This is a genomic window from Bradyrhizobium sp. CCBAU 21365, from assembly GCF_015291305.1.
In the GTDB taxonomy this organism is placed as follows: Bacteria; Pseudomonadota; Alphaproteobacteria; order Rhizobiales; family Xanthobacteraceae; genus Bradyrhizobium; species Bradyrhizobium elkanii.
The window spans coordinates 3,652,247-3,767,022 of sequence record NZ_CP030036.1 but is presented as its reverse complement, the minus strand read 5'-3'; the positions used below and the strand labels follow the sequence as shown (position 1 = coordinate 3,767,022).

The window sequence follows — 114,776 nt, the reverse complement described above, 5'->3', positions numbered from 1 at the left end:
GGAGAGGTGAACCGAGTTCGCGGCTCGACCTGTCATAGCCATGCGTCAGTGCCCCAAATAGACTTCAATGACCTTCGGATCGTTCTTGACGTGCTCCATCGTCCCCTCGGACAGGATCTGTCCCTGGTGCAGCACCGTGACCTTGTGCGCGATGTCCTCGACGAACTTCATGTCGTGCTCGATCACCAGGACCGAACGATCCTTGATGATGCGGTTGAGCAGCTCGGCGGTCTTGGCGCGCTCGGACACACTCATGCCGGCGACCGGCTCGTCGAGCATCAAGAGGTCCGGATCCTGGATCAGCAGCATACCGATCTCGAGCCACTGCTTCTGGCCGTGGCTGAGCTGGTCGGCATAGGTGTTGAGCCGGTCCTTCAGGAAGATCATCTCGGCGACCTCCTCGACCCGCTGCCTGACGGTGTCGTCGCGCTGGAAGGTCAGCGAGCCGAACACGGTGCGGCCGCGCGGGAAGGAAATCTCGAGGTTCTCGAACACGGTGAGATCCTCGAACACCGACGGCGTCTGGAACTTGCGCCCCACCCCGGCCTGCACGATCTCGTTCTCGCGCAGCCTGGTCAGCTCCTGGCCGCGGAACTGGATCGAGCCTGACGTCGCCCTGGTCTTGCCGCAGATCAGGTCGAGCACCGTGGTCTTGCCGGCGCCGTTCGGGCCGATGATGACGCGGATCTCGTTCTCCTCGACATAGAAGGAGAGATCGTTGACGGCCTTGAAGCCGTCAAAGGACACGGTGAGACCGGAGACCGCGAGCAGGAAGTCCTTGGGCTGATGGCCGACGAGCATGATGATCCCTCCTCACTCGGCCGGTGCGCCGTCGGCGATCAGGCCGGCCGCCGATTTCGATTTGCGTGATGCCAACAGGCGATCGATGCGCGGCTGGACGTGGTCCGCCCAGATGCCGGAGAGGCCGTTCGGGAAGGCGAGCACGACCGCGATAAACAGCGCGCCGAGGCCGAACAGCCAGAGCTGCGGGAAGGACTCCGAGAGGCTGGTCTTGGCGAAATTGACCAGCAGCGCGCCCCAGACTGCGCCGAAGATCGACATCCGGCCGCCGACCGCGGTGTAGATCACCATCTCGATCGACGGCACGATGCCGACGAAGGACGGCGACATGAATCCGACCTCGAGCGTGAACATGGCGCCGCCGATCGCAGCGAACACGGCCGCGGCACAGAACGCGAAGATCTTGAAGTTGGCGACGCTGTAACCGGAGAAGCGCACGCGATCCTCCTGCTCTCTCATCGCCACCAGGATGCGCCCGAGTTTTGTCAGACGGATGAACTGCGCTGCGCAGATGCAGCCGAACAACAATACCACCTCCACGAAATAGAGGATGTACTTGGCATGATCGGTCCGGATATCCCAGCCATGCAGCGTTCGCAGGTCGGTGATCCCGTTGATGCCGCCGGTGTAGCCCTGCTGGCCCACGATCAGGATGGTCATGATCGCGGCGATCGCCTGCGTGATGATCGCGAAATAGACGCCGCCGACCCGGCGCTTGAACATCGCAGCGCCGATGATGAAGGAGAAGATCGCCGGCACCAGGATGATCGCGATCAGCGCTACCGGGAAGCTGTGGAACGGCTTCCAGAAGAAAGGCAGCGAGGTGAGCTGGTTCCAATCCATGAAATCGGGGATGCCCGGCGTCGACTGGATCTTGGTGTTCGCGACCGAAGACGCCTCGAGCTTGAGGTACATCGCCATGCAGTAGCCGCCGAGGCCGAAGAACACGCCCTGCCCCAGGCTCAGGATGCCGCCATAGCCCCAGCACAGCACGAGGCCGATCCCGACGAAGGCATAGGTCAGATATTTGGCGACCAGGTTGAGGCGGAAGATATCGAGCGACAGCGGCAGGACGAGAAACAGCAGCACTGCGAGCGCAAGGAAGCCGAGCAGTTCGGAGCGATTGAAAAAGCGCGAGTTGATGATCATGACCAGCCTGCTTGTTCTTATTTGCGGACCTTGAGCGCGAAGAGCCCCTGCGGACGCACCATCAGGATGGCGACGATCGTCAGCAGCGTGATCACTTTGGCCATCGATCCCGACAGAAAGAATTCCAGCGTCGATTGGGTCTGCGAGATCGAGAAGGCGGAGGCGATGGTGCCGAACAGCGAAGCGGCGCCGCCGAACACGACGACCAGGAAGGTGTCGACGATGTAGAGCTGGCCGGCGGTCGGTCCGGTCGAGCCGATCATGGTGAAGGCCGAGCCCGCGATGCCGGCGATGCCGCAGCCGAGGCCAAAGGTGTAGCGATCGACCTTCTCGGTATTGATGCCGACGGCGCCCGCCATCACGCGGTTCTGCACCACGGCGCGCACCTGCTTGCCCCAGCTTGACCAGAACAGCACATAGGCGACCGCGATCGTGATCAGGATGGTCAATCCCATCACGAACATGCCGTTGATCGGGATCTGAATGGAGTCGGTCGCCTGCCAGGAGCCCATCATCCATTCCGGCAGTTCGACGCCGACCTCGCGCGCGCCGAAGATCGAGCGATAGGCCTGTTGCAGGATCAGGCTGAGACCCCAGGTCGCCAGCAGGGTGTCGAGCGGACGCTTGTAGAGATGGCGTATCAGCGCCCACTCGACCAGCATGCCGAGCGCGCCGGAGGCGATGAACGCCAGGATCATTGCGATGAAGAAGTAGCCGGGGAACAGCCAGGGCGCGACGTGCTGCACGGCGTTCGACGTCATCCAGGTGACGTAGGCGCCGAGGATCATGAACTCGCCATGGGCCATGTTGATGACGCCCATCTGGCCGAAGATGATGGCGAGTCCCAGCGCCATCAGCACGTAGACGGAGAACAGGATGAGCCCGGCAAATCCCTGCATCGCAAGGATGGCGCCGAGATCGCTGATCGAATAGTCGCCGAACATGATGTCCTCCAGTCCAAGGGGCACGCGCCGCCGGTCAAGCGACGCTCGTTCCGTGGCGTGGACGATGACGTCCACGCCACGATGCGTTGTGGAGCTTCGTAGCCCGGGTGAGCGGCAGCGATACCCGGGCGATCCCGCATATCGCTCCGCTCATGCGGGCTACTGGCTCACTGATAGCCCTTGGGGAACGGATCCGGCTCGACGAGATCGGCGGTCTCGTAGATCAGCTCATACTGGCCGTCGGCCTTGGCGCGCCCGACGCGGGTCTTCGACCAGAGGTGATGGTTCTCGTGGATCCGGACGTAACCTTCCGGCGCGCCCTTGAACTCGACGCCGGGCGACGCCGCCGCTACCTTGTCGATGTCGAAGGAGCCGGCCTTCTCCACCGTCAACTTCCACAGCCACGGACCGAGATAGGCAGCCTGCGTGACGTCGCCGATCACGGTCTTCTCGCCCCACATTTTCTTGAAGGCAGGCACGAAAGCCTTGTTATTCGGATTGTCGAGCGACTGGAAGTACTTCATGCAGGCATAAGCGCCGGCGATGTTCTCGCCGCCGATACCGTCGATCTCGTCCTCGGTGACCGAGATCGTGAGCAGCGTCTGCTTGGACAGGTCGATGCCGGCCGCCTTGAGCTGCTTGTAGAATGCGACGTTGGAGCCGCCGACGATGATCGCGTAGATCACGTCCGGCTTGGTCAGCTTGATCTTGTTGATGACCGAATTGAACTGGGTCGAGCCGAGCGGGAAGTATTCCTCGCCGACCACCTTACAGCCTTGCAGATGGTTCTCGATGTGCTTGCGCGCGATCTTGTTCGAGGTGCGCGGCCAGATGTAGTCCGAGCCGAGCAGGTAGAAGCTCTTGGCGCCCTTGGTCTTGTTGACCCAGTCGAGGCCGGCGATGATCTGCTGCGTCGCCTCCTGGCCAGTGTAGATGACGTTCTTGGACTGCTCGAGGCCTTCATAGAAGGTCGGGTAGTACAGCATGCCGTTGTACTGCTCGAACACCGGCAGCACCGCCTTGCGAGAGGCCGAGGTCCAGCAGCCCATCACTGCCGCGCATTTGTCGTTGACCAGCAGTTTCTTGGCCTTTTCCGCGAAGGTCGGCCAGTCGCTGGCGCCGTCCTCCTGGATGAACTTGATCTTGCGGCCGAGCACGCCGCCGGCGGCGTTGATCTGTTCGATCGCGAGCTTCTCGGCCTCGACCGACCCGGTCTCGGAGATCGCCATGGTGCCGGTCACGGAATGCAGGATGCCGACCGTGACTTCGCTATCAGTGACTGCAAGACCCGTGGTATTGACCGCAGAGGTTGCAGGGACGTCGGCAAATGCCGGACGGCCCAGCATCGACATGGCCGGCAAAGCGGCCATTCCCATCAAGAGCTTGCGGCGGAGCGGAGACGGCAGTCCTGGTTTTGTATCGTCTGACATGAGCACCCCATTGGTTCGAGAACGCTTATTGATGAGGCTAGGATTGCTCACTTTTGTGCAGCGCACTGATACGTGAGATCGCGTATACTGCACCGCAAAATAGCGACGTAGGTTTTTGGTACGGGATTTGCCCGCGATCAGAGCATCGTGGACCAGGAGTTCAAACGAGTGGCAGGGCGGCAGCGGATAGACCGCGTCAGGCGCCAATACAATCAATGGGTCGCCAACCAGACGCTGGAAGACTACGCGCTGCGCTTCACCGCCAAGAGCGCGCGGCGCTGGTCAGCCGCCCGGGTTGCCAACACCGCGCTCGGGGCGATCTCGTTCCTTGCGCTGGAGGCGATCGGCGGCACCATCACGCTGAACTACGGCGCAATGAATGCCTCCGCCGCGATCCTGGTCGTCAGCGTCATCATCTTCCTCTGCGGACTGCCGATCGCCTACCATGCCGCGAAAAGCGGTATCGACATCGATCTGCTCACCCGCGGCGCCGGCTTCGGCTATATCGGCTCGACCATCACGTCGCTGATCTACGCCTCCTTCACCTTCATCTTCTTCGCGATCGAGGCCGTGATCCTCGCCAGCGCGCTCGACATGTGCTTCGGCATCCCGCGGCCGATCGGCTATCTGATCAGCGCAGTCGTGATCATCCCGCTTGTCATCTACGGCATCACGCTGATCAGCCGCTTCCAGCTCTGGACCCAGCCGCTGTGGATCATCCTGCACATCATGCCGTTCGCGGCGATCGCCTGGGCCAATCCGCATTCGTTCACCGAGTGGCGCAAATTCGCCGGCGATCACGGCGATCCCGCAGGTAATCTCGATCTGCTGCTGTTCGGCACCGCAGCCTCCGTCGTGTTTGCGCTGGTGGCGCAGATCGGCGAGCAGGTCGACTTCCTGCGCTTTCTGCCGCGCGACCGCCGCACCTCGCGCAAGGCCTGGTGGATCGCGCTGCTGAGCGCCGGTCCGGGCTGGATCGTGCTCGGCGCGCTCAAGCTGCTGGCCGGCTCGTTCCTCGCCTTCTTCGCGCTCAGCCACGGCGTCTCGGCCGAGCACGCCGCCGAGCCCGCCAACATGTACCTCGAGGCGTTCCGCTACGTGCTGTCGCAGCCGGATCTGGCGATGGCGCTGACCGGGACATTCGTGATCCTGTCGCAGGTCAAGATCAACGTCACCAACGCCTATGCCGGCTCGATCGCCTGGTCGAACTTCTTTTCCCGCCTCACCCACTCGCATCCCGGCCGCGTGGTGTGGCTGGTGTTCAACGTCGTCGTCGCGCTGCTGCTGATGGAGATCGGCGTCTACAAGGCGCTGGAGCAGACGCTCGCGCTCTACTCCAACGTCGCGATCGCCTGGGTCGGCGCGCTGGTGGCCGATCTCGTCATCAACAAGCCGCTCGGCTTGCGGCCGCAGCACATCGAGTTCAAGCGCGCCCATCTCTGCGATATCAATCCGGTCGGCGTCGGCGCGATGACGATCGCGACCGTGGTCTCGATCAGCGCGTTCTACGGCCTGTTCGGCCCGACCGCGAAGGCGCTGTCCGCCTTCGTGGCGCTTGCGGTCGCGTTCGTCACGGCTCCCCTGATCGCCTGGGCCACCGACGGCAAGTACTACATCGCCCGCAAGCCGAAGCGGAGCTGGCAGAACATCGAGTCGATCCAGTGCTGCATCTGCGAGCATGCGTTCGAGCCCGAGGACATGGCTTCCTGCCCCGCTTATGCCGGCCCGATCTGCTCGCTGTGCTGCTCGCTCGACGCACGTTGCCATGACCTCTGCAAGCCGCATGGCCGGATCGGCTCACAGGTCGCGGACGCGCTGGGCAAGGTGATGCCGCAGCCGATCTACGCTCGCATCAACTCGCAGCTCGGGCATTACCTCGGCGTGTTCGCGGTCTCGGCCGGCCTCGTGGCGCTGGTGCTCGGCCTGATCTACCTGCAGACCACGGCCGCGGTGCATGCCAACGAATTGCTCGCCGACGTGCTCTGGAAGGTGTTTTTTGCGCTGACCCTCATCATCGGCGTCGTCGCCTGGCTGTTCGTGCTGGCGCAACAGAGCCGGCGCGCCGCGGAAGCGGAAACACGCCGGCAGACCACGCTGCTGATCCAGGAAATCGACGCCCACAAGCGCACCGATGCCGAACTGCAGCGCGCCAAGGAGGTCGCGGAGTCAGCCAATCTCGCCAAGAGCCGATACGTCGTGGGCCTCAGTCACGAACTTCGTTCGCCACTGAATGCGATCTCCGGCTACGCGCAGCTATTGGAGCAGGACGACAGCCTCCAGGTGCGGCCGCGCGAGCAGGTGCGCGTCGTCCGCCGCAGCGCCGATCATCTCTCGGGCCTGATCGACGGCATCCTCGATATCTCCAAGATCGAGGCCGGCCGTCTCTACCTGTCGCGCGACGAGGTTCGGCTGAACGATTTCCTCGAGCAGCTGGTCGGCATGTTCCGCCTGCAGGCGGCAGCAAAGGGCATCGACTTCGTGTTCAAACGGCCGGCCGTGCTGCCGGTCGTGGTCTATGCCGACGAGAAGCGGCTGCGGCAGATCCTGATCAACCTGCTGTCGAACGCGATCAAGTTCACGCAATCCGGCCAGGTGCAGTTCGTGGTGCATTACCGCAGCCCGGTCGCCGAGTTCGAGGTGATCGATACCGGGCCGGGCATCCAGCCCGACGATCTCGAACGGATCTTCGCCCCGTTCGAGCGCGGCGCGCTTGGCGTCACCCAGCCGCAGACCGGCACCGGGCTCGGGCTCACCATCAGCCGCCTGCTCGCGGGTGTGATGGGCGGCGACATCAAGGTTTTGAGCACGGTCGGCACCGGCAGCACGTTCCGCGTCAAGCTGCTGCTGTCGGAGGTCACCAATCCACGCCGCGATGCGCCGGTCGATGCTCCCGTGTACGGCTATCACGGTCCGCGCAAGACCATCCTGATCACCGACGACGACCCGACCCACCGCGACCTGTTGCGCGAGATCCTGACGCCGCTCGGCTTCATCCTGCTCAGCGCGCCGGACGGGCCAGGCTGTCTTGCCCTCGCGCAGCATTGCCGGCCGGACCTGTTCCTGCTCGATATCTCGATGGCGGGCATGGACGGCTGGACGGTCGCCGAAACCTTGCGCTCCGAAGGTCATCACCAGGCACGCATCCTGATGATCTCGGCCAGCGCGCTCGAGGCCCATGGCGCGCCGCTGGCGCAACCGTTCCACGACGGCTACCTGATGAAGCCGATCGACATTCCGCGGCTGCTCGAAACCATCCGCCAGTTGCTCAAGATCGAGTGGCAGTATGAGGCCGAGCCGGCCCCGCCTCCGCAATGGAAGCCCGAGAGTGGTTCGCGGCCGCCGGTGAAATATGTCGAAGAGCTGATCAGCCTCGGCCAGCTTGGCTATGTCAGGGCGATTCAGCTCAAGCTCGACGAGATCGGCAATGAGTGTCCCGAACATGCCGATTTCGTCGGCCAGATGCGCACGCTGATCGACCGGTTCGATCTCGATCAATATATGGCGACGTTGAAGACATTGCACAGCTATGACCATTGAACAGAAGAAGCGCGACGTTGCGCTCGTCGTCGACGACTCGCCCGAGACGTTGCGCCTGCTGACCGACGCGCTCGACGGCGCCGGCATGACCGTGATGGTGGCGCTCGACGGCGCCTCGGCGATGCGCATCGTCGACCAGATCACGCCCGATATCGTGCTGCTCGATGCCGTGATGCCCGGCATGGACGGTTTCGAGACCTGCCGGCGGCTGAAGCGCGACGCAGGGCTCGACGGCGTGCCGATCATCTTCATGACGGGCCTCGCCGAAACCGAGCACATCGTGCGCGGGCTGGAGGCCGGCGGCGTCGACTATGTGACGAAGCCGATCGTGGTCGAGGAGATGCTGGCGCGCATCCGGGTCCATCTCGCCAATGCGCGGATGACGCAGAGTGCCCGCGCGGCGCTCGACGTCTCCGGCCGCTATCTGCTCGCCGTGAACAGCGCCGGCGCGCTGCTGTGGGCGACGCCGCAGGCACAGCGACTGCTGTCGGATACGCTCGCCGACGCCGCCGACAATTTCGCGCTGCCGGACCCGATGCCGCAATGGCTCGAGCAGGCGCAGAAGGGCGGCACAGGAAAGAAGACAGCGACCGTGGCGTCATTCCCCGGCAACGAGCAGCTTCGGCTGCAATATATGGGCAAGCTCGGGCCCGATGAATTCCTATTACGGCTTGCCAAGGACACCAGCGGCGACATGCCGGCCGAGTTCTCCAGCGAGCTCGGCCTGACCACCCGCGAGGGCGAGGTGCTGTCCTGGCTCTCCAAGGGCAAGACCAACCGCGACATCGCGCAGATCCTCGGCCTCAGCCCGCGCACCGTCGACAAGCACCTCGAGCAGATCTACGCCAAGCTCGGGGTCGAGAACCGCACCGCCGCCGCCGCGATCGCGGTCGACGCAAGGCATCGCAAGTCTTGATCGAACGCACGCTGCGCCCCGCGCACCGAAACGTGCGCAAGGCGCGGGGGACGCTACGCACCCACGGTCGGCGAACTGCCATTCCGATCAGCCGGTGCAGCAGATCCCAGCGACACCTCCTGTTCCGGCGGCCGCGTCTTTCGCCACTGCGCCGGCGTCACGCCCATGTGGCTCTTGAAGGCGCGCTGAAAGGCGGCCTCCGATTGATACCCGACCATCTCTGCCACGGCGCCGGTCGAAAGCGATGATCCCTTCAATTCGTTCGCCGCAAGCGTCATCCTGATATCGGTGAGCAGATCGCTGGCCGATCGCCCGAGCTTGTCCTGGAACTGGCGCGCCAGCGTGGCGCGCGACATGTTGCAGAGCCGTGCGAGCTCCGGCAGCGACCACGCGCGCGCGGGCTCCTTGAACATGGCGGCCACGGCCGGCGCGAGCCTGGGATCACCGGCCAGAGCGAGAAGTCCCCGCGACGTTGCATCGGTCTCGCTCGCAAGCCGCAGCACAAGCGCGAACATTGCCGTGGACAGCGCATTCAGCATGGCGAGGCCGCCCAGATGATCGTCGGCCGTTTCGCTGCGCATCAGCGACACGAGCCCGGCGAGCTGCGCAGCCGTTCCCTTTCCCGCACGCGTGCCGGCATGCACGACAAGACGCGGCGGGAGATAATTGCGCAACAGACGGTCGTGTGGGGGTGCAATCGCGAAGTGCCCGCACAACAGGTCAAGCCGTTCGTCCGATCCGAGGTTTTCGCTGATCGTGAAATTCTCCGCCGCCCGGTTGCGCGCCGGCAGCGGTGTTGCCCCGCTTCCGTCGTGCATCACGTGTCGCGGGTTGCCGGGAAGCAGGAGGATGTCGCCGGGCTTCAGCAGCAACGGCTGTCCGCCCGCGGCGTCGTCCAGGATCGCCGAGCCGGCAAGCACCGCATGATAGGGGATCTCGTTGGTCACACCCGGTCCCTGCTCGATACGCCAGGGCACGCTGTAGCTGCAGCGCAGGTCGAGCCGCCCGCGCACCGGCATCATCTCGAACAGCCGGCTGAGCCAATCCATGGCCAATCCCCCTGACGCAGCACATGAGACGATCGAGCATATAAACGAGTAAGATGAACATTCAATGTCTCAAACCTCGATCCTATTGTCACTCCGTAATCGTTCACCACCCCGAACAAGGAGTGCCACCATGTCTCGTCTCTCAACCCCCAACCTCGAAGCCGATACCGGCCCGTCCGGCCAGATCTACGCCCAGATCAAGAAGGCGATCGGCGCCGTCCCGAACACCTACGCGGCAATTGCGGCCCACGGTCCGGCCGCGCTCAAGTCGATCCTCGCGGCCGATGCCGTGCTGACTGGCGGCAGCCTGCCCCGGCGCGATCTGGAGGTCGTGAAGCTCGTGATCAGCGCCGCCGGCGGCTGCGACTATTGTGTCGCCGCGCACTCGCATCTCGCCAGGCTCGCCGGCGTGAATGCGGATGTGCTCAAGCAGATCCGCGACGGCGCGCCGACCGGTGATGCCAAGCGCGATGCGCTCGTGCATTTCGTGCGCAAGCTCGCGCAGTCGAGCGGCACCGTCAGCGACGAGGATTTCGCCGCGATCAAGTCCGCCGGCTACAGCGACGCGCAGCTGGTCGAGATCAGCCTGGCGTTTGCGACCACAGTCTTCACCAACGTCTTCAACCGCATCAACGACACCGACATCGACTTCCCGGCAGTCGCGTGAAGCGACCGGGCGATGTCACGCGAAAGGATCACGCCCATGACCACGCTTGCCAATACCACACACAATCCGCTTGCCCGCGCGCTCGACAGGTCCGGCCTGCTGGCGGAGGATCTCGACTATCACATCGTCCGAGCCGCGATGGTGATCATGTTCCTGTTCTTCGGTTACCAGAAGTGGTTTCCGTACGAATTCGAACGGCTGGTCCCGTTCATCAGCAACGGGCCGCTGATCTGGTGGCTCTATCCAGCGTTCGGCCATGCCGGCGCCAGCTATTTCCTTGGCGCCTCGGAATGGACGTTCGGTTCGCTGCTGCTCGCGGGCTTCTGGGACAAGCGGCTTGGCGTGCTCGGCGCCCTCGGCTCGACCGGAACCTTCATCGCGACAGTCACCATCATTCCGTTCATGCCTGATGGTTGGGACGCTGCCGCCGGTGGCTTCCCCGCGATGACCGGCAATGTGCCGTTCCTGATGAAGGACGTCGTTCTGCTCGCCGTCTCGCTCTACCTGCTGCGCCAGGACGTGGTCCGTCTGATCAGGCAATAGCTGATCGTGATTGATCGCCGGTGGGCCTCGGGCGCACCGGCGATCGCGCATGGGACCGAGCAGACGCAGCATCTCTCGAACACAGCGACATGGCAGTCACTGTTGTTGCGGGGGTCCGGCAGCCCTTGCTCTTTAAGGCCGAGCCATAACCCATTGCCGAACTTGCACAATGCGTTGGAATCGGCCCCCCGCTCCGCGCGATCGGCTGCGCGGCCGCCCGCTCGACGACGACGCACCGCGCTTCCATGCATGCACGAATGATCCCTGGCTCTCCGGCCATGAACATAGTTCCGCCGCGCGGTCTGCGCTAAGAAGGAACGCCGGTGTTGTTCTGGGGTGAGTTGATGAAGAAGGACGACGTCACATGCCCGCGTTGCGGGGCCGGATTCCGACGCCTTGAGCTGGCGTCCGGATCTGGAAGCAAGGGCGAGTATCGCTGCCCGGTCTGCGAGACGACCCTCGAGCATTTCGATGGCGACAGGCTCGTCGCCTACCGCCTGACCATCCAACCTTCGATTCGCGGATTGAAGACCTAGCAGCCATCTGCACAGAATGCCGGAGCAAAATCCGGATCACGATTTCCGCTTCAGGACATAGCTGTCCATGATCCAGCCGTGCCGCTGACGTGCCTCTCGTCGCGCGGCGACGATGCGAGGGCCGACCTCCGCCAGCTCGCCCGCCATGACGATCTGATCGGGCATGCCGAGATAGGCGCCCCACCAGATTTGCAGCCCGGCAGCATCCAGGGTCTGGAAGGCGGCGCCGCCGTCGAGCATCACGACCACGGTGTCGACGCCTGGCGGCCAGCCAGCCTCGCGCAGCCGTCGGCCGGTCGTCACGAGGAACGGCTCGCCGATCTCATTGAGCGGCAGCGCATGTGCCGCGCACAGCGCCTGGATCGACGTGATGCCCGGGATCACCTCGATCGATGGCAACGGATCGAGCCGCCGCGCAATCCGCAGGCTCGAATCGTAGAGCGAGGGATCGCCCCAGATCAGCAGGGCGACCCGTCCCTCCCCGCCGAGGTTGCGCGCGATTTCCTGCGACCAGGACGCGGCGATCGCATCATGCCAATCGTCCACACCCTTGCGATAATCCTCTTCACCGGCGTCACGCACCGGCAGGTCGAACTCGGCAATGCGTGTGCGGTCATTGCTCAACGCGTCCGCGCAGATGGTGCGACGCAACTCGGCGAGATCCGACTTCGCAGTCCCCTTGCGCGGGATCAGGATCAGGTCGGCGGCATTGATGGCGGCGGTCGCAGCAAAAGTGAGCTGCCGGGGATCACCACAACCGATGCCGATCAGGGACAGCGTCAACATGGCCGCGTCACCCTCGTTCCGGCGCCAGCGCACCGAACAGGATCACGGCAGCCGCCGTGGCCGCGCCGGCTTGCGCGAGCTGTTCGGCCAGCGCTGCGACCGTGGTGCGAAGCAGCCGTTCGTCGGCGTGGCCGAGCGATTCCGCCAGCAGCGCGGGCGTGTCGGACGCGAGGCCGTGCGCGATCAGCTTTGCGGCCAATGCCGGGAAGGTCCGCCGCCCCATATAGACGACGGTGGTCGCTTCCGGATCGGCCAGCGCCGCCCAGTTCAGGTCCGCGGGCAATTCGCCCGTCACATCGGCGCCGGTGACGAACTGGACCCGGCGCGAGGTCAGTCGTCGCGTCAGCGGAATGCCGGCCTGCGCGGCGGCAACCGAGGCCGAGGTCACGCCGGGAATGATCTCGTAGCCGATGCCGGCCGCGCGCAGCGCTTCGATCTCCTCCTCGAGCCGTCCAAAAATGCCGGCGTCGCCGGATTTCAGCCGCACCACCCGCACGCCGGCGGCAGCATAATCGACCAGCAGCCGGCTGACATGGTGCTGCTTCGCCGACAGGCGGCCGGCGCGCTTGCCGACCGCGACGAGATTGGCGCCGGCGCGCGCGAGATCGAGAATCGCGCCCGAGGCAAGATCGTCATAGAGCACCACATCGGCCTCGCGCAGCCGCGCGGTGCCTTTCACCGTCAGGAGTTCGGGATCGCCCGGACCGGCCGAGACGAAGGATACGAATCCGCTCACCGGTCCTCCGCAATCAGATGGAAGAATGTTCCCGTCGCACAGCCGCGCCGCGATCCGGTTTCTGCAACGATCGCGCCGGTCGCATCACGCACCACCGCGAGCGGCGTATCGGGCTGCGCGATGATCGTCGAATAGTGAAACTCGTGGCCGCGCAGGCGTGCGCCCGGGCCGCGGCCGGGCATCGGTGCGGCAAGCTCGGCGAGCCGGTAGCCCAGATGCATGCGGCGCTTGGCATAGCTCGTCTCGAGGCCGAGCAAGCCTGCCATCTCATGGCGCACGCCGTCGGCATCGGTCAACGCGGCGCCCAGCACCATGTAGCCCCCGCATTCGCCATGCACCGGCCGCGTTTCGGTGAAGGCGCGGAGCTGCGCAAGAAATCGTCTGTTGGCCGCAAGCCGGCCGGCATGCAGTTCGGGATAACCGCCGGGCAGCCAGCACACATCGGCGTCCGGATCGGGGCCTTCGTCGGCAAGCGGCGAGAACGGCACGATCTCTGCGCCGGCCGCGCGCCAGGCTTCCAGCATATGCGGGTAGACAAAGGAGAACGCCGCGTCGCGTGCCAGCGCGATGCGCTGACCGGGCGGCGTGATGTCCAGGCTGCGCACGGCGGATCGCGGCGACCAAACGCGCGCCGATCGCAGCACGGCGTCGAGATCGACATGCTCGGCGACGAAGCGTGCGGCTTCGTCAATCAGACCGTCAATTTGAGCCTGCTCTTCGGCCTGTACCAGGCCGAGGTGACGCTTCGGCAAGGCGATCTCGGCGTGGCGCGGCAGCGCCCCCAATACCGGAACGCCCGCGCCCGCCATGGCATTGCGCACCAGGGCTTCATGCCGTGCGCTCGCGACGCGATTGAGGACGACGCCGGCAAGCCGTACGCCGGCGCGAAAATCACGCAATCCCGCCGCGACCGCCGCCGCCGTCTGCGCCTGACCGGAGGGATCGATCACCAGCAGCACCGGCCACTCCATCATCTCGGCAATGTCGGCGGTGGCGCCGGTCCCCGAGACGCCACGTGCGGCGACGCCGTCGAACAGTCCCATCGAGCCTTCCGCCAGCACGAGATCGGCATCCGCGCCGCGGCCTGCCAAATGTGCGATGGCTTCGCGCGCCATCGCCCAGCTGTCGATGTTGACCGACGCGCGTCCCGTGGCGACCGCGTGAAAGGCGGGATCGATGTAATCAGGCCCGCTCTTGAGGCATTGCACCCTCACGCCGCGATTGCGATAGGCGCGCGCCAACGCCAGCGTTAGCGTCGTCTTGCCGACACCGGATGCCGGCGCAGAGATGACGAGCCCCGCGGTCATTGCGATGATTCCGGCGACGATTCCGGAAAGCGCGGCGCCGCCCCAACCGGACGGTAGCGGCGGTCGTAGTCGGCTGCATAGAGCCGGCTCTCGGCGAACTCGTCCGCCCCGAGCGTCTTGCCGACCAGAATGAGCGCAGTGCGTTCGAGCTCGGGGCCGACGGCGGTATCGAGCGTCGCGAGCGTGGCGCGCACGATGCGCTGGTCCGGCCAGCTCGCGCGCCAGACGATCGCAACCGGGCAATCCGCGCCGTAGTGCGGCGTGAGCTCGGCCATGACCTTGTCGAGCAGATGGATCGAAAGATGGATCGCCAGCACCGCGCCGGTCGCGGCAAACGCTGCGAGTGTCTCGCCATCAGGCATCGCGCTCGCCCGGCCCGGCGTGCGCGTCAGCACCACCGATTGCGCAAGGCCCGGCAGCGTAAGCTCGGCCTCCAGCGCCGCCGCGGCCGCCGAGAAAGCCGGCACCCCGGGCGTGACCGAATACGGAATCTGCAACGCGAGCAGCCGGCGCAGTTGCTCGCCCATCGCCGACCAGATCGAGAGATCGCCCGAATGCAGCCGCGCGACGTCCTTGCCCTCCGCATGCGCGGCAGCGATCTCGGCGATGATCTCGTCGAGCGAGAGCGGCGCGGTGTTGACGATGCGCGCATCCGGCGGGCAATGCGCCAACACACCTGCTGGCACCAGCGATCCGGCATAGAGACAAACCGGGCAAGAGGCGATCAGATCGCGCCCGCGCAGGGTCAGGAGATCGCCAGCACCGGGTCCTGCGCCGATGAAATGCACCGTCATTCGCCGTCTCCTTCCGCGATCGCCGCAATGGCCATCCGATCCTGTGACGCGGCCCTGGCCGAGATCAGGCGCGCACCGCGCCCCGCCGCAGCGATCGCCGCAGCTTCGGCGACCGAGCCCGTTCCGAACCTCGCCTTGATGAACCCGGATTGCGTTGCAGTCTTTATCTCAGCCAGGATCCCGGCGGGAATGCTCCGGACCGGCAACCCCAGTTCCCGCGCCAAGTCTCTCAATGCCGCCGCATCGGCCTTGTCACTCACCGTTGCAATTGCCGCAAGGCCGTCGGAACCGCCGGCCGCGTCGAGTGCGTCGCGCAAGGATGCGACGCCGGCATCGCGCCTGAATCCGAGACCAGCGACCTTCATCGGAGCGCGCTCCATTGCACGATCGGCCGCGCGGCCTTCCAGGCGCGGTACCGCCCCAACGGCTCGGCCTGCGCGACTTCGAGGCGCATCAACTCGCCGCCATGACGCTGGTGCAGATCGGAGAGCAGCGCCTCGGTCTCCAGGGTTACCGCATGCGCAACCAACCGCGTTCCCGGCGCGATCCGCGACCAGATCGCTTCGAACCTTGCGGCATCGAGACCGCCACCGATGAACACGGCATCGGGGGCTTCGAGGCCCGATAAGATGCCGGGCGCCTCGCCCTCGATGACGGAGATGCGGTGTGTCAAGCCGAAGCTCGCCGCGTTGCTTCGGATGTTGGCGGCGCGTTCGCTGCGGGCTTCGACAGCGATCGCCGTCCCACCACACAGCGCCCATTCGATCGAGATCGAGCCCGAGCCCGCGCCGACATCCCACAGCCGCTCACCGGGCCGCGGCGCAAGCGCCGACAGCGCAAGCGCGCGGACCGGCCGCTTTGTCAGTTGCCCGTCATGCACAAAGAGCGCATCGGCAAGACCCGAGCTGCGTGCGATCCCTTGTCCTCCCTTCGCCTCCAGCGCAACCGTGACGAGGCTGTCGCCCGACTCCTCCAAATAATTGTCGGCGCGATGCTGCGTGATGGATTCACGCGGTCCGCCAAGCGCAGCAAGCGTCCATATTGCCGACGCCCCCCAACCACGCTCCGTCAGCCAGCGCGCGAGATCGGACGCCGCCTTGCCGTCGCGCAGCAGGCATATGATCCGTGCATCGCGCGCTAAATGCGCTAACAGCCGTTCGAACGGTGCGGCATGAAGACCGAGACAGACAGCATGCTCGATACGCCAGCCCAAACGAGCGGCAGCCAGTGAGAACGTCGACGGTGCGGAGTACGCGACCCATTCACCGGGCCGTAGCTTCTCGACAAGGCTTCCGCCGGCGCCATGCCAGAACGGATCGCCGGACGCGAGCACCACCGTCGGACGACCCCGGCTTTCAAGCACGATGTTGGCATCGAACGGCACCGGCCAGGCACGGCCGCGGTCGGCGATGCCGGCGAGCGCGAGGTGCCGCTCGCCGCCGAAAACCGTTTCGGCTTCGGAAAGCGCCTTTCGGCTTGCGTCGGAGAGGCCGGCAAGGCCATCTTCGCCGATACCGATGATGGTCAACCAGGGATTACCCATGATGCGCGCCCTGATCCTGGGCGGAACGGCCGACGCCAATTTGCTTGCCGTTGCGATCGCTCGCGCGGGCATCGACGCGGTCTATTCCTACGGCGGCCGCACCCGCGCGCCGGCCGACCAGCCCTTGCCGGTCCGCAGCGGCGGTTTCGGCGGCGTCAGCGGTCTTGCCGATTATCTGCGTCGCGAAGCCATCACGCATGTGATCGATGCGACGCATCCTTTCGCGGCCGAGATGAGCCGCAACGCGATCGCTGCATGTGCGCAGACCGCAACGCCGCTGGTCGCGCTCGAACGCGCGCCCTGGGACAAAGCCTCCGGCGATCGCTGGATCGAGGTCGCGGACGTCGTCTCCGCGGCCACGGCGTTGCAGGACAACCCCGCCCGCGTATTCCTCGCGATCGGCCGCCAGCACATCGCGCCGTTCGGCGCACGGCCGCAGCATGCCTATACGTTGCGTTTCGTCGACCCGCCCGACGAAACGCTGTCGTTGCCCAACGCGGACGTCATCGTATCGCGCGGCCCCTTCACGCTCGAGGGCGAACTCGCGATGATGCGCGCGCGCGCGATCGAGTGGATCGTCGCCCGCAACTCCGGCGGAACCGGCGCGCGCGCCAAGATCGACGCCGCCCGCGTGCTCGGCCTTCCCGTGATCATGATCACACGGCCGTCTCTGCCCGACAGACCGCGGGTGGAAAGCGTGCGCGGCGTGATGCAATGGCTCGGTCATCGGACCTGCCTCGGCGCATAGACCCAGCGGCCGACCCGCCGTGTCGCCGAATTGCCGACGATCACGAGCGTCCGCATGTCGGCCATCTCCGGCCGCGCGTCGCGCAGTTCGACCGTCACGATCCGCTGCTCGGGCGTGCTGACGGCGCGCGCGAACACCACGATGCGCTCGTCGCAGCCCGCCTCGCGCAAGATTTCGAGCGCGCACCCAAAACCTTCCGGCCGGCTGGCCGAGCGCGGATTGTACATCGCGATCGCGAAGTCCGCCTCGGCCGCAAGCCGCAGGCGTTTCTCGATCAGCGGCCATGGCTTGAGATTGTCGGAGAGGTTGATCGCACAGAAATCATGACCGAGCGGCGCACCGGCGCTTGCCGCCGCCGCCAGCATCGCCGTCACGCCGGGCAGAACGCGGATCGGCAGGTCGTGCCATTGCGGCGCGTCCTCGAGCGCTTCGAACACGGCGGATGCCATCGCGAACACGCCGGGATCGCCCGAGGACACCACGACGACGTGGCCCCCTTCCGACGCGAGCCGCAGCGCGTCGGCGGCGCGCTGCAACTCCACGCGATTGTCCGAGGAGTGCAGCGTGAGCCCGGCGCGCGGCGGTACGCGCGTCACATAGGGCGCATAGCCGACGATGTCGGTCGCAGCCGCGAGCGCAGCAGAGACCTCCGGCGTGATCAGCGCCTCATCGCCCGGTCCGAGCCCCGCGATGGTCAGCGTGCCGGTCATTGCGCGGCCTCCCTGCGCCGCCCCTGCCCATGCACCAGCACGATCGCAAAATACGGACACTCGGCCTCGCCGATATCCGCAAGCCGGGCGACGCGCTGATCCGGCATGGTGCCGCGTTCGACGAGCCACGCATCATCGAGGCGCCCCGCGGAAGCCAGCGCGCGGCGGATCTTCGGAAGATTGCGACCGGTCTTCATCACGACCAGCGCGTCGGAGCTGCGCATCCGCTCGGCGAGTTCCGGCTCCGGCAGCGTCCCCATCAGAACAGTCGTCACATCGTCGGCCAGCGCAATCGGCTGGCCCACCGAATTCCAGCAGCCGACCATGCCGGGAATGCCGGCGATCACCTCGATCTCGACACGTCCCTGCAGCCGCGCATGCAGATGCATGAACGAGCCATAGAAATAGGGATCGCCCTCGCAGAGCACGACGATGTCGATCGCGCGCGCAAATCGCGCCAGGCGCTCGGCCCATTCGTCATAGAAGTCAGCCAGCAGCCGCGCGTAGTCCGGACTATCGAACGCGATTTCCGTGGTGACCGGATATTCCATCGGATATTCGCTGACGTCAGCGGCGAGCAAGCCTTCGACGATGCGGCGCGCCTGCCCCGGCTGCCCTTTTTTGCGGAAATAGGCGACATGCTTCGCGGCACGCACCATGCGGCCAGCGCGCACGCTCATCAGATCCGGATCGCCTGGGCCGAGGCCGCAGCAGATGATACGTCCCATCGCTATTCGCTCCGGCTCGCCAGCGCATTGACGGCGGCAACCGTGATCGCCGAACCACCGAGCCGTCCCTCGATCGTCAGCGCCGGCACCGGGGGCTCAGCCATCAATGCCGCCTTGGATTCCGCCGCGCCGACAAAGCCGACCGGACAGCCGATGATCGCCGCCGGCCTTGGGCAATTGGCGTCTTCCAGCATGTTGAGCAGATGAAACAGCGCCGTCGGCGCATTGCCGATCGCGACGATGGCGCCGCCCAGATGCGGCCGCCACAGTTCGAGCGCCGCCGCGGACCGCGTGTTGCGCATCGATCGCGCGAGTGCAGGTACCTTGACGTCACCAAGCGTGCAGAGGACGGCATTGCCGGCCGGCAGCCGCGCGCGCGTAATTCCTTCCGACACCATGCGCGCGTCGCAGAGGATCGGCGCGCCCTCCTGCAAGGCGGCTCGCGCGCGCGCAGCCATGCCTGATGTGAAGCGGACATGCGCTTCCAGGCCCACCATGCCGGCGGCATGGATCATGCGCACGACCACCGGCTCTTCGTCTGGCGTGAAGCGGGCAAGGTCGGCCTCGGAGCGAATGGTGGCAAAGGACTGGCGATAGATCGCCGCGCCGTCGGTCTCGTAGACGTGCGGCATCAATGGCCTCCCGTCAGCACGGAGGGATTTGCGACGAGGTACGAACTGGCCAGCCCTCGGATGACCGGCGCATCCCGCGTCGTGCCGCGGCGGATCAGATCAAAGCCGTCGTCTGTTGCAACGAGGGTAACATCCGCAGAACCGGAATGGGCGCAGCCCTTGGCGCAGCCGGAGACGTGAAGCCGCGCATCGGGTGGGATATGCCGCGCGAGCGCCGATGCCAGCATACGCGTATCCGCATGCGCCTCGCCGCAGCGCGGCGCACCGCTGCAGGCGACCACGCGCAGCCTGGGGTCGCCGGCATCAGTCACGAGGTCCGTCCCACGGGGCATCTCGCACATCCCCTCCACCAGCATCATCCGCCACGGCGTCATGCGAAGAGCCTGCGCGCACCCGGCAAGATCGCCGAGCGTCTGGTGCGGCATCTGCCCGAAGACGACGCCAACCATCGCGCCCGCCGGATAGAGGCCAGGCGCAGGGTCCGCCGATCGGACCACGGGCTCGGCATCGCCGCGAAGTGTCTCGGGAACGCTCGCACCGCCGGCCAGATGAGCCGCCATCCGCCGTTTTTCACCCCTGACTCCGCCGGAGGCGACGAACCACTCGGCCAGTGCCAGCGCCGCCTGCACAACCTCGCTCCGCCTGACCGAAAGCCCGCGCTGTGCGCCATCGGCACGTACCAGCAGTCCGCCGCTGCGATCGCGCTCGATCCTGATATCGGCGGATGCACCCGCCAGCATCCGCGCATTGCCGTCATCGATTGCGAAGCCGAACTTGGTTGGAAGATCAAGCGAGGCACTGGCAAGCCCCTGCTCAAGCTCGGTCGCAAGCGAGCGCGTCTCGTCGGCGGCAGTCCAGAACGGCGTCACCAGAATGTTGCGCTGTGCCTCGGCATTCGAGTCTGCGTCCAGCAACCCGAGCTCAGCGAGCCCGTCGACCAGGGGCGGATAACCTTCATCGCTGACGCCGCGGATCTGGAGATTGGCGCGGCTGGTCAGGTCGATCAGGCCGTTGCCGTATCGCGCCGCCAGCTCGGCGATTCCCGCCGCCTGCGCGGCGTCCAGCCGTCCGGCGCGCGGGCGAATGCGCACCACGAGGCCGTCGCCCGATAGCATCGGCCGCAGCGCGCCGGGACACCAGCCCTTGACCGCAACCGCGCTCATGAGGCCTCCTGCAACGCAGCCGCAATCGAATTGCGCCGCGTCTGCCAGAGCGAGGCTTCATGCAATCTCGTGAAGCAGGTCTCGATCGCCGCCAGTGCCGCCGGATTCTCGCGCGCCATGAAGCAGCGAACCTCGTCATTGCCGAGCGTCGCATCGTAGTAGAGATCGAACAGGTGCGGCGGCACCGCGCCGGCGAGATGGGCGAACGCCGCCATGTGCTCCAGCGTCGCCGAGATCTCGGCGGCACCACGGAAGCCATGGCGCATCATGCCCGCGATCCATGCAGGGTTGGCCGCGCGCACCCGCACCACTCGCGAGATTTCCTCGGTCAACGCGCGGGCATGCGGCCGATCCGGCCGCGTCGCATCGAGGTGATAGAGCGCCGGGATTTTTGTGCCAAGGCGCCGGGCCGCCGCCGCGATGCCGGCCTCGTGCGCGGCATAGTCCGCCGCCAGCAGCAGATCGGTCTCCGGCAGATCCTGGGTGTGAACAAAACTGTCCGCGGCCGCGAGCCGCGCCTCGATGCCGGCGCGATCGGGCCGCATCTCGCCGTCGGCTGCGAGAGCCCATGACGATGCAGACAGCCAGGCTTCGCCGGCTGCCTCACGTGCCGCCTCGGTGAAGACATCCGGCATCGACGCAATGCCAACGCCATAATATCCGGGGCGAGGACCGAACACGCGCGAGATGCGCTCTCGGTAAGGATTCTCGTCCGCCTCATCACAGCGTTCGGACAACGCCTCCGCCGCCGCTTCGAACAACTGGGCCAGCCCTGAGAAGACGTCGCGGAACAGCCCCGACACGCGCAACGTCACGTCGATGCGCGGCCGGCCGAGCTCCGCGGGCGCGATGATGTCGTAGCCCGACACCCGCCCCGATCCGTGATCCCAGCGCGGCGCGATGCCCGCGAGGTGCAGGGCCATCGCAAAGTCCTCGCCGGCAGTGCGCATCGTCGAGGAGCCCCAGAGGTCGACCACGAGTCCCTTCGGCCAGTCGCCGTGATCCTGCAAATGACGGCGCAGCAGCTCCTCGGCGAGCTTCACACCCTGCGCATGTGCCGACGGCGTTGGCACCGCGCGCGGATCGACCGCAAACAGATTGCGTCCGGTCGGCAGCACGTCGCCCCGTCCACGCCAGGGCGAGCCCGACGGCCCCGGCGCGACGCGCCGCCCCGCGAGCGCATCGCGCAGCGCCGCCCTCTCCGCCTCGCCGCAGGCGCCCTGCCCGAATATATGCAGGCCGTCGCCGAACTGGCTTTCCTTGAGATCGCAGACGAAACGATCGATCTGCGGAATGGCCTCGGCCGCGGAGACCGACGCGGCGAGACCGAGATCGTCTTCCAGCCCGGCGATGCGGGCTTCGTCGCGGATCGCGGCGATCAGGCGCTGCCGCCGCGCCGGATCGAGGCCGTCGGCAGTCGAATACTCATCGAGCAAGCGTTCGAGACTGCGCAGGCCTTCCGGCACCGCGGCCTGCGCCAGCGGCGGCGGCAGATGGCCGATCGTCACGGCACCGATCCGGCGCTTGGCCTGAGCCGCCTCGCCGGGATCGTTGACGATGAAGGGATAGACGACGGGCAGATCGCCGGTCAGCGCTTCCGGCCAGCATGCTGACGATAGCGCAACCGACTTGCCGGGCAGCCATTCCAGCGTTCCGTGCGCGCCCATGTGGACCACGGCATCGATGCCCTGCTGCCTGAGCCACAGATAGAACGCGACATAGGCATGGCGCGGCGTGCGCGACAGATCGTGATAGTCGGCATCGCGATGAGTGACCTCGCCGCGCTCCGGCTGAACGGCGATGATCGACTTGCCGCTTTGAACCGCCGAGAAATGAAACGCGCCGTCACGGCATTCGGGATCGTCCTCCGGGGTGCCCCATGCGCGCGCAAGATCGTCCTGGAGCTGCAGCGGAAGACTGGAGAGCGCCGTGCGATACTCGGCTACGTCCCATGTCAGCCTCCGGTGCAGAAGGACGTCGCCAAGCGACCTCACCGGCGCCAGATCAAACCCCGCGCCCGCGAGATCGGCCAGCAGCGCCTCGACCGAAGCCAGCGCATCGAGGCCGACGGCATGCGCGATCTGATGCGGACGGCCCGGGTAGTTCGAGAGCACCAGCGCAAGCTGCTTCTTTTGCGCCGGTTTGCTGGCAAGCCGATGCCAGGCTGCGACGCGCGCGGCAATTGCAGCGACGCGCTCGGCGTCCGGTCGATGCGCAAGATGCGCGAATTGCAGCTCGGGATCGCGCTCACCAGGCGATTTGAAGCTCACGACGCCCGCGAACAGGCGGCCGTCGACCTCCGGCAGCACCACATGCATCGCGAGATCGCCGGGCGAGAGCCCGCGGAGCGACAAGGCCCAGTCCTCGCGCCGCGCCGTCGACAAAGCGACCTGGAACACCGGGCACGATGCAGCGTCGAACGGCGTCGTGCCGTCGTCACCGGCCGCGGAGAACGCGGTCGCATTGACGATGGCCGCTGGAACGCATTGCGCGAACTGGACACGCAGCCAATCGGCCACGCCCGCCGCCTTCAGCGAGGTGACGAACACGCCGTGCGCATCAAAACCCCTGTCGCGCAGTGCATCGATCAAGGCATCGACCGGCGCCGTGTCGCCGGCCGCGAGATAAGAACGATAAAACGTCACCAGCACGCGCGGCCGGCCGTCCGGTGCCGGCAACGCCGCGATGGCACCGCGCCGGGAATCGTAGACGCCGATCTCCGGAAGATCGATCTCGCCGACCACAGGCCCGGCATAAAGTCCGGACGCCAGCGCCAGTTGCGCGATCACGGCCTGCGCGGCAACGGGGCCGCCCTTGTCGCACAGCACCTTGAGACGGCGCAGCGTCGAGACCGGCAAGGTCGAGAATCCATCCAGCCGCAAATCGTCGCGACCATCGGCCGGCAGCACGACCAAGGCAATGCCGCGCTCCTTCGCCAGCCGATGCACCGCAGCCAGCCCGTATGACCAATAGGGCTCGCCGCCGATCAGCCGCACCAAAATGCCGCGGGCGTGCGAGAGCGTCCGCTCGATATAGGTATCGACCGACAGCGGATGGCGCAGCTCCGCGAGATTGGCGAGCCGCAGCGACGGCAACGCAGCGCGGCCGCGCCGCCAGCCGGCCGCGAAGGCAGCAAGATCGCTGTCGGAAAACGACAACACCACGAGATCGGCCGGATCCTGGCCGAGGTCCCTAGGCGTCGCGGTCTCCTCAAGGCCGCGGCTCTCGCGGAAGACGACGTGCATCAGACACCAAGCCGTGCCCTGATCGCGGCTTCATCGATGTCCGCATGTTCGCCGATCACGACGAGCTTCGACTGCCGCGCCCGTGCGCCCCAGGGCATGTCGAACTGATGCCGCACCCGTTCGCCGACCGATTGCACCAGCAGCCGCATCGGCTTGCCTTCGACCGCGATGTAGCCCTTGGCGCGCAGCACGTTCTGCTCACGCGCCAGTCCCTTGATCGAGGCGACCAGCGCGTCGACATCCGAAACTTCCGGAAGATCGATCACGACGGAATTGAAATCGTCGTGCTCGTGTTCCTCCTCGCCATCGTGATGCGACGGCCGCGCCGCGAGATCGTTTTCCGCCGCCGCCTCGAGGCCGAGGATCACGCGCGCGTCGATCGTGCCGTCGACGACGGGCAGCATCGGCACCTCGCGCGGCATCTCGGCCCCGATCACCGCTTTCGCTGCCTTGATCCCCTCCGCCCCGGCAAGGTCGGCCTTGGTCAGCAGCACGAGATCGGCGCAGGCAATCTGGTCCTCGAACACTTCGGACAGCGGCGTCTCGTGGTCGAGATTGTCGTCCGCTGCGCGCTGCGCGTCCACCGCGGCCGGATCAGGCGCAAACCGGCCGGCGGCGACAGCCTCCGCATCGGCCAGCGCGATCACGCCGTCGACCGTGATCCGCGAGCGGATCTCCGGCCAGTCGAACGCTTTCAACAGCGGCTTCGGCAGGGCGAGCCCCGAGGTCTCGATCACGATATGATCGGGCTTCACGTTCCGCGCCAGCAACTGCTCCATCGCCGGGATGAAATCGTCGGCGACCGTGCAGCAGATGCAGCCATTGGCGAGCTCGACGATGTTCTCGGCCGGGCAATTGGCGTCGGCGCACGACTTCAGGATGTCGCCATCGACGCCTTCGCTGCCGAATTCGTTGACCAGCACTGCGAGTTTCTTGCCGTTGGCATTGCGGATCAGATGCTGGATCAGCGTCGTCTTGCCGGAGCCGAGAAAGCCGGTCACGACGGTGACCGGAATTTTGGCGAGCGTGGTCATTCTGCGGCCTCCGGCACGACGGGAAGAGGTGGAATGCGGGCGAGCGATTGCTTGCGGAAGATCTCCGGACGGCTGCGCCACGGCACGATGCCGTCAGGCGCCGCCGCATAGGCGGAGGCACCGGCGATCACATCCGCGGCATTATCAGCGGACAGTCGGCCGTAGACATAGGACCATCGCCCCGGCGCGCTGAGCGCGACCGAGCAACCCTGGCTGCAGGCCGACAGGCATGCGACGGGAACCAGATTGACGTCATCGGGCACGCCGGCCTCGACGAGCGCGGCATGCAGGCGCGCACCGGGCGCGAGCTCACCTTCCGCCGGCGTCTGGCCGGCGCGGCAGGTGATGCAGACATGGAGTGTAACGCTCATCGCCCTTCCTGGATTGACGGCGGGAGCGATGAGGCACACGAACCGATTTTGGACAGGTTCGTTCCCCGTCGCGGAACACCCCGTCCGCCGGTCTCACAACATGCTGCGTTGGCAGGTCTCCCGGCTTGCGGAGCAGGTTTTACCCTTCGATGCCCGCCTTCCCGACTCCATATGGAATCAGTGGCTTGGGCATCTCTCCGGTCACGGTCGCGGGGGCGGCTGCGCTTCGGGCGAACCTTGCGGTCATCGCCCTATCGCATTCCCTCTTCGCCTGTCGTAGGACAGGAACCAACGCAGGACCACCATTCGTCCAAGCCTCGCACTTGTCAAGCCGAAGGAACGTAATGACTTCAGATGGAAACGACGCTGCGGACGGCGCCATCGGCACCGATTCTTCGCTGGATGCGCGCCACGCGGACAAGATGGCGAAAAAGAAGGCCGCCCGCGACCGCATCATGGCGACCAAGAGCGGCGAAAAGGGTCTGATCATCGTCCATACCGGCGCCGGCAAAGGAAAATCCTCCTCCGCCTTCGGCATGATCGTGCGCTGTGTGGCGCACGGCTTTCCCTGCGCCGTGGTGCAGTTCATCAAGGGCGCCTGGGATACCGGCGAGCGCCGCCTGCTTACCGGGCATTTCGGCGATCTCTGTCAGTTTCACGCGATGGGCGAAGGCTTTACCTGGGAGACGCAGGATCGCGCCCGCGACATCGCGGCAGCGCAAGCGGGCTGGGAGAAGGCCAAGCAGCTGATCGCAGACCCGAGCCTGCGCATGGTCGTGCTCGACGAGATCAACATCGCGCTACGCTACGATTATCTCGCGATCGCCGATGTCGTCGACTTCCTGACGACGTCGAAGCCGCCGATGACCCATGTCGTGCTCACCGGGCGCAACGCCAAGGACGAACTGATCGAGATCGCCGATCTCGTCACCGAGATGACGCTGGTGAAGCATCCGTTCCGCTCCGGCATCAAGGCCCAGCCAGGCGTCGAGTTCTGACAGACAGCACCATGGCGCGCGCATTGATGATCCAGGGAGCCGGCTCGGACGTGGGCAAATCGCTCATCGTCGCCGGCCTTGCGCGCGCGGCCAGACGGCGCGGCCTGCGCGTGCTGCCGTTCAAGCCGCAGAACATGTCGAACAATGCGGCCGTGACCGTCGACGGCGGCGAGATCGGCCGCGCGCAGGCCGTGCAGGCGCTTGCCGCCGGCGTCGAGCCGCACACCGACATGAACCCGGTGCTGCTCAAGCCCGAGAGCGATGTCGGCGCCCAGATCATCGTGCACGGCAAACGGATCGCCACCGCACGCGCGCGCGAATATGCCGGCATGAAACCGTCGCTGATGGGCGCGGTGCTGGAGAGTTTTGCGCGCCTGAAGCAGCGCGCCGATCTGGTGCTGGTGGAGGGCGCCGGCAGCCCCGCCGAGGTCAACTTACGCAAAGCCGACATCGCCAATATGGGCTTTGCACGCCGGGCCGACGTGCCGGTGGTGCTGGTCGGCGACATCGACCGCGGCGGCGTGATCGCGCAGCTCGTCGGCATCAAGACGGTGATCGATCCTGATGATGCCGCGATGATCCAGGGCTTTGTCATCAACAAATTCCGCGGCGATCCGACATTGTTCGACGACGGCTACCGCCTGATCGAAGCCCGCACCGCCTGGCGCGGCTTTGGCGTGCTGCCCTGGTTCGTCCGTGCCGGCGAACTTCCGGCCGAAGATGCGCTCGGGCTCGGCGAGGCACGCAAGCCCGGTCAGTGCAAGATCGCGTTCCTGGCGCTGTCGCGGATCGCCAATTTCGACGACCTCGATCCGCTGAAGCTCGAGCCCGGCGTCGATCTCGTGATGGTACGTCCAGGCGAAGCCATCCCGGGTGATGCGAAGCTCGTCATCCTGCCCGGCTCGAAATCGACCCGCGGCGATCTCGCCTTCCTGCGCGCGCAGGGCTGGGACATCGACCTCCTGGCGCATCATCGCCGCGGCGGCCATGTCCTCGGCCTGTGCGGCGGCTACCAGATGCTCGGACACAGCGTCGCCGATCCCGATGGGATCGAAGGTCCTGCCGGCGAAACGCGCGGTCTCGGGCTGCTCGATGTCACGACCACCATGACCGAACAGAAGACGCTGACGCGCGTCAGCGCGGTGCATGCCGCGACCAGCCAGCCGATCAGCGCCTACGAGATCCATATCGGCCGCACCGATGGCCCCGATCGCGCGCGGCCTTTTGCATCACTCGACGGTACGGCTGAGGGCGCGGTTTCTGCCAACGGGCGCGTTCACGGCAGCTATCTGCACGGCCTGTTCGCCTCGGACGAATTTCGCAAGGCTTTCCTCGCGCAACTCGACATCGCGGCGGCTGATCAGCCCTACGGCGCCAGGGTCGAGACCGCACTCGATGCGCTTGCCAAGCACATCGAGACCCATCTCGATGTCGACGGCCTGCTCGCGCTGGTGCGTTAAACGGGCAGCACGGCGGAAAGACGAGACCATTCGGCCTCGCTGCCCGGCAAGCCGAGGCGCAGCCATCCCGGTTTCTGCTGGAAAACCCGCGACCAGATCTGTGCACGCGCAAGCTTCGCCTGCGCGGCCAACGCATCGCCGGTCTCGTAGAGCCGGAACAACAGCGTGCCGCCGAGCAGCGTCCAGCCCTGCGATCGCGCCGCCGCGTCGAGCCTGACGCAGTCGTCCGCGAGCCGCGCGGCCGTGGCCTTGGCCCAGTCGCGATCGAGCAACGCGCGCCGTCCGATCGCAATCGCGGCGCCCGAAACCGGCCATGGGCCCGCCATCGCGGCAAGCGCGGCGATGTCTGCCTCGCTGCCGACAGCGAAGCCGAGCCGCAAGCCGGCAAGTCCGTAAAACTTGCCGAATGAGCGCAGGATCAGGAGCCCGGCGCGTCCTGCTTCCGGTGCAAGAGACAGGTCAGGAACGGCGTCCACAAAACTCTCGTCGATGACGAGCCGGCCAACGCGCGGCAACAGCGCCAGCAACTCCTGCCGGTCGTGGCGTCGTCCATCGGGATTGTTCGGATTGACGACGACGGCAATGTCCGCTCCCGCGAGCGCGGCGAGATCGGACATCTCGGCGACGTCCCAGCCGGCGGCCGACAACACCGCGGCATACTCATTGTAGGTCGGCGCCAGGATCCGCGCCCGCCCCTTGAGCGCCAGATGCGGCAGCAACTGAATGGCGGCCTGCGCACCGCCCATCGCCACCATCGGTGCGTCGGTGCCGTAGGGCTGCCGCGCGGCGGCGTGCAGCGATTCAAGATCGGATCGCGACGGCAACGCGCTCCAGTGCCGCGGCTCGACATCGACCAGGGGATACGGCACCCGATTAATCCCGGTCGACAGGTCGATCCAGTCGTCCGCGGCGCCGCCGAAGCGCTGCTGGGCGACATCAAGATTCCCGCCGTGCTCCCGCATGCGTCGCTCCTTCACGCCAGCGCCAGGGCGACGAACGCCGCAGCCAACAGCACCATGGCGTAGCGATAGAGTTTCAGCCCGGTGAGGACGTCAGCACCAGCCGGATCGCGCGCCCCCTCGTTCAGCCAGGGCTCATCGGCGATGTGACCGTGATAGATGCGGGGACCGCTGAGCCGGACGCCGAGCGCGCCGGCCATCGCGGCTTCCGGCCAGCCGGCATTCGGCGAGCGATGCCGCCGCGCATCGCGCAACATGCATGACCACGCCTGCGAACGGTTCGGCGCGAGCAGCACGAACAGAAGACCCGTCAACCGCGCTGGAACGAGATTGGCGAGATCGTCGATCCGGGCGGCCGCCCAGCCAAAGGCTTCGTGCCGCTCGGTGCGATGACCGATCATGGAGTCCAGTGTGTTGATCGCCTTGTAGCCAAGGATCCCCGGCAGGCCGAACAGCGCGCCCCAGAACACCGGCGCCACGATGCCGTCGGATGCATTCTCGGCGAGGCTCTCGATGGTGGCGCGCGCGATGCCGGCGTCGTCGAGCGTCGCCGGATCACGCCCGACAATTTGCGCGACCGCCGAACGCGCGGCTGTGATGTCGCCGGATAGAAGAGGATTTGCCACCGCGGCGACATGGTCATGCAGCGAACGCGCGGCAACCAGCGGCCATGCCAGGACACCGACGAGGACAACGCGAACCCATCCGGATGCGAGCACGGACTGAACGGTCCAACCGAGCGCGATCACCAGCGCGATCACGAGGATCGCAGCCGCAATGCCAGCCCCGCGCCGAAACGCCGGCGGATCGGAGGCGCGGTTCCATGCGCTGTCGACAAGATGGATCAGCCGGCCGAGCCAGCTCACGGGATGGCCGATGCGGGCAAACAGCCACGCCGGCCAGCCGATCAAGGCATCCACCGCCATCGCCACCGCCATCGCTCCCGCAAAACCCACGCAACCCTCTCCTCGCCGCGATCCCCCTGATGCGCAAGACATCGGCCGAGCGCAAGCCCTCCGGGACGGATTTCGGCTTTGTCTTTCTCCGCGATTGGTGGTTAGAGCGTTTGTGAACGACGTGCGTACCGGTCGCACAGGAGATGATATGGCCGTCATTCTGATCACGGGGGGAGCCCGGTCCGGCAAAAGCCGACGCGCCGAACTTCGTGCGCGCAGCTTTCCGGGACAGCCGGTCTATATCGCGACCGCCGAGGCACTCGATGCGGAAATGAATGAGCGGATCGCCAAGCATCGCGCGCGGCGCGGCAGCGACTGGATCGAGCGCGAGGTGCCGCTCGATCTCGTTGAAGTGCTGTCCGAGACCGATGGCGGCGGCGCGAGGCTGGTCGATTGTCTGACGCTCTGGCTATCCAATCTGCTGCATGCCGGGCGCGACTGGTCGCAGGAAGTGACGCGGCTGGCGGATGCGCTGTCGCGCCAGCACGGCCCGGTCGTACTGGTCACCAACGAGGTCGGTCTCGGCATCGTGCCGGACAATGCATTGGCGCGGACTTTCCGCGACGCCGCGGGAATCATGAACCAGACTATCGCCGGCATCGCGGACGAGGTCGAGTTCGTCGTTGCGGGCCTGCCAATGAAGCTTAAATGAAGTCCGAGATCGATCCTGCCAAAGGCCCCGCGATGGTCTCATTCGACGATACGTTTCGCCGCCAACTGCACGAACTGTTCGTGTGGCGGCGCGACGTGCGGCGGTTCCGGGCCGATCCGCTGCCGGATGGCACGATCGAGCGGCTGATCGAGATCGCCTGCCTGTCGCCTTCGGTCGGCCTGAGCCAGCCCTGGCGGTTCGTCATTGTCGACGACGAGGCACGACGCCGCGCCGTCATCGACGACTTCAGGGCCTGCAACGCCGATGCGCTGCGGTCCTATTCGGGCGAGCGTGCCGCCAAATATGCCGCGTTGAAATTATCAGGCCTGGAGGAAGCGCCGGGCCATCTCGCCGTGTTTGCCGAGAAGACCGACCAGATCGGCGCCGGTCTCGGCCGCGCGACGATGCCGGAGACGTCGGAATATTCCGTGGTGGCCGCGATCTGCTCGATGTGGCTTGCCGCGCGCGCCGAAGGCATCGGCATCGGCTGGGTATCGATCCTCAATCCACAACGCATTCATGACGTTCTGGAAATCCCGCACTCCTGGAAATTTATCGGCTATCTCTGCATCGGTTACCCCCAGACCGAATGCGACCGTCCGGAGCTCGAACAGGCCAAGTGGGAATCGCGGCGAGGTCCGGATGAATTCACCATCCGACGCTGACCGGGCCCCTGCCGGCGACCGCACCTCAAGCTGTGACGCGCACTGGCGCGCCGACATCGCCTCGCTGGTCTTTCCCGTCCCGGAGCACCGCGCCATCTGCGCAGTGCATCGGGGCGCCTTTCGCACGCTGCTTGGCACCGATCCGACGGCGGACGCATGTCTCGCCCATTTCAGGCGATTTGAACAAGCCTTCAAGGCAGCCGCACGCGCCAAGATCGAGCGCAAGCGCATTCCCCTTGGAACAAATTTGCATCTTACCAGTCGCGACATCACCCGAAAGCTGCTAGAAGCCGATCAAATCGAATGTGGAGAACGACCATGAGCCAGTCCCAGACCGCGCAAACCCAGGTTACTCAAGCTCAGGTCACGCTGCCGATCGCTACCCGACAGGTCGGACGGCTTGCGCAGTCGTTGATGGCCATGACGCTCGGCCTGTTCATCGTCGGCGTGGTCGGCTTCTCGCACATCGACGTGATCCACAACGCCGCGCATGACGTGCGCCATTCCAACGCCTTCCCCTGCCACTGACCGCCTTTGCATGAGCACGTTTCGCTCGATCGTCTTCTCGTCGGTCATTGCCGGGTTCATCGTCGGCCTGATCGTCACCGCGGTCCAGCAATTCGGCACCGTTCCCCTGATCCTCAGGGCCGAGGTCTATGAGAAGACGGCCGCGCACAAGCACGAAGCCGCTGCGCCACCGCAGGCGATCCTCGTCCATGATCATGCGGATCATGATCATGCCGCGGAGGCCTGGGAGCCGCGCGACGGTCTGGAACGCAACGTCTATACCGCGGGAGCAAACATCCTGACCGCGATCGGCTTTGCGCTTCTGCTCTGCGGCTTTCTCGCAGTTCGCAGCGGCGCGACCGGCGAGGAGATCTCGTGGCATGAAGGCTTGATGTGGGGCCTTGCGGGTTTTGCCGTCTTCACCATCGCTCCGGGCCTCGGACTGCCGCCTGAATTGCCGGGCGTCCCCACCGCTCCGTTGCTCTCGCGTCAGATCTGGTGGGTGACGGCGGTGCTGGCGACCGCAGCCGGCCTCGGACTGATCGTGTTCCGGCGCTCGATGCCGGCCGCCATCGCCGGCGTGGTCCTGATCATGCTGCCGCATCTGATCGGCGCGCCCGAGCTGCAACATGTCGAGACCAACGTGCCTTCGTCCCTGTCGCATCAGTTCGTGGTCGCCGTCACGCTGACCAGCCTGGTGTTCTGGTCCCTGCTGGGCAGCCTGACGAGCGCCGCATTCGCCTATTTCGATCGGCCGGGCTCATCCGCTCGCAGTTGACAGCCGCTGCCTGAAAAACGCCGTTATCTCATCGCGGGCCGCGATGGTCGGCTGGCCGGCCTCGTCGATCAGATGCACCGTCACGACGCTGTGCGGTGTCGTGACGAAATGCCGGAAGAACGGCGGCACATCGCGGTTTGCAGCGCTGTCGGGAAGCACTCGCCCGATGAATCGGTCGCCGAGCGCCTCGCGATAGGCCGCAAAGCGCTGCGCCATGCAGAACTTGTCACCCTCAAAGCGATACGCCAGCACGGTCAGGTCCTCGCGCTCCAGCCGCTCGCGCACCGCTTTGACCTGCTCCGGCGCGATCTCGATGCCCGCCGGATCGTTCAATGGCAATGACGGCTGTGAAAGCACCGGCGCCAGCATCGACGGCTCCAGCATCATGGTGAGCGCGAAATTGCCGGTAAAGCACATCCCGATGGCCCCGACGCCCGGACCGCCGCATTCGCCATGGGCAAATCGCGCCAGCGCACGTAGCCATTGCGTCACGGGACTCGACTGGTTTGCGGCCATCGCACGAAACTCCGCGCTGGCGCAGGCGCGCTGAAACACCGCGGCACCCTCCTCCGCGCTCGCAATAGCGCCGTCACGGCCGAACAGCGACGGCATATAGACGGTGAATCCGGCATCGCGAACCCAGCGGGCGAAGCGCGCCACGTGCGGGCTGATGCCCGGCATCTCCGCCATCACGATCACCGCAGGACCTGCGCCGCCAACATGGACGGTCTTGCCGGCACCATCGAGGGTAATTTGGCGGCGCTCGAAATCCTCGAGCGGATCGTCCTGGGTCATCGGCCGGTTCGGCATCGGCGGTCCTCCTGATCGGGATCGGCAGCGTCTCGGCGTCAGAGTTGCGATTTTCCGGCCCGGCAGCTAGTGTCAAAAATGACATTGATCGCGGATTTTATGACATGGCCAATTTTACGACATGACCAAGGTCGCGGTTGTCGAGATCGACGGCTGCCTCGCGTCGGCGGCCGCCATCACCCACGACGTGCTGGCCATCGCCAACCGGATCAGCACGACGAAGCGCGCGCGCTTCGAGGTGACGACGCTGCGTTATGGGCCGAGGCGGCACGCCGGCCGATTGCGCGGCGCCGACCTCGTCATCGTTCCCGGACTCGGCTCGGCATCGGCCGGCGAACTGGAGCGGAAGCTGGCGACACCGGCATGTCGGCACGCCCGCGACATGCTGGTCACGGCGTTCGCGAACGGCGCGATGCTCGCCGCGTCATGCGCCAGCAGTTTCCTGTTGGCGGAGACCGGCCTGCTCGACGGCAAGCGAGCGACAACCACATGGTGGTTCGCGCCGCTGTTTCGGCAACGCTATCCGAATGTCGAACTGATGACGGAGCGGATGGTGGTGGCCGACTGGCCGATCGCAACCGCCGGCGCGGCGATGGCGCAGATGGACCTGATGCTAGCGGTGATCACGCGTTTCGGCAGCCCGGCGCTCGCCAAGGGCTGCGCCAATTACCTGCTGCTCGGCGAGCGGCATTCGCAGGCGCCATTCATGGCGATCAATTATCTTGCCAGCCAGGACCCCAAGGTCGCCAGGGCCGAGAAATGGGTGCGCAGCAACATCGCGCGCGACTTCACGATCGGGGACGTCGCCGCTGCCGTCGCGCTGGCGCCACGGACATTTGCCAGACGGCTCGAGGCGATCTGCGGCGTGTCGCCCATTCAATTCGTGCAACGCATCAGGATCGAGACGGCGCGGTCGCTGCTCGAGACCACGCGCCTTTCGGTCGAAGAGATCGCGGGCAAGGTTGGATATGCCGAGCCATCGACCCTCCGCCGGCTGATCCGGCGCGAAACGCGGCAGTCGCCGCGGCATTTCCGCTCAGCTGGTTGATCCGCAACGACGCCGCATCCGCGATGAAATCATGACGCCGAGAGCCACGCGAACGCGCGGCGCAAAAATGCCGGCGCATCCTTTTCGACTGGCGTTCCATGGGCCATCAGCACCTTTTCGGCGGGCCACGCCAGAATCCTTTGCAAGGCCGCGCGCGGCGCGGCGGCCCGTGAAGGCAACGCGGAACTTGACCGTCGGGCGCCGCATCCAACGCCGCGCGCTCCGCCGGCGTTGCGGGTTCATTTACCATGCCCGGCGTGACAGGCCGCGGACAAGGGGCAATGTCGATCATCGGTTCCGATTGCGCCGCGGCCAATTGCAACGATCGGGTTTACGCAACCTTAGACGATTTGATCCAAATGTTGCGCGTGCACGACGCGATTGGGATGAAGCGGCCGATGTCGCAGAAGTCGGACCTCGAGGGACACAGGCTGGCCTTCGCTGATGACGCCGCGCGTCACCTCGCGGCGAATGACGCGGATCGTGGCGCTGTGATGCCGCGCACAACCACCGGCCGGATGTCAAGCGCGTCCACAAGTCGGCCGCAGGCGGCAATCGCGCATTCACCGCGGTCCGGCGCGGGCGCGCTGGTCTCCGCGCTGCGTGAGGCCGACTGGCTCACGGCTGACCGTGTCACCGCCTTCACCCGCGTATTTCTCGTCCTGTTCATCGGCTGCATCGCGATCATCCCATGGGCTGCACCGACGACGGATGTCGGCCATGATTTCGCAGCGTTCTGGACGGCGGCAAAGCTCGCGCTCGAAGGCCGCGCCGGCGACGCCTATGGCGACACGGGCCGCGCCGCCGTAGCCGCCGTACTCGGTCAGAACACCTACGCACCGTTCTTCTACCCGCCGACGTCGCTGCTGTTCTGGATGCCCTTCGCGCTGGTCCCCTTTGCAACGGCCGCCGTCGTCTGGATTGTCGCGACCGGCGCCGCCTATGCAGCCGCGGTGAGAGCCATGCTCGAGCGCGGCTCCGTCGTTCCCGCGCTCGCCTTTCCCGCCGTGTGGGTGTGCGCGCTGTTCGGACAGAATTCGCTGTTCTCGGCGGCCCTGCTCGGCGGATCGGCCGCCACGCTGGACCGCTATCCGGTGATCGCTGGCGTGCTGCTCGGCTGCTTCAGCTACAAGCCGCAGATCGCCCTGCTTGCGCCGCTGGTGCTGATCCTGGCGCGGCGCTGGCGCGCGCTCGCCGCGGCGGCCGCAACGACGCTCGTGCTTGTACTGGCGGCCACCGCCCTCTTCGGGATCGACCCGTGGATCAAATTCGTTGCGGTTCTGCCGGAGGCGAGCGCCTGGAGCCTCGGCGGCGGCCCCGGTTTCGAGAAGTTCGCCAGTCCCTATGCCGCGGTCAGGCTGGCCGGCGGATCCAGCGGCGCGGCCTGGCTCGTCCAGGTGACCACGGCCGCGATCGCGATCGCCGTCCTGATCCTGGTGCTGCGAAAACGTCCCGGCGGCGCCGCCGAGATCGCGCTGATGGTGGCGATGACCGGCCTGTGCGTGCCGTCGCTCGGCAACTATGAGGTCGTGATCCTGGCGATCCCGGGTGCGTGGCTGATCGCGCAGGCGCTTGCGCAGGGCTGGCTGCCCTATGAACGCCTCGCTCTCGCTGCGCTTTATTTGACGCCGTTCGCGATGGTGCCTGCGGGCGCCAACGGCCTGCAACTGGCACCGATCGCCGCTGCGGCGGTTGCCATCCTTGTCGTGCGCCGCATCAGGCATCTGCCATTCCTCGATGCTCCCGCCGAAATCGCCAATCACTGATTTGCCCGACGGCGCAAGCCCCCCAGCAAAAATAGCGCAACTCCGTGGGGAGAGTCGGTGTCGTCTCGGCGAAAGCCAGGACAACACCGAGCAAGCCGTTTGACATGCGCCGGCATCCTGCCGTGGAATTGTGACTGCGTGGCGGTCAGCGGCGCTGGTTGTAGACATCGATGCAGACGGCGCCAAGCAGGACGAGACCCTTGATCACTTGCTGATAATCGATGCCGATACCGAGGATCGACATGCCGTTGTTCATGACGCCCATGATCATGGCACCGACCACCGCGCCGCCGACCCGGCCGACACCGCCATAAGCCGACGCACCGCCAATGAAGCAGGCCGCGATCACATCGAGCTCGAAGCCGAGACCGGCCTTCGGCGTCGCGGTGTTGAGCCGGGCTGCGAACACCAGCCCGGCGAGCGCGGCCAGCACGCCCATGTTGACGAAGGTGAAGAAGGTGAGCCGTTCGGTCTTGACGCCCGACAGTTTCGCCGCCTTGGCATTGCCGCCCACCGCGTAGATCTGCCGCCCGATCACCGTCCGCCGCGTGACGAAGCCATAGAGCGCGATCAAGGCGGTCATGATCACGAGCACGTTGGGCAGGCCGCGATGCGAGGCGATCAGATAGGTGAAGTAGAGCACCGCACCCGCCAGCGCGATGCTCTTGACGATGAAAAACGCATAGGGCTCGACGGCGATGCCGTGCGCCTGCTCGCGCGCCCGGCTCCTGGCGGTGGCCAGGACCAGGACAAACGCCAGCACGATGCCGATCGCGAGCGACGTCGGATAGAGCGTGCCGGCGCTCGGGAACAGTTCGGGGATGAAGCCCGACGACAGCTTCTGGAAGGTCGGCGGGAACGGCCCGACCGACTGGCCCTGCAGCACCGCAAGCGCGAGGCCCTTGAACACCAGCATGCCCGCCAGCGTCACGATGAAGGACGGAATGCCGAAATAGGCCACCCAATAGCCCTGGGCCGCGCCGATCGCGGCGCCGACCAAAAGGCAGGCGACGAAGGCGATCGGGTAGCTGACATGGTAACGCACCATCAGCACCGCCGCGACGGCGCCGACGAAGCCCGCGACCGAGCCGACCGAAAGATCGATATGCCCGGTGACGATCACCAGCAGCATGCCGAGCGCCATGATGACGATGTAGCTGTTCTGCAGCACGAGATTGGTGAGGTTGAGCGGCTGCAACAGCGTGCCGTCGGTCACGATCTCGAAGAACAGCATGATCGCGAGCAGCGACAGCAGCATGCCGTAGTTGCGCAGATTGTTCTTGATGAAGCCGGAATGCCTGGGGGTCTCGGAAAGTGATACCGTCTTGTCGGTCATGGCGCCCCTCCTCCGGCGCGTGCCGCCCCTTCGTCGGCGCCGCGTTCGGACATTCTGACATTGCGCATGATGGCGCGCATGATCTTCTCCTGCGTCGCATCGTGCCTTGCGAACTCGCCGACGAAGGCGCCGTCATTCATCACGCAGATCCGGTCGCAGATGCCGAGCAGCTCGGGCATCTCCGAGGAGATCACCACGACGCCCCTGCCGGCCTCCGCCAGCTCGTTGATGATGGAGTAGATCTCGTATTTGGCCCCGACGTCGATCCCGCGCGTCGGCTCGTCCAGCAGCAGCACCCTCGGATCGGTCATCAGCCATTTCGACAGCACCACCTTCTGCTGGTTGCCGCCCGAGAGATCGCTGGTCGCCTGGTAGACGTCGGAACAGCGGATCCGCATCCGGGTGCGGTAGTCGCTCGCAGCTTTCAGCTCGGCGACATCGTCGATCACGCCGCGCTCCGACACCTGGCGCAGGCTCGCCACCGTCACGTTCTTGCGGACGTCGGCGGCAAGGATCAGCCCGAGCTGCTTGCGGTCTTCCGTGACATAGGCGATGCCGGCATCGATCGCGGCCGGCACGCTGGACAGATCGGCCTCGCGTCCATCGAGGCGGACCTTGCCAGAGACGTTGGTACCCCAGGCGCGGCCGAACAAGCTCATCGCGAACTCAGTGCGGCCGGCGCCCATCAGGCCGGCGATGCCGACCACCTCGCCGCGGCGTAGCGTGAAGTCGACGTTTTTGATCACCTGCCGCTCGGGATGCAGCGGGTGATACACCGACCAGTTCTCCACCGTCATCACGGGTTCGCCGATCTCCGCCTTCCGCTCGGGGAAGCGGTGCGCGAGATCGCGGTCGACCATGCTGCGGATGATGCGGTCCTCCTCGATGCGCTCGGTCCGGCAGTCGATGCTGTCGACGGTGCGGCCGTCGCGCAGCACCGTGATGCGGTCGGCGACGCGCGCAACCTCGTTCAGCTTGTGCGAGATCAGGATCGAGGCAATGCCCTGCTCGCGGAAGGCCAGGAGCCGCTCGAGCAAGGCGGCGCTGTCGGCCTCGTTGAGGCTTGCGGTCGGCTCGTCGAGGATCAGGAGGCGCACCCGCTTGGACAGCGCCTTGGCGATCTCCACAAGCTGCTGCTTGCCGACGCCGAGGTCGGTGACCAGCGTGTCCGGCGGTTCCCGCAAGCCGACCTGCGCCAACAGTTCGGCGGTCCGCCTATGCACCGCGTTGCGGTCGATGACGCCGAACCGCGACGGCGGATGCGACAGGAAGATGTTCTCGGCAATCGACATCAGCGGGATCAGCGCCAGCTCCTGATGGATGATGATGATCCCGAGCGCCTCGCTGTCGTTGATGTCGCGGAAGCGCCGCTCCTCGCCGTCGAACACGATCGATCCATCGTAGCTTCCTGCCGGATAGACCCCGCTCAGCACCTTCATCAAGGTCGACTTGCCGGCGCCGTTTTCGCCGACCAGCGCATGGATCTGCCCGGCCTCGACGGTGAAGCTGACCTCGCGCAGCGCCTGCACGCCGGCAAAGCTCTTGCTGACGCCGCGCATCTCAAGCATTGCCGTCATCGGATCATGTCCCGCAGCGTCGATCGTCCCCGGCGCGGTTCGCCGCCGCTCACCCGCCTGTCAGCCCTAGTCGAATTGCGAGCGCTTGTAATAGCCGCTGTCAATCAGGACTTTCTCCCAATTGGTCTTATCCACCACGACCGGCTTGAGGAGATAGGACGGAACCACCTTGACCCCGTTGTTGTAGGTCTTGGTATCGTTGACGCTGACGTCCTTCTTGCTCAACACGGCGTCGACCATGTCGGCCGTCACCTTGGCGAGGTCGCGGGTATCCTTGAAGATGGTCGAATATTGCTCGCCGCGCAGCATCGCCTTGATCGAGGGGACTTCGGCATCCTGCCCGCTGATGTACGGCATCGGCTGGTCCTTGCTGCCGTAACCAACGCTCTTCAGCGAGGAGATGATGCCGATCGACAGGCCGTCATAGGGCGACAGCACCGCATCGACGCGCTTCTTGCCGTAGAACGCACTGAGCAGGTTGTCCATCCGCGCCTGCGCGGTCGCGCCGTCCCAGCGCAGCGTCGCGACCTTGTTCATGCCCGTCTGGCCGCTGCCGACCACGAGCTTGCCGCTGTCGATATAGGGCTTCAACACCGACATCGCGCCGTCGTAGAAGAAGTACGCATTGTTGTCGTCGGGCGAACCGCCGAACAGTTCGATGTTGAAGGGCCCCTTGCCCTCCTTGAGCCCGAGCGCGTTCTCGATCGACTGGGCCTGCAACACGCCGACCTGGAAATTGTCGAAGGTCGCGTAATAGTCGACATTGGGGGTGTCGCGGATCAGACGGTCATAGGCAATCACCGTGATGCCCTGGGCCTTGGCCTGCTTCAAGACATCGGACAAGGTGGTGCCGTCGATGGCGGCGATGACCAGCACCTTGGCACCCTTGGTCACCATGTTCTCGACCTGGGAGAGCTGGTTCGGAATGTCGTCTTCGGCATATTGCAGATCGGTGCCGTAGCCGCGCTCCTTCAGCACCTTGACCATGTTGTTGCCGTCGTCGATCCAGCGTGCCGAGGATTTGGTCGGCATCGCGATGCCGATGGTCGGCTTGCTCTGGGCCATGGCGTCGCGATCCGACACCGTCGCGGCAAGGCCGGCCAGCGCGAGCGCAAACAAGCTGGTCTTCAATTTGAACATGCTTCACTCCCTCGTTTTCTTTGAGTTGCGATTCCGTTTGCCGTGGACAGCGTCAATCGGCAGCTATCATTCGTGGGCGGACCGCAGATCTACGGCGGTGTCAGACCGGCGCCGGGACCGTCACGAACCGAAATTGCGGAATGTCGATCGAACCCGTCAACAGCGCCAATGCTCACTCCGCACGATCGGCCATGTCGATCCCGCAATGCCCGGTTCATCCGCGAGTCATGCCGTGGAACGAACAAGACGCAGGAACGACGTGGATGATCTTGAGGCGCCCATCTCCCGGAATTGTTGGCGAGCGCCAGCATCCGCCAGAACCTCCGGCGGTGTGGCCCTGCTTTTTGCGCCCTTTGATTGATGTTGCTCCCACCGCACGGATGCAAGCACCGACTGGCCATTTATTTAATTATCCGAAGAAATTGATCGGGGATGTGGAGGATCGCGAGGCGCCGTTTGGAATTGTCGACAAGTCTCATAGCTCTCCAGGTCGCACGAAACCAGTTTTGGCAACCTTCGGTGGGATTGTGCCCCTACCCTGCTATGGACGCAAGCTCCATTTATTTAACAACACGAATAAATTTGCCGAAACTGGCAGCGGCCTTCAGGCATCGATGTCAGAGAGATCGTCGACGACCAGCAGTGCCTCGGCAAAATCGTCGTCGCTGAAATAGGTGCTGCGGGTGATGACGACGGGGATACCGGCGCCTGCCGCGGCAGCAAGGCCGTTGCCGGAATCCTCAACGGCGACGCAATCTCCCGGCCCGAGCCCGAGCCGGGTCAGGACCTCGGTGTAGACATCGGGCGCCGGCTTCTTCCGCGGCACGTCGTCGCCGGCAACGATCGCCTCGAACTGATCGGCCCAGTCCAGCCCGAGCGAAACCGAGAGTAGCGCATCGATATTGCCATGCGAGGTGGTCGTTGCGATCGCCAGGCGCTGGCCGCGGCTGCGCGCGCCGGCGAGCCAGGCCCTGACGCCCGGCCGCAACGGACAACCGCCGGCGGCGATCAGCGCGGCGTAGCGCGCGGTCTTGATCCTGTGCAGGTCGGCGATCTCGGCGAATGTCAGCATTGGGACCGCGTTGCGCTGGTCGAAGGCGCGGATGCGCTCCTTGCCGCCGGCCACCCGAAGCAGCCGCGCATAAGTGACCTGGTCCCAAAACCAATCGAGGCCGGCTTCGGCAAAGGCCTCATTGAAAGCGCGGCGGTGCACCTCCTCGGTTTCGGCGAGCGTGCCGTCGACATCGAAGATCAAGGCGCGAGCGCTCGCAATGATGTCGCGCATCCCGGCGGACCGGATCACGGCGAGCGCCTCGTTCATCGTCCCTCGCCCGGCGCACCGGCGCCTTTGACGAACACCCGGCTGGCAAGCACGTCGCCGGCCTCGATCGACATCACATCGTCGGCGGTGAGCGTGCGGTCGAGCTTCGCCACGATCCGGTTGGCCTGGCGCAACCGGATGCGGTCGAGCGCGTTGCGGATCGAGCGCGCATTGGAGAACAGCGGCTGTTCCTTCCGCACGGCAATGTAACGGATGAAGGCCTCGCGTGCTTCGGGAGAGAAACGATAATTCTGCTGCTGCAACATCAGCTCGGCGATCCAGAGCAGTTCGCCGTCCGAATAGTCCGGGAAGTCGATGTGATGCGCGATGCGGGAGCGGAAGCCCGGATTGCTCTGGAAGAACTTCTCCATGCGGTCGCCATAGCCGGCCAGGATCACCACCAGATCCTCGCGCTGCTGTTCCATCACCTGCAGCAGGATCTCGATCGCCTCCTGCCCGTAGTCGCGCTCGTTTTCGGGGCGATAGAGGTAATAGGCCTCGTCGATGAACAGCACGCCGCCCATCGCCTTCTTCAATATCTCTTTCGTCTTCGGCGCGGTGTGGCCGATATATTGGCCGACGAGGTCGTCGCGCGTGACGCTGATGACGTGGCCGCGGCGCACGAAGCCGAGCCGATGCAGGATTCCGGCCATCCGCAGCGCGACCGTGGTCTTGCCGGTGCCGGGGTTGCCGGTGAACGACATATGCAGAGTCGGAAACGTCGTCGCCAGCGCCATCTTCTGCCTGATGCGTTCGACCAGCAGCAGCGATGCAATCTCGCGGATGCGGGTCTTCACCGGTTTCAGGCCGATCAATTCGGAATCGAGCTGGTCGAGCACGTCGCCGATGCCGAGGTCGGCGAATTCGTGGCGAAGGTCGATGGTCTCGAGCGGGGTCTCGCGGATTTGTTCTTGCGCCTGGGTCATGATCCCTTCTCGCCTGGAAAAGCTCCGTCGCCGCGGGGGCGACGACGGAGAAGTGCATCCGGACCAGGGCGGTCGAGGGAGCAACCCGCCTGGTTTGCAAGCCGGACGCGGTCAATGATCGGTGTAGCGTTCGCCTTCGGGGCGGCCCGCTGCATAGGAATGGGTCGCGTAACGCAGATTGCGTCCGGCGGCCTCCTGACGGTCGAGCCGGAAGCCCGGCTCCTCCCGCGGCCGGTTGACGATGAAGGAGATGCGAACCGACTCCCAGCCCGGGCTGGAATCAAAGCCGGAGATCCGGATATAGCGGTCGCCATAGACCCGCCGGCAGTCGGCGAGCTCCTTCATGATGCCGGCCGCATCGCGCAGGTCGAACATCGGCAGGCCCCACATGTCCCAATAGGTGTTGCGGGGATGCGGATCGTCGGTGAACTCGATGTTCACCGCCCAGCCCTTGTCGAGACAATATTGCACCTGTGCGGCGATCTGCTCGTCGGTCAGATCGGGCAGGAACGAGAAGCAGCCTTGGGTCACGCGCATGAGAACCTCCTCTCAGACCGCCATGCTCGGCGTGGGAACGAAATCGGGGGCGTCGGTCGACTCGTAGTTGAAGGTGACGTCCTTCCAGACGTCGAGCGCCTCGCGCAGCGGCGTGCAGGTCTGCGCCGCCTTGGCCAGGATCTCCGGCCCTTCGTGGACGTAGTCGCGCCCCTCGTTGCGGGCGAGGATCATGGCCTCCAGCGCGACGCGGTTGGCGGTGGCGCCGGCCTGGATGCCGCGGGGATGGCCGATGGTGCCGCCGCCGAACTGCAGCACGACGTCCTCGCCGAGCAGATCGAGCAGCTGATGCATCTGGCCGGCATGAATGCCGCCGGAGGCCACCGGCATCAGCTTGTTGAGGCTCGCCCAGTTCTGGTCGAAGAACACGCCGTGCTCCAGGTGCAGCGGATTGAAGTCCTCGCGGCAGATGTCGTAGTAGCCGCGGGTGGTGTTCGGATCGCCCTCGAGCTTGCCGACCACCGTGCCGGCATGGATGTGATCGACGCCGGCGAGCCGCATCCATTTCGCGATCACGCGGAACGAGACGCCGTGGCTGCGCTGCCGCGTGTAGGTCGAGTGGCCGGCGCGATGCAGATGCAGGATCATGTTGTTCTTGCGCGCCCACTTCGCCATCGACTGGATCGCCGTGTAGCCGATCACAAGGTCGATCATGACGATGTTGGAGCCGAGCTCATGGGCGAACTCGGCGCGCTCGTACATGTCCTCCATGGTCGCCGCGGTGACGTTGAGATAGGTCCCCTTGATCTCGCCGGTCGCGGCCTGCGCGCGGTTGACCGCCTCCATGCAGTAGAGGAAGCGCTCGCGCCAGTGCATGAAGGGCTGCGAGTTGATGTTCTCGTCGTCCTTGGTGAAGTCGAGCCCGCCTTTCAAGGCTTCATAAACGACGCGGCCATAGTTGCGGCCGGATAGGCCGAGCTTCGGCTTCACAGTGGCACCGAGCAAGGGACGGCCGAACTTGTCGAGCCGCTCGCGCTCCACCACGATGCCGGTCGCCGGGCCCTGGAATGTCTTCACATAGGCGGTCGGCAGCCGCATGTCCTCGAGCCGCAGCGCCTTCAGCGGCTTGAAGCCGAACACATTGCCGATGATCGAGGCGGTCAGGTTCGAGATCGAGCCCGGCTCGAACAGGTCGAGGTCGTAGGCGATATAGGCGAAGTAGCTGCCCGGCGAGTTCGGCACCGGATCGACGCGGTAACACTTCGCCCGGTATTTCTCCGCGGCCGTCAGCCGGTCGGTCCACACCACGGTCCAGGTCGCGGTCGAGGATTCGCCCGCCACCGCCGCGCAGGCTTCGGTCGGATCGACGCCGTCCTGCGGCGTGACGCGGAACAGAGCGATGACGTCGGTGTCCTTGGGCTCGTAGTTCGGCTCCCAATAGCCCATCCGCTTGTATTCCATCACGCCGGACTTGTAGCGATCCTTGCCGCGCACCGTGATCGACTGCTGCATGTTCATCGAAATCTCCTGTGGTTCGTCGCCATTTGCTCAGGCGGCCTGGGTCATCTTTCCAATTTGCGGATCGAGCGCGCCGGCGCGATAGCGACGGGCCATCTCCGGCAGTGCCACCACCTTGATCCTGGCGGCATTGCCGGCCGTGCCGAATTGCTCGAAGCGGTCACGGCAGAGATCGCGCAACGCATCCATCGCAGGCTTCAGGAATTTGCGCGGATCGAACTCACTCCTCGACTGGACGGCGACCTTGCGGAAGGCGGCGGCCATCGCCAGACGGCAATCGGTGTCGATGTTGACCTTGCGCACGCCGTGCTTGATGCCGCGGACGATCTCCTCGACCGGCACGCCCCAGGTCTGCGGCATCTCGCCGCCAAACGCGTTGAACATGTCCTGCAGCGGCTGCGGCACCGAGGACGAGCCGTGCATCACCAGATGGGTGTTCGGCAGGCGGCTGTGGATCTCCTCGACCACGCGCATCGCCAGGATCTCGCCGTCGGGCCGCCGCGTGAACTTGTAGGCGCCATGCGAGGTACCCATCGCGATCGCAAGCGCATCGACCTTGGTGGCCCGGACGAAATCGACCGCCTGGTCCGGATCGGTGAGCAGCTGATCATGGCTCAGCTTGCCTTCGACGCCATGACCATCCTCCTGCTCGCCGCCGCCATGCTCGAGCGAGCCGAGCACGCCGAGTTCGCCCTCGACCGACGCGCCGACCCAGTGGGCTATGTCGACGACCCGGCGGGTGATGTCGACATTGTAGTCATAGTCGGCCGCGGTCTTGGCGTCGGCCTTGAGCGAGCCGTCCATCATGACGGAGGTGAAGCCGTAGCGGATCGCGGTGGCGCAGGTCGCCTCTTCGTTGCCGTGGTCGAGGTGCAGGCAGAGCGGAATCTGCGGATGCATCTCCTCCAGCGCGTCGATCATCTTCGCCAGCATGATGTCGTTGGCATAGGACCGCGCGCCGCGCGAGGCCTGGATGATGACAGGCGCATCGCAGGCCGCGGCCGCCTCCATGATGGCGAGGCCCTGCTCCATATTGTTGATGTTGAAGGCCGGCACGCCGTAGCCGCGTTCGGCGGCATGATCCAGCAACTGTCTCAGGGTTATCCGCGCCATGGTGGCGTCCTCCTTTCAGTTCGCTCGTTGAATGAGCTGTTTTGCTGCAGCAGCGATTGCCGCGGGCGTGATGCCGAATTCGCGGTAGAGCACGTCGGCCGGCGCGGAAGCGCCGAAGCCGGTCATGCCGACGAACGCACCGTCGTCACCGAGCCAGCGCGCCCAGTCGCCCTCGACCGCGGCTTCCACGCCGACGCGCGGGGCGCTGCCCAGCACCTTGGCCCGATAGTCGCTCGGCTGCTGGCGGAACAGGTCGAAGCACGGGGCCGAGACGACCGCGGCCTGTACCCCGTCTTCCGCCAGCAGCTTTGCGGCTTCGAGCGCGATCACCACCTCCGAACCCGTTGCAATCAGGGTGACGTCACGCGCGAAGGCCGGCTCGACGAGAACGTAGGCGCCGAGCGCGACCTGGTTGTCCTTGCTGCCGTCGCGAACCGTCGGCAGCGCCTGCCGCGACAGGCAGAGGATCGACGGCGAGGTCTCCGCCTTCAGCGCGCAGTCCCACGCTTCCGCGGTCTCGACCGCATCGGCCGGGCGGAACACCAGGACGTTCGGGATCGCACGCAGCGCCGCCAGATGCTCGACCGGCTGATGCGTCGGGCCGTCCTCGCCGAGCCCGATGGAATCGTGGGTCATCACATGGATGACGCGGATCCCCATCAGCGCCGCGAGGCGGATCGCCGGCCGGCTGTAATCGGCGAAGCTGAGGAAGGTGCCGCCATAAGGAATGAACCCGCCGTGCAAGGCGATGCCGTTCATCGCCGCGGCCATGCCATGCTCGCGGATGCCGTAATGGATATAGCTGCCGTCGAGCGTTTCCGGCCGCACCGAAACCTGCGACTTCGCCAGCGTCAGATTGGAGTGCGTGAGGTCGGCCGAGCCGCCCAGCAGGTTGGGCAACGCCTCCGCGATCACGTCGATGACCTGCTGCGAGGCCTGTCGCGTGGCGAGCTTCGGCCGCTCGGTCGCGAACCGCTCCACCAGCTTCGCCATCGCCTCGGCATAGGCGCAGGGCAATTTCCGGTTCAGCGCGTCATGAAAAGGGGACCGTTCGGCCTTGTCGCCCTTGCAGGCGCTGCGCGAGCGCTCGATCCAGGCCCGCCGCGCGTCGCGGCCGCGGCCGCCGAGCTCGCGCCACTCCGCCAGCACCGCGTCGGGAATTTCGAATGCCGGATACGGCCAGCGCAGCGCGGCACGGGTCTTCGCCACCTCATCGGCACCGAGCGGCGCGCCATGCACCTTTTCGCTGCCCTGCCGGTTCGGCGCACCGAACCCGATCACCGTCCGGCAGGCGATCAACGACGGACGATCGCTCGATCGTGCCTGCCTGATCGCCGCGGTGATCGCCTGCGGATCGTGGCCGTCGATGCGGTTGACATTCCAGCCGCTGGCCTTGAACCGCGCCGTCTGGTCGTCCGAGCAGGACAGCGAGGTGGCGCCGTCGATCGAGATATGATTGTCGTCGAACAGCACGATCAAGCGGTTCAGCCGCAAATGGCCGGCCAGCGAGATCGCCTCATGGCTGATGCCTTCCATCAGGCAGCCATCGCCGGCGATCACATAGGTGTAGTGGTCGACGAGGTCGTTGCCGAAGCGCGCGTTCATCAGCCGCTCGGCGAGCGCCATGCCGACCGCGGTCGCAATCCCCTGCCCGAGCGGCCCGGTCGTGGTCTCGACACCCGGGGTGTGGCCATACTCGGGATGGCCCGGGGTTTTCGATCCCCACTGCCGGAACGCCTTGAGCTGGTCGAGCGTCATGCTCTCGTAGCCTGTGAGATAAAGCAGTGCGTAGAGCAGCATCGAGCCGTGACCGGCCGACAGCACGAAGCGATCGCGGTCGGGCCAGGCCGGATCGGCCGGGTCGAACTTCAGAAAGTCCGTGAACAGCACGGTCGCGACATCGGCCATGCCCATCGGCATGCCGGGATGACCGGATTTCGACTGCTCCACCGCGTCGATGGCGAGGAAGCGGATGGCGTTCGCCATCTCGTCGTGGCTGATTTCGGGGCGGCTGGCAACGGACGCAAGTGCGGTCATATCGTTCGCCTCTTTCGTTCGATCAATTGCAGGATCAGCGGGGTCAGGATGAGCTGCATCGCGAGGTCGAGCTTGGCGCCGTGCACCACGATCGAATTGGCGCGCGACATGAAGCTGTTCGGGATCATCGAGAGCAGATAGGGGAAATCGATGCCGCGCGGGTTCTTCAAGCGGATCACGACCATCGATTCATCCGGCGTCGGGATCCAGCGCGCGATGAACGGGTTCGACGTATCGACCGTCGGCACGCGCTGAAAGTTGATGTCGGTCTCGGTGAACTGCGGGCAGATGTAATTCACGTAGTCCGGCATGCGGCGCAGGATGGTGTCGGTCACCGCCTCGGTGGAGTAGCCGCGATGGCTGCGGTCGCGATGCAGCTTCTGGATCCATTCGAGGTTGATGACAGGCACGACGCCGATCTTGAGGTCGGCATGCTGCGCGACATTCACCTTGTCGGTGACCACGGCACCATGCAGGCCCTCGTAGAACAAGAGGTCGGAATTCTCCGGCAGCGCCTCCCAAGCGGTGAAGGTGCCGGGCTTGGCGCCGTAAAGCCGCGATTCTTCCTCGTCGTGCACATAGTGCCGCGTGGTTCCGGTGCCGGTCTCGGCATAGTCGCTGAACAACTTCTCCAGCTCCTCGAACAAATTGGTCTCGGGGCTGAAATGGCTGAAGTGCTTGTTGCCGCGCTCGGCTCTCTCCGCCATCAGGCTGCGCATCTCGGCGCGGTCGTAGCGGTGGAACGCGTCGCCCTCGATATAGGCGGCGACCACGTTCTCGCGGCGGAAGATGTTCTCGAACGTCTTCTTCACCGAGGTGGTGCCGGCCCCGGAGGAGCCGGTGATCGAGATGATGGGATGTCGACGTGACATGCGGTCCTCCTCAGCGGAACAGGCCGCGCCGCGCGAACAGCGGGGCATCGCTGCTCTCGAACAACGGCTCGACGGTCAGGTGGATCGCATCGACGTCGCGCACGGCGCGCGTCGATCCCATGATCAGCGGCACGCGCTGATGCGGCGTACGGGCCGACAGTTCGAGAATGCGCGACCGGCCGTTCGACGCGGCGCCACCAGCCCATTCCATGATCAGTGCGATGGGATGCGCTTCGTACAGCAGACGCAACCGGCCTTCGCGGTAGCCCTGGCGCGCATCCGCCGGATACAGGAACACGCCGCCGCGCATCAGGATGCGGTAGGCTTCGGCGACCAGCGAGCCGATCCAGCGCATGTTGAAGTCCTGCCCGCGCTCGCCGTTCACCCCGGCGAGGCACTCGTCGATGTAGCTGCGCACCGGGCCGCTCCAGTGCCGCCGGTTCGAGGCATTGATGGCGAATTCCAACGCATCCTGCGGCACGCGCAGGTCGCGCGCGGTCAGGACGAACTCGCCGGTTCGCGGGTCCAGCGTAAAGCAGTCGACGCGCCGGTCGAGCGCCAGCACCAGCACGGTCTGCGGACCGTAGATGAAGCAGCCGGCGGCACATTGCGCCGTGCCGGGCTCGAAGAAGGTCGAGATGACGTCGTTTCCTTTCGGCCGGATCGAGAAGATCGTGCCGATCGAGATGTTGTTTTCGAGATTGGCGGATCCATCGAGCGGATCGATCGCGACGCAGAGCGGCGCGTCGGGATCGAGCGTCTCGGGCAGTTCGACTTCCTCCGACAGCACTGCGGCGACCGGCGCGGTGCGCAGCGCGTTCCGCATCAGGTCGTCGGCTACGATGTCGATGGTCTTCTGGCGATCGCCGTCGGGATTGACCCCGCCGCTCTCGCCGCCGATGCCGGCGAGCGGCCCGGCGGCAATGATGCGCGAGAGCTCGATCGCGGCGCCCGCAAGGGCCTCGATCACCACAACGGTCGCGGCGCGCAACGGGTTGTGCTGCGTCGGCCACTCCAGATGGGCATGCAATGCAGGACGAATCTCCACCGGCCTCTCCCTATGATCGCGCCCTCTGTCCCGAGGCTTCGAGAGGCGACCTCAGGGAGTCGCCTTCGCCCTATCAACGCGCGAATTGCCCAATTAGGGAAATTTTATTATCTTTGGTCCGGGCAAAGTATTTCTTATGGAGCTTGTCATGGCCGGCAACTTCTCGCGGGATCTCACCATCCGCCAGCTGCGCGCACTGTCGACCTTGCACGAGGCAGGCTCGATTACGTCGGCCGCCAACCGGTTGAACCTGACCCAGCCCGCGGTGACGCTGCAGCTCCGCAATTTGCAGGCGCTCGCGGGATTGCCGCTGATCCAGCGCACCGGCGACGGCATGGCGCTGACGGATGCCGGCGCGCATGTGCTGACGCTGGTCGAGCGGATCGAGGCGGCGCTGAAGGACTGCGAGCAATCGCTCGACATGATCGCCGGCCGCAGCGGCGGCCGCGTCGCGATGGGCGCGGTCTCCACCGCGAAATACTTCGTGCCGTTTGCGATCGCGGCGTTCTCGCGCCGCTTTCCCAAGATCGAGGTCACGCTCAGGATCGGCAACCGCGAGGAGATTCGCGACGCGCTGCGCGGCTATGATCTCGACATCGCGGTGATGGGCCGGCCGCCGGCCGATGTCGAGGTGGAGATGAAGCCGCTCGGCCGGCATCCGCACTTCATCATCGCCGCGCCCGATCATCGGCTGGCGCGGCGGCGGCACGTCGCCCCCTCGGAGCTCGCCAACGAAACCTTCATCACCCGCGAGCAAGGATCGGGCACGCGGATGCTGATGCAGCAATATTTCGAGCGGGTCGGGCTGGAGCCGAAGCTCGGCATGGCGATGGACAGCAACGAGACCATCAAGCAGGCTGTCATGGCCGGGCTCGGCATCGCCTTCATCTCCCAGCACACGGTGTTCCATGAGCTGGAGGACGGCCGGCTGGTGGTGCTGAAGGTGAAGGGCCTGCCGATCGTCCGGCAGTGGCACGCGATCAGGCGCACCGACAAGATCCTGCTGCCGCCCGCGCAGGCCATGCTGGATTTCCTCGGCAAGGAGGGCTGGCGCTATCTGCCGAATTCAAACTAGCGCCCGGGCGATGTCGCAACGCCCGATCGGTCGAGAAAATCGAGCCAGTGCCGTATGTTAGGCATTGAAGTTCCGCGAAACGCATGTCACATCTTGACTGCGGTCACCCGGCGGACCGCACCCTGCGAGGGAGGTTGAACTGCAGAACCAGTCCCCGCCGACGCCCGACTTCAAGGCGTTATTCGAGGCGGCGCCCGGCCTTTATCTGGTGCTGACGCAGCCCGACTTCCGCATCGTGGCAGTGAGCGACGCCTATCTGCGCGCCACCAAGACCGAGCGCGCCGCGATCCTCGGGCGCGGGCTGTTCGAGGTGTTTCCCGACAATCCGGACGATCCGGCCGCCGACGGCGTGCGGAACCTGCGCGCCTCGCTCGAGCGCGTGGTCCAGTTCCGCCGCCCCGACACCATGACGGTGCAGAAATACGATATCCGCAAGCCCGAGTCGGAGGGCGGCGGCTTCGAGGAACGCTACTGGAGCCCGCGCAATACGCCGGTGTTGGGGCCGAACGGGCAGTTCAGCTACATCATCCATCGGGTCGAAGACGTCACCGGCTTCATTCAGCTGAAGCAGCGCGGTGCCGAGCAGGACCAGCTGACCGACCGGCTGCGCGAGCGCACCGAGCAGATGGAAGCGGAAATCTTCATGCGCGCCCGCGAAGTCGAGGCCGCCCGCGAACAGCTCGAAGCCGAACAGAAGCTGCGCCAGGTGCAGAAGATGGAGGCCGTCGGGCACCTCACCGGCGGCATCGCCCACGACTTCAACAATATCCTGACCGTCATCACCGGCCTGATCGACATCCTCGCCGAAGCCGTCGAGCACGACGCCGCGCTCTCGTCGGTCACCAAGATGATCAGCGACGCGGCGTTTCGCGGCGCCGAAGTGACCAAGCACCTGCTGGCCTTCTCGCGGCAGCAACCGCTGCAGCCGCGTGAAGCCAATCTCAACACGCTGGTGCAGGACACCGCGCGGCTGCTGCGCCCCTCGCTCGGCGAGCAGATCGAGATCGATACCGCGCTCGAGCCCGATGCCTGGTCGGCCTTCATCGATCCGAACCACATGGCGACCGCGCTGCTCAATCTCGCCGTCAATGCCCGCGATGCGATGCCCGAAGGCGGCAAGCTGATGCTGGAGACCAGCAACGTCATCCTCGACGAGGTTTATGCCGTCGCCAACCCCGACGTGCGGGCGGGTGAATATGTGATGGTCGCGGTCAGCGACACCGGCGGGGGGATCCCGGCGGGGATCCGCGACAAGGTGTTCGAGCCGTTCTTCACGACCAAAGACACCGGCAAGGGCACCGGCCTCGGGCTCAGCATGGTGTACGGCTTCATCAAGCAGTCCAACGGACACCTCAAGATCTACTCCGAAGAGGGCCACGGCACCTCGATCAAGCTCTATCTGCCGCGCAGCAGCGGCGACATGATCGACGTCGAGCCGCCGCCTCCGGTCGACACGCGCGGCGGCAATGAATCCATCCTGGTCGTCGAGGACGATCCGCTGGTGCGCAACTACGTCAGCGCCCAGCTCGAGCAGCTTGGCTATCGCACCATGGTGACCGCCAACGGCCCGGAAGCACTGGCTGCGGTCGACAACGGGTTCGTCTGCGACGTACTGTTCACCGACGTCATCATGTCCGGCGGCATGAACGGCAGGCAGGTCGCCGATGCCGTGATCGCCAAACTGCCCTCGGTGCGCGTGCTGTTCACGTCCGGCTACACCGAGGACGCGATCATCCACCACGGCCGCCTCGACCCGGATGTGACGCTGCTGCCGAAGCCCTACCGCAAATCCGATCTCGCGCGGATGATCCGGCACGTGCTGGCCCAGCCGCCGGCGGCGGCAATGGGCAAGTAACGCTGCAGCGGCATCACGCCTCCCCGCCCCGCTTCTTGGTCTGGTCGGCCGGCGCGGCGCATCCTGACAGGAACAGCGTCGCGCAGGCCTTGGCTCGGGCCTCGATCTGCGCCCGCGACGGCGGCGGCCTATGGCCGTACATCACGTCGCGTTGCGGCTGGAAGACCAGCATGCCGAGCAGCATGCCCGCGGCGGCCTGCGCGTCGTCCACGGCGATCCGTCCCCGCCGCTGCTGCACACCCAGCCACGCAGCCAGCGCGCCAAGGGTCCGCTGCATCGCCTTCTCGTAGAACATCTCGGCGATGTCGGGGAATTTGTCGCTGTCGGCCAGGATGATGCGCTGGAGCGCGATGACCTCGGCATCGAGGATCAGCTCGCCACAGCTCGAGAGCGCCGCCTCCAATGCCGCCGCGATATCGCGGCCGTCGCAGGCACCGAGATTTACGGCGGATATGAATCGGTCCATCCGGTCCGTCACCGTGCCCTCGAACAGCGCCAGCTTGGTCGGGATCAGCCGGTAGAGTGTCTTGGTGGAGACGCCGGCGCGGCAGGCCACGTCGGCGATGTTGGCCGCAGCGAAGCCGCGCTCGGAGAACTCGCGCCGCGCGGCCTCATAGATCAGCGCGCGCGTCTCGTCGTCGGAACGCAGCTGCGGCCGCCCGCGGCCGCGCCGTGCCGGCGCGCCTTGCTCAGTCTGATCCTTGTCATTCCGGTTCATCCGCGAGCCATGCTTTTAAATGATGCCTGTCATTCTATTGACACTCCCAATATGGGCTCTATTTTGGAAAACATCAAGTTTCCTAATTAATCCAGCGGGCACCGGCCGAAATTGGTAAGATTTTCCAGCGGGATAGAACGGATCAGGAGCACTGCCATGAGCCAGCATGAGACATCATTCAAGGCCGAGAGCCAGGTTCCGGCCGAGACCGCCAGGCAATTGATCGCAAATCCGGAGGCCGCCAGGCCGCCCGCCGCCAAGGGCAGGCTTCGCCGCCTGCTGCTGGCCGGCGCGGCGCTCGCCGTGCTCGCGGGCGGCGCCTGGTATGGCTGGGATTACTGGACGGTCGGCCGCTTTCAGGTCTCGACCGACGACGCCTATGTGAAGGCCGACAACACGACGATCGCGCCAAAAGTCTCCGGCTATCTCAGCGCGGTGCTGGTCGGCGACAACGAGCATGTGCGCGCCGGCCAGATGCTGGCGCGGATCGACGATCGCGATTTCAGGGTCGCGCTGGATCAGGCCAAGGCTGACGTCGCGGCCGCCGAAGCCGCGATCGCCAGCAAGCATGCGCAGCTCGATGTGCAGCAGTCCGTGATCGAAGCAGCCCGCGCGACGCTCGCGGTCGACACCGCGACGCAGACCTTTGCCGAGCAGGAGAACAAGCGCTACACCGTCCTCGCCGGCACCGGCTTCGGCAGCGTGCAGAACGCGCAGCAGGCGCAGTCGCGCTACGCCAGCGCACAGGCCGCCGTCGCCCGCGATACTGCGAACCTCGCCTCCGCGCTCCGCCAGGTGGAGTTGCTCAAGGCCGACATTGCCCAGGCCGTCGCGGCGCAGGCGCGCGCAACCGCGCTCCAGCATCAGGCCGAGCTGAACCTCGGCTACACCACCATCACGGCCCCGATCGACGGCGTGGTCGGCAACCGCACCCTGCGCACCGGCCAGTTCGTCCAGGCCGGCACGCAGCTGATGTCGCTGGTGCCCGCCACTGGCGCCTATGTGATCGCGAACTACAAGGAGACGCAGCTCACCAATGTCCGCAAGGGTCAGCCGGTCGAGATCGCCGTCGACATGTTCCCCGGACAGGTGGTGCGCGGCCACGTCGACAGTCTCGCGCCCGCCAGCGGCCAGGAATTCGCGCTGCTGCCGCCAGACAATGCGACCGGCAACTTCACCAAGGTGGTGCAGCGCATCCCGGTGAAGATCGCGCTCGACGCGACGGCGGTCGAATTGCGGCCCGGCATGTCGGTCATCCCGACCATCGCAACCTTGTCGCAACCCGCTGAGGCGCCGCGCTCCAGCGCCTCTCCCAAGCTCGCTGTCGCCTCCTTCAAATAGGTGATGTCATGTCCGATCTCGCGCTCTCCTCCCCGGCTGCTGCGCCCCGCGCGGCAACTGTAGCGGCCGATCCCAACCGCGCCAGCATGGCGGTCTGGATCTCCATTGTCGCCGCCATGATCGGCGCCTTCATGGCGATCCTCAACATCCAGATCACCAACGCCTCGCTGCTCAACATCGAGGGCGGCATCGGAACCGGCGTCGACAACGGCTCCTGGATCTCGACCTCCTATCTGATCGGCGAGATCGTGGTGATCCCGCTGACCGACTATCTCAGCCGGGTGTTTTCCTTCCGCAAGATCATCATCGGCTTCGCTACTCTGTTTGCGATCTTCTCGGTCGCCTGTGCCTTCACCCACGACCTGCCCTCGATGATCGCGATGCGCGGCTTGCAGGGCTTCTTTGGCGGCGTGCTGATCCCGATGGCTTTCACGCTGGTTTTCACCAAGCTGCCGAAGGCCCAGCAGCCGGTCGGCCTTGCCATGTTCGCGCTCGCCGTGACCTTCGCCCCCGCGATCGGACCGACCATCGGCGGCTATCTCACCGAGAATTACGGCTGGCAGACCATCTTCTTCGTGAACGTGATCCCGACCGCGGTGATGGTCATCACGCTCTACTTCACGCTGGAACGCCAGCCGATGCAGCTGCATCTGCTGCGCGAGGGCGACTGGCTCGGCATCGCCACGATGGCGATCGGCCTGTCGTCGCTGCAGGCCGTGCTCGAGGAAGGCAACAAGAACGACTGGTTCGGCTCGCCCTTCATCGTCAAGCTCGCGGTGATCGCGGCGGTCAGCCTCACTCTGTTCGTCTGGATCGAGCTCGTCGTCGAGAAGCCGCTGATCCGGCTGCGCCTGTTGACCCAGCGCAGCTTCGGCTTCGGCACCATCTCGGCGGTGTTCGTCGGCTTCGCGCTGTTCGGCTCGGTCTACCTGCTGCCGGCCTATCTCGGCCAGGTGCAGCGCTACAACGCCGAGCAGATCGGCCAGGTGCTGGCCTGGACCGGCCTGCCGCAGCTGATCCTGATCCCGCTGGTGCCGAAGCTGATGCAGCGTTTCGACCCGCGCTTCATCGCCTTCACCGGCATGATCCTGTTCGCGGCCTCCTCCTTCATGAACATCGCGATGTCGCTCGATTACTCCGGCGACCAGTTCTTCGTCCCGAACATCGTCCGTGCGATCGGCCAGGCGATCATGCTGGCCCCGCTATCCGCGGTCAGCCTCGGCAGCGTCGCGCCGCAGGATGCCGCGGCGGCCTCCGGCATCTCCAACATGATGCGCAATCTCGGCGGCGCGATCGGCACGGCCCTGCTCGCCACCATTGTCACCAAGCGCGAGCAGTTCCACTCCAACATCATCGGCCAGTCGGTCGACCTCGGCCGCGAGGAAGTGCGCACCCGGATCGCCGAGGTGACCAATTACTTCCTCAGCCACGGCATCTCCGATCCGGCGACCGCGCATCACCAGGCGATCGTGGCGCTCGGCAATATCGTGAAGCGCCAGGCCCTGGTGCTTGGTTTCAGCGACACCTTTGCCGTGATCGGCATCGTGCTGGTGTTCGCCGCGATCGCGATCCTCTTGACCGGCAAGCCGAAGAACGCGGCCGGCGGCGGCGCGGCGCATTGATTTGCCGGGCGGCGGCCGCGGGCCGTCGCCCTCCCCCTTTGCTTGTCAACTTGCTTCGCGCAGCTTGAAGCGCTGGATCTTCCCGGTCTGGGTCTTCGGCAGCGCCTCGACGAAGGCGATCGCGCGCGGATATTTGTACGGCGCGATCGTCGCCTTGACGTGATCCTGCAACAGCTTGACCTCGACCTCGTCGGTGCGCGCGCCCTGCTTCAGCACGATGAACGCCGAGACGATCTGTCCCCGCTCCTCGTCCGGCGCACCGATCACGGCGCACTCCGCGACATCGGGATGGCCGAGCAGCGCCGCCTCGACCTCGGGGCCGGCGATGTTGTAGCCCGCCGAGATGATCATGTCGTCGGCCCGCGCCACGAAAGACAGCCGGCCGTTCTCGTCGCGGACGAAGGCATCGCCGGTGATGTTCCAGCCGTCGCGGACATATTTGGTCTGCCGGGAATCCGCGAGATAGCGGCAGCCGGTCGGGCCGCGCACCGCCAGCTTGCCGACCTGGCCAGCCGGCAGCTCGTTCATGTCCTCGTCGACGATTTTGGCCTCGTATCCCGAGACTGGCGTGCCCGTGGTGCCGCCGACGGCGCTGCCGGTGCGGTTGGTGATGAAGATGTGCAGCAGCTCCGTGCTGCCGATGCCGTCGAGGATCGGCTTGCCGGTCTTTTTGGTCCAGCTCTCGAATACCGGCGCCGGCAGCGTCTCGCCGGCCGAGACGGCGAGCCGCAGCGACGACAGGTCGGCGCCCTTGTCCATCGCCGCCATCATCGCCCGATAGGCGGTCGGTGCGGTGAAGCAGATCGTCGCCTTGTAGGTCTCGATGATCCGGATCATCTCGCTCGGCGCGGCATTCTCCAGCAATGTCGCGGTGGCGCCGAAGCGCAGCGGGAAGATCGCCAGTCCCCCGAGGCCGAACGTGAACGCGAGCGGCGGCGAGCCGACGAACACGTCGTCCGGCGTTACCTTGAGCACTTCCCTGGCATAGCCGTCCGCGATGATCAGCAGATCGCGGTGGAAGTGCATGGTCGCCTTGGGCTCGCCCGTCGTGCCCGACGTGAAGCCGAGCAGCGCGACGTCGTCGCGGCCGGTCTTCACCGCATCGAACTTGACCGGCTTGTTCAGCGCGATGCGGTCGAGCTCGGCATCGTGGTTCTGCGTGCCGTCGAAATTGACGACCTGCTTGAGGAATTTGCTGGTCTTGGCGCAGGCCACCAGTTCATCCGCGATGCGGCTGTCGGTCAGCGCCAGCGAGATCTCGGCCTTGTCGACGATCTTGGCCAGTTCGCCGGCGCGCAGCATCGGCATGGTGTTGACGACGACGGCACCGGCCTTGGTCGCCGCGAGCCAGGCCGCGACCAGTGCCGGGTTGTTGCCTGAACGGATCAGCACGCGATTGCCGGGCTTGACGCCATAGTTCTCCACCAGCGCGTGCGCCAGGCGGTTCGACCAATCGGTCAGTTCCTTGTAGGTGCGCTGGCGGCCGTTGCCGATCAGCGCGATGCGATCGCCCATCCCCTGCTCGACGATGCGGTCGGTCAGTTCGACCGCGGCGTTGAGATAATCCGGATATTGAAACTCCGGCCGGTCGAGCAGCAGCTGCGGCCACTGCGCCGATGGCGGCAGGTTGCGCCGCGCGAAATCGTCGACATGCCCGGATGGGCCGAGCCCGGGAAATTCACCTGACATTCGATTGCCCCTCGCTTTCCATCCAGAAAGGCCAAGACCAACGTCGAGAAGAACAAGGACGCCCGGCAGCGTTCCAATCGCCAATCATTTTATACTTAAAATAATTCGGCGCAAGGCGGAAATCGCGTGGCAATCGCTGGCCGATCCTTCAGAACCTCAGATTTGCGTAAGCTGCTTCAGCCGCGCGACCATCGCCGAGCCCGGGTCGGCGAGCGGCGCGATCGCGGTGAAATGATTGGCGTCGGGCACAACGCCGAACCGCGTTGCAACGCCCGCTTTGCCCCAGACATCGACGATGGTTCGGCTCTGCCGGTGATATTCCGCGCTCTCGGCGCCGCCGACGACCGCATCGAGCGTTGCGCCCGCAGGCGGCGTCCAGAACAGCGGGCTCGCCGCCCGGGCTGCGGCGCCGTCGAGGCCAAGTGCCTTGTTGATGGAGGTGCCGACCAATGGCTCAAGCTCGAACAGACCGGAGATCGCGTAAGCAGCCCTGACTAGGTCCATCGGCAGCGACGCATCATAGGCCGGCCAATCGGTCGCGAGCATGCATGCGGCAAGATGTCCGCCTGCGGAATGCCCCGACACGACCAGCGGCCGGCCGAGCCTGGCCAGTTCGCGGCACGCCGCACGCATCTCGCCGATGATGTCGCCGACCGTGACATTGGGGCAGAGATCGTAGCTTGGCACCGCGACGCTGATGCCGTGGCCATTGAGCCCTCGCGCGCAGTGGCTCGATGACGAGCCGTCGAGCGCCTGCCAGTAGCCGCCATGAATGAAGACCACGAGCGTGCCGTCACGATCGCCTTCGAACAGATCGATGACGTTGCGGCTGCCCGGACCATAGGTCAGCCGCCGCGGCGGATGCTGCTCGCGATAGGCCGCGGCGTCCCTCGCCCAGCCGGCCATCAGCGCCGGATTTTCCGGCACCCGCGCCCGGTTGTTGTATTCGACCTCGTAATCGACCTCGGTCACGGCTTAAGCGCTCCTCGCCTTGGCGGAGCGCTGCGCCGATCCCTTGGCCTTGGCCAGCAGACGCATCAGTTCGCGGATATCCTTCGGCGAGAGATCGCCGAAGATATCGGCGATCCACTTCTCGTGCTCGGCCGCCATCTTGCGGAATTCGGCGCGGCCGAGTTTTGTGAGCCGGATGAACTGCACGCGGCGGTCCGTCTCCGAGGTGCGGCGATCGAGATGGCCTGATTCAACCAGGCGCTCGACCAGCCCGGTGACGTTGCCGTTGGATACCATCATCCGCTTCGACAGGTCCGACAGCGTCATGCCGTCGGACACCTTGTCGAGCTGGGCCATCAGATCGAAGCGCGGCAGCGTGACGTCGAACTTCTCGCGCAGCCGGCTGCGCACCTCGCCTTCGATCAGCGTGGTGCAGGTCAAGAGGCGCAGCCACAGCCGCAGCTCGGTGCCGTGATCGTCGGGCAGTTCGACGGCTTTGGTTTCGGAATCGAGGATCATGCGGCGATCGTGCCTCCGCGGCGGGTTCCGGTCGGACCAGTTGTTTTGAGCTTCAAGCAATTCGCGGCGTCCCGCAAGGACAATTGCGAATCGTGCCCGATACGCCTGGGCGATCCTGCAATTTCTTTAAACTTCAAGCAATTGGCGCGGCGCTTGCATGGTCCGCGGCGATCATCCTGACGCAATGCCGCATCGCTTGCAGCGGTCGCGCGCGTCAGACTAAGCTGTGGCCAAATCGGCAGCCGAAGCATCAAGCCAATGGTTGGGGGAGTGAGATGAAACAATTGACGAAGCTCGCGGGATTGGCGGCGCTGCTCGGTGTCGCGGTCACCCCGGCGACCGCGCAGGAGAAGATCAAGATCGGCGTGCTGGTCACGACCTCCGGCCCGGCCGCGGCGCTCGGCCAGCAGGTCCGCGACGGCTTTGCGCTCGCGATCAAGGACCTCGGCGGCAAGATGGCCGGCCGCGATGTCGAGATCGTCAACGCCGACGACGAACTGAAGCCCGACGGCGCGGTGGTCAAGGTGCGCGGCCTGCTCGAGCGCGACAAGGTCGACTTCGTGGTCGGGCCGATCTTCTCCAACATCCTGCAGGCGATCCACCGCCCGGTCACCGACAGCAAGACCTTCCTGATCAGCCCGAACGCAGGCCCTTCCAGCTATGCCGGCAAGGAGTGCAACCCGTTCTTCTATGTGACGTCGTACCAGAACGACCAGGTGCACGAGATCCTCGGCAAGGTGGCGCAGGACCGCGGCTACAAGCGCGTCTACCTCCTGGTGCCGAACTATCAGGCCGGCCGCGACTCCGTCGCCGGATTCAAGCTCGACTACAAGGGCGAGATATCAGAGGAATCCTACACGCCGCTGAACACGCTGGATTTCCAGCCCGAGCTGTCCAAGATCGCCGCACTGAAGCCTGACGCGCTGTTCACCTTCATGCCGGGCGGGATGGGCGTGAACCTCGTGAAGCAATACAAGCAGGCCGGCGCCACCGTGCCGGTGCTCTCCGCCTTCACCGTCGACGAATCCACCTTGCCCGCGCAGCAGGACGCAGCGGTCGGCATGTTCGGCGGGGCGAACTGGGCACCCAACCTCGACAATCCCCAAAGCAAGAAGTTCGTCGCCGCCTATGAGGCGGCCTATAACGGCGTGCCCGGCACCTATGCCATGCAGGCCTATGACGCGGCGCTGTTGATCGACAGCGCCGTCAAGGCCGTGAAGGGCGACCTCTCCAACAAGGACGCGGTCGCGGCGGCGCTGAAAAAGGCCGACTTCACCTCGCTGCGCGGTAACTTCAAGTTCAGCAACAACGGCTATCCGATCCAGGATTTCTACCTCACCAAGGTCGCGAAACGTCCGGACGGCAAGTTCCAGACCGAGATCGTCGAGAAAGTGTTCTCGAACTATGGCGACCGCTACGCCAAAGACTGCGCGGCCAAGTAAAGATCAGGAGGAAACATGACGATGAAAGACGAGATCGCCGGCATCACACGCGCCAATGAGGGCATCCAGGGCATTTCCTGGAGCATCCTCGGCCAGACCTATGTGCCGAAGAGCCGCACCGAGCATTCGTTCTCCTGGCACGCCACCTTCCCGCCGGGCACCTTCGTGCCGCCGCATATCCATCCCGACCAGGACGAATACCTCTACATCCTCGAGGGCAAGCTCGACTTCATGCTCGACGGTGCCGACGAATCCGCAACTCCTGGCGATCTGGTGCGGCTGCCGATGGGCAAGCCGCACGGCATCTTCAACAAGTCACAGCAGCCGGCCAAGACGCTGTTCTGGGTGTCGCCGACGCGGAGGCTCTACGACCTGTTCTGGGCGATCCACAACATGAAGGAGCAGAACCCGGATGACGTGGTGCGGCTCGCTGCCGAACACAACATCCACTTCCTCCCGCCGCCTCCGGCGTAGCATACGCGCCGGCTTCTCTCCGTCATCCTGAGGAGCCGCGAAGCGGCGTCTCGAAGGATGCACGGCCCCGCTGGTGGCCGTCGACCCTTCGAGACGGCCGCGTTGCGGCCTCCTCCAGCGACAAAGGCGAAGCCTTTGCGCGGGGGTGACGGATCGAGTGTTGCGCGCCTCGTTACCATGAGGGGCAGCAGCCTCGGGACTCGTACGCTCTCCGTCCGACTACCCTACTGCCGCGCCACCACGCGCGCGGCAAAGCCGGCCTTGGCGGCATAGCCGCGGACGATCGCCTCGCGCGCCTCGTAATTGAGGATGGTGTCGACGTCGGTAAAGCCCTGCGGCGCGAGCTGCTCGACGGCGTCGATCACGCCCTCCGGCCCGCCGCGGCGGTTGGAGGCGACGATGTCGGCGGTCATCGGCAGCCGCTGCCGCTCATAGGCCGCCAGCGCCTGGCGCGGATGCTCCGATCGCGCCAGCATGTCGGCCAGGCAGCGCGCATCGAGAATGGCCTGCGATGCGCCGTTCGAGCCGACCGGATACATCGGATGCGCGGCGTCGCCGAGCAGCGTGACGCGGCCGCTCGACCAATAGGGCAAGGGATCGCGGTCGCAGCACGGATACTCCCAGAACTCCGGCGTCGCGCTGATCAGGCCGGCGAAATCGACCTGCGGGATCGTGAAGCTCGTGACATAGGGCATCATCTCGTCGCGCCGGCCGAGATTGGACCAGCCCTCGCGGCGCGGCGGCGGCGAGGTGCCGTCGCCGATCCGCACCAGCACCGCCCAGTTGGTGAGGCGGCTTGCCGGACTCGAGCCCGGCGCAATCGGATAGATCACGGCCTTGGCGTTCAGCCCACCGGCGATGATCATCGAGCGCCCGGTCAGGAAGGCCGGCCAGTCGGTGGCGCCGCGCCACAACATCAGGCCGTTCCAGCACGGCCCGCCCTCATCCGGAAACAGCGTCTGCCGCACTTTCGAGTGGATGCCGTCGGCGCCGATCAGGATGTCGCCGCGCGCCGTGTGCACATGGGCGCCACTGCGATCGAAGAAATAGGCCGAGACGCCGCCCTCATCCTGGGTGAAGGAGCCGAGCCGGCAGCCGGTGTGGATCGCATCCGCGCCAAGCCGGTCGATCACTGCCTGATGGATCACGCTTTGCAGACGGCCGCGATGGATCGAGAATTGCGGCACGTCGTGGCCGGCATCGAGCCCGCGCTTCTCGTGCCAAACCTGCTGGCCATGTCGCGTCAGATAGAACAGCTCATAGGTACGGATCGCGACCTCGTCGAGCTTGTCGAGCAAACCAAGCCCCGCCAGCTCGCGGATCGCATGCGGCAATGTGTTGATGCCGACGCCGAGTTCGCGGATCGTCTCGGACTGCTCGTACAGCTCGCAGCTGATGCCGCGCGAGCGCAGCATCAGCGCAGTGGTGAGGCCCCCGATTCCGCCTCCGACGATAATCGCCTTCATCGTCCTCACCTCCACTCACAACAGGACGCTTTTACGCTTTGGCCTAGGGTCGCATGCCCCGTTGTCCGGCCGCAAGCGGGTTTGCGGCCCGGGACTCGGGCCTGCAGAAGGTGTTTTCGCTTAGGCTTAACATTGGCTCAGCGCTCTCCAATGCGTTCCCGTCACCCTGAGGAGCCGCGAAGCGGCGTCTCGAAGGGTCGACGGCCACAGTCCGGGCCGTCGATCCTTCGAGACGCGCGTTCCGCGCTCCTCCAGCGACAATGGCGGAGCCATTGCGCGGGGATGACGGATTACGCTCATGCTTATTCCGATCAATCCGGCACCACCGCTATCGCCTGGATTTCTACCTTGGCGCGGTCCTCGATCAGGCCGGCAACCTGGATCGCGGTCATCGCCGGAAAGCGCCGGCCGATCACGTCGCGATAGACCGTGCCGATCTCCTTCAGCCGCGCGGAATATTCCTTGCGGTCGAGCAAGTACCAGGTCATCGACACGATGTGCTCGGGCCCGGCGCCGCCGGCGGCGGCGACTGCGACGATGTTGCGCAGGGTCTGGCCGATCTGCGCCACGAGATCGTCGGTCTCGAACACGCATTGTCCGTTCCAGCCGATCTGGCCCGCGATGAAGAGCTGCTTGCCGCGCGCGGCCATGCCGTTGGCGTAGCCGATCGGCTTGGCCCATCCTTCCGGTTGCAGGATCTCGATCATCTCAATTGCCCTCGAAGGCCGGTTTCTGCTTGGCGGCGAACGCCTCGAAGGCGCGGCGGAAGTCGCCGGTCACCATGCAGATCGCCTGCGCCTGCGCTTCCGACTCGATCATCTCGTCGACGCCCATCGCCCATTCCTGGTTGAACATCGTCTTGGTCACGCCATGCGCGAACCACGGCCCATCGGCGAGCGAGCGCGCCAGGTCTTGCGCGGCACCGGCGAGCTCCGCCGGCGGCACCAGACGGTTGTGGAAGCCCCACGCAAAGCCTTCCTCGGCGCTCATCGCGCGCCCGGTGTAGAGCAGATCGGCCGCGTGGCCCTGCCCGATCACGCGCGGCAACAACCCGCACGCGCCCATATCGGCGCCGGCGAGGCCGACGCGGGTGAACAGGAACGCGGTCTTGGCCTGCGGCGTCGCCAGCCGCAGGTCGGACGCCAGCGCCAGCATCGCGCCGGCCCCGGCGCAGATGCCGTCGATCGCAGCGACGATGATCTGCGGGCATTTGCGCATCGCCCGCACGACCTCGCCCGTCATCCGCGTGAAGGCGAGCAGGTCCGGCATCGCCATCCGCGTCAGAGGCTCGATGATCTCGAACACGTCGCCGCCGGAGCAGAAGTTACCCTCGGCGCCGGTGAGCACGATGGCGCGGACATCGGAGGCGTATTTGAGATTGGTGAAGAGATCGCGCAGCTCCTCATAGGACTCGAAAGTCAGCGGGTTCTTCTTGTCCGGCCGATTCAGCGTGATGGTCGCGACACGGCCGCTCGCATCGACCTGCCAGCGGAAGTGCTTTGCGGGATAATCCTTGAACGGCCGGAGCTTTGCTTTCATCTCGGACATGACGTGTTCCTTCACCCGGTAAAGACTTCGCCGCCGGCGACCGCGACGGCTTGTCCGTTGATTGACGATGCGCCCTCGGAGGCAAGCCAGAGGATGGCGTCGGCGACCTCCTCCGGCGTCACCAGCCGCTGCATCGGATTGACCTTGGCAAGCGCAGCGCGCGCCTCCTGCTCGCTGCGGCCGGTCTTGGCGACGATGTTGGCGGCGGCATCCGCCACCAGCGGCGTATCGGTGTAGCCGGGACAGACCGCATTCACGGTGACGCCGCGCCGTGCATATTCCAGCGCCAGCGAGCGCGTGAGGCCGATGACGCCGTGCTTGGCCGCGACATAGGCCGAGACATAGGCATAGCCGGTGAGACCCGCGGTCGAGGCCACGTTGATCACACGCCCGCGGCCGCGCTGCGCCATGCCGGGCAACACGGCATGCGTCACCAGGAACACGCTGGAGAGGTTGCTCGCCAGCATGTCCGCCCAGAGCGCCGCGCCGGTCTTGTCGAACGGCGCGCTCGCGGCCTTGCCGGCATTGTTGACGAGAATATCGATCGGGCCAACTTCGGTCTCGATCTGCGCGATACCCTTGGTCACCGCAGCTTCATCCGTCACGTCGATCGAAACAGCGATGCCGGCGTGCTTGTCGAGCGATGCCGCCGTCGCTTTCAACGCGTCGATCCGTCGCCCGGCGATGCTGACGCGCACGCCGGCTTTTGCCAGCGCGATCGCCGTCGCGGCGCCGATGCCGGAACCGGCACCGGTCACCAGCGCATGTGCGTTGGGCCAGAACCTCATCATGCCTTCACCCCCGCAGCCGCGCGTTCGAGATTGGCCTCGTATTGCGACTTGCCCGACAGGTACTGCTTCGGCCAGGCGATCTGCTTGACGCCGATCTTCGCGGCCTCATGCAGCGTCCAGGCCGGGTCGGCGAGATGCGGCCGCGCGATGGCGCAGAGATCGGCGCGGCCGGCGGCGATGATCGAATTGGCGTGATCCGCCTCCGAGATCGCGCCGACCGCGATGGTGGCGATGCCGACCTCGTTGCGGATCTTGTCGGCGAACGGTGTCTGGTACAGCCGGCCATAGACCGGATGGTCGTCGGCCCAGACCTGCCCCGAGGAGCAGTCGATCAGGTCGGCTCCCGCCTCCTTGAACAGCTTTGCGAAGGCCAGCGCATCGTCGGGCGTATTGCCGCCCTCGGCCCAGTCGTGACAGGACAGGCGGACGGACATCGGCTTGTCCTCCGGCCACACCGCGCGGACGGCGCGGAACACCTCCAGCGGATAACGCGCGCGGTTCTCGATCGATCCGCCATAGTCGTCGATGCGGCGGTTGGTCAGCGGCGAGAGGAAGCTCGACAGCAGATAGCCGTGCGCGCAATGCAGCTCCAGGATATCGAAGCCCGCGGCCGCAGCGCGCCTGGCTGCGGCGACGAACTGCTCGCGCACCTCGTCCATCTCGGCGCGGCTCATCGGCTCCGGAATCTGGCCGTCGGCCAGATAAGGCACTGACGAAGCCGACACCAGCGGCCAGTTATGGTCCGGCAGCGCTTCATCCATGCCTTCCCAGGCGACGCGCGTCGAGCCCTTGCGGCCGGCATGGCCGAGCTGGATGCCGATCCTCGCTTGCGAATTCTGATGCACGAAGTCGACGATGCGCTTGTAGGCCGCCGCCTGCGCGTCATTCCACAGGCCGCAGCAGCCGGGCGTGATCCGCGCTTCCGGCGAGACGCAGGTCATCTCGGTAAACAGAAGGCCGGCGCCGCCGAGCGCGCGGGAGCCGAAATGGACCAAATGGAAGTCGGTCGGCACGCCCTCCTCCGCCGAATACATCGCCATCGGCGAGACGATGATCCGGTTATGAAGCGACAGGCCGCGGATCTGGAACGGCGTCAGCATCGGCGGCGTCACGCGGTCGTTGGTCGCGGCCACGCCGCTGCGCTCCGCGAACCAGCGCTCATAACCCTCGAGCCATGTCCTGTCGCGCAGCCGCAGATTCTCGTGGCTGATGCGCTGCGAGCGGGTCAGCAGCGAATACATGAACTGCTCCGGCTCCAGCGTGTCGGCATAGCGCGAGCCGACCACCTCGAACCATTCCATCGCATTGCGCGCGGCGTTCTGGATCCGCGCCACGTCGACCCGGCGCAGCTCCTCGTAGGCCTTCAGCACCGCCGGGATGCTGTCCCGCGTCGCGCCGTGGATCTTGAACTGGTTGGTCAGCTCGATCGCATCCTCCAGCGCGAGCTTGGTGCCGGAGCCGATCGCGAAATGCGCGGTGTGGGCGGCATCGCCCATCAGCACGACATGGCTGTTGCCGTTGAACGTGGTCCATTTGCCGCAGATCAGCCTGGGGAACGACAGCCAGGCCGAGCCGCGCAGATGCCGCGCGTTCGAGACCAGATGATGCCCCTCGAGGATTTCCGCGAACACGTTCTCGCAGAACGCGATGGAATCGCCCTGCTCCATCTTGTCGAGGCCGTGGGCGAGATAGGCCTCCTCGGTGGTCTCGACGATGAAGGTCGCCGCGCCCTCCTCGAACTTGTAGATGTGCGCCTGGAACCAGCCGTGCTCGGTTTTGCGGAAGTCGAAGGTGAAGGCGTCGAACGGACGGTTGGTGCCGAGCCAGATATAGCGGTTCGGCCGCATCAGCATGTCGGGCTGGAAGGCCTCGGTGTATTTGGTGCGGATCTTCGAGTTGACGCCGTCGCATGCCACGATCAGATCGGCATCGGGAAACTCGAGATCGGAATTCACCTCGCGCTCGAAGATCAGCTCGACGCCGAGCTCCTCGGCGCGCGCCTGCAGGATGTTGAGCAGCCGCTTGCGGCCGATGCCGACGAAGCCGTGGCCGGTGGTGCGCATGCGGCGGCCCTTGATCAGGACCTCGATGTCGTCCCAGTGGTTGAAGGCCTGCTCGATCGTGTCAGCGGTGACCGGATCCCATCTGCGCATGTTGTCCATGGTCGCATCCGAGAACACCACACCGAAGCCGAAGGTGTCGTAAGGCCGGTTGCGCTCGACCACCGAAATGACGTGCGCGGGATCCAGCATCTTCATCAGGATGCCGAAATAAAGCCCGGCCGGCCCGCCTCCAATGCAAACGATTCGCATGGCGTTCTCGCCTTTCCGTTTGGGCATGATCGTCTCGGAAAACCCGGTGCCACCTTTCCGGATCATGCTCTGGCTTCGGCCGGGGTCGGTTTTCCCGCCAGCCGGTACGGCATATTATTTTATACTTAAAATAATTGTCAAGGGTGGTTGGCGCCCACCCACAGCCGTCGTCCCGGCGCAGGCCGGGACCCATACGCCGCAGCAGATGTTGTCGGCCGGACTCGTCGTTCCGGCGACGCGCAATAATGACAAATTGTGGTTATGGGTCCCGGCCTGCGCCGGGACGACATCGAATATGAGGCGCGGCCGGCAAGCCTGCATCGACATTCTCGCGACGCGCTTCGTCGCTATCGTTCTCGCAATGACGCCGAAGACAGGCGGCTGCGCGCGACCTCAATGCACCGCGGCGTACAGGATCTTGTCCTGCGTCGCGTCCGCCGCGTCGAACTCGGCGACGATGCGGCCGGTGCGGGCGACCAGGATGCGGTCGGAGACGGCGAGGATCTCCGGCAGGTAGGACGAGATCACCACCACCGCCTTGCCCTCGTCGGCGAGACGGCGGATTTCGCCGTGGATGTGCGGGATGGTGCCGACGTCGACGCCGCGCGTCGGCTCGTCGAAGATGATGATCGAGGGGTCCTGCACCAGCGTCTTGGCCAGCACCACCTTCTGCTGGTTGCCGCCGGACAGCTCGATGATCCTGGCCTTGCGCTGCAATGCGCTGATCTTGAGCCGATCGACCCAGTAGCTGGCGAGCTTGCTGCGCCGCGCGCGCGACAGCAGGAAGCTCCAGCCCTTGCCGGTGGCGAGGCTGCCGATATAGACGTTGTCGTCGACCACCATGGTCTCGAAGAAGCCGTTGGCCTTGCGGTCCTCGGTGATGTAGGCGATGCCGTCATTGATCGCCTGCCGCGGCACGCGGTAGCGGATCGGCCTGCCGCGCAGCCGGATGGTGCCGCCATTGACCAGATTGCGCTTCAGTGCGCCATAGATGATCTTGGCGATCTCGGTGCGGCCGGAGCCGATCAGGCCGGCGATGCCGACCACCTCGCCGGCATAGACCGAGAACGACATGTTCTTGACCGCCATGCCCATGGTGACGTTCTCGACCGTCAGCACCTTCTCGCGGCGCTGATGGGTTTTCGCCTTGCCGCCATAGACCGCCTGCGCCACCTCGCGCCCGACCATGTGCTGCACCAGCGCGTCGCGCGTGAGCTGCCTGGCGGGCGCCGTGATCACCAGCTTGCCGTCGCGCAGCACGGTGATGCGGTCGGCGATCTGCAGCGATTCCTCCAGCGCATGCGAGATGTAGATGATAGAGACGCCGCGGGCGCGCAGATCGCGCACCAGATGGAAGAAGTGGACGATCTCCTCCGGCGTCAGCGATGCGGTCGGTTCGTCGAAGATGATGATACGCGCCTTGTTGTAGATCGCGCGCGCGATCTCCACCATCTGCTTCTTGGCGGTGCCGAGCAGCGCCACCGGCGTCGCCGGATCGACGTGGAAGTTGAGCGACTGCAACAGCTGCTGGGCCTGGATGTTCAGGGTCCGGAATCGCGTCAGCAGCTTTTCGTTGCCGAGCTCGATGTTCTGCGCGGCAGTCATGGTCGGCACCAGGCTGGTCTCCTGATAGACCATGCAGATGCCGGCATTGAGCGCGTCGCGCGGCTGCTCGAAACCGGTCGGCTTGCCGTCGAGCAGATAGTCGCCGGAGGTGAGATTGATCGCGCCGGCGATCGCCTTGCACAGCGTCGACTTGCCGGCGCCGTTCTCGCCGACCAGCGCATGCACCTCGCCGGGATAGAGGTCGAAATTGACGCCTTCGATGGCGTGGACGCCGCCATAGATTTTCGAACCGTTGGTGATCCGCAGCACCGGCTCGCGGGCTGCGGAGGTCTCTGCCGTCTTGGCGCCGGGGGCCGCCTGCATCACACCGTCATTCATCGCAGCTCTCCCGTAGTGCGCAGCAGGCGTCCGGCGCCGCGCGCGGCGATCACGACGCCCGACGGCGTCGCGCAGGCAGCGGTGATGCCGTGGAAGCGGCCGCCGGCGCGGCTGTGCAGGCTGTCGGTCGCATCGCCCTCGGCATCGAGATGCACCAGCAGACCATAGGAGCGCGGCGGCGCCCATGGCTTCTGGATGCCGAGCGCCTTGACGCTGCCGATCTGCATCGGCTCCAGGCAATCGCTGCCGCCGGCGAGCGCCGGCGCGACCCAGTAATCCGGCGGCATCGTCGCCATCATCTCCTCGCGGAAATCGTCTTCCTTGAGCACGAACTCGATCAGATGGGTGCGGCGGGCGAAGATGGCGAGCAGCATGCCGCCGTGGCCGTCCGGATGCAGCCGCGCCGGATAGCCCGGCATGTTGGCGGCGACGGTCTCGCGCGGACCAAGCCCGTTGCCGCCGAGCGCGAACCGGCTGAGGCGATGCGCCCAGCTTTCGGTGAGCCACAGGCTGTTGCCGTCGGCCGAAACACTGACGCCATAGGGATAGGGCAGATCGCGCAGCAGCACCTGCGGATTGTCGAGGCCGGCGCCGCAGTTGATGAGCCGACCATTGGCGCGCTTCTCCATCAGGTCGTGCCGCCATTCGTCCGGGCGTCGGCCGGCGCTGCCTTCGACGGCATAGATGCTGCCATCGGGCGCCGCCGTCACCGACAACAGCCCCGTGAGCGCGCTGCCGCCGGCAGCATTCAGCCAGCGCGGATCGGGCTTGGCCGGATCGATCGCGGCAAGCCCCCTGCCCGCGACGCAGACCAGGAGGCGGCCGTCCGGATGCAGCGCGAGCCCGCCGGCATCATCCTCGAACTCGGCAACGACCGTACGTGCCGACAAGTCATTGCCGCCGAGCTTCAGCACCCGGCGCCCTGCGGAAACATAGACCGCACCGTCGCCGGCGGCGATCACGTCGTCGATGCCGGGCAGCGGCTCGCCGATCGGGGTGGCGGTGTCGAGCCGGTCGTTCGGGCTCAGCGCGCCGTCGAGCGGCGGGATCGCGTTCTGGCCGCCGTCGCGGTCGATGACGCTGCGGATGTCGCGCAGCAGATGATCGAAAAATCCCATTACGTCGTCACCCTGCTCTTTGCGCCCCAATAGGCATCGTAGCCGGTCCAGCTGTCGTCGACGCCCTCGAGCCTGATGCGGCCGATCCGGTTGTTCTCGAGTCCGCCGAGATAGAGATAGCCCTTGTGCTCCCGCATCGAGGTCAGGGTCGAATGCGAGATGCCGGTCGGGTCCCACCAGGATTCCAGCGCCTCGCCCTGCTCGTTGAACTTCAGCACGCAGCCATGGTTGAGCGCCGGCGCCAGCCACTCGTCGGTCGGCACCTGCTTCACCATGCGCAGGCGGAAGCCGGGTTTTCGCGCGGCAAGGTCGAATGTCGGCGTGCGGATGCCAACCAGCGCCAGCCAGTAGGTGCCGTCGGAGGCGCGGTTGATGTTGTCCGGATTGCCCGGCAGTTCGTCCATCAGCACTTCGGTCTTGCCCTTGTTCGGCCCGTCGATCCAGTGGCGGAACACCTTGCACAGCGAGGTCGACGCGATCAGGATCGATTTGCCGTCATGCGAGACGCAGATCCCGTTCGGGAAATAGAAGTGGTTGATCACCGTGCGCGTGGTCCTGGTCGCCGGGTCGTAGCAGACCACACGGCCGTTCGGCCGGCCCTCGAGGATGTCGAGGGTGTTGGTGGTCATCTCGTAGCGCGTGGTGCAGTCGCTGAAATAGATCTTGCCGTCGGGCGCGATGTCGAGGTCGTCGGCCATGCGCAGGCGGGAATCGTCGTTCAGCTTGTACCAGGTGCGGTTGGTCTCGTCGGTGACCTTGAAGATGCGGCCATCGGGCGCGACGCCGTAGACGCCCATGCCGGCGACCGCGACGATCAGATTCTCGTCGCGATCGAACTGCATGCCGAGCGGCCGGCCGCCGATATGGGCGAACACCTCGCGCGTCTCGAAGTTCGCCCCGGAGAAACGGATCACATTGCCGTCGCGGGTCGAGCCGTAGAGCCGGCCCTGGCGGTCGAGGATGACGTCCTCGGGCCCCTCGACCTGATCGACGCCGATCGCCTGCGCATTGATCAGCCGGTCGTTCTGCGCATAGGGCGAAGCCGCGCCCGGCTGCACCGCGGGCGCCGAGGCGAGCGGCACGAAGGCCGGATTGACGTAGATCTTCTGGATCGCCTTGCCGCGGTTCTTCGACCATTTGACGTCGATGCCGACGGCGGCGAGCAGGATCATGCCCGTCACTGCCGAGGTGACGTAGCCCGGGATGCCCATCCGCACGAGGCCGTTGATCAGGAGGAAGATGATCAGCGCGCCGATCATCGCCCGCCATACCGTGCCCTTGCCGCCGGCGAGCGACACGCCGCCGAGCACGACGGCGGTGAGCGCCTGGAATTCCCACCCCACGCCGGTGGTGGAATCCGTCGAGGCTTGCCGCGCGGCGTAGAAGATGCCGCTCGCCGCGCACAGCGTGCCCGACAGCACATAGGTCATGAACAGCATCATCCGGACGCGGATGCCGGCGTGGCGCGCCGCCTTGCGGCTGGCGCCGATCGCGGTGAGATGCCAGCCATAGCGCGAGCGCGACAGGAAGATGTGGCAGATCAACAGCACCACGAACAGCGTCGCCGCATTGACGGGAATGCCGAGCACGCTGCCGCCGCCGATGAAATCCCAGGCGTCGCTCTCGACCGAGTTGGTCGCGAACACCTGGGCGTAGCTGGTGTTGAGCAGGTTGACCGAGGCGCGCAGGATGATCAGCGTCACCAGCGTGGTCAGGAACGGCCGCGTCTTCAGGAAGCCGATCAAGAAGCCGTTGATGCTGCCGAGCAGCGCGCCGACCAGAAGCGTCGCCGGCACGGCGAGGCCGACCGGCCATTCGCGCACCAGGAGGAAATACAGCGCCGCGAAATTGCACAGCGCGAAGATCGCGCCGACCGACAGGTCGATGCCGCCGGTGACCAGGCAGAAACCCATCGCGAGCGCGACGAAGCCGAATTCGGCGAACAGCCGCAGCAGCGACACCGAGTTCTGCACCGAGGCGTAGTCGGGAATGGTGAGCGCGAAATAGGCCCACAGCCCGATCATCACGGTGAAGGGAACCACCGGCTCGAACCACTGTTTCAGCAGCAGCTCCGACAGCAGGAGCCGGGGTGAAAACCGCCGCACCGATGCGGCAAAGGAATCAACGGCCATCGACATCGCCAAAGCACTCCATGATCCGGTTTCAACGTTTCCGGATTCTGACCCGTGATACAGCCGGCGCGGGAATGCCCCCCGCGCCGGCTGTCTCGCGCCTTGTTAGTTTTTCTTGGGTAGCGCGAAGCAGGTGCCGCCGAGCGAGGCGTTGGTCTTATCGATCCAGATTGGCCGCGTGTAATAGGACAGGTTTTTGGTGCCGGGCTTGTCGCCGGACATCAGCAGCGTCTCGGCTGCGAACATCAGATCGTGACCCTGCTCGGTCGCCTTGTAGCTGAGGAATTTGCTGAAATTCCCGGAGTTGACCTGGTCGCAATCGAGCTGCGAGCCCTCGCCCGAGGCGAACACCTTCACATCGTCGATCTTGCCGGCATTGCGGATCGCCTGCGCGGCGCCCGACTCCATGATGCCCCAGAAGCCGATCGACGCGCAGAGATCGGGATGCTGCTGGATCACGGTCGCGGTAATGTTGAGCGCAGTGTTGGCATCCCAGTTCGCGGCCTGGTTCGACACCACCTTGATGTTGGGATCCTTGTTCAGGACCTCCATGATGGCACCGACCTGGTCGACGCTGGCGGCCGCGGTCAATTCGCCCTGCACGATCTGCACCTTGCCGGATTTTCCGGAGCCGGTGCCGCAAGCCTTGACGGCTTCGTTCGCCAGCATCCTGCCGATCTCGCGCCAGTCGACGCCGACGAAGGCGCCGGATTTGTAGTTCGAGGCCATGTTGACCTGAATCACGTGCGTGCCCTGGGCCTCGGCGCGTTTCAGATCCTTCATCAGCAGCGTCACGCTCGGATTCTGCACGATCAGGACGTCAGGCTTCTGATCGACCAGTGCGGTCAGCGCCTGTTGCATGGCGGATGGATTGTTGTTGGGATCGCGCACGATGTATTTCATGCCGCGCCACTCGGCCTCTTCCTGCACCACGCGGCCCCACTCGTCGGAGAGCGGCACGCCGAGCGCGATCGGCAGATAGGCGACGGTCTTGCCCTGCAGCGACTTGTCGTACGCCGCGCGCAGCTCGCGCCCGGCCTTGGTACCTTCCTCCTGCGCCGATGCCGCAAACGGCATCGCGGCAAGCGTCACCCCGGCAAGCAGGATCGTCCAGAACTTGGTCGTCTTCATCGTCTCCTCCACACAAAATTCTTTTGATTGATTTGGGATTCTTTTTGTTGATTGGGCCAATGACCGAGGTGCCCGCGTTCGCTCAGTCGCCCTGTTTCAATCCCCTTGTCGCGCGGTCTCCTCGTCGCGGGGGTGCAGCCAGTTGTCGAGCACGATGGCGGCCAGCAGCACCACGCCCTTGATGATGTTCTGCACCTCGCTGTTGACGTCCATGATGGTGAAGGCGTTGAGCAGCGTGCCGATCAGGATGCAGCCGACCACGACGCTGAACACACTGCCGCGGCCGCCGATCAGGCTGATGCCGCCGATCACGACGACGAGCACGACATCGAAGATCATGGTGCCCTGGGTGATCGCCATCTGCATGCTGCCCGTGGTGCCGACCCAGACCAGGCCCGCAATCCAGGCGAGCACTGCAACCAGCACGTGCTCGAGCACGATCAGCGGCCGCAGCGCGACGCCGGTCAGCCGCGCGGCCTCCGGATTGTCGCCCTGCGAATAGATGAAGCGGCCGATCGAGGTGCGCGACAGGAACAAATGCATCGCGATTGCACAGGCCGCGAACACCAGGATCGGAACCGGGATGCCGAACAGCCGTCCGGCGCCGAGATACATCAGGCCCGGCGCATCCTTCGGCGCATAGACCACCCAGGCCGGCGCGATCCAGAAGGCGAGGCCATAGATCACGAAGCCGGCAGCCAGCGTCACGAACAGCGCCGGCGCCTCGACGAAAGCGACCATCACGCCGTTGACGACGCCGATCAGCACCGCGATCGCCAGCGCCAGCAGCACTGCCGTAAAAACGGGCATGCCGTTCTGCATGTAGATCAGCGCGATCGCCCAGGAACCCGCCATGATCGCGACCTCGGAGAGGTCGATGCCGCGGCTGATCACGATCAGCCCCATGCCGAGGCCGAGCACGCCGAGGATGGAAATACTCCGCAACAGATTCAGGAGATTGGAGACGGTGGCAAAGCCGTTCAGCGTCAGGCCGAACACGATCAGGAGCGCGATGGTGATCAGGAGCACGATCTGCTCCTGGCTCGGCTTTGCAAACATTGCGCCCAGGCGAGATGATGCCGCAGGGACAGCAACGCCGCGCGATGGCGATTGCACGCTCATCGTTTCCTCCAGGTATTATTTTGCTTGAGACTTTAAGAGTGCCGATTAGTATTCGTCAAATGCATTCGACGGATACGGATTGATCATTTCCATGCATGTACGCGACGTCGATCTGAACCTGTTCGTCGTGTTCGACGCGATCTATTCCGAGGGCGGCGTCAGCCGCGCCTGCTTCCGCCTCAACCTGACCCAGCCCGCGGTCAGCCATGCGCTGAGCCGGCTGCGCGCGATGTTCAACGATCCGCTGTTCGTGCGCCGCAACCACGTGATGACGCCGACCCCGCTGGCCCGGCAGATCATCACCACGGTGCGCCAGGCGCTCAACGGCCTCGAGACGACGCTGACCCACACCCATCGGTTCGATCCGGCGCAGACTCCGAAGCGGTTCGTGATCGGGCTGCGCAACAATCTCGAGGCGCCGATGCTGAGCGCGCTGGTCAATAGGATCAGCACGGTGGCGCCGCTGGTGGAGATCGCCACCGTGCGCAGCGAGCGCAACAATCTGGAGCGCGAGCTTGCCGCCGGTACCCTCGACGTCGCGATCGATACGCTGTTGCCGCTGTCGGCGGAGGTGCGGCGCGAGCAGATCCTGACCGAGCATATCGCGGTGTTCGCGCGGCGCGGCCATCCCGAGCTCGGCAGCCGGCTCGACAAGAAGGCTTATTTGCGCATGGAGCATGTCTGCGTGACGTCGCGGCGCAGCGGCCTGTCGTTCGAGGATTTTCAGCTCCAGCGCCTCGGCCTGACCCGCACTGTTCGCCTGACCTGCCAGAATTTCGCAACCGCCTGCCACGTCGTGAGCCGCAGCAACATGCTGCTGACCGCCTCGGAGAGCGCCGCCTCCGTGCTGGAAGACCCCGGGCTGCTGCAGTGCTTCCCCTGCCCGTTCCCGATCAGCCCGCACGTCAATTATCTCTACTGGCACGCCACCGCCGAGGACGACACCACCAATCAATGGCTGCGCGAGCAGCTGCGCGCGGCCGCGGCGCTGCTGGCCGGCAGTCGCTTCAGCAAGAAGAACCGGCGCGCGGCGAGGACGCGTCCCAAGGTGGGAGGTCCGATAGCGACCAGTCTCGCCGCTGAATAGTGGCGGTACTCTTATTGATTCACCAGCCGACACTTGGACGTGGACAATGGCTGAAAGGCTTCAGCCGCCGGGATGGTCTCCTTCACCGTATAATAGTCCCATTTCTGCTTGACGTCGGCCGGCGCCTTCACCTGGACGAGATACATGTCGTGCACCATGCGGCCGTCCGCGCGGATCCTGCCGTTGCGCGCGAACATATCGTCGATCGGCATCGACTTGAGTCGCTGCATCACAGCTGCCGCGTCGTCGGTTTTAACCGCCTGTACGGCCTTCAGGTAATTGGTCACGGCGGAATAGGCACCGGCCTGCACGAAGTTTGGCATCTTCCCGACCTTGGCAAAGAAGCGCCGGCTCCATTGCCGCGAGCGGTCGTCGAGGTCCCAATAGAATGGTTCGACCAGCAGCATTCCCTGGGTCGCCGCAGCGCCCAGCGCATTGACCTCGGTGATCGTACCGACCAACGGCACGATGGTCTGGCCCGGCGTGATGTTGAAATCCCTCGCAGCCGTGATGGAGTTCAGGAGATCGGCGCCGGCGTTGGCGAATCCGATCACCTTGGCTTTCGAGGCTTGCGCCTGCAGCAGGAAGGACGACAGGTCAGTGGTGCTGATCGGGTGATAGACCGTGCCGACCACCGTGCCGCCGGAGCGCGTGATGGCGTCGGAAGCTTCCGCCACCAGGGATTTCCCGAGCGCGTAGTCGACGGCGACGAAATACCAGGTCCCCAGGCCCAGCGACTTCACCAACCGCGCCTGACCGTTGGTGAACGAATAGGTGTCCCAAGTATAGCTGATCGTGTTGGGCGAACACTGTTCATTGGTGAGCCGCATTGAGCCGGAGCCGGTGACGATCAGCATGCGGTTTTTGGTTTCCGCGACGCTCGACACCGCCAGCGCGACGCCGGAATTGATGACGTCGGTGATCAGGTCGACGCCGCCGGTATCGTACCATTGCCGCGCGATGCCGGTGGCGACATCCGGCTTGTTCTGGTGATCCGCGGAGATCAGCTCCACTTTGAACGGCGGCTTCTCCTGATCGACGAAATCGTCGATCGCCATCTGCGCGGCCGCAACTGCACCCGCACCCGCGAGGTCGGAAAACACGCCGCCCATGTCGGTGAGAACGCCGATCTTGACGGTGCCGTCCGAAACCCCCGTCGTCTCCGCCGATGCACCAGCGCATGCTGCGGCCAGCATTGCGGCAACCGGCCACGCAATCGAATTCCGAATCCTCATGGCAACCTCCCCGTACTGACGCGGCTTCGGCGCGCTTTTTTGTGTGACGGCGCGAATTATTCGGCGGCCGCCGACTTCATGTCGTTGCGACGCAGGTTGCGCCGGGCCCAGACGGCGAGCTCCTGCATCGTCGTCTGCGTTTCCGGGAGGAACGGGAAGATCGGATAGACGTGGACGGAATCCTCGACGATCCGCAACGTCACATCGAGACCGGCCCTCTCGGCGCGCTCGGCCAACCGCGTAGCATCGCTGAGCAGCACCTCGCCTTGGCTTGCGGTGACGAACAGCGGCGGCAGCCCGGTCAGATCGCCGAACAGCGGCGACACCAGCGGATCGGTCGGCTCGTGGGCCTGGAAATACGACGCGCCCATGAAGGTGAGCAGGTCGCGGTTGGCCGCGGGATCGTCGCCGTTGAAAGCTCGAATCGTCGGGCCTGACAGGGTCAGGTCGGCGAATGGCGCCACCGAGAGGATCGCCGCCGGCAACGGATCGCCCGCGTTTCGGAGCGCCAAGACCAGCGCAACGGCCATGCCGCCGCCTGCCGACTCGCCGGAGACCAATATCGAGCTTGCAGCGACGCCGCGCGCCAGCAATGCGCGATAGGCCGCCACCGCATCGTCGATCGCGGCGGGATAGGGATGCTCCGGCGCGAGCCGGTAGTCCACCGTGTAACAGACACCATCTACCGCCGCGGCAAGACGGCTTGCATATTCCAGCGAGCCCTTGGCGGAACCGATCAAATAGCCCCCGCCGTGGAAATGCAGCACGACATTGCCGCGTGGCGCATTCGGTGCCGCAACACGCCAGGCCTTGACGTCACCCAGTTCGTCCTCCACCGCGATGGTGCCCGCGGGCAACGGAAAGTTCGTCGTGAGGAAGCGGTCATAGGCCTCGCGCAATCCGTCATGTCCGCGCGCTACATCTTCAGGACGAAAGGCGAATTTCCAGAGATCGAAGGCGCGCTGGCTCTCGGGACGGCGCAAGCATTTGCCTTCACGCAAGCCCGTGACATTGAGCACCTCGCCGGGCGCCCCCTCCGTGGCTTTCACGACATCATAATCCCACGCGAGACCCCAGCTGGTCTCGGCGAACGGATCGATGCGCGCCATGCCCTTCCAGCGGCCGTTGCGATCGCGTATGCGGTTGGCCTCGGTCTCATGCATCAGCTTGACCACGGCGCGTGCGCCGGCCTGGATGCGCGTGGTGCGCGGCAGCCGCCGCTGCTCATACTCCTTAAGGGCGCCCGGCACGTCGTCCTGGCGACGCGACAGCACCCGCGCGAGGGTCCAGGCATCCTCGATGCTCTGGCCAGCGCCCGCGGCAAGAAACGGCACCATCGGATGGGCTGCATCGCCAAGCAGAGTGATGCGGCCGGAGCTCCAGCTGTCGATCGGATCGCGATAATACATGCCGGTGATGAAGGCGCTCTGGCACTGCTCGAGCATCTTGCGTGCGCGCGGCTCGGCGTCCTCGAAGGAGCGCAGCATCTCGGAAATGTCGCCGCTCTCGTCCCAGGATTCGCGAGTCACCTCTTGTGCGGGTACCGAGGCGAGGATGCTGTAGAGATTTTTCGGCCGCACCCAATAGGTGATCAAGGTTCGGCCGGGGCCGAACCAGTAATTGCCGCGCTCCTCCAGATTGAGCCCTTCGAGACGCTCTGCTGGAATTAGCGAACGCCACATCAAGATGTTGGCAAAGTGCTTCTGCTCCTGACCCCGCAAATGCTGGCGTACCACCGAATGGATGCCGTCGCAGCCGACCAGCAGATCGCCGCGCACGGTCTCGCCATTCGCAAGCTTTGCCTCGACGCCGCGGGCGTCCTGTGACACCGCCACGCAGCGGGCGCCGAGCCGCTTGGATTCCGCCGGCACCGCATCGGACAGAATTTGCACCAAATCCGCGCGGTGGATATTGTACATCGGCGCCCCGTAGCGCCTGGCGGCCTCGTCACCCAGCGGGGCCTGGTACAGCATCTTGCCGGAGCGCAGGTCGCGATAGTCATAAGACTGCGGCTTGACGCCGACGCTGCGGATCGCGGTCTCGAGCCCGAGCTCGCGCAGTACGATCGCTGCGTTCGCGGCGATCTGGATGCCGGCCCCGATCTCGCTCAGCTCCTTGGCCTGCTCCAGCACAAGCACGTCAACGCCTTGATGACGCAGCGCAATCGCAGTAGTCAATCCGCCGATACCGCCGCCCGCAATGAGCACCCGCATGGTTTGTCTCCGCCCTGTAGTCAAATTAAGTGATTTCACTTAAATTAGGTCAGGATCAGTTCGCATGTCAAGCAGGCGAAGAACCACGCGCGCGAGTTCGGAAGAAACGCGGAACCAGATCAAGGCGGCCGCGCAAATGCTGTTTGCCCGTCATGGCGTCGATGCCGTGACGGTGCAGCAGATCGTCGATGCCGGGGGGCAACGCAACAACGCGGCCCTGCACTACCATTTCGGCTCCAAGGAGGAATTGATCCGCCAGATGGTGGTCGACGGCGCCACCGTGCTCGACGGGCGTCGACGCGAGATGCTGGACGAGATCGAGGCGCGCGGGGGCCCCAAAAGCATCCGGGAGGTGCTGCTGGTGCTGGTCATGCCCGTCATCGAACTCGGCGACGACGAACGCTGGCACGGATATATCCGCTTCACCACGAACCTGCAGGCCTCGGATCCGAAAGCGTTGCGCGACGCGCTCAACGGCCGTTGGAATGCGAGCTATGTCGCGTGCTTCAACTACCTGAAGACGATGCTTCGCCTGCCGGCGCCGATCGTGGAACAGCGCCTTTCAATTTTCGCGATCTACGCCAACGCGATCCTGTCGGCGCACGAGGCCGCCGTCGAGTCGCGCAACACCAAGAGCAGCCGTCTTTGGGGGCAACCATTCACGATCGAGAACATCCTCGATACGCTTGAGGCCACGCTCACCTGCCCGCTCTCGGAGGGCACCTCGTCGAAGCTACCGGCAGGCTAAGGCGCGCCGGTCACATCCCGCTCAGCCCGCTATCCACCGCGAGCGTCTGCGCGGTGACATAGACGCTTTCATCCGACATGAAGAACAGCACGGCATAGGCGATCTCCCACGCCGTCGCCTGACGGCCGAATGGGATATGCCCCTTGCCGCGCGACGGCCGGCCCGCGCCAGCCTCGCGGCCGTTCGGGGTGTCGACCAGCCCGGGATAGACCAGGTTGGCGCGGATGCCGCGCCGCGCGCCCGTGTGAGCGATGTTGCGCATCAGGCCGCCGAGCGCGGCCTTGGAGGAATCGTAGACCGCCATCTGCGACCCCGCCTTCAGCGCCGCGATCGAGGAGATGAAGACGATCGAGCCGCCGTCTTCGAATTTCGGCAAGGCCGCGCGGCAGCACAGCATCGGGCCGCGGACATTGACGTCGTAGATCCTGTTCCACTCCTCCGCGCTGACATTGTCGAGCCCGGTCTTGCCGAAAGTGCCGATGTTCAGCACCATGCCATCGAGCCCGCCCATCGTGCGATGCGCTTCATCAATCATCCTGATGACGTCGGCCTCTTGAGTGACATCGGCGGCGATCGCGAAGGCGCGGCCGCCATCATCAGCAATACGCGCAACCGTGTCCTCGGCCGAGGTACGGTTGAGGTCGGCGACCGCGACATGCGCGCCCTCGCGCGCGAACAGCAGGCTCATGGCGCGGCCGTTGCCGATCGGATCGGTCGCGGCATCGAACACGCGCTGGCCGCCGCCGACCACCAGGATGCGGCGGCCGTTGAGGCGTCCCCGGCCCGGCGCGGTGCCGGACGATTCCGCGCTCAGCGGACGCACATGGCGTTCCGGCTTGGTGTCTTGCTTGGCCTCTTGCGAAGTCTCCGGCATCCGATTCAACCCCGCTTCCTGCCGCCCTCGTAGACCGCCATGCCGGCGGCCGGATCGAGATCGGTCTCGGTTGCCTCCGTCAGCCGCGCCATCGTCATGTAGAAGCCGAGCGCGACGATCGCCTCGACGATCTCCTGATCGCTGAAATGCTCGCGCATGCCGGCGAAGGCGGCATCGCCGACGCGCACCTTCTCGACCACCTCGCGGCCGAAGCCGAGCAGCGCGCGTTCGGACGCGTTCAGCGCCGCATCGTCGTAATTGCCGCGCTCGACGGCATCGATCTGCGCCTGGGTGACGCCGACACCGAGCGCGATCGGCACATGTTGCCGCCATTCATAGGCGCCGCCCTCGAGCTGCGCGGCCTGCAGGATCAGGAGCTCGCGGTTGACCGCCGACAGCTTCTGCTTGTGCAGGATCGAATTGGCGAGCCGCATCAGCGGAATGGCATTGGCCTCGGCATGGGCCATCATGCGGAAGATGTTGAGCTTGACCGGCATGCGGTCGAATGCGGCGCGGATGTCGCCGCCCGTCGTGTCCGGATCAATCAGAGGCAGCCTTGCCACGCGTCTCTCCCTTTTTTGCGCCTGTTCGTTGTTCTTGCCCGTCGTTCTTGCCGTCGGTGCGACCAGCTAATGCACCGGGCCGACCGAGATCAAGCCAACCGCTCGACATTGCCCGAATTGCGGGGTTCAGCCATGCGGTTCCGCGCTTGAATCCGCATCCACGGGCAGGCATAAGGAGCGCCAACTCCCCTAAAAAATGCCCTTGGCCCAAGGATTTGAGAAGGATTTACGATGCCCGCCTATCGCTCCCGCACCACCACCCACGGCCGCAACATGGCGGGTGCACGCGGCCTCTGGCGCGCCACCGGCATGAAGAACGAGGATTTCGGCAAGCCGATCATCGCGGTGGTCAATTCCTTCACCCAGTTCGTGCCCGGCCACGTCCATCTGCAGAATCTCGGCCAGCTGGTCGCGCGCGAGATCGAGAAGGCCGGCGGGGTGGCAAAAGAGTTCAACACCATTGCGGTCGATGACGGCATCGCGATGGGTCATGACGGCATGCTGTACAGCCTGCCCTCGCGCGAGCTGATCGCCGACAGCGTCGAATACATGGTCAACGCGCATTGCGCGGACGCGATGGTCTGCATCTCCAACTGCGACAAGATCACGCCCGGCATGCTGATGGCGACGCTGCGGCTCAACATCCCGACCGTGTTCGTCTCGGGCGGACCGATGGAGTCGGGCAAGATCCTGCTCAAGGGCAAGAAGCGCGCGGTCGACCTGATCGACGCGATGGTCGCGGCCGCCGACTCCAACGTGTCGGACGAGGACGTCGCGGTGATCGAGCGCTCGGCCTGCCCGACCTGCGGCTCCTGCTCCGGCATGTTCACCGCGAACTCGATGAACTGCCTGACCGAGGCACTCGGCCTCGCGCTGCCCGGCAACGGCTCGGTGCTCGCGACCCACGCCGACCGCAAGAGCCTGTTCGTCGAGGCCGGCCATCTGATCGTCGACCTCGCCCGCCGCTACTATGAGCAGGACGACGCCAAGGTGCTGCCGCGCAACATCGCGAACTTCAAGTCGTTCGAGAACGCGATGACGCTCGACATTGCGATGGGCGGCTCGACCAACACCGTGCTGCATCTGCTCGCCGCCGCGCGCGAGGGCGAAGTGCCGTTCACGATGACCGATATCGACCGCCTGTCACGCAAGGTGCCGGTGCTCTGCAAGGTCGCGCCCTCGGTGCAGGACGTCCACATGGAGGACGTGCATCACGCCGGCGGCATCATGGCGATCCTGGGCGAGCTCGACCGCGCCAAGCTGCTCACGACCGACGGGCCGACCGTGCACGCCGCGACACTGGAGGATGCGCTGAACCGCTGGGACGTGGTGCGGACATCAAGCGACAAGGTACGCAACTTCTATTGCGCCGCGCCGGGCGGCGTGCCGACCCAGGAAGCCTTCAGCCAGGACCGCCGCTTCGACGAGGTCGATCTCGACCGCGCCAAGGGCTGCATCCGCGACGCCGCGCATGCCTATTCCAAGGACGGCGGCCTCGCCGTGCTGTTCGGCAACCTTGCCGAGGACGGCTGCATCGTGAAGACCGCCGGCGTCGACGAGAGCATTTTGAAGTTCTCCGGCCCTGCCCGCATCTTCGAAAGCCAGGACGCATCGGTCGAAGCCATCCTTGGCAACAAGGTGAAGGCCGGCGACGTCGTGCTGATCCGCTATGAGGGTCCGCGCGGCGGCCCGGGCATGCAGGAGATGCTGTACCCGACCAGCTATCTGAAGTCGAAAGGCCTCGGAAAGGCCTGTGCGCTGATCACCGACGGCCGCTTCTCCGGCGGATCGTCCGGCCTGTCGATCGGCCACGTCTCGCCGGAAGCCGCCGAAGGCGGCCTGATCGGCCTCGTCGAGGAAGGCGACGTCATCGAGTTCGACATCCCGAACCGCAAGGTCAACCTCGCGGTCGACGATGCCGAATTGAAGCGTCGCCGCGGGGCGATGGAAGCCAGGGGCAATGCGGCCTGGAAGCCGGCGGCGCCGCGCAAGCGCGCCGTCTCGACCGCGCTGAAGGCCTATGCGGCATTCGCCAGCAGCGCGGCCAAGGGTGCGGTTCGCATCCTGCCGGAGTGATCGGCGACAAGTGCTAGGTCACGTGCAAGTCGGCCGCCTCGATCCGGATGCGGTCGGCATGCAGTGACCAGTCGCATAGCGATTGTTCCTGGCAAAACTTGACCTTGGCCATCTCGGTGGCCTGGCCCTCGCTCGAGGCGTCGATCTCAAGCGCGCCCTGGCAGACCTCGCGCTCGCGGCCATTGCCGCCGAGCACGTCCTTCATGAAATGAACGACGAAGCGTGACATGGAACCCTCCCTGCTGCACCGGCAGAGCCCGGGGGTACCACGCTAGCACTAACACGAAAGGGTAGTGAGTTAATTCGGCTGATACGCGTGCGACTGTTCGCAGCGGGGAAAACTACGCGCCGGCCTGGGGCAGGCTGGCGGCAGCGATCGCGACGATCTGCGCAAGACGGCGGCCGATCCTGGCGGGCGCGTTGCGGAGCAATGACTGGACCTGTCGCATCGAACATCTTCCTTCCGTGCCCGGACTGGTCGGGCACGAATGGAAAATGGCGATTTCAAGCTAAGTCGTCGATATCTCAGGGAAAATAACAACGGACGCGTTGTGAGGCGGTGCTTTGGCAGTACGTTTATTGCCTCGATCGAGGTCTCGACGAAGGAGATTTTCTCCGGTGTTCTTGCGCGCGCAAGAACGCTCGCACGGCTGGCCGTTTGTGTGAGGGGCGCACCGGCGAAAGAATTCACTCCGCCCTTGCGGTAGATATCCTCCGCAAGGGCGGGCGCCTGCACGATTTCGGAATATTGGAAATATATCCCTGAGTTGCCCGGCGCGTCAAGTTGCTGCGCGAACGCCGGCAGCCGCCAGCCCCTTTGCATGGGGTTGTTTTCGATATTTTGGCCGCGCGCAGCCGCGGCCCCGCAGGGGGAGGCCTGACCCTACCCCGGCATGAACCCGAACGCCTTCTCGAACCGTCGCGCGTAGACCGGCCAGACCTCGGGATTGATGATGCGCGGCGGGCGCTTGCCGTCGAGGGCGTCGAGGATCTGCTCGGCGGCGATCCGGCCCATGTTGATGCGCGCCTCGCGGGTGACACCGGCGGTGTGCGGGCTCGCCAGCACATTGTCGAACTGCAGCAGCGGATGATCCGGCGGCGGCGGCTCCTTGTCCCAGACGTCGAGCCCGGCGCCGGCGATGCGCTTGCCACGCAGCGCTTCCTCCAGCGCCTTCTCGTCGTGGATGAAGCCGCGCGCGGTGGTGACGAAATAGGCGTGCGGCTGCATCAGCGCGAACTGGCGCGCGCCGATCATGCCGCGGCTGTTCTTGTCCAGCGGACACGAGATCGAAACAAAGTCCGCGCGACGCAGGAGATCGTCGAGCTCGACCTTTTCCCCGCCCCGCTTCGCCATCTCGTCCGCCGTGAGATAGGGATCGTAGGCGATCACCTTCATGTGCAGGAGGCCCCTGCACAGTTCGGCGATGCGGCGGCCGACATTGCCGAGACCGACGATGCCGACGGTCTTCTCCTTCAGCTCATTGCCGATCAGATCGTTGCGGTTGACATTGGCCTCACGCCGCAGCCTGCGGTCGGACTGGATGATCCGCTTCGACAGCGTCAGCATCATGCCGAGCGCATGCTCGGCGACCGAATTGGCGTTGCCGCCGGACTGGTTGACGACAAGCACGCCCGCCGCGGTGCAGGCATCGACATCGACGGGATCGAAGCCGGCGCCATTCGACGACACGATCAGAAGATTCGGCGCACGCTTCAACAGCTCGGCATGGGCATGGAAATGCGGCGCCAGCTCATCGCGCGCCGCACCGATCTGATAGGCATGCGCGTCGGCAAGGACAGGCGCGAACGTCGCCTCCGGCGTCTCGTTCTCGAGACGATCGAGCCGGACGTCCGGCCGCTTCTTCAGGATATCGACGTAGATCTCGTGGGCGAGGTATTTGACGTAGAACACGCGCTTGTTGTTGACGGTCATGTCTTCGAGCAGCTTTCAGTTTGGGAAGCCATAGAGTCGTGCGGGATTGTCGACGAGGATACGGTGCCGGGTCGCCGCATCCGGCGTCCATTCGTGAAACAGGTCGAGCAGATGGCCGGCGTCGGGCATTTCGCCCTCGACCCGCGGATGCGGCCAGTCGCCGCCCCACACCAGCCTTTCAGGATTGGCCGACACCAGTGCCTCGTGGAACGGCCGCGCATCCGGATAATCAGGGGCCCGCTGGCTCAGCCGATGCGCGCCTGACAGTTTGGCCCAGCACCAGCCTTCGTCCACCGCACGCAAAAGGCTCTGAAAGCCCGCGGTGTTGATGCCGGCGCCGGCATCAGTGCGGCCCATGTGATCGACCACGACCGGCAATCCCAGCGCCTTCAGCGTCGGGATCGTGTGGGGCAAATCCTTCACATCGATCCAGAGCTGCAGATGCCAGCCGAGTTCGGCCATCACGCCCGCGTGCGTCTCGGCAACGTTCAAGGGAATGCCACCGCGATAGTGCAGCTGCCCGCCGCGGAAGAAATGGTTGAAGCGCAGGCCGCGGACGCCGAGCACATGCCATTGCCGGAGCGTGCCTGCCGCCACATCGGCATCGGCCACCGCGACGCCGCGCAGCCGCGCGGGCTCGCGCTGCAGCGCATCCAGCATCGCCGAATTGTCGTGGCCGTGCGCGCTGCCCTGCACCAGCACGCCGCGGGAGAAACCGAGCGTATCGAGCATGCCGAGATAGGTCGCGAGCGGCGCGTCCGGCGGCGTGTAGCTGCGATCGCCGGCATACGGAAAGCGATCGCTTGGGCCGAACACATGCGCATGGGTGTCGCAGGCCTTCGGCGGCAGCTTCTCCCTCGGCGGCGTCACCGGACGCGGCGGCAGGCAGGCGGGAATCTCTGACGCAGCCATGCTCTATTCCGCCTTCATGCCGGCGGCCTTGATGATCGGCCCCCATTTGTCGTAGTCGGCCTTGATCTTGGCGGCGAACTTGTCCGGCGTGGAGCCGATCGGGATCGCACCGAGCTTGCCGAGCCGCTCCTTCACGGCATCGGTGTTCACCGCCGCGACGAAATCATGCGAGATCTTGGCGACGAGGTCGGCGGGCATGCCGCCGGGTCCAAGCAAGCCCCACCACACCTCGGTGTCGTAGCCCGGAACGGTTTCCGACATGCTGGGCACGTCAGGCAGGAACGGCGCACGCGAGCCGGTCGTCACCGCCAGCGCGCGAACCGTGCCGGCTTGCAGCTGCCCGACCGATTCCGGCCCGTTGTTGAACGACATCGGAATTTGCCCGCCGAGCAGATCGTTGATCGCGGGCGCACCGCCCTTGTAGGGGATCGCGTCGAGATCAATCTTGGCGAGGCTCTTGAGCAGCTCCCCGGCCAGATGGGTCGAGGTGCCGTTGCCGGCATGGGCGAAGGACAGGCTGCCCGGCTTCGCCTTCGCCGCGGCGATGACGTCGGCGACCGATTTGAACGGCGAATCCGCGCGCACCAGCAGCACGTTCGGCGACGACGCCAAGAGCGAGATCGCCGAAAAATCCCTGAACGTGTCGTAGGGCAGCTTTGGATAAAGGAATGGATTGGTGGCGTGGCCGCTCGCCACCATGATCAGATTGTAACCGTCGGGCGCGGAGGTCGCGATCGCCTGCGAGGCGATCACCCCGCCGGCGCCGGGCCGGTTCTCGACTACGATCGACTGCGTCCAGGTCTTCGACACCGCTTCAGCGAGCGTTCGCGTCAGAACGTCGACGCCGCCGCCGGGCGGATATGGAACGAGAATGTGAACGGCCTTGGCCGGGTACGGCTGCGCGGACGCAAGGCCGGCCACAATCATGGCCGCTGCCGCAATGGCGGTCCGCCAGACCCATCCGGCCATCGACGCCTCCCGTCCCTTGATCGCTACCGTCTCTTTTTCGTTACGCCTGTATCGCACGTTGGTTCGGCGCTGCGATGGCCGAATTCCGCAGATCGCGTTGCGGCCGCGACATGTTGACAATCGCAGGCACCGCGTCAAGTTTCGTGCGGCAAGCGGCCACCAGTGTCGCGCGAGCAGGGAGAACAGGATGGCGGCCGCGGAACAAGCCTCGTCCAAAGATAAAGCCAAGGACAAGTCCCAGGATGCGGCGACGACCTGGCACGGCATCGTGCTGCAGACGCTGAAGCGGAACGAGATCAAGCTCGTGCCTTATGTGCCCGACCGGGTGCTGACCACGCTGATCAAGGACCTGCACGCCGATCCCTATTTCACGACGTTTCCGACCGCGCGCGAGGAAGAAGCGGTGGGCATCGTCTCCGGGGCCTGGATGGCGGGAACGCGCGGCGCGGTGCTGATGCAGACCTCGGGCTTTGCCACGCTCGCCAATGTGCTGGCCTCGCTCGCGGTGCCCTACCAGATCCCGCTGATCATGTTCGTCTCCGAGCGTGGCACGCTCGGCGAGTTCAATTACGGCCAGGCACTGGTCTGCCGCACCATGCGCCCGGTGCTGGATTCGCTGGCGATGGAGCATCACACCATCACGCGGCTCGACGAGCTCGAATTCATCGCGGACCGCTCGATCAAGCAGGCCGTCACCACCCAGGCGCCGGTGGCGCTGATCCTCTCGCCGCTGCTGACCGGCGGCAAGACCTTCGACAAGTGAGATCAGCCATGACCAGCACCCACGCGCGCAACACCAAGGTGATGAACCGCTTCGATCTCACCCAGCGCCTCGTCGCCGGCCTGAAGGACGAGGCCGTGATCGGCGGCATCGGCAACACCAATTTCGACCTCTGGGCCGCCGGCCATCGCCCGCAGAATTTCTACATGCTGGGCAGCATGGGACTTGCGTTTCCGATCGCGCTCGGCGTCGCGCTGGCGCAGCCGAACCGGCGCGTGTTCGCGCTGGAAGGCGACGGCTCGCTGCTGATGCAGCTCGGCTGCCTCTCGACCATCGCGACGCTGGCGCCGAAGAATCTCACCATGGTGGTGATGGACAACGGCATCTACCAGATCACGGGCAGCCAGCCGACGCCAGCCGCCGGCCATACCGATATCGTTCAGGTCGCAATCGCCAGCGGCATCACGAACAGCTCCTGGGCCGCCGACGAGGACGATTTCGAGCGGCTGATCGAACAGTCGAAACAGGCCTCCGGCCCGACCCTGATCGGCGTCCGCATCGACGACAAGCCCGGCACCGGCACCACCCGGCGCGACCCCGTGCAGATCCGCGAGCGGTTCATGCACGGGATGGGGGTAAGGCAGCTGCTGTAGGTAAGACACATGCGGAGAGATGGATTGCTTCGCTCGCAATGACGGCTGTGGCCACTCAATTCAGCCGCAACTCGGTGATGTGCCGTGGATCCGGCTTCAGCTCGCCGCGTTCGACACGCTTGACGATGTCGGTCAGCGCGGCGTTGGCATTGCACGCGATGCCGAGCTTCTCGCCCTCGCGGACCACGAGGCCGTTGAGGAATTCGATCTCGGTGCGGCGGCCCTTCTGCATGTCCTGGCCCATCGAGGGGCGCTGCGCCGATGAGGTGCGCTTGGCATCCTTGAAGCGCTGCTCGTCGCAGGCGCGCGTTGCGGCCTCGTCGCCCTCGCCGGCCCGTGCGATGGTCTCGGGCGGCAGATGCAGGATCTCTTCCAGCTGATAGCCCTGCGCCTGGCCGACGCGGATCGCCTCGCTGCCGAGCCGCGTCGAGAAGCGGCGCAGCGGCTCGCTTTGCAGCACCTCGCCGCCCGCCAGACCAGTGCAGGCCGAGAGCCCATTGCCCATCACGTTGGCGACCAGCTTCGACCAGCGCTCGCCCCAGAGATTGGAGGTGACCTTGGCGCTGTCGGAATAGCCGACCAGGCGGCAGACTTCCTCCGCCCGCGCCGTGATCCGGCCGTGCACCTCGCCGGCGCGAAACACGGTGTGCGCTGCGCCGCCCTTGCCGGCGCCGCGGTGGATATGGCCGGGCTCCGGCAGATTGACGGTGATGCTGCTCGCGATGCAGCCGAGCGTCTTGCCCCAGCCGACGATGCCGGCGATGGTCTCCTCGTTCATGCAGTTCTGCAGCGACACGACGTAGCCGTCCGCCGCCAGATATTGCCGGATCAGCATGGTGGCCCAGGCGGTGTCGTAGGACTTCATGCAGACGAAGGCGATGTCGACCGGTTTCTCTTTCGCCAGTTGCTGCGCGTCGGTGACATCAAGCGCGCGCACCGGGACCGAGAATTCCGCGACCTCCATCGCGTGCGTGACGCGCAGGCCGTGCTTGCGCATGTGCTCGACATGCACGGGCCAGGGATCGATGAACGTGACGTCCTCTCCCGCCTGCACCATATGCGCGCCGGCGTAGCCGCCGACAGCTCCCGCGCCGACGATCGCGATCTTCCGAGCCATGCTTCCATCCCCTGTTCTTGATTGAGACGAACGCTGGCTGCGTCCATCCGTTGCGGATCAGTCTAGGGGATCGCGGCGTCAGGCCAACCGGTCGTTTCATGAAAAAAGCTGGGCGGTGCCATGCCGGTATTCATGGGACCCAAGAAAATCCCCGCGAGCGATGCGCCCGCGAGGATCTTCGTAGTCAGAGTCCGATGCGATCAGTCGATGATCTTGACGATCCGGCGGGTGCGCGGCTCCACGATCACACGGCGATCGTTGACGACGGCGTAGCGATACTCGGTGTAGCGCGGCACCGGGCGCAGCACGACGGTGTCGGGCAGCGGCTTGCCGACCACGACGCGTTCACGCACCACCACCGACGGCTCGTTACGCGGGATCGAGGTGATCACCGCATTCGGAATCTCGAGGCCGGCGCCGACCGCGGCACCCACCGTGCCGCCGACGATCTCGCCGACCGGCCCCGCGATTTCGCCGCCGGCCCGCGCGCCGTTCGCGGCGCCCGCCGCAGTCGTGGACTGCGCGAAGGCCGAACCGGACGCGAGCAGCGACGCTGCAGCGACAAGGGAAACAGCAAAACGCTTGTTCATGATTCTCCTCCTCCGAATTGATCGATGCCCCTCAACATCGCAACCAATGAGAACGTTCCAGTTCCAATGCTGCAACTCGCGCAACTCCAGTTCCGCGCGCAATTCGCTTGATTCCAGCACAAATGAAAATGCTGCTCCGGACAATGTCCGAAGCAGCATTCATCCTGGGTTCAGATTCAGGGATGGCTCAGAACAGGAGCGCGCTGCGCACCGTTCATTCCGGCGGTTTTTGATTGGCTCGACGCCTTGGAGCTCGTCGTCTTGACGGCGGTGCAGCTGAAGGCTTGATGCGGATTCGCATCGTCCCGCCCTTCGACTCGATCTCGAAAGCGTTGGTCCTGCGCACCAGCTCGCCGAGGGTGCGGAAGCCGTAGGTCCTCTGATCGAAATCCGATGCGAAATTAGCCAGCTGCCGTCCGACCTCGCCAAGCGTCACCCAGCCGTCCTCGCTTGCCATCTGGCTGATGACCTTCTTGATGATGGGCGTGGCGGCCTCGGGTGGCTGCAACGGCTGAGCCCGCACGGCGGCATCCTGATTGCTCGGCGCGCCGCCGCGCAGATTTTCCGTATAGACGAACCGGCGGCAGGCCTGCCGAAAACTCTCCGGCGTCTTCTGCTCGCCGAACCCGAACACGTCGATGCCGTGCTCGCGGATGCGGGCGGCAAGCCGGGTGAAATCGCTGTCCGACGATACCAGGCAGAAGCCGTCGAACCGGCCGCTGTGCAGCAGGTCCATGGCGTCGATCACCAAGGTGATGTCGGATGCATTCTTCCCGGTCGTATAGGCGAATTGCTGCTGGGGGATAATGGCGTGCTTCGACAGGATGTCGGCCCAGCCCTTGGACCTCGGATTGGAGAAGTCGCCGTAGATGCGGCGCACGCTGGCCTCGCCGATCTTGGCGATCTCCTCGAACAGCCCATCGGCGATCTTTGCGGATGCATTGTCGGCGTCGATCAGGACGGCCAGACGAGGCGAACGGAGTTCGGAAGGCATCGCATTTCTCGGCTGGGACAGGATGAATGGACAATTCCGCAGACAGCTGCGGAACCGGCACAGCTGTCGCATCGGAGCACATCGCGCGTCCCAAGCATAGGCGGCATCGCCAAGACGTCGCAGCGATGCCAGCCTCGAGGTGGCGAGGTCAGATCACCTCGCCCAGGTCGATCGCCCGCCTGGCGAACTCGATGGCCTTCTCGGCGGTGATCGCGTCCGCTGTGGTCGTCGCCTCGTCGCGCACGGACGGCGGCGAAGCGATCCGGATCTTCTTGCCGTTCGAACGGCGGATGGTCGCGCGCCAGCGATCGACATCGCGCCGGTAGGCATCGATCACAAAATCCCGATAGGTGACGCCGCTCATAAGCGGCTGAATCGATGCCGCTTCGACAGTGGGCGGCCGGCTTGCGATGTCGCGCACCATCTCGACAATCGTCTCGACGGCATGCTCGCGCGTGACGCCGGTCGCGTCCCTGAGCAGATAGCTCACCGCCGCACCGATCTGCGCCCTCGCGCGATCGTCGCTCGCAAAATCCAAATCGGCCTGAACTGACATATGGGGAAAACGCCTCCGCCCGACGCAACATCGGATACCTCCAGGCATCCGGCACCTTGCAACCACGTGACGTTTAGTCGGCTTCCCATTAAAGCCGGATTAGCTGTTAGCCCCCGATTTCTCGGATGCCGTTAACCGGCTCTTGATGCCGCTTCGCAGGATGCCGGAAGCGGCAGGGATGGTCGACCGGATCACGGGAGGAGCGCGCCACGCGCCGATTTGTCCGGGGCCCCCCTCCGGTGCCGCGGCCCGGTTCGCGCCGCCAATTCGCGCGTGATCGCCAATTGACATATCACTGCTATTCGTGTGACATTTTATGAAAAGGCCGACAAAGAGCCCATGCCCACCTGGGGAGGCAGCAATGACCATTTCCGACGTCGCCGCAGCAGCCGAAAGCCGGGCTCCGGCCGTTGCGCGATCCGCGCAGGCGCAGCAGGTCGCCGACATCGCGGCACGGCTCGAACGCCTGCCGCTGACCTCCTACCAGCGCTGGATCTTCGGAATCATCGCGACCGCGTGGTTCTTCGACAGCATGGACCTGGCCGCGCTCACCTTCGTGCTCGGTTCGATCCGCCAGACCTTCGGCCTGTCGACGGCGGAAGCCGGGCTGCTGTCCAGCATGAGCTTCCTCGGCATGTTCGCGGGCGCCGCCTCCGCCGGCCTGCTTGCCGACCGTTTCGGCCGCGCCCGCGTCTTCCAGGTCAGCATGATCTTCTGGGGATTGGGCAGCCTGTGCTGCGGTCTGTCCACCACGGCGACCGCGCTCGGCGCATCCCGCCTGCTGCTCGGCTTCGGAATGGGCATGGAGTTCCCGGTCGCGCAGTCGATGGTCTCGGAGATCATGCCGGCGCGCAACCGCGGCCGCTACATCGCGTTCCTCGAAGGATTCTGGCCGCTCGGCTTCATCGCGTCGGGCCTGCTGACCTACTTCGTGCTGCAGGTCGCCGACTGGCGCTGGGTCTTCATCTTGCAGGCGATCCCGGCCGTCTTCGTGCTTGTCGTGCGCCGTTTCGTTCCGGAATCGCCGCGCTGGCTCGCCTCGCACGGCTATTCGGAGCGGGCCGAAGCGACCGTGCGCAAAATCGAAAGCAGGGTCCGCGACCGTCTCGGCGGCAAGGACCTGCCGCCGGTGGTGCGCCAGGCCGCCGCCCCCGCGTCCGAAGTGACCGGCCTGAGAACGCTGTTTTCGGGCATCTACGCCAAGCGAACCACGATGTTGTGGACCCTGTGGTTCTTCGCGCTGCTCGGCTTCTACGGCCTGACCACGTGGCTCGGCGCGCTGCTGCAGGCCAAGGGCTTCCCGATCACCAAATCGGTGTTCTACACCATCCTGATCTCGCTCGCGGGGATCCCCGGCTTCCTGGTCTCGGCGTGGCTCGTCGAATCCTGGGGCCGCAAGGCGACGCTGGTGATGAACCTGCTCTGCGGCGCGATCGCCTGCCATTTCTACGGCTCGGCGGCGGACCAGACCCAGCTCATCATTGCGGGCCTCTGCATGCAGTTCTTCCTGTTCGGCATGTGGTCGGCGCTCTACGCCTATACGCCCGAACTGTACCCGACCCATGTCCGCGCGACCGGAACGGGCTTTGCCTCCGCGGTCGGCCGAATCGGTTCGCTGATCGGCCCCTACGTGATCGGCGTGATCCTGCCGGCGGCCGGACAAGGCGGCGTGTTTGCGCTCGGCGCCGGCGCATTCGTGGTGGCGGCGCTTGCGGTGCTGCTGCTCGGCGAAGAAACCCGCGGCCGGACGCTGGAAAGCATTTCGCACTGATGGGCGCGCTGCGCGCCGTCCGATTCGGCTTAGGCCGATCGACCGGCCTTGTCATTGCCATCGGGCGTGTGAGATATCTGCTGTAGAGCAGCACTCGCGATCCAGATGGTAAATTTGAACAAGCGATCCAGCACGGTGCGCGCGCGCGCAAAGGGAAGCCGCCGGCCGGCACGGCAATCGTCCGCCGCCGGCGACAAGCCGCGCGGTTCCGCGCCGGCTCCTCTCCCGCAAAGCGACGTCACACTCACCGATCGCGCCTATGCCCAGCTGGAAGAGCTGATCGTGACGCTGCAACTGCCACCGGGCACCGCGCTCTCCGAGCTCGTGCTCGCCAAGCGGCTCGACATCGGCCGAACCCCGATCCGCGAGGCCTTGCAGCGCCTGTCGCGCGACGGCCTCGTCAACATCCTGGCCCGGCGCGGCGTGCTGGTGTCCGAGATCGACCTCAGGGCCCAGCTGCGCCTGCTCGAAGTCCGGCGCGAGCTGGAACGGCTGATGGCGCGCGGCGCCGCCGAGCGCGCCACCAGCGAGCAGCGCACGCAGTTCTCCGAGATCGCCGCCGGCATGCGGCGCGCTGCGGAAAAGTCCGACGATCTGCTGTTCATGCGGCTGGATCATCAGCTCAACACCCTGATCTCCGCGGCGTCGCGCAATGAGTTCGCCTCGCGCGCGATGGGCCTGATGCACGGCCTGTCGCGCCGGTTCTGGTACCAGCATTACAAGGAAGCGGCCGATCTGCCGCTCGCGGCGCGGCTGCATGCCGACGTCGCCGAAGCCATCGCCGAGCGCCGCGGCGACGCCGCGGGCGCGGCGTCCGACAGCCTGATCGACTACATCGAGAGTTTTGCGCGTTCGACGCTGTGAGAGCGATCAGAACTCAACGACCGTGCGGATCGACCGCCCGCGCCGCAGCGCCTCGAAACCGTCATTGATGCCGTCGAGGCTGCAGCGTCCGGTGATCAGTTCGTCGAGCTTGAGCCGGCCGTCGAGATAGGCCTGCGCCAGCAGGGGAAAGTCGCGCCGTGGCCGCGCGCCGCCATAGCTCGAGCGGCGAAATCGCTTCTCGCCCATCAACGCGCCCCAGCGAAAACTCACGTCCTGCGTAACGTCGATCTTGCCGAGCCAGATCACCTCACCGCCCGGCCGCACCGCCTCCGCGGTCTGCCGAAACGCGTTGGGATGGCCCGCCGCTTCGAGGATGACGTCGGCGCCCCGGCCGCGCGTCGCCTGCTTTGCGAACTGGACCGGGTCCTCGCGGGCCGCGTTGACGACGTGCGTGGCGCCGAGCTGCCGCGCCAGCGCAAGCTTTGCATCATCGAGGTCGACCGCGATGACAGCACCGGCGCCGGCAAGCCGGGCGCCCTGCACCGCTGCCAGCCCGACCGCGCCGCAGCCGGTGACCATCACGGTATCGCCGTGGCCGATGGCGGCGACGTTCAACGCGGCGCCGACGCCGGTCATGACGCCGCAGCCGATCAGGCACGCACGGTCGAACGGAATGTCGTTCGGCACGACGATCGCCTGCTGCGCCGGCAGCACGACATATTCCGAGAACGCGCCGAGGAACATCAGGTGCGCCAGGTTGCGGCCGTCCACGAGCTGCGCCTTCGACGCGCCGTCGAAATGCACGCCTTCCGCGCCCCGCGCGAGATAGGTCTCGCACAGGATCGGCTGCGCACGGTCGCAGTGGAAGCAGTGCCCGCAATGCGGATTCCAGGACAGGACGACGCGATCGCCGACGCTGATGTCGCGCACCGCACTGCCGATTTCCTCGACCACGCCGGCGGCCTCGTGCCCGAGGATCATCGGCAAGGGATAGCGCAACGATCCGTCGATGACCTCCAGATCGGTGTGGCAGAGCCCCGCGGCGCGCACCTTCACCACGACGTCGGTCGGCATCGGCTGCGCAAGCGATACGCGCTCGACGGAGAGCGGCGTTCCGCTTTGATGCAGCACCGCCGCGCGATAGGTCAGGGTCATCTCAAGAATTCTCTGCCAGGGACATCAGCACGGGCTCAGGCCGTCTGTCCGGACCGCAGCACCGCAACCGCCTCGTCGAGATCGGCCGAGGAGAGCTCCCATTCATTGTCGAAATTGGCGACGACGCGCCGCATGAAGCTCTCGTGCAACGCTTTCGCGGCAGCGGCATCGTGCAGATGATCATAGAGCAGCGCGAAGGCCAGTTGCGCCGGCTCGGGCCCCTCGTAGCTCCATTCAAAACCGTGTTCGGTGAGACGAAGCTGGTCGTAATGCGGCGACAGCGGCTTGCCGTCGACCAGCACCGAAATGCCGTCGATGGTGCGGTCCCCGGTATAGCTCGCCATCGGATCCTCCCTGTGCTGCAGCATCATGTCAGGAGCTCGGTCAGGATCCCGGCGGGCGCATCTTGAGGTCCTTCTTGACGACCTCGGGGAAGATCCACATCGCGACGGTCGCGAACACGCCGAGGAAGGCGACCGCATAGCTCGGTCCCTGCTGTCCCAGATAGACCATGAAAATATACCCGCAGGCCGCCGTGGCGAGGCACGCCAGCGACAGCATGAGCTTGATGTGGCTTGGCATCGAGACCTCCCTTCAGATCAACCACGTGGGAAAGGACGGCGCCGCCACGCGGACCAGCAGAGCGAGCGCGGCGATCATGGCGCAACAGGACAGCCGCAATCCCGCGCGTCCGTCGCGCCACCATTCCGGCAGCGCCTGAAACAGCCCGGGCAAAAACAGGAACAGCACGCCGCCGACGACAACGACGGTGGTCCAGCGCAATTCGGCCAGCGCGAATGCCAGCGTGCCGGCGAGCAGCATCACCCACACGATGGTCGTCATCGTCACCGGCAGAACGGCGCGCCCGCGCAGCGGGTACATGCCGGCCAGCTGCAGGAAGCCGATGCAGCACACGCCCCACAGCAGGCCGAACCAGGCGAGGCCGGCGAGATTGGGTTCAAGCTGCGGCATGCGGCATCGATTGCTGCTTCGCCACGACCCGCGGCGTCCGCGCCGTCCGGCGCATGTCGGTCTTCACGTAGCGCGTGCTGTAGCCGTTGAAGATATGGCCAAGCAGGCCGCGATTGAGATCGGAGGTGCCGAACACATAGTCCATCACCGGGAAGGTCAGGTTCATGTTCCGCTCCATCATGATCGACTGGTTGTGATGGGCGGTATGATGCCGGCGGATGGTGTTGACGAAGGGCATGTTGCGCACGAAGGCGTTTTCCTCGACGTGGCAGCAGAAGTGCATGAATTCGTAGATCAGGTACATCGAGGTCGTCGTGGCGATCAGCAGCCAGCCGGTGTTGGCCGAGATCCCAAGGCCCGCGACGATCGCCGGCGGGATCGACATCAGGGTAAACACCACCAGCGCATAGGGCGGAAAGAAGGTGACGCGCCAGTCGTGATGATCGGCGAAGCGCATCTCCTCCTCGGTGAAGAATTGATGGTGCATCAGCGTGTGGCGGCTGTAGACCGCGCGCAGCAAGGGCACATTCGAGGGCCGGTGCATGACGAAGCGGTGCACCGCCCATTCGAAGAAGTTTGCGATCAGGAAGACCACGGGAATGGTGAGGTATTCCCACCACCGCACGTCGTGCACATTGGCCAGATAGACGTACAGCGCCGTGAAGCCGATCGTGTAGATCAGCACGACATGCAGCCAGCCATTGTACCAGCCCACCACGCGCTCGCGGTAGGTCGCGCGATATTTGCGCTGGCGGTCGGTCATCCCTCTTGCAGCCAACTCCATCGTGGGTCCTCCATCGCACGTCAACTAACATATCAGTAGCACATCAGATGCGGAAGGCAAGCCGCCTTTGACGGTCGCGGGTGTTTCCGGAAAAGAAGATGGTGCACGGAACCCGCGCAGGAGGATCAGGAAAGCCTGGCTTGGTTTTGCGCGATCGGGCTGATCGCGCCCTTCCCGCCCATCTCGGCGGCACGTTGCAGATGGGGGCAGCCCAACGAAAAGGCCGCCCCGGACGGTGTCCGAGGCGGCCTGTGGTATTCGACAGATCAGAAGATCAGAGCAGGCCGGCGCCGCGGGCCCACTTGTACTTGGCGCCGAGCACCTCTACCGGGAGTTCGGTCGAATAGGCGTAGGCCGGGATGCCGTTCTGGTAGAGATATTCGGCGGCTTCCTCGACCTCGACGTCGCCGGCGAGCGAGGCGACGATCGGCTTGACGAAGCCCTTGGCCTCCATCTCCTTCTTCACCTCGACCATGTTGCGCGCGAACACCATCGGCGGCGTCACGATGGTGTGCCAGTAGCCGAGGATCAGAGCGTGGATGCGCTCGTCCGACAGGCCGAGCTTCACGGTGTTGACATAGGTGATCGGCGGCTCGCCGCCGGTGATATCCACAGGATTTCCGGCCGCGCCGAACGGCGGGATGAACTTGCGGAACGCCGCATCGAGATCCGGCGGCATCTGCATCAGCGACAGGCCGTTGTCGACCACGGAGTCGGAGAGCAGCACGCCGGAGCCGCCGGCGCCGGTGATGATCAGCACGTTCTCGCCCTTCGGCGTCGGCAGCACCGGCACGCCGCGGGCGAATTCCAGCAGTTGCCGAAGCGAACGCGCGCGGATCACGCCCGACTGCTTGAACACGTCCTCGTAGATCTTGTCGTTGCCGGCGAGCGCGCCGGTGTGCGACGACGCCGCCTTCGCACCGGCCGAGGTGCGGCCGGCCTTGAGCACGACCACCGGCTTCTTCTTGGAGACCCGCTTGGCGGCCTCCGCGAAGGCGCGGCCGTCCTTGAGGTCCTCGCAGTGCTGCGCGATCAGGTTGGTGTTGGGATCCTGCTCAAAGAAGGCGAGCAGATCGTCCTCGTCGATGTCGGACTTGTTGCCGAGGCCGACGATCGCCGACACGCCCATCTTGGCCGAGCGCGAGAAGCCGATGATCGCCATGCCGATGCCGCCCGACTGCGACGACAGCGCGGCATGGCCCTTGACGTCATAGGCGGTGCAGAACGTGGCGCAGAGATTGGCCGGGGTATAATAGAAGCCGTAGATGTTCGGCCCCATCAGGCGGATATTGTACTTCTTGCCGACCTCGACGATCTCGGCCTGCAGCTCGGGCGCGCCGGCCTCGGCAAAGCCCGAGGGAATCAGCACCGCACCGGGGATTTTCTTCTCGCCGCATTCGGCGAGCGCGCCGGCGACGAACTTCGCCGGGATCGCAAACACCGCCGTGTCGATCACGCCGGGCACGTCCTTGACGCTCTTGTAGGCCTTGTAGCCGAGGATTTCGGCGGCCTTCGGATGGATCGGATAGATCTCGCCCTTGTAGCCGCCGTTGATGAGGTTCTTCATCACGGAGTTGCCGATCTTGCCGTCCTCGGCGGAGGCGCCGATCACCGCAACGCCCTTCGGCTGCATGATGCGGTTCATCGCAGCGACGATCTCTTCGGTCGGACGCGGTGCCGGACGCGGCTTGTAGTTGAAGTCGACAACAATGCGGACGTCGGCGGCGATCGCGTTCTTGCTGGTGGCGAACACCGGGTTGAGGTCGAGCTCGACGATCTCGGGGAAATCGCTGACCAGCTGCGACACCTTGACGATGACGTCGGCGAGCGCCTCGCGGTTGACCGGATCGCCGCCGCGCACGCCCTTCAGCATCTCATGGGCCTGGATGCCGTCGAGCATCGACAATGCATCTTCCTTGGTCGCCGGCGCGAGGCGGAAGGTGATGTCCTTGAGGATCTCGACCAGCACACCGCCGAGACCGAAGGCGACCAGCTTGCCGAACGAGCCGTCGGTGATCGAGCCAACGATCACCTCGGTACCGCCGCCCAGCATCTGCTGGACCTGGATGCCCTCGATCTTGGCGTCGGCCTTGTACTTCCTGGCGTTGGCCAGAATGGTCTCGTAGCTCTTCTCGGCCTCGGCGGCGCTCTTGACGCCGACCACCACGCCGCCGGCCTCGGTCTTGTGGAGGATGTCGGGCGAGACGATCTTCATCACGACCGGGAAGCCCATGTCGGAGGCGATGCGGGCGGCCTCGGCCGCCGACTTGGCGACGCCCTCTTTCGGCACCGGAATGCCGTAGGCATCGCACACCACCTTGCCTTCAGGCGCGGTGAGGCTCGTGCGCTTGTCGGCCTTGACCGCATCGAGAATTTTGCGGACCGCATCCTTCGAATTTGACATTGGCTTCCTCCTGGGACAGATTTCGTGGCATTTGGTATGCCAAAAACGCAATTGTCAAGGTCGGTCGAGGTCCAAAAAGATCGAAAAATATAGGCAGCTTGACATTCTGGTATTTGGCATGCCAAAAATCTAAGGTAATTTCTTCTGCTAAGAAGACGTCTCCAAGAGGAGGAGACGAGTCGTGCCAGAACCGAAACAGACCAAGGCGTCGCCCACCATGGCTGACACAGATATCGCCATCGTCCGGATCGCGCCGGAGACGAGCTTCAAGAACAAGGCCTATGAAGCCTTGAAGGAAGCGATCCTGAAGATGGACATCTACGCGACGCCGGAGCCGGTGATGCTCGACGAGCGCGCACTGTCCGAGCGCCTCGGTGTCAGCCGCACGCCGATCCGCGAAGCGATCGCGATGCTCGAGCAGGACGGATTCGTGAAGACCGTGCCGCGCCGCGGCATCGTCGTGGTCCGCCGCACCAAGGCGGAGATCGTCGACATGATCCGCGCCTGGGCGGCCCTGGAGAGCATGGCGGCGCGCCTGATCACGACCACCGCGCGCAAGAAGGACATCTCGGCGCTGCGCGACTTCTTCAAGGACTTCAGCGCCGATCGCCTGCCGCAGGATCACGTCGAGGAATATTCCAAGGCCAACATCGCCTTCCACCAGGCGCTGATCTCGCTGTCGGAATCGCCGGTTCTGGTCGACCTCACCAATGACCTGCTGCTGCATGTGCGCGGCTATCGCCAGCTCACGATCGGCCGCAAGGACCGCACCGCGACCTCGCTGCCCGAGCATCTCGGGATCATCGAGGCGCTGGAAGCGCGCGACACCGAGCTTGCCGAGAAACGCGCGCGCGACCACACGCTTGGGCTTGCCGCCTATGTCGAGGCGCACGGCCAGGAATTATTCACGTAGAGAACCGTTCACTTAAGTTTGAAAAGTCCACACCCGCTTCAGACGACAATCAGATCGTCCGAACAAAGAACGATCAGGGAGACGATGCCGATGCTGAATACCGCTACGAAGTCCGAGGCACCGGGCACCGAGCAAGAACTGACCGATGGCTTCCATCTCGTCATCGATGCGCTCAAGCTCAACGGCATCGACACCATCTATGGCGTGCCGGGTATCCCGATCACGGACCTGGGCCGCATGGCCCAGGCGGCGGGCATTCGCGTGCTCTCGTTCCGCCACGAGCAGAATGCCGGCTATGCGGCTTCGATCGCCGGCTTCCTGACCAAGCGGCCCGGCGTCTGCCTCACGGTGTCGGCGCCCGGCTTCCTCAACGGCCTCACCGCGCTCGCCCACGCCACCACCAACTGCTTCCCGATGATCCTGGTCTCGGGCTCGTCCGAGCGCGAAATCGTCGACCTGCAGCAGGGCGACTATGAAGAGATGGATCAGCTCGCGATCGCCAAGCCGCTGTGCAAGGCGGCGTTCCGCGTGCTGCACGCCCAGGACATCGGCATCGGCCTCGCGCGCGCGATCCGCGCCGCAGTGTCGGGCCGTCCGGGCGGCGTCTATCTCGACCTGCCCGCAAAACTGTTCTCGCAGGTGATGAACGCCGACGCCGGTCAGAAGTCGCTGGTCAAGGTGATCGACGCCGCGCCCGAGCAGATCCCCTCCCCGTCTTCGGTCAAGCGCGCGCTGGACGTCCTGAAGAGCGCAAGACGTCCGCTCATCATCCTCGGCAAGGGCGCGGCCTATGCGCAGGCGGACGAGGCGATCAAGAAATTCGTCGAGAAGAGCGGCGTGCCGTTCCTGCCGATGAGCATGGCCAAGGGCCTGCTGCCCGACCTGCATCCGCAATGCGCGGGTGCGGCACGCTCGACCGTGCTGAAGGAAGCCGACGTCGTGATGCTGATCGGCGCCCGGCTCAACTGGCTGCTCTCGCATGGCAAGGGCAAGACCTGGGGTGAAGCCCCGAAGAAGTTCATCCAGGTCGACATCGAGCCGAAGGAAATGGATTCCAACGTCGAGATCGTCGCCCCCGTGGTCGGCGATATCGGCTCCTGCGTGTCGGCGTTCCTCGACGCCATGGGCGCGAACTGGACCGCGGCGCCGTCCGACTGGCTCTCGACCGTCAGCAAGAAGCGCGACGACAACGTCGCCAAGATGGCGCCGAAGCTGATGAGCAACGCTTCGCCGATGGATTACCACGGCGCGCTCGGCGCGCTGCGCGCGATCATCGCGGAACGTCCGGACACCATCTTCGTCAACGAGGGCGCCAACACGCTCGACCTCGCCCGCGGCGTCGTCGACATGCACAAGCCGCGCAAGCGGCTCGACGTCGGCACCTGGGGCGTGATGGGCATCGGCATGGGCTATTCGATCGCCGCCGCGGTCGAGACCGGCCTGCCCGTGCTCGCGGTCGAAGGCGACAGCGCGTTCGGGTTCTCGGGCATGGAGGTCGAGACCATCTGCCGCTACAAGCTGCCGATCTGCGTCGTGATCTTCAACAATGACGGCATCTATCGCGGCACCGACGTGAACGGCGCCGGCGACGATCCGGCGACCACCGTGTTCGTCAAGGGCTCGCGCTACGACAAGATGATGGAAGCCTTCGGCGGCGTCGGCGTCAACGCCACCTCGCCGGACGAGTTGAAGCGCGCGGTCAATGCGGCGCTGGATTCCGGCAAGCCGACGCTGATCAACGCGGTGATCGATCCGGCAGCGGGCTCGGAGAGCGGCCGCATCGGCAACCTCAATCCGCAGAGCGTTCTGCAGAAGAAGAAGTAACCCCTAACCCCATCACTCCCTGCGGGTGCAGGGGCAGACAGAGTACGGAGCAAGCATTATGACCAAGGCGCTGAAGGGCGTTCGCATTCTCGATTTCACCCACGTCCAGTCGGGTCCGACCTGCACGCAATTGCTGGCCTGGTTCGGCGCCGACGTGATCAAGGTCGAGCGTCCCGGCGTCGGCGACATCACGCGCGGCCAGCTGCAGGACATCCCGAACGTGGACAGCCTGTATTTCACCATGCTGAACCACAACAAGCGCTCGATCACGCTCGACACCAAGAACCCGAAGGGCAAGGAAGTGTTGACCGCGCTGATCAAGCAGTGCGACGTGCTGGTCGAGAATTTCGGCCCCGGCGTGCTCGATCGCATGGGCTTCCCCTGGGAGAAGATCCAGGCCATCAACCCGAAGATGATCGTCGCCTCGATCAAGGGCTTCGGCCCGGGCCCGTATGAAGACTGCAAGGTCTACGAGAACGTCGCGCAGTGCACCGGCGGCGCCGCCTCGACCACCGGCTTCCGCGACGGCCTGCCGCTGGTCACCGGCGCGCAGATCGGCGACAGCGGCACCGGCCTGCATCTCGCGCTCGGCATCGTCACCGCGCTGTACCAGCGCACCCACTCCGGCAAGGGCCAGCGCGTCACCGCCGCGATGCAGGACGGCGTGCTCAACCTCGCCCGCGTCAAGCTGCGCGACCAGCAGCGCCTCGCCCACGGTCCGCTGAAGGAATACAGCCAGTTCGGCGAAGGCATTCCGTTCGGCGATGCCGTGCCGCGCGCCGGCAACGATTCCGGCGGCGGCCAGCCCGGCCGCATCCTGAAGTGCAAGGGCTGGGAGACCGACCCGAACGCCTACATCTACTTCATCACCCAGGCCCCGGTCTGGGAGAAGATCTGCGACGTGATCGGCGAGCCGACCTGGAAGACCGATCCGAACTACGCCAAGCCGCCGGCCCGCCTGCCGCGCCTCAACGAGATCTTCGGCCGCATCGAGCAGTGGACGATGACCAAGACCAAGTTCGAGGCGATGGAGATCCTCAACAAGGACGACATCCCCTGCGGTCCGATCCTGTCGATGAAGGAGATCGCCGAAGACCAGTCGCTGCGCGCGACCGGCACCGTGGTCGAGGTCGATCACCCGACCCGCGGCAAGTACGTCTCGGTCGGCAACCCGATCAAGCTGTCGGATTCGCCGAGCGACGTTCAGCGCTCGCCGCTGCTCGGCGAGCACACCGACGAGATCCTGCGCGAGGTGCTCGGCTTCTCTGATCACCAGGTTGCCGAGATCCACGACTCCGGCGCCCTCGACCCGCCGCGCAAGCAGGCGGCGGAGTAAAGGCTCGCACTCAAGCAAGACACGAATGGCCGCGGGAAACCGCGGCCATTTTGTTTTGGGAGGAACTTGCGGTCCCGCGCCGCTGTTGTCCGCACGCCGGATCAACCACCCTCGCCGCTCTCGCCGTCGCCCCCCTCATCACCCGGCACATATTCCAGGATATCGCCCGGCCGGCAGTCCAGCTCGCGGCAGATTGCCGACAGCGTCGAGAAGCGCATCGCTTTCGCCTTGCCGGTTTTCAGGATCGACAGGTTCTGGATCGAAATGCCGATCGCGTCCGCGAGGTCTCCGAGGCGGCGCTTGCGCTTTGCGAGCATGACATCGAGGTTCACCACGATGGGCACAAGCATCACCCTCAGATCGTCAGATCGTTTTCGGACTGCAACAGGATGGCCTGCTCGATCACGAATTTCAGCGCCATCAGGAACACGCCGCCCGCGACGGTGCCGACGTCGACGCCGTAGCTCGGCAGGAAGAACTTGATGTCGCCGGCCTGATACAGCGCATAGGTCACCGCGATGGTCGTGATCGTACCCACAAACGGCCAGACCACCAGGAAGATCCCCATCCACCAGACACCCTGCAGCGTTTCGGACACGAAGATCCGCCCGTTGGCGAATCGATTCACCATGCGATGTAGGATGCCGATCAGCACGGCGTAAAACGATACCCCAAGCGCGAACAGCGACCAGAACAGCACCTGGCCCTTGGCCGACATGGTGAGCGGATTGGCGACGATGGCCGCGCACTTCGCCTGCTCGCCGATCAGGCTCTCGGCGATCGTCGCCGACGCCGTGGTGGTGCGGTCATAGGCCAGCCACAGCACCACCGGCAGCGCCGCCCAGATCAACCAGAACGCCCGATCGAGCCTGCGAAACCAGAGCTGGCGCTGCTCACGAACCGATTTCCCCATTGCACCCATCCGAAAACTCTTTGCAAAAAAAGCCGCTACGGCCGGATTGCATCATGCCCAGGCAATGTCATTGACTCAACCTTAAACGTGATTTATTTCATGTTTATCATGAAATTTTTCATGAAGAAGGTGGATGATGACGGTAATCCCAGACCAAAACGGCCTGCGCAAGGCCCTGAAGCAGTTGATCCACGCTCACCTCACGCGCCGCCTGATCGTGGCCGCGTTCCACATCCCCCTGCTCGGAAGCCCCGCCGAAGCCGCCAAGGCGAGCGACAAGGCCAGCGATCCGGCCGGCGTCTGGCTGACCCAGTCCGGCGACGCCAGGATCAAGGTCCACCGCTGCGGCAGCGCGCTGTGCGGCCGCGTCGTCTGGCTGAAGGAGCCGACGGACAAGGCCACCGGCAAGCCGCAGCTCGACGACAAGAACGCCGATCCCGGCCAGCGCGCCCGGCCGGTCATGGGCATGTCGCTGTTCATCAACATGCAGCCCGCCGGCCCGAACAAATGGGCCGGCCGGATCTACAACGCCGACGACGGCAAGACCTATGAGAGCTCGGTGACGCTGGTGTCGCCGGGCACGCTGAACGTTCGCGGCTGCATGGGAACGCTGTGCGCCGGCGAAGACTGGACGCGGTGAAAGGTACTGGCCCCGAAGAAAAGCAAACCCTCTAACTCACGGCCGCCGGTGCTCTCGGCGGCCTTTCTTACGGACCACGTCGCTGCGCTTCCGTCCCGCGTTGCCGGGATGCTAACATGTGCAAACAAGATGGCGCTGGAGTCCACCGACGCTCATCGGGCCGAGAGCTGATGGCTCCCGCCGATGTGAGCCGGTAGCCCATGCCGTCGCCGAACTACAGCGAGCCCGCCGCTGGCGGGTTTTCCTTTGCCCAGCGAGGAGCTGCAGGTGGCGGCCGAACCCAACTCACCTTCCCCGCCGGCCCGGATTCCGACGGGCGTCTGGGCGCTGGGTTTCGTGTCGATGCTAATGGACATCTCCTCGGAGATGATCCACGCGCTACTGCCGGTCTATCTCGTCACCGTGCTCGGCACCTCGATGGTGACGGTCGGCTTCATCGAAGGCATCGCGGAAGCCACCGCCTCGATCACAAAGATATTCTCAGGCGCACTGTCCGACTGGCTTGGCAAGCGCAAGCTGCTGGCCGCGATCGGCTACGGAATTGCCGCCTTCACCAAGCCGGTGTTTCCGCTGGCGCCGACCGTCGACTGGCTGATCGCCGCCCGCTTCATTGACCGGGTCGGCAAAGGCATACGTGGCGCGCCACGCGATGCGCTCGTCGCCGATATCGCGCCCGCCGAATTGCGCGGCGCGAGCTTTGGGCTTCGGCAATCGCTCGACACCGTCGGTGCCTTCGTAGGTCCCCTGCTCGCCATCGCCCTGATGTGGGTCAGCGCCGATAATTTCCACGCGGTGTTCTGGCTCGCCGTGGTTCCGGCGTTTCTCTCGCTTGCCGTGATCGTCGTTGCCGTCGAAGAGCCGAGACGTCATGCCGACGATGGCGGGACAAAAAATCCCCTGAGCCTCGCCGCTGCGAAGCAACTCGGGGAATCCTACTGGCGCGTGGTCGGGATCGGCGTCGTCTTCACGCTCGCCCGCTTCAGCGAAGCGTTTCTGATCCTGCGCGCACAAAATGTCGGACTTGGCGCGATGTGGATCCCCGCGGTGCTGGTGCTGATGAACATCGTCTATGCGCTATCGGCCTATCCGGCCGGCGTGCTGTCCGACCGGATCAACCGCACTGGCCTGCTCGCACTCGGGCTCGTCTGCCTTGCTGCCGCCGATCTCGCGCTGGCGACCCTTGCGAATCTCGGCGGGCTGGCGCTCGGCGTCATCCTTTGGGGCTTGCACATGGGACTGACGCAAGGCCTGTTCGCAACGCTGATCGCCGATGCCTCGCCCGCTTCGCTGCGTGGCACCGCCTACGGGTATTTCAACCTGTCGACCGGCGTCGCGATGCTTGGCTCAAGTGTTATCGCAGGCGCGCTGTGGGACGCATTTGGGCCCGCCGCCACCTTCCTGAGCGGTCTTGCCTTTACCCTGCTGTCGCTCGCCGGGCTGCTTGCCATCGATACGAGCGGCAAGGGTGCGAACGATCGAGACCCTTGAGGAGATGTCAGAGGATTTACGCAACAAGCCGCCTCGCCGCGCGCGCCTCACCCCTCCAGGCCGAGCTTCCACAGCGGCGGCAGGTCGGCGAAGGGCGGCGTGGTGTGGGCAATGACGATCGCGGCGCGCCGGCTGTCGGAATCGATCTTGCTGTTGATCGCCTTGACATGCGCCTTCACGGCATCGAGCCCGACACCGAGGATACCCGCGATCTCCTCGTTCGACTTGCCTTGCGCGATCCACGACGCCACCTCGATCTGGCGCGGCGTCAGCGCGGGAAATGCCAGCCGCAGGCGATCGCTCGGCGTCAGCGCCGCCAGCGTTCGCTCCTGCGCCTGGCGGTAGCCGCGTAGGATGTGCGGACGAAAACCCTGCATCCGGTCGCGCTCCTCGTCGCTGAACGCCGGCCGTCCCACCACGCGATGCCCGACAACCGTGACCACGTAACCGGCGTGCTCGAACGCGATCCCCATGATCCGCCGCGCCCCCGACGGCAGGAACACCTCCTTGGCAATCGGCAGCTCGACGAATTCCTCATCGCTGAAGAAATCCGACTCGCGCAGCGCGCGTTCGCCGTAGAACGCCGGATCGTGCTGCCAGAACGGATGCGAGTGCATGTGCTTCGCAAACGCCTGCATGCCGCGGGCACGAACCTCCGGATCGTCGCCGACCGAAATCAACGACCGGAAATCCCAGGTCGGACGATGGAACTCGGTGAAGCTCACCACCTCCGCATCGACCAGGCGGCCGACGCCGCCGAACAGGACACCAGGCAGCGTGTGCAGGTTGGACTCAGATTCGTAGAGACGAATGATCTCGTCGTTGAGTTTGCTGTCCCGTTGCATGGGATTCTGATCGACCAGGTTTGATTTGATTTTTTGGCGATCGCTGCAACGTCACGACGTGCCCACATGTTGCAGCAAAGCCTCGCTCGCCGTCTTATCGTTCGTGCGCGCGTTGGTATACCCCTTAGGGTAATGGCCAGATCGCATTCGATTACGGAATCTCTGCGCTGTGTCGAGTCCGACACATCGCGCGACGTCGTCAGGGGCAGTAACACGCATGGCCCGGCGAAAGTTGCAACAATTCGAGTTACTACCGGGACTGAATGCGGTGACCCCATTGGAAGACGCAGCGGAACGTCCCGCTGTAGGACAGTTCGACGACACACGCGCTGATTGTTTCGAAGCAAAATCGCTCGCGCGCCACGGGCGCGCATTGCTTCGCGACGCCCTGCTGGGCACGACATCGCTGGTTGCGCTGGCGCTGCTCACGGCAACGGCGATGCCGTCCCATGCGGCCGACATCGTCTGGACCGGCGCCAACTCGTCGATCTGGACCGACCCGACCAACTGGCTCCCGAACGCCCTTCCGGCCAACCCCAATAACGCGGTGATCGATACGACCTCGCCCAACCCCACGGCGATCGCAGGGACCGCGGGGCAAGCCACCAATGTCACTATTGGCCAAAACGCCAACGGCCAGCTGACGATCTCGGGCGGCGGAACGCTGAACGACCTTAATGGCTTCATCGGAAACAATGCCGGTTCGAACGGCACCGTGACGGTCGATGGCTTCGGCTCGGTGTGGTTCAGTCCCGGCGTCACTGTCGGCGTGGCCGGCACCGGCACGCTGACGATCCAGAACGGCGGCACCGTGGCCGGCACCAACGGCCTGATCGGGTCTTTGCCCGGCTCGAGCGGGACTGCAACGGTCACCGGACCCAACTCGTCCTGGAACATGACTGACGATCTCGCTGTCGGCGCAAACGGAACCGGTGTGCTGACAATCAAGGCTGGCGGCACCGTGAGCGATCGCAACGGCCGCGTCGGCTTTGTTCCCGGTTCGAGCGGCACCGTCACCGTCACCGGCCCCGGCTCGTCCTGGACCAACTCGGCCGAACTCTATGTCGGCACCGCCGGCACCGGCACGCTGAACATCGAGAACCGCGGCGTCGTGAGCAACGGCGCCGGCTCCAATGCCTATATTGGCTATGTCTTCGGATCCAACGGCAACGCAACCGTCGATGGCGCCGGTTCATCGCTTCTCGTCGGCAAGGAGCTTCATGTCGGCTATGTCGGCACCGGCGTCCTCAACATCCAGAACGGCGGCGCGGTCAGCAACGACACGACCTTCATCGGCTCCAATGTGGGCTCCAACGGCAACGTCGTCGTCACCGGCGTCGGTTCGTCGCTGAGCAGCGCTGACTTCCTGTATGTCGGCTACTCCGGCACCGGCACGCTCGACATTCAAAATGGCGCCACGGTCACCAGCGCCCCCAGCGCGACTCGCGGGATTGCCGGTATCGGCGTCATTGCGGGCTCGAACGGCACGGTGACGATCGACGGCCCCGGGTCGTCCTGGACCCATGGCGGCATTCTCAATGTCGGAGGTGGCGGCACCGGCACGCTGACCATCCAGAACGGCGCGGTGGCCAGCATGATCGGCAGCGCCGTCGGCTTCCTCGCCGGCTCGAAAGGCACGGCCACGGTCACCGGCTCCGGCTCGTCCTGGACCAACAGCTTCGCCCTGTTTGTCGGCGATGCCGGCACCGGCACGCTGACGATCCAGAACGGCGGCATCGTAACGACGCCGCTTTTCGGTGTCGCCAATCAGGCTGGCTCGACCGGCACCGTCAATATCGGCGCCGGGCTCGGCCAGGCCGCCGCGGCGCCGGGCACGCTGAGCACGCCGACCGTCACGTTCGGCGCCGGCACCGGCAGCATCGTCTTCAACCACACGTCTGCGAACTACACGTTCGACCCCGTCATCACAGGCGCAGGATCGCTGCTGGTGGAGGCCGGCAAGACCATCCTGACCGCAAACAGCACCTATACCGGCAACACCACCGTCGATGGCGGCACTCTCAGCGTCAACGGCTCGATCGCCTCCTCGTCCCTCACGTCCGTCAACGCGGGCGGCACGCTTGGCGGCAACGGCACCGTCGGTAACCTCACCATTGCCAGCGGCGGCACCGTGGCGCCGGGCAATTCGATCGGCACGTTGAACGTCTCGGGCAATGTCAGCTTCGCGGCCGGCTCGATCTATCAGGTCGAAGCCAATGCCGCCGGCCAGTCCGACAGGATCGTCGCCACCGGCAAGGCGACACTCGGCGGCGGCAGCGTGCTGGCGCTGGCGCAGAACGGCACCTATGCGCCGCAAACCACCTACACCATCCTCACCGCGAATAGCGGCGTCACCGGCACTTTTGCCGACGTCACCAGCAGCCTCACCTTCCTGAACCCGTCGCTGACCTATGATCCGGGCAATGTGTACCTGACCTTGGCGCGCAACAGCACGACCTTCCCTGATGTCGCGCAGACGCCGAACCAACTCGCGGTCTCCAACGCGCTCGAGGCGAGCGCGCAGACCAGCCCGCTGGTGGTCAGCATCCTCAATCAGAACGTCGCCGGCGCACGGCAGGCGTTCGACGCGCTGTCGGGCGAGATGCATGCCGGCGCGCAGACCGCGATGCTCGATGATTCACGCTATCTGCGCGATGCGGTGCTCGGCCGGTTGCGGCAATCCGCGTTTGCCGGCGATGCAGGGCCGATGGCCGCGCTCAGCGCCGGCGGTCCGCAGCTCGCGGCGATGGATTCGATGGCGGCCGCCTCCGCCCTTGCCTATGCCGGCGCGAGCCGTCCCGGCTTCCCGATCAAGGCGCCGCCGCTCGCGGCGCCCGTGCGGCTGCCCGACACCACTTTCTGGGCCCAGGGCGTCGGCGCCTGGGGCCGCTTCGGCGGTGACGGCAATGCGAGCGGCATGACGCGCGACCTCGCTGGGTTCTTCAGCGGCGTCGATCACCGCTTTGCGCCGAACTGGATCGCCGGCATCGCCGGCGGCTACACCAATTCCGCGTTGCGCATCGGCGACCGCGCGAGCTCGGCCAACATCGACACCGCGCATCTCGCCGGCTATGTCGGCGCGACCTACGGCGCGGTCAATCTGCGCGGCGGCGCCTCGGCAAGCTTCAGCACGCTCGACAGCAGCCGTTCGATCGTGTTCCCGGGCTTCTTCGATACGGCGCGCGCCCGCTATGACGCGACCACGGCGCAGGTGTTCGGCGAGATCGGCTACGGGCTATCGCTCGGCCGCGCCGCGCTCGAGCCGTTCGCCGGCCTCGCCTGGGCCCACCTCAACACCGACAGTTTTGCCGAGACCGGCGGCAGCGGCGCCGCCGCGCTGCGCGGCGCGGGCAGCAATCAGGATGTCGGCTACTCCTCGCTCGGCGCCCGCATCGCCACCAGCTTCACCCTCACCAACGGCATGCAGCTGACGCCGCGCGCCTCGGTGGCCTGGCAGTACGCCTTCGGCGACGTGACCCCGACGGCGGCGCTCGCGTTCCAGAGCCTGGGAACCGGATTCACCGTGGCCGGCGTGCCGCTGGCGCGGAACGCGGCGCTGGTCGAAGGCGGGCTCGAGCTGCGGGTCACGCCGCAGGCCAGCATCGGCATCGCCTATGTTGGCCAGCTTGCCGACCGGGTCCAGGACCACTCGGTAAAGGCCAGTTTTAGCTGGAAATTCTGACCCGGCGGCGCCGCCGGACTGCTCCCCATCCCACGCCAATCCGGAGTGCCGATCAGCGATTTTTGCTGCATTGCACAGTCGTGCATGCTGCTATGCAAACAAGTCCGTTGTATCTGGCATCTGGTATACATAGTTTGGCTGCAGATGATGAGCCGGCCCATTGCTGGCCTCCAATGAAAGGGGACACCAATGTCCAAGACCACTGCACTGACGCTCGCACCCTCTTCCACCCTGTTCGGCCGCCTGCTGGCCTCGATCGACCGCCTGCTGATGAAGAGCGCGGAGATCTCGAATCGCAACGGCGACCTGCCGCGCTTCGGCCTCTAAGCCAAGGGATTTCCGGCGCTCTCCGCCGGATGCAGCGTTCGTCGCGAGATGCGACCTGACATTGAACCTTCGACCAATGGCCCCGATTTTCGGGGCCATTTCCTTGCGCGCTGAACTAGTCTCCCGGGGTGCCGGGGCTGAGTCCTGTGCGGCATAAGCGCGCGCCGCCCCTGCGACAGCTTGAACCTTGGCATATCGGATACCAAGATGGCCGTCGCGCGCTCATAAGCAACGACAAGGGGCGCACTGGGAGGATCTATGTCGGACATGGTTCAGGCAACTGCGGCCCCTGCGGCCGCGCGTGTCAGCGACACCTATCGCTGGACGCAACTCGCGATCGGCGTCGCCGCGATGGTGATGATCGCAAATTATCAATACGGGTGGACGTTCTTCGTCCCCGACATCCAGAAGAAATTCGGATGGGATCGCGCATCGATCCAATGGGCCTTCACGCTGTTCGTGCTGTTCGAGACCTGGCTGGTACCGGTCGAAGGCTGGTTCGTCGACAAATACGGTCCGCGCATCGTCGTGCTGGTCGGCGGCATCCTCTGTGCGCTCGGCTGGGCGATCAACGCGCAGGCGACGACACTGAACGGTTACTATCTCGGCATGATCATCGCCGGCATCGGCGCCGGCGGCGTCTACGGCACCTGCGTCGGCAATGCGCTGAAATGGTTTCCGGATAAACGCGGACTTGCCGCGGGCATCACCGCTGCCGGCTTCGGCGCGGGCTCGGCGCTCACGGTCGCACCGATCCAGGCGATGATCAAGGACTCCGGCTTCCAGACCACCTTCCTCTATTTCGGTCTCGGCCAGGGCATCATCATCGTGCTGCTCTCCTTCTTCCTGCTGGCGCCGAAGGCCGGACAGGTGCCGGCCGTCGTGGCGAATGCCAACATTATCCAGACCCGGCGCAACTATCAGCCGACCGAAGTGCTGCGGCAGCCGATTTTCTGGCTGATGTACTTCATGTTCGTGATCGTCGGCGCCGGCGGCCTGATGGTGACCGCGAACCTGAAGCCGATCGCGGTCGACTGGAAGGTCGACAGCGTGCCGGTCACGCTGATGGCGGTGACGATGACGGCCGTGACCTTCGCGGCGACCATCGACCGCGTCCTCAACGGTCTGACGCGTCCGTTCTTCGGCTGGATCTCCGACATGATCGGCCGCGAGAACACGATGTTCATCGCCTTCGGCATGGAAGGCATCGGCATCTGGATGCTCTACCTCTGGGGACACGATCCGGTTTGGTTCGTGCTGCTCTCGGGCTTCGTGTTCTTTGCCTGGGGCGAGATCTACTCGCTGTTCCCCTCGACCTGCACCGATACGTTCGGCGCCAAGTTCGCCACCACGAATGCGGGCCTGCTCTACACCGCGAAGGGCACCGCGGCGCTCTTGGTGCCGATCGCCAACTACATGCAGCAATCGTCGGGTAACTGGGACAAGGTGTTCATCATCGCGGCGGGCGCCAACATCCTCGCCTCGCTGCTCGCGATCGCCCTGCTCAAGCCCTGGCGAAAAATCGTGGTCGCGAAATCGGCTACGGCTTAAGCAACCGCCCTCCACCATCGCTTGCGAAGCGCCCGGTCAAAAGCCGGGCGCTTTTCGTTTTGCCGTTGGGAAGAGGCCGTCCGGAGCGGCGGGCAGATTTGCTGCATTGCAGCAGAATGAAGGGCTTGCTTTCTGGAATATAGTATACCAACTTCCGCCGAGCGCTTGCGACGATACGCCACAATAATTGCGACACTCGGTCACAAGACCAGCGCGCTCGGGAGGACTTGATGGTTTCCAGCAATACTGCCGTCACACAAGCTCAACCTTCGTCCAGCGGCTTCCGCTGGCTGCAGCTCGTCATGGGCATCGTCTGCATGGCGATGATCGCGAACCTGCAATATGGCTGGACGCTGTTCGTCGATCCGATCGACGGCGCGCACCACTGGGGCCGCGCGGCGATCCAGTTCGCCTTCACGATCTTCGTGGTGACCGAGACCTGGCTGGTGCCGGTCGAGGCCTGGTTCGTCGACAAATACGGCCCGCGGCTCGTCATCATGTTCGGCGGCATCATGATCGCGCTCGCCTGGGTGTTGAACTCCTATGCCGACTCGCTCGCCTTGCTCTACACGGCCGCGGTGTTCGGCGGCATCGGCGCCGGCGCGGTGTACGGCACCTGCGTCGGCAACGCGCTGAAGTGGTTTCCCGATCGCCGCGGCCTCGCCGCCGGCGCGACCGCGGCCGGCTTCGGCGCCGGCGCCGCGCTCACGGTGGTGCCGATTGCAAAGATGATCGCCGCGAGCGGCTATCAGACTGCGTTCTTCGATTTCGGCATCGGACAGGGAATGATCGTCTTCCTGCTCGCCTTCTTCATCCAGCCGCCCGCGGTCTCGATCCCGCCGAAGAAGAAGCAGCTCAATCTGCCGCAGACCAAGGTCGACTTCACGCCGCCGCAGGTGCTGCGCAGCCCGATCTTCTGGGTGATGTATCTAGTGTTCGTGATGGTCGCCGCCGGCGGCCTGATGGCGGCGGCGCAGATCGCGCCGATCGCGCACGACTACAAGATCGCGAACACGCCGGTCACGCTCGCCGGCTTCCAGATGGCCGCGCTGACATTTGCGATCTCGCTCGACCGCATCTTCGACGGTTTCGGACGGCCGTTCTTCGGCTGGGTCTCCGACAATATCGGCCGCGAGCACACCATGTTCATCGCGTTCGGCACCGGCGCGCTGATGCTGCTCACGCTATCCACCTGGGGTCACAACCCGGTGGTGTTCGTGCTGGCGACCGCGGTCTATTTCGGCGTGTTCGGCGAGATCTACTCGCTGTTCCCGGCGACCTGCGGCGACACCTTCGGCTCGAAGTTCGCAACCACCAACAACGGCATGCTCTACACCGCGAAGGGCACCGCAGCGCTCTTGGTGCCTGCCGCCAGCATCGTTGCCGCCAGCTATGGCTGGCAGGCGGTGTTCGTGATCGCGGTCGCCCTCAACGCCACCGCGGCGCTGATGGCGCTGTTCGTGATCAAGCCGATGCGCCGCGCCTTCATCAACGGCAACGAGGC

At 65.4% G+C, this 114,776-nt stretch carries 105 protein-coding genes and 1 riboswitch (1 of these 106 cut by a window edge); of the genes, 38 read left to right on the top strand and 67 right to left on the bottom strand.

The genetic code is table 11. The features are described 5' to 3' along the window. Positions 1-45: 45 nt before the first annotated feature. From urtD to urtA, 4 genes are all read right to left on the bottom strand, one after another. Complete coding sequence (gene urtD / locus XI02_RS17110) at positions 46-801, bottom strand: urea ABC transporter ATP-binding protein UrtD (protein WP_172648122.1); 756 nt, start codon at positions 799-801, stop codon at positions 46-48. 12 nt (positions 802-813) lie between these two features. Continuing rightward, positions 814-1,950, bottom strand: a complete 1,137-nt coding sequence (urtC, locus tag XI02_RS17105; RefSeq protein WP_016845694.1) for an urea ABC transporter permease subunit UrtC — start codon at positions 1,948-1,950, stop codon at positions 814-816. Positions 1,951-1,967: 17 nt separating this feature from the next. After that, positions 1,968-2,894 carry an urea ABC transporter permease subunit UrtB gene (gene urtB / locus XI02_RS17100; RefSeq protein WP_026192568.1) on the bottom strand — a complete coding sequence of 309 codons (927 nt, stop codon included), beginning with the start codon at positions 2,892-2,894 and terminating at the stop codon, positions 1,968-1,970. Between the two features lie 167 nt (positions 2,895-3,061). Further along, positions 3,062-4,324, bottom strand: coding sequence for an urea ABC transporter substrate-binding protein (gene urtA, locus XI02_RS17095; protein ID WP_069278810.1), 1,263 nt, complete (start codon positions 4,322-4,324; stop codon positions 3,062-3,064). 168 nt (positions 4,325-4,492) lie between these two features. Here urtA and XI02_RS17090 point away from each other — a divergent pair, with 168 nt between their 5' ends. Both XI02_RS17090 and XI02_RS17085 read left to right on the top strand, forming a co-directional pair. Further along, positions 4,493-7,861, top strand: coding sequence for a hybrid sensor histidine kinase/response regulator (locus XI02_RS17090; protein WP_172648123.1), 3,369 nt, complete (start codon positions 4,493-4,495; stop codon positions 7,859-7,861). Continuing rightward, positions 7,851-8,777 (top strand): response regulator, encoded by a 927-nt coding sequence (locus XI02_RS17085; protein ID WP_018270825.1) that lies wholly within the window; start codon positions 7,851-7,853, stop codon positions 8,775-8,777. Before XI02_RS17090 ends, XI02_RS17085 begins: the two co-directional genes overlap by 11 nt. Positions 8,778-8,830: 53 nt before the next feature. Here XI02_RS17085 and XI02_RS17080 read toward each other — a convergent pair whose 3' ends face one another. Continuing rightward, entirely contained in the window at positions 8,831-9,826 is a 996-nt protein-coding gene (locus tag XI02_RS17080; RefSeq protein WP_018270824.1) for an AraC family transcriptional regulator, read from the bottom strand. Between the two features lie 130 nt (positions 9,827-9,956). Here XI02_RS17080 and XI02_RS17075 point away from each other — a divergent pair, with 130 nt between their 5' ends. The 3 genes from XI02_RS17075 (at position 9,957) to XI02_RS17065 (ending at position 11,572) form a co-directional block, all read left to right on the top strand. After that, positions 9,957-10,493 (top strand): carboxymuconolactone decarboxylase family protein, encoded by a 537-nt coding sequence (locus tag XI02_RS17075; protein WP_016845688.1) that lies wholly within the window; start codon positions 9,957-9,959, stop codon positions 10,491-10,493. Positions 10,494-10,529: 36 nt separating this feature from the next. Further along, on the top strand, positions 10,530-11,036 hold the full coding sequence (locus XI02_RS17070) for a YkgB family protein (protein WP_026192565.1): 507 nt from the start codon (positions 10,530-10,532) through the stop codon (positions 11,034-11,036). Positions 11,037-11,380: 344 nt separating this feature from the next. Continuing rightward, on the top strand, positions 11,381-11,572 hold the full coding sequence (locus XI02_RS17065; protein ID WP_018270822.1) for a hypothetical protein: 192 nt from the start codon (positions 11,381-11,383) through the stop codon (positions 11,570-11,572). 36 nt (positions 11,573-11,608) lie between these two features. Here XI02_RS17065 and cobF read toward each other — a convergent pair whose 3' ends face one another. Genes cobF through XI02_RS17035 form a run of 6 tightly spaced genes read right to left on the bottom strand, consistent with a single transcriptional unit; the run spans position 11,609 to position 16,738 of the window. Beyond that, positions 11,609-12,358, bottom strand: coding sequence for a precorrin-6A synthase (deacetylating) (gene cobF / locus XI02_RS17060; RefSeq protein ID WP_026192564.1), 750 nt, complete (start codon positions 12,356-12,358; stop codon positions 11,609-11,611). Positions 12,359-12,365: 7 nt separating this feature from the next. Next, entirely contained in the window at positions 12,366-13,094 is a 729-nt protein-coding gene (gene cobA / locus XI02_RS17055; RefSeq protein ID WP_018270820.1) for a uroporphyrinogen-III C-methyltransferase, read from the bottom strand. Continuing rightward, the gene (locus tag XI02_RS17050; protein ID WP_172648124.1) at positions 13,091-14,401 is read right to left on the bottom strand and encodes a cobyrinate a,c-diamide synthase; all 1,311 of its coding nucleotides are present in this window, start codon (positions 14,399-14,401) and stop codon (positions 13,091-13,093) included. Before XI02_RS17050 ends, cobA begins: the two co-directional genes overlap by 4 nt. Then, on the bottom strand, positions 14,398-15,195 hold the full coding sequence (cobM, locus tag XI02_RS17045; protein WP_018270818.1) for a precorrin-4 C(11)-methyltransferase: 798 nt from the start codon (positions 15,193-15,195) through the stop codon (positions 14,398-14,400). The genes XI02_RS17050 and cobM overlap by 4 nt, the downstream gene beginning before the upstream one ends. After that, entirely contained in the window at positions 15,192-15,560 is a 369-nt protein-coding gene (locus XI02_RS17040) for a cobalamin biosynthesis protein (protein ID WP_026192563.1), read from the bottom strand. The genes cobM and XI02_RS17040 overlap by 4 nt, the downstream gene beginning before the upstream one ends. Beyond that, positions 15,557-16,738, bottom strand: a complete 1,182-nt coding sequence (locus XI02_RS17035) for a bifunctional cobalt-precorrin-7 (C(5))-methyltransferase/cobalt-precorrin-6B (C(15))-methyltransferase (protein WP_018270817.1) — start codon at positions 16,736-16,738, stop codon at positions 15,557-15,559. The genes XI02_RS17040 and XI02_RS17035 overlap by 4 nt, the downstream gene beginning before the upstream one ends. Here XI02_RS17035 and XI02_RS17030 point away from each other — a divergent pair. Beyond that, on the top strand, positions 16,737-17,486 hold the full coding sequence (locus XI02_RS17030) for a cobalt-precorrin-6A reductase (RefSeq protein WP_016845679.1): 750 nt from the start codon (positions 16,737-16,739) through the stop codon (positions 17,484-17,486). The genes XI02_RS17035 and XI02_RS17030 overlap by 2 nt on opposite strands. On the opposite strand, the gene cobJ is transcribed toward XI02_RS17030, so the two are convergent. Genes cobJ through XI02_RS16995 form a run of 7 tightly spaced genes read right to left on the bottom strand, consistent with a single transcriptional unit; the run spans position 17,462 to position 25,369 of the window. Further along, positions 17,462-18,196, bottom strand: a complete 735-nt coding sequence (gene cobJ / locus XI02_RS17025) for a precorrin-3B C(17)-methyltransferase (protein WP_018270816.1) — start codon at positions 18,194-18,196, stop codon at positions 17,462-17,464. The two genes, XI02_RS17030 and cobJ, sit on opposite strands and share 25 nt — an antisense overlap. Next, positions 18,193-18,924 carry a precorrin-2 C(20)-methyltransferase gene (locus XI02_RS17020; protein ID WP_018270815.1) on the bottom strand — a complete coding sequence of 244 codons (732 nt, stop codon included), beginning with the start codon at positions 18,922-18,924 and terminating at the stop codon, positions 18,193-18,195. The genes cobJ and XI02_RS17020 overlap by 4 nt, the downstream gene beginning before the upstream one ends. Before the next feature lie 2 nt (positions 18,925-18,926). After that, a complete protein-coding gene (locus XI02_RS17015) occupies positions 18,927-19,556 on the bottom strand; it encodes a precorrin-8X methylmutase (RefSeq protein WP_018270814.1) in 630 nt (209 codons plus the stop codon). Continuing rightward, on the bottom strand, positions 19,556-20,719 hold the full coding sequence (gene cobG, locus XI02_RS17010; protein WP_018270813.1) for a precorrin-3B synthase: 1,164 nt from the start codon (positions 20,717-20,719) through the stop codon (positions 19,556-19,558). Before cobG ends, XI02_RS17015 begins: the two co-directional genes overlap by 1 nt. Continuing rightward, the gene (gene cobN / locus XI02_RS17005; protein WP_172648125.1) at positions 20,716-23,964 is read right to left on the bottom strand and encodes a cobaltochelatase subunit CobN; all 3,249 of its coding nucleotides are present in this window, start codon (positions 23,962-23,964) and stop codon (positions 20,716-20,718) included. The genes cobG and cobN overlap by 4 nt, the downstream gene beginning before the upstream one ends. Continuing rightward, a complete protein-coding gene (cobW, locus tag XI02_RS17000) occupies positions 23,964-24,998 on the bottom strand; it encodes a cobalamin biosynthesis protein CobW (RefSeq protein WP_018270811.1) in 1,035 nt (344 codons plus the stop codon). Before cobW ends, cobN begins: the two co-directional genes overlap by 1 nt. After that, positions 24,995-25,369: a DUF1636 domain-containing protein gene (locus XI02_RS16995; RefSeq protein WP_028331460.1), complete on the bottom strand. Its 375-nt coding sequence runs from the start codon at positions 25,367-25,369 to the stop codon at positions 24,995-24,997. Before XI02_RS16995 ends, cobW begins: the two co-directional genes overlap by 4 nt. Before the next feature lie 92 nt (positions 25,370-25,461). Beyond that, a riboswitch (cobalamin riboswitch) is annotated at positions 25,462-25,677 on the bottom strand. 36 nt (positions 25,678-25,713) lie between these two features. Here XI02_RS16995 and cobO point away from each other — a divergent pair. Together cobO and XI02_RS16985 are read left to right on the top strand one after the other, a co-directional pair. After that, complete coding sequence (gene cobO, locus XI02_RS16990) at positions 25,714-26,367, top strand: cob(I)yrinic acid a,c-diamide adenosyltransferase (RefSeq protein ID WP_018270809.1); 654 nt, start codon at positions 25,714-25,716, stop codon at positions 26,365-26,367. A gap of 11 nt (positions 26,368-26,378) precedes the next feature. Next, positions 26,379-27,827 (top strand): cobyric acid synthase, encoded by a 1,449-nt coding sequence (locus XI02_RS16985; protein WP_129964933.1) that lies wholly within the window; start codon positions 26,379-26,381, stop codon positions 27,825-27,827. Here the strand turns inward: XI02_RS16985 and cobD are convergent. Both cobD and cbiB read right to left on the bottom strand, forming a co-directional pair. After that, positions 27,824-28,789: a threonine-phosphate decarboxylase CobD gene (gene cobD / locus XI02_RS16980; protein WP_018270807.1), complete on the bottom strand. Its 966-nt coding sequence runs from the start codon at positions 28,787-28,789 to the stop codon at positions 27,824-27,826. The two genes, XI02_RS16985 and cobD, sit on opposite strands and share 4 nt — an antisense overlap. 11 nt (positions 28,790-28,800) lie before the next feature. Then, positions 28,801-29,742, bottom strand: a complete 942-nt coding sequence (cbiB, locus tag XI02_RS16975) for an adenosylcobinamide-phosphate synthase CbiB (RefSeq protein WP_026192561.1) — start codon at positions 29,740-29,742, stop codon at positions 28,801-28,803. 148 nt (positions 29,743-29,890) lie between these two features. Between cbiB and cobU the strand changes: the two genes are divergently transcribed. Genes cobU through XI02_RS16950 form a run of 5 tightly spaced genes read left to right on the top strand, consistent with a single transcriptional unit; the run spans position 29,891 to position 32,344 of the window. Beyond that, positions 29,891-30,394, top strand: a complete 504-nt coding sequence (gene cobU, locus XI02_RS16970) for a bifunctional adenosylcobinamide kinase/adenosylcobinamide-phosphate guanylyltransferase (protein ID WP_018270805.1) — start codon at positions 29,891-29,893, stop codon at positions 30,392-30,394. 32 nt (positions 30,395-30,426) lie between these two features. Then, positions 30,427-31,059, top strand: coding sequence for a 5,6-dimethylbenzimidazole synthase (gene bluB / locus XI02_RS16965; protein WP_069278848.1), 633 nt, complete (start codon positions 30,427-30,429; stop codon positions 31,057-31,059). Beyond that, the gene (locus XI02_RS16960; protein ID WP_051110090.1) at positions 31,037-31,381 is read left to right on the top strand and encodes a hypothetical protein; all 345 of its coding nucleotides are present in this window, start codon (positions 31,037-31,039) and stop codon (positions 31,379-31,381) included. The genes bluB and XI02_RS16960 overlap by 23 nt, the downstream gene beginning before the upstream one ends. Beyond that, positions 31,378-31,587 carry a CbtB domain-containing protein gene (locus XI02_RS16955; protein ID WP_038376083.1) on the top strand — a complete coding sequence of 70 codons (210 nt, stop codon included), beginning with the start codon at positions 31,378-31,380 and terminating at the stop codon, positions 31,585-31,587. Before XI02_RS16960 ends, XI02_RS16955 begins: the two co-directional genes overlap by 4 nt. 10 nt (positions 31,588-31,597) lie before the next feature. After that, positions 31,598-32,344, top strand: a complete 747-nt coding sequence (locus XI02_RS16950; RefSeq protein WP_069278825.1) for a CbtA family protein — start codon at positions 31,598-31,600, stop codon at positions 32,342-32,344. On the opposite strand, the gene XI02_RS16945 is transcribed toward XI02_RS16950, so the two are convergent. Next, a complete protein-coding gene (locus XI02_RS16945) occupies positions 32,327-33,154 on the bottom strand; it encodes a dienelactone hydrolase family protein (RefSeq protein ID WP_069278826.1) in 828 nt (275 codons plus the stop codon). The two genes, XI02_RS16950 and XI02_RS16945, sit on opposite strands and share 18 nt — an antisense overlap. Positions 33,155-33,275: 121 nt before the next feature. On the opposite strand from XI02_RS16945, the gene XI02_RS16940 reads away from it, so the two are divergent. Both XI02_RS16940 and XI02_RS16935 read left to right on the top strand, forming a co-directional pair. Continuing rightward, positions 33,276-34,202 (top strand): GlxA family transcriptional regulator, encoded by a 927-nt coding sequence (locus tag XI02_RS16940; protein ID WP_069278827.1) that lies wholly within the window; start codon positions 33,276-33,278, stop codon positions 34,200-34,202. A gap of 398 nt (positions 34,203-34,600) precedes the next feature. Next, positions 34,601-35,968: a glycosyltransferase family 87 protein gene (locus XI02_RS16935; protein WP_172648126.1), complete on the top strand. Its 1,368-nt coding sequence runs from the start codon at positions 34,601-34,603 to the stop codon at positions 35,966-35,968. Between the two features lie 145 nt (positions 35,969-36,113). Here XI02_RS16935 and mmsB read toward each other — a convergent pair whose 3' ends face one another. From mmsB to chvE, 3 genes are all read right to left on the bottom strand, one after another. After that, the gene (mmsB, locus tag XI02_RS16930) at positions 36,114-37,304 is read right to left on the bottom strand and encodes a multiple monosaccharide ABC transporter permease (RefSeq protein WP_018270800.1); all 1,191 of its coding nucleotides are present in this window, start codon (positions 37,302-37,304) and stop codon (positions 36,114-36,116) included. After that, on the bottom strand, positions 37,301-38,881 hold the full coding sequence (gene mmsA / locus XI02_RS16925) for a multiple monosaccharide ABC transporter ATP-binding protein (RefSeq protein WP_018270799.1): 1,581 nt from the start codon (positions 38,879-38,881) through the stop codon (positions 37,301-37,303). Before mmsA ends, mmsB begins: the two co-directional genes overlap by 4 nt. 66 nt (positions 38,882-38,947) lie before the next feature. After that, positions 38,948-40,021 (bottom strand): multiple monosaccharide ABC transporter substrate-binding protein, encoded by a 1,074-nt coding sequence (gene chvE, locus XI02_RS16920; RefSeq protein WP_018270798.1) that lies wholly within the window; start codon positions 40,019-40,021, stop codon positions 38,948-38,950. Positions 40,022-40,161: 140 nt separating this feature from the next. On the opposite strand from chvE, the gene XI02_RS16915 reads away from it, so the two are divergent. Next, positions 40,162-40,695 (top strand): hypothetical protein, encoded by a 534-nt coding sequence (locus tag XI02_RS16915; protein ID WP_129964932.1) that lies wholly within the window; start codon positions 40,162-40,164, stop codon positions 40,693-40,695. Here the strand turns inward: XI02_RS16915 and XI02_RS16910 are convergent. The 8 genes from XI02_RS16910 to XI02_RS16875 all read right to left on the bottom strand — a co-directional run bounded on the left by XI02_RS16910 (position 40,626) and on the right by XI02_RS16875 (position 49,333). Continuing rightward, entirely contained in the window at positions 40,626-41,342 is a 717-nt protein-coding gene (locus XI02_RS16910) for an HAD-IA family hydrolase (protein ID WP_018270797.1), read from the bottom strand. The genes XI02_RS16915 and XI02_RS16910 overlap by 70 nt on opposite strands. Continuing rightward, positions 41,339-42,268, bottom strand: coding sequence for a CbbX protein (cbbX, locus tag XI02_RS16905; RefSeq protein ID WP_018270796.1), 930 nt, complete (start codon positions 42,266-42,268; stop codon positions 41,339-41,341). The genes XI02_RS16910 and cbbX overlap by 4 nt, the downstream gene beginning before the upstream one ends. 111 nt (positions 42,269-42,379) lie before the next feature. Beyond that, on the bottom strand, positions 42,380-42,805 hold the full coding sequence (locus XI02_RS16900; RefSeq protein WP_016845647.1) for a ribulose bisphosphate carboxylase small subunit: 426 nt from the start codon (positions 42,803-42,805) through the stop codon (positions 42,380-42,382). A gap of 12 nt (positions 42,806-42,817) precedes the next feature. Continuing rightward, complete coding sequence (locus XI02_RS16895; RefSeq protein ID WP_038382128.1) at positions 42,818-44,275, bottom strand: form I ribulose bisphosphate carboxylase large subunit; 1,458 nt, start codon at positions 44,273-44,275, stop codon at positions 42,818-42,820. A 36-nt stretch (positions 44,276-44,311) separates the two neighbouring features. Continuing rightward, the gene (gene fba, locus XI02_RS16890) at positions 44,312-45,394 is read right to left on the bottom strand and encodes a class II fructose-bisphosphate aldolase (protein ID WP_026192558.1); all 1,083 of its coding nucleotides are present in this window, start codon (positions 45,392-45,394) and stop codon (positions 44,312-44,314) included. A gap of 15 nt (positions 45,395-45,409) precedes the next feature. Continuing rightward, the gene (gene tkt / locus XI02_RS16885; protein ID WP_018270792.1) at positions 45,410-47,431 is read right to left on the bottom strand and encodes a transketolase; all 2,022 of its coding nucleotides are present in this window, start codon (positions 47,429-47,431) and stop codon (positions 45,410-45,412) included. Next, positions 47,428-48,303, bottom strand: coding sequence for a phosphoribulokinase (locus tag XI02_RS16880; protein ID WP_026192557.1), 876 nt, complete (start codon positions 48,301-48,303; stop codon positions 47,428-47,430). Before XI02_RS16880 ends, tkt begins: the two co-directional genes overlap by 4 nt. A gap of 10 nt (positions 48,304-48,313) precedes the next feature. Beyond that, the gene (locus XI02_RS16875) at positions 48,314-49,333 is read right to left on the bottom strand and encodes a class 1 fructose-bisphosphatase (protein WP_018270791.1); all 1,020 of its coding nucleotides are present in this window, start codon (positions 49,331-49,333) and stop codon (positions 48,314-48,316) included. A 166-nt stretch (positions 49,334-49,499) separates the two neighbouring features. Here XI02_RS16875 and XI02_RS16870 point away from each other — a divergent pair, with 166 nt between their 5' ends. Together XI02_RS16870 and XI02_RS16865 are read left to right on the top strand one after the other, a co-directional pair. Next, positions 49,500-50,426 carry a LysR family transcriptional regulator gene (locus XI02_RS16870; RefSeq protein WP_026192556.1) on the top strand — a complete coding sequence of 309 codons (927 nt, stop codon included), beginning with the start codon at positions 49,500-49,502 and terminating at the stop codon, positions 50,424-50,426. Between the two features lie 208 nt (positions 50,427-50,634). Beyond that, positions 50,635-52,281, top strand: a complete 1,647-nt coding sequence (locus XI02_RS16865; RefSeq protein ID WP_018270790.1) for an ATP-binding protein — start codon at positions 50,635-50,637, stop codon at positions 52,279-52,281. A gap of 13 nt (positions 52,282-52,294) precedes the next feature. Here XI02_RS16865 and XI02_RS16860 read toward each other — a convergent pair whose 3' ends face one another. Continuing rightward, the gene (locus XI02_RS16860) at positions 52,295-52,999 is read right to left on the bottom strand and encodes a TetR/AcrR family transcriptional regulator (RefSeq protein WP_018270789.1); all 705 of its coding nucleotides are present in this window, start codon (positions 52,997-52,999) and stop codon (positions 52,295-52,297) included. A gap of 156 nt (positions 53,000-53,155) precedes the next feature. On the opposite strand from XI02_RS16860, the gene XI02_RS16855 reads away from it, so the two are divergent. Together XI02_RS16855 and XI02_RS16850 are read left to right on the top strand one after the other, a co-directional pair. After that, complete coding sequence (locus tag XI02_RS16855; RefSeq protein WP_018270788.1) at positions 53,156-54,340, top strand: HlyD family secretion protein; 1,185 nt, start codon at positions 53,156-53,158, stop codon at positions 54,338-54,340. A gap of 8 nt (positions 54,341-54,348) precedes the next feature. Further along, positions 54,349-55,962 (top strand): DHA2 family efflux MFS transporter permease subunit, encoded by a 1,614-nt coding sequence (locus XI02_RS16850; protein ID WP_026192555.1) that lies wholly within the window; start codon positions 54,349-54,351, stop codon positions 55,960-55,962. A gap of 45 nt (positions 55,963-56,007) precedes the next feature. Here the strand turns inward: XI02_RS16850 and XI02_RS16845 are convergent, their stop codons facing one another. The 3 genes from XI02_RS16845 to XI02_RS16835 all read right to left on the bottom strand — a co-directional run bounded on the left by XI02_RS16845 (position 56,008) and on the right by XI02_RS16835 (position 59,121). After that, entirely contained in the window at positions 56,008-57,651 is a 1,644-nt protein-coding gene (locus tag XI02_RS16845) for a benzoate-CoA ligase family protein (protein ID WP_018270786.1), read from the bottom strand. Between the two features lie 156 nt (positions 57,652-57,807). Continuing rightward, complete coding sequence (locus tag XI02_RS16840) at positions 57,808-58,623, bottom strand: alpha/beta hydrolase (RefSeq protein WP_018270785.1); 816 nt, start codon at positions 58,621-58,623, stop codon at positions 57,808-57,810. Between the two features lie 3 nt (positions 58,624-58,626). Further along, positions 58,627-59,121 (bottom strand): MarR family winged helix-turn-helix transcriptional regulator, encoded by a 495-nt coding sequence (locus XI02_RS16835; RefSeq protein WP_016845834.1) that lies wholly within the window; start codon positions 59,119-59,121, stop codon positions 58,627-58,629. A gap of 275 nt (positions 59,122-59,396) precedes the next feature. Here XI02_RS16835 and XI02_RS16830 point away from each other — a divergent pair, with 275 nt between their 5' ends. Beyond that, the gene (locus XI02_RS16830; RefSeq protein ID WP_018270784.1) at positions 59,397-60,563 is read left to right on the top strand and encodes an ABC transporter substrate-binding protein; all 1,167 of its coding nucleotides are present in this window, start codon (positions 59,397-59,399) and stop codon (positions 60,561-60,563) included. Between the two features lie 21 nt (positions 60,564-60,584). Then, the gene (locus XI02_RS16825; protein WP_026192554.1) at positions 60,585-61,037 is read left to right on the top strand and encodes a cupin domain-containing protein; all 453 of its coding nucleotides are present in this window, start codon (positions 60,585-60,587) and stop codon (positions 61,035-61,037) included. A 224-nt stretch (positions 61,038-61,261) separates the two neighbouring features. On the opposite strand, the gene XI02_RS16820 is transcribed toward XI02_RS16825, so the two are convergent. From XI02_RS16820 to XI02_RS16775, 10 genes are all read right to left on the bottom strand, one after another. Then, positions 61,262-62,503, bottom strand: coding sequence for a flavin-dependent oxidoreductase (locus tag XI02_RS16820; RefSeq protein ID WP_018270782.1), 1,242 nt, complete (start codon positions 62,501-62,503; stop codon positions 61,262-61,264). Positions 62,504-62,814: 311 nt separating this feature from the next. Continuing rightward, a complete protein-coding gene (locus XI02_RS16815; protein ID WP_018270781.1) occupies positions 62,815-63,210 on the bottom strand; it encodes a RidA family protein in 396 nt (131 codons plus the stop codon). A gap of 1 nt (position 63,211) precedes the next feature. After that, positions 63,212-64,051, bottom strand: coding sequence for an enoyl-CoA hydratase family protein (locus XI02_RS16810; protein WP_026192553.1), 840 nt, complete (start codon positions 64,049-64,051; stop codon positions 63,212-63,214). Between the two features lie 11 nt (positions 64,052-64,062). Then, a complete protein-coding gene (locus XI02_RS16805) occupies positions 64,063-64,842 on the bottom strand; it encodes an SDR family NAD(P)-dependent oxidoreductase (protein WP_016845840.1) in 780 nt (259 codons plus the stop codon). Continuing rightward, a complete protein-coding gene (locus XI02_RS16800; protein ID WP_026192552.1) occupies positions 64,839-67,154 on the bottom strand; it encodes a bifunctional salicylyl-CoA 5-hydroxylase/oxidoreductase in 2,316 nt (771 codons plus the stop codon). Before XI02_RS16800 ends, XI02_RS16805 begins: the two co-directional genes overlap by 4 nt. Before the next feature lie 393 nt (positions 67,155-67,547). Next, a complete protein-coding gene (locus tag XI02_RS16795) occupies positions 67,548-69,083 on the bottom strand; it encodes a sugar ABC transporter ATP-binding protein (protein ID WP_018270779.1) in 1,536 nt (511 codons plus the stop codon). An 11-nt stretch (positions 69,084-69,094) separates the two neighbouring features. Further along, the gene (locus tag XI02_RS16790) at positions 69,095-70,216 is read right to left on the bottom strand and encodes an SMP-30/gluconolactonase/LRE family protein (protein WP_129964930.1); all 1,122 of its coding nucleotides are present in this window, start codon (positions 70,214-70,216) and stop codon (positions 69,095-69,097) included. Further along, complete coding sequence (locus XI02_RS16785; RefSeq protein ID WP_018270777.1) at positions 70,216-72,354, bottom strand: SMP-30/gluconolactonase/LRE family protein; 2,139 nt, start codon at positions 72,352-72,354, stop codon at positions 70,216-70,218. Before XI02_RS16785 ends, XI02_RS16790 begins: the two co-directional genes overlap by 1 nt. A 99-nt stretch (positions 72,355-72,453) precedes the next feature. Continuing rightward, positions 72,454-73,479, bottom strand: a complete 1,026-nt coding sequence (locus XI02_RS16780; protein WP_026192551.1) for a sugar ABC transporter substrate-binding protein — start codon at positions 73,477-73,479, stop codon at positions 72,454-72,456. 96 nt (positions 73,480-73,575) lie between these two features. Continuing rightward, positions 73,576-74,601 (bottom strand): ABC transporter permease, encoded by a 1,026-nt coding sequence (locus XI02_RS16775; protein ID WP_240537078.1) that lies wholly within the window; start codon positions 74,599-74,601, stop codon positions 73,576-73,578. Positions 74,602-74,680: 79 nt separating this feature from the next. On the opposite strand from XI02_RS16775, the gene XI02_RS16770 reads away from it, so the two are divergent. Further along, on the top strand, positions 74,681-75,688 hold the full coding sequence (locus tag XI02_RS16770) for a LysR family transcriptional regulator (protein ID WP_197971317.1): 1,008 nt from the start codon (positions 74,681-74,683) through the stop codon (positions 75,686-75,688). Positions 75,689-75,699: 11 nt separating this feature from the next. Here XI02_RS16770 and XI02_RS16765 read toward each other — a convergent pair whose 3' ends face one another. Together XI02_RS16765 and XI02_RS16760 are read right to left on the bottom strand one after the other, a co-directional pair. Further along, positions 75,700-76,923, bottom strand: coding sequence for an ABC transporter substrate-binding protein (locus XI02_RS16765; protein WP_026192550.1), 1,224 nt, complete (start codon positions 76,921-76,923; stop codon positions 75,700-75,702). 56 nt (positions 76,924-76,979) lie between these two features. Then, positions 76,980-79,136, bottom strand: a complete 2,157-nt coding sequence (locus XI02_RS16760; RefSeq protein WP_016840229.1) for an alpha/beta hydrolase fold domain-containing protein — start codon at positions 79,134-79,136, stop codon at positions 76,980-76,982. Positions 79,137-79,302: 166 nt separating this feature from the next. On the opposite strand from XI02_RS16760, the gene XI02_RS16755 reads away from it, so the two are divergent. Further along, positions 79,303-79,884 carry a TetR/AcrR family transcriptional regulator gene (locus XI02_RS16755; RefSeq protein ID WP_244620854.1) on the top strand — a complete coding sequence of 194 codons (582 nt, stop codon included), beginning with the start codon at positions 79,303-79,305 and terminating at the stop codon, positions 79,882-79,884. 10 nt (positions 79,885-79,894) lie between these two features. On the opposite strand, the gene XI02_RS16750 is transcribed toward XI02_RS16755, so the two are convergent. Both XI02_RS16750 and XI02_RS16745 read right to left on the bottom strand, forming a co-directional pair. Further along, positions 79,895-80,758: an SDR family NAD(P)-dependent oxidoreductase gene (locus XI02_RS16750; protein WP_018270773.1), complete on the bottom strand. Its 864-nt coding sequence runs from the start codon at positions 80,756-80,758 to the stop codon at positions 79,895-79,897. Between the two features lie 5 nt (positions 80,759-80,763). Next, a complete protein-coding gene (locus XI02_RS16745) occupies positions 80,764-81,321 on the bottom strand; it encodes a carboxymuconolactone decarboxylase family protein (RefSeq protein WP_018270772.1) in 558 nt (185 codons plus the stop codon). A gap of 231 nt (positions 81,322-81,552) precedes the next feature. Here XI02_RS16745 and ilvD point away from each other — a divergent pair, with 231 nt between their 5' ends. Beyond that, positions 81,553-83,397: a dihydroxy-acid dehydratase gene (ilvD, locus tag XI02_RS16740; protein WP_018270771.1), complete on the top strand. Its 1,845-nt coding sequence runs from the start codon at positions 81,553-81,555 to the stop codon at positions 83,395-83,397. Between the two features lie 13 nt (positions 83,398-83,410). Here ilvD and XI02_RS16735 read toward each other — a convergent pair whose 3' ends face one another. The 4 genes from XI02_RS16735 to XI02_RS16720 form a co-directional block, all read right to left on the bottom strand. Next, positions 83,411-83,626 (bottom strand): hypothetical protein, encoded by a 216-nt coding sequence (locus tag XI02_RS16735; protein WP_016840216.1) that lies wholly within the window; start codon positions 83,624-83,626, stop codon positions 83,411-83,413. 654 nt (positions 83,627-84,280) lie between these two features. Then, entirely contained in the window at positions 84,281-85,330 is a 1,050-nt protein-coding gene (locus tag XI02_RS16730) for a hydroxyacid dehydrogenase (RefSeq protein WP_018270768.1), read from the bottom strand. 15 nt (positions 85,331-85,345) lie between these two features. Then, positions 85,346-86,242 (bottom strand): amidohydrolase, encoded by an 897-nt coding sequence (locus tag XI02_RS16725; RefSeq protein WP_018270767.1) that lies wholly within the window; start codon positions 86,240-86,242, stop codon positions 85,346-85,348. Between the two features lie 3 nt (positions 86,243-86,245). Continuing rightward, positions 86,246-87,211 carry a tripartite tricarboxylate transporter substrate binding protein gene (locus XI02_RS16720; RefSeq protein ID WP_172648127.1) on the bottom strand — a complete coding sequence of 322 codons (966 nt, stop codon included), beginning with the start codon at positions 87,209-87,211 and terminating at the stop codon, positions 86,246-86,248. A gap of 187 nt (positions 87,212-87,398) precedes the next feature. On the opposite strand from XI02_RS16720, the gene XI02_RS16715 reads away from it, so the two are divergent. Then, positions 87,399-87,974 (top strand): thiamine pyrophosphate-binding protein, encoded by a 576-nt coding sequence (locus tag XI02_RS16715; protein ID WP_026192548.1) that lies wholly within the window; start codon positions 87,399-87,401, stop codon positions 87,972-87,974. Positions 87,975-87,982: 8 nt separating this feature from the next. Continuing rightward, on the top strand, positions 87,983-88,585 hold the full coding sequence (locus tag XI02_RS16710; protein ID WP_018270764.1) for a thiamine pyrophosphate-dependent enzyme: 603 nt from the start codon (positions 87,983-87,985) through the stop codon (positions 88,583-88,585). A 55-nt stretch (positions 88,586-88,640) separates the two neighbouring features. On the opposite strand, the gene XI02_RS16705 is transcribed toward XI02_RS16710, so the two are convergent. The 4 genes from XI02_RS16705 to XI02_RS16690 all read right to left on the bottom strand — a co-directional run bounded on the left by XI02_RS16705 (position 88,641) and on the right by XI02_RS16690 (position 91,842). Then, on the bottom strand, positions 88,641-89,702 hold the full coding sequence (locus tag XI02_RS16705; RefSeq protein WP_018270763.1) for a ketopantoate reductase family protein: 1,062 nt from the start codon (positions 89,700-89,702) through the stop codon (positions 88,641-88,643). Between the two features lie 200 nt (positions 89,703-89,902). Continuing rightward, positions 89,903-90,292, bottom strand: a complete 390-nt coding sequence (locus XI02_RS16700; protein ID WP_018270762.1) for a DUF1236 domain-containing protein — start codon at positions 90,290-90,292, stop codon at positions 89,903-89,905. A 214-nt stretch (positions 90,293-90,506) separates the two neighbouring features. Beyond that, entirely contained in the window at positions 90,507-91,286 is a 780-nt protein-coding gene (locus XI02_RS16695; RefSeq protein WP_018270761.1) for an NYN domain-containing protein, read from the bottom strand. A 148-nt stretch (positions 91,287-91,434) separates the two neighbouring features. Further along, a complete protein-coding gene (locus XI02_RS16690; RefSeq protein WP_016842371.1) occupies positions 91,435-91,842 on the bottom strand; it encodes a hypothetical protein in 408 nt (135 codons plus the stop codon). Positions 91,843-92,203: 361 nt separating this feature from the next. On the opposite strand from XI02_RS16690, the gene XI02_RS16685 reads away from it, so the two are divergent. Further along, positions 92,204-93,613, top strand: a complete 1,410-nt coding sequence (locus XI02_RS16685; RefSeq protein WP_018270760.1) for an MFS transporter — start codon at positions 92,204-92,206, stop codon at positions 93,611-93,613. A 105-nt stretch (positions 93,614-93,718) separates the two neighbouring features. After that, the gene (locus XI02_RS16680; RefSeq protein ID WP_018270759.1) at positions 93,719-94,477 is read left to right on the top strand and encodes a GntR family transcriptional regulator; all 759 of its coding nucleotides are present in this window, start codon (positions 93,719-93,721) and stop codon (positions 94,475-94,477) included. Positions 94,478-94,483: 6 nt separating this feature from the next. Here the strand turns inward: XI02_RS16680 and XI02_RS16675 are convergent, their stop codons facing one another. The 6 genes from XI02_RS16675 to XI02_RS16650 form a co-directional block, all read right to left on the bottom strand. Continuing rightward, positions 94,484-95,593, bottom strand: coding sequence for a Zn-dependent alcohol dehydrogenase (locus tag XI02_RS16675; RefSeq protein ID WP_172648128.1), 1,110 nt, complete (start codon positions 95,591-95,593; stop codon positions 94,484-94,486). Between the two features lie 35 nt (positions 95,594-95,628). Beyond that, positions 95,629-95,937: a DUF6166 domain-containing protein gene (locus XI02_RS16670; protein WP_026192547.1), complete on the bottom strand. Its 309-nt coding sequence runs from the start codon at positions 95,935-95,937 to the stop codon at positions 95,629-95,631. Between the two features lie 40 nt (positions 95,938-95,977). Further along, positions 95,978-96,175, bottom strand: a complete 198-nt coding sequence (locus XI02_RS16665) for a hypothetical protein (protein ID WP_016842376.1) — start codon at positions 96,173-96,175, stop codon at positions 95,978-95,980. A gap of 12 nt (positions 96,176-96,187) precedes the next feature. Further along, on the bottom strand, positions 96,188-96,565 hold the full coding sequence (locus tag XI02_RS16660) for a hypothetical protein (protein ID WP_018270757.1): 378 nt from the start codon (positions 96,563-96,565) through the stop codon (positions 96,188-96,190). Further along, positions 96,552-97,349, bottom strand: a complete 798-nt coding sequence (locus XI02_RS16655) for a sterol desaturase family protein (RefSeq protein ID WP_026192546.1) — start codon at positions 97,347-97,349, stop codon at positions 96,552-96,554. Before XI02_RS16655 ends, XI02_RS16660 begins: the two co-directional genes overlap by 14 nt. Before the next feature lie 274 nt (positions 97,350-97,623). Next, entirely contained in the window at positions 97,624-99,753 is a 2,130-nt protein-coding gene (locus XI02_RS16650) for an acetate--CoA ligase family protein (protein ID WP_018270755.1), read from the bottom strand. A gap of 217 nt (positions 99,754-99,970) precedes the next feature. Between XI02_RS16650 and XI02_RS16645 the strand changes: the two genes are divergently transcribed. From XI02_RS16645 to frc, 3 genes are all read left to right on the top strand, one after another. Next, the gene (locus tag XI02_RS16645) at positions 99,971-100,666 is read left to right on the top strand and encodes a GntR family transcriptional regulator (protein WP_016848347.1); all 696 of its coding nucleotides are present in this window, start codon (positions 99,971-99,973) and stop codon (positions 100,664-100,666) included. 90 nt (positions 100,667-100,756) lie between these two features. After that, positions 100,757-102,490: an oxalyl-CoA decarboxylase gene (gene oxc / locus XI02_RS16640; protein ID WP_026192544.1), complete on the top strand. Its 1,734-nt coding sequence runs from the start codon at positions 100,757-100,759 to the stop codon at positions 102,488-102,490. 58 nt (positions 102,491-102,548) lie between these two features. Beyond that, complete coding sequence (frc, locus tag XI02_RS16635; RefSeq protein ID WP_018270753.1) at positions 102,549-103,826, top strand: formyl-CoA transferase; 1,278 nt, start codon at positions 102,549-102,551, stop codon at positions 103,824-103,826. 101 nt (positions 103,827-103,927) lie between these two features. Here the strand turns inward: frc and XI02_RS16630 are convergent, their stop codons facing one another. Then, positions 103,928-104,176: a helix-turn-helix transcriptional regulator gene (locus tag XI02_RS16630; RefSeq protein WP_016848351.1), complete on the bottom strand. Its 249-nt coding sequence runs from the start codon at positions 104,174-104,176 to the stop codon at positions 103,928-103,930. A 5-nt stretch (positions 104,177-104,181) separates the two neighbouring features. Then, a complete protein-coding gene (locus XI02_RS16625; RefSeq protein ID WP_018270752.1) occupies positions 104,182-104,739 on the bottom strand; it encodes a DUF2975 domain-containing protein in 558 nt (185 codons plus the stop codon). Positions 104,740-104,872: 133 nt separating this feature from the next. Between XI02_RS16625 and XI02_RS16620 the strand changes: the two genes are divergently transcribed. Both XI02_RS16620 and XI02_RS16615 read left to right on the top strand, forming a co-directional pair. Further along, a complete protein-coding gene (locus XI02_RS16620; RefSeq protein WP_018270751.1) occupies positions 104,873-105,379 on the top strand; it encodes a DUF2147 domain-containing protein in 507 nt (168 codons plus the stop codon). 267 nt (positions 105,380-105,646) lie between these two features. Next, on the top strand, positions 105,647-106,867 hold the full coding sequence (locus XI02_RS16615) for an MFS transporter (protein ID WP_334369337.1): 1,221 nt from the start codon (positions 105,647-105,649) through the stop codon (positions 106,865-106,867). Positions 106,868-106,914: 47 nt separating this feature from the next. On the opposite strand, the gene XI02_RS16610 is transcribed toward XI02_RS16615, so the two are convergent. Then, entirely contained in the window at positions 106,915-107,712 is a 798-nt protein-coding gene (locus XI02_RS16610) for a helix-turn-helix transcriptional regulator (RefSeq protein ID WP_016848355.1), read from the bottom strand. A gap of 373 nt (positions 107,713-108,085) precedes the next feature. On the opposite strand from XI02_RS16610, the gene XI02_RS16605 reads away from it, so the two are divergent. The 4 genes from XI02_RS16605 to oxlT (XI02_RS16590) all read left to right on the top strand — a co-directional run. Beyond that, a complete protein-coding gene (locus XI02_RS16605; RefSeq protein WP_018270749.1) occupies positions 108,086-111,394 on the top strand; it encodes an autotransporter domain-containing protein in 3,309 nt (1,102 codons plus the stop codon). Positions 111,395-111,583: 189 nt separating this feature from the next. Beyond that, the gene (locus tag XI02_RS16600) at positions 111,584-111,721 is read left to right on the top strand and encodes a hypothetical protein (RefSeq protein ID WP_016848357.1); all 138 of its coding nucleotides are present in this window, start codon (positions 111,584-111,586) and stop codon (positions 111,719-111,721) included. Between the two features lie 258 nt (positions 111,722-111,979). Next, the gene (gene oxlT / locus XI02_RS16595; RefSeq protein ID WP_026192541.1) at positions 111,980-113,272 is read left to right on the top strand and encodes an oxalate/formate MFS antiporter; all 1,293 of its coding nucleotides are present in this window, start codon (positions 111,980-111,982) and stop codon (positions 113,270-113,272) included. A gap of 230 nt (positions 113,273-113,502) precedes the next feature. Next, positions 113,503-114,776: the 5' portion of an oxalate/formate MFS antiporter gene (gene oxlT, locus XI02_RS16590; RefSeq protein ID WP_026192540.1), read on the top strand. Its footprint extends 43 nt past the window's final position; the window shows 1,274 of its 1,317 coding nt (coding positions 1-1,274); the start codon lies at positions 113,503-113,505; its stop codon lies off the right edge, out of view.

Coding starts and splice junctions, on each gene's coding strand:
- urtD (WP_172648122.1), bottom strand. CDS start 801: ATGCTCGTCGGCCATCAGCCCAAGGACTTCCTGCTCGCGGTCTCCGGT.
- urtC (WP_016845694.1), bottom strand. CDS start 1,950: ATGATCATCAACTCGCGCTTTTTCAATCGCTCCGAACTGCTCGGCTTC.
- urtB (WP_026192568.1), bottom strand. CDS start 2,894: ATGTTCGGCGACTATTCGATCAGCGATCTCGGCGCCATCCTTGCGATG.
- urtA (WP_069278810.1), bottom strand. CDS start 4,324: ATGTCAGACGATACAAAACCAGGACTGCCGTCTCCGCTCCGCCGCAAG.
- XI02_RS17085 (WP_018270825.1), top strand. CDS start 7,851: ATGACCATTGAACAGAAGAAGCGCGACGTTGCGCTCGTCGTCGACGAC.
- XI02_RS17080 (WP_018270824.1), bottom strand. CDS start 9,826: ATGGATTGGCTCAGCCGGCTGTTCGAGATGATGCCGGTGCGCGGGCGG.
- XI02_RS17075 (WP_016845688.1), top strand. CDS start 9,957: ATGTCTCGTCTCTCAACCCCCAACCTCGAAGCCGATACCGGCCCGTCC.
- XI02_RS17070 (WP_026192565.1), top strand. CDS start 10,530: ATGACCACGCTTGCCAATACCACACACAATCCGCTTGCCCGCGCGCTC.
- XI02_RS17065 (WP_018270822.1), top strand. CDS start 11,381: ATGAAGAAGGACGACGTCACATGCCCGCGTTGCGGGGCCGGATTCCGA.
- cobF (WP_026192564.1), bottom strand. CDS start 12,358: ATGTTGACGCTGTCCCTGATCGGCATCGGTTGTGGTGATCCCCGGCAG.
- XI02_RS17050 (WP_172648124.1), bottom strand. CDS start 14,401: ATGACCGCGGGGCTCGTCATCTCTGCGCCGGCATCCGGTGTCGGCAAG.
- cobM (WP_018270818.1), bottom strand. CDS start 15,195: ATGACGGTGCATTTCATCGGCGCAGGACCCGGTGCTGGCGATCTCCTG.
- XI02_RS17040 (WP_026192563.1), bottom strand. CDS start 15,560: ATGAAGGTCGCTGGTCTCGGATTCAGGCGCGATGCCGGCGTCGCATCC.
- XI02_RS17030 (WP_016845679.1), top strand. CDS start 16,737: ATGATGCGCGCCCTGATCCTGGGCGGAACGGCCGACGCCAATTTGCTT.
- XI02_RS17035 (WP_018270817.1), bottom strand. CDS start 16,738: ATGGGTAATCCCTGGTTGACCATCATCGGTATCGGCGAAGATGGCCTT.
- cobJ (WP_018270816.1), bottom strand. CDS start 18,196: ATGACCGGCACGCTGACCATCGCGGGGCTCGGACCGGGCGATGAGGCG.
- XI02_RS17020 (WP_018270815.1), bottom strand. CDS start 18,924: ATGGGACGTATCATCTGCTGCGGCCTCGGCCCAGGCGATCCGGATCTG.
- XI02_RS17015 (WP_018270814.1), bottom strand. CDS start 19,556: ATGCCGCACGTCTACGAGACCGACGGCGCGGCGATCTATCGCCAGTCC.
- cobG (WP_018270813.1), bottom strand. CDS start 20,719: ATGAGCGCGGTTGCGGTCAAGGGCTGGTGTCCCGGCGCGCTGCGGCCG.
- cobN (WP_172648125.1), bottom strand. CDS start 23,964: ATGCACGTCGTCTTCCGCGAGAGCCGCGGCCTTGAGGAGACCGCGACG.
- cobW (WP_018270811.1), bottom strand. CDS start 24,998: ATGACCACGCTCGCCAAAATTCCGGTCACCGTCGTGACCGGCTTTCTC.
- XI02_RS16995 (WP_028331460.1), bottom strand. CDS start 25,369: ATGAGCGTTACACTCCATGTCTGCATCACCTGCCGCGCCGGCCAGACG.
- cobO (WP_018270809.1), top strand. CDS start 25,714: ATGACTTCAGATGGAAACGACGCTGCGGACGGCGCCATCGGCACCGAT.
- XI02_RS16985 (WP_129964933.1), top strand. CDS start 26,379: ATGGCGCGCGCATTGATGATCCAGGGAGCCGGCTCGGACGTGGGCAAA.
- cobD (WP_018270807.1), bottom strand. CDS start 28,789: ATGCGGGAGCACGGCGGGAATCTTGATGTCGCCCAGCAGCGCTTCGGC.
- cobU (WP_018270805.1), top strand. CDS start 29,891: ATGGCCGTCATTCTGATCACGGGGGGAGCCCGGTCCGGCAAAAGCCGA.
- bluB (WP_069278848.1), top strand. CDS start 30,427: ATGGTCTCATTCGACGATACGTTTCGCCGCCAACTGCACGAACTGTTC.
- XI02_RS16960 (WP_051110090.1), top strand. CDS start 31,037: ATGAATTCACCATCCGACGCTGACCGGGCCCCTGCCGGCGACCGCACC.
- XI02_RS16955 (WP_038376083.1), top strand. CDS start 31,378: ATGAGCCAGTCCCAGACCGCGCAAACCCAGGTTACTCAAGCTCAGGTC.
- XI02_RS16950 (WP_069278825.1), top strand. CDS start 31,598: ATGAGCACGTTTCGCTCGATCGTCTTCTCGTCGGTCATTGCCGGGTTC.
- XI02_RS16945 (WP_069278826.1), bottom strand. CDS start 33,154: ATGCCGAACCGGCCGATGACCCAGGACGATCCGCTCGAGGATTTCGAG.
- XI02_RS16940 (WP_069278827.1), top strand. CDS start 33,276: ATGACCAAGGTCGCGGTTGTCGAGATCGACGGCTGCCTCGCGTCGGCG.
- XI02_RS16935 (WP_172648126.1), top strand. CDS start 34,601: ATGTCGCAGAAGTCGGACCTCGAGGGACACAGGCTGGCCTTCGCTGAT.
- mmsB (WP_018270800.1), bottom strand. CDS start 37,304: ATGACCGACAAGACGGTATCACTTTCCGAGACCCCCAGGCATTCCGGC.
- mmsA (WP_018270799.1), bottom strand. CDS start 38,881: ATGACGGCAATGCTTGAGATGCGCGGCGTCAGCAAGAGCTTTGCCGGC.
- chvE (WP_018270798.1), bottom strand. CDS start 40,021: ATGTTCAAATTGAAGACCAGCTTGTTTGCGCTCGCGCTGGCCGGCCTT.
- XI02_RS16915 (WP_129964932.1), top strand. CDS start 40,162: ATGTCGATCGAACCCGTCAACAGCGCCAATGCTCACTCCGCACGATCG.
- XI02_RS16910 (WP_018270797.1), bottom strand. CDS start 41,342: ATGAACGAGGCGCTCGCCGTGATCCGGTCCGCCGGGATGCGCGACATC.
- cbbX (WP_018270796.1), bottom strand. CDS start 42,268: ATGACCCAGGCGCAAGAACAAATCCGCGAGACCCCGCTCGAGACCATC.
- XI02_RS16900 (WP_016845647.1), bottom strand. CDS start 42,805: ATGCGCGTGACCCAAGGCTGCTTCTCGTTCCTGCCCGATCTGACCGAC.
- XI02_RS16895 (WP_038382128.1), bottom strand. CDS start 44,275: ATGCAGCAGTCGATCACGGTGCGCGGCAAGGATCGCTACAAGTCCGGC.
- fba (WP_026192558.1), bottom strand. CDS start 45,394: ATGGCGCGGATAACCCTGAGACAGTTGCTGGATCATGCCGCCGAACGC.
- tkt (WP_018270792.1), bottom strand. CDS start 47,431: ATGACCGCACTTGCGTCCGTTGCCAGCCGCCCCGAAATCAGCCACGAC.
- XI02_RS16880 (WP_026192557.1), bottom strand. CDS start 48,303: ATGTCACGTCGACATCCCATCATCTCGATCACCGGCTCCTCCGGGGCC.
- XI02_RS16870 (WP_026192556.1), top strand. CDS start 49,500: ATGGCCGGCAACTTCTCGCGGGATCTCACCATCCGCCAGCTGCGCGCA.
- XI02_RS16860 (WP_018270789.1), bottom strand. CDS start 52,999: ATGAACCGGAATGACAAGGATCAGACTGAGCAAGGCGCGCCGGCACGG.
- XI02_RS16855 (WP_018270788.1), top strand. CDS start 53,156: ATGAGCCAGCATGAGACATCATTCAAGGCCGAGAGCCAGGTTCCGGCC.
- XI02_RS16850 (WP_026192555.1), top strand. CDS start 54,349: ATGTCCGATCTCGCGCTCTCCTCCCCGGCTGCTGCGCCCCGCGCGGCA.
- XI02_RS16845 (WP_018270786.1), bottom strand. CDS start 57,651: ATGTCAGGTGAATTTCCCGGGCTCGGCCCATCCGGGCATGTCGACGAT.
- XI02_RS16835 (WP_016845834.1), bottom strand. CDS start 59,121: ATGATCCTCGATTCCGAAACCAAAGCCGTCGAACTGCCCGACGATCAC.
- XI02_RS16830 (WP_018270784.1), top strand. CDS start 59,397: ATGAAACAATTGACGAAGCTCGCGGGATTGGCGGCGCTGCTCGGTGTC.
- XI02_RS16825 (WP_026192554.1), top strand. CDS start 60,585: ATGAAAGACGAGATCGCCGGCATCACACGCGCCAATGAGGGCATCCAG.
- XI02_RS16820 (WP_018270782.1), bottom strand. CDS start 62,503: ATGAAGGCGATTATCGTCGGAGGCGGAATCGGGGGCCTCACCACTGCG.
- XI02_RS16815 (WP_018270781.1), bottom strand. CDS start 63,210: ATGATCGAGATCCTGCAACCGGAAGGATGGGCCAAGCCGATCGGCTAC.
- XI02_RS16810 (WP_026192553.1), bottom strand. CDS start 64,051: ATGTCCGAGATGAAAGCAAAGCTCCGGCCGTTCAAGGATTATCCCGCA.
- XI02_RS16805 (WP_016845840.1), bottom strand. CDS start 64,842: ATGATGAGGTTCTGGCCCAACGCACATGCGCTGGTGACCGGTGCCGGT.
- XI02_RS16800 (WP_026192552.1), bottom strand. CDS start 67,154: ATGCGAATCGTTTGCATTGGAGGCGGGCCGGCCGGGCTTTATTTCGGC.
- XI02_RS16795 (WP_018270779.1), bottom strand. CDS start 69,083: ATGCAGGCGGCCCCCGGCGCCAAGACGGCAGAGACCTCCGCAGCCCGC.
- XI02_RS16790 (WP_129964930.1), bottom strand. CDS start 70,216: ATGGGATTTTTCGATCATCTGCTGCGCGACATCCGCAGCGTCATCGAC.
- XI02_RS16785 (WP_018270777.1), bottom strand. CDS start 72,354: ATGTCGATGGCCGTTGATTCCTTTGCCGCATCGGTGCGGCGGTTTTCA.
- XI02_RS16780 (WP_026192551.1), bottom strand. CDS start 73,479: ATGAAGACGACCAAGTTCTGGACGATCCTGCTTGCCGGGGTGACGCTT.
- XI02_RS16775 (WP_240537078.1), bottom strand. CDS start 74,601: ATGAGCGTGCAATCGCCATCGCGCGGCGTTGCTGTCCCTGCGGCATCA.
- XI02_RS16765 (WP_026192550.1), bottom strand. CDS start 76,923: ATGAGGATTCGGAATTCGATTGCGTGGCCGGTTGCCGCAATGCTGGCC.
- XI02_RS16760 (WP_016840229.1), bottom strand. CDS start 79,136: ATGCGGGTGCTCATTGCGGGCGGCGGTATCGGCGGATTGACTACTGCG.
- XI02_RS16750 (WP_018270773.1), bottom strand. CDS start 80,758: ATGCCGGAGACTTCGCAAGAGGCCAAGCAAGACACCAAGCCGGAACGC.
- ilvD (WP_018270771.1), top strand. CDS start 81,553: ATGCCCGCCTATCGCTCCCGCACCACCACCCACGGCCGCAACATGGCG.
- XI02_RS16735 (WP_016840216.1), bottom strand. CDS start 83,626: ATGTCACGCTTCGTCGTTCATTTCATGAAGGACGTGCTCGGCGGCAAT.
- XI02_RS16730 (WP_018270768.1), bottom strand. CDS start 85,330: ATGACCGTCAACAACAAGCGCGTGTTCTACGTCAAATACCTCGCCCAC.
- XI02_RS16725 (WP_018270767.1), bottom strand. CDS start 86,242: ATGGCTGCGTCAGAGATTCCCGCCTGCCTGCCGCCGCGTCCGGTGACG.
- XI02_RS16720 (WP_172648127.1), bottom strand. CDS start 87,211: ATGGCCGGATGGGTCTGGCGGACCGCCATTGCGGCAGCGGCCATGATT.
- XI02_RS16715 (WP_026192548.1), top strand. CDS start 87,399: ATGGCGGCCGCGGAACAAGCCTCGTCCAAAGATAAAGCCAAGGACAAG.
- XI02_RS16710 (WP_018270764.1), top strand. CDS start 87,983: ATGACCAGCACCCACGCGCGCAACACCAAGGTGATGAACCGCTTCGAT.
- XI02_RS16705 (WP_018270763.1), bottom strand. CDS start 89,702: ATGGCTCGGAAGATCGCGATCGTCGGCGCGGGAGCTGTCGGCGGCTAC.
- XI02_RS16700 (WP_018270762.1), bottom strand. CDS start 90,292: ATGAACAAGCGTTTTGCTGTTTCCCTTGTCGCTGCAGCGTCGCTGCTC.
- XI02_RS16695 (WP_018270761.1), bottom strand. CDS start 91,286: ATGCCTTCCGAACTCCGTTCGCCTCGTCTGGCCGTCCTGATCGACGCC.
- XI02_RS16690 (WP_016842371.1), bottom strand. CDS start 91,842: ATGTCAGTTCAGGCCGATTTGGATTTTGCGAGCGACGATCGCGCGAGG.
- XI02_RS16685 (WP_018270760.1), top strand. CDS start 92,204: ATGACCATTTCCGACGTCGCCGCAGCAGCCGAAAGCCGGGCTCCGGCC.
- XI02_RS16680 (WP_018270759.1), top strand. CDS start 93,719: ATGGTAAATTTGAACAAGCGATCCAGCACGGTGCGCGCGCGCGCAAAG.
- XI02_RS16675 (WP_172648128.1), bottom strand. CDS start 95,593: ATGACCCTGACCTATCGCGCGGCGGTGCTGCATCAAAGCGGAACGCCG.
- XI02_RS16670 (WP_026192547.1), bottom strand. CDS start 95,937: ATGGCGAGCTATACCGGGGACCGCACCATCGACGGCATTTCGGTGCTG.
- XI02_RS16665 (WP_016842376.1), bottom strand. CDS start 96,175: ATGCCAAGCCACATCAAGCTCATGCTGTCGCTGGCGTGCCTCGCCACG.
- XI02_RS16660 (WP_018270757.1), bottom strand. CDS start 96,565: ATGCCGCAGCTTGAACCCAATCTCGCCGGCCTCGCCTGGTTCGGCCTG.
- XI02_RS16655 (WP_026192546.1), bottom strand. CDS start 97,349: ATGGAGTTGGCTGCAAGAGGGATGACCGACCGCCAGCGCAAATATCGC.
- XI02_RS16650 (WP_018270755.1), bottom strand. CDS start 99,753: ATGTCAAATTCGAAGGATGCGGTCCGCAAAATTCTCGATGCGGTCAAG.
- XI02_RS16645 (WP_016848347.1), top strand. CDS start 99,971: ATGGCTGACACAGATATCGCCATCGTCCGGATCGCGCCGGAGACGAGC.
- oxc (WP_026192544.1), top strand. CDS start 100,757: ATGCTGAATACCGCTACGAAGTCCGAGGCACCGGGCACCGAGCAAGAA.
- frc (WP_018270753.1), top strand. CDS start 102,549: ATGACCAAGGCGCTGAAGGGCGTTCGCATTCTCGATTTCACCCACGTC.
- XI02_RS16630 (WP_016848351.1), bottom strand. CDS start 104,176: ATGCTTGTGCCCATCGTGGTGAACCTCGATGTCATGCTCGCAAAGCGC.
- XI02_RS16625 (WP_018270752.1), bottom strand. CDS start 104,739: ATGGGGAAATCGGTTCGTGAGCAGCGCCAGCTCTGGTTTCGCAGGCTC.
- XI02_RS16620 (WP_018270751.1), top strand. CDS start 104,873: ATGATGACGGTAATCCCAGACCAAAACGGCCTGCGCAAGGCCCTGAAG.
- XI02_RS16610 (WP_016848355.1), bottom strand. CDS start 107,712: ATGCAACGGGACAGCAAACTCAACGACGAGATCATTCGTCTCTACGAA.
- XI02_RS16600 (WP_016848357.1), top strand. CDS start 111,584: ATGTCCAAGACCACTGCACTGACGCTCGCACCCTCTTCCACCCTGTTC.
- oxlT (WP_026192541.1), top strand. CDS start 111,980: ATGTCGGACATGGTTCAGGCAACTGCGGCCCCTGCGGCCGCGCGTGTC.